We start from the raw sequence: 112,871 nt of genomic DNA on the forward strand, positions 1-112,871 counted from the left end.
CGCTGTCGAGCAGCGTGCATTCTGTCAATGCTGACATTCAAAATTCTCCATCTTCTACATTCAGGTCAAAAGCTTCTAGGTAAATAGCTGCAACCCGCAGCAGTTTCGGATCGTGATTGAAATGGCCTATGGCGGTGTTACACCGCCTACAGAGTATTCCTCTCACGCGCCCGGTCTCCGAACAGTGGTCCGTGTGCCACCCATACTTCGAATTGGGGCTATCCGTGCCACAAAGCCTACAAACGTCTCCTTGCTGCTTCAGTATGGCGCGGAGTTCTTCTTCCGACTTGTTGTATTTCTTCCTCAGTTTCCTTTGCCTGTCGTACCGCCGCACCTTTTCGCGCTGCGCGGGGCCCATGTTGGCGTAGGCGTACCGATCTTTATTCTTTCGCCGCCACTCTCGTTTTTGCTTCCGCAGTCGATCTTTGTTCTTCTCCCTCCACGCTTTCTCCCACTGCTTACGTTTCTTGCGACGTTCATTCTCCAAAATCTGAGAGCCCTTCCGTTTTGACAGCGGGCCGCTTGTCCGAAACGGCGACGAGGTTCGTGCCCGAGCTCACCTTCTCGACGAGCTTGGCCTCGATGTCCTTGAACGCCTTCTTGCCGACGACCTTCTCGAGCTGCGCGGGCGAGCGCATTTCCGGCTCCTTTAGTATGTCTTCGTCGGACAGATCGAAATCGATCTCGAGTGCGCCTTTGATCTCTTCCTCGTCGCCCTTCCATTTGCGCGTGGCGCGCTTGGCGACGAGCTTGTAGCCGGTTGGACACCGCCCAGCGACAGCCTCGGCGTGGGCGTACTCCTGCACACTCTTGACCCATGTGAGGATGAAATCAGCCTCCTCGAGAACCTTGGCCAGGGCTTCAGGTGTCATCGCTTCCGTGCTCCACTCATCGTCGTCTTTGAAATCGGCCAGTGCCGCGGTGCGCGCCTTCTCGCGCGCGGCCCCGCACGTCGGCAATGCGGGGCAGAAGCCGCACCAATCGCCAGCCACAAGCGGCGCGGCTTCTGCCTCCGTGGCCTTGGCGGCTTGCGCCAAGTCCAGCTCAAACTCGAGCAGATCGAGGATGTCGTAGTCCTTGCTCCGCGCCGACCCGTCGGGATGCGGCGCGCGGGGCTGAATCACATGCAACGTGACGCCCTTCAGCGGCCGGTTGTGGTAGCGCCGCGCGGCGCCGGACCCGTAGGTGAGGAGCTGCGGGTTGTCCTCGACCTCGACAACCACGCCCTTGCCGAACTTCAGATCGAAAACGTGCAGCCACTCGGCCTTCGGCAGATAGATCACCGTGTCGCCGGTCCCGAAGCATTCCGGGTGGATGTGCGTCATGTCGAGGCGCTGCTCGACATCGATTTCGCGGTCCTCTTCCAGGCGGGAAAACTCGCGCACGTAGTCGACGTATTCCTGCACGTTCTCGGCCATGTCGTCGGTGACTTCGAACTTCGTGAGACTGTCACCGAGCGGGGCGCCCTTCGTCAGAAACATCGTGCCGGCGTTCTCGGCCTCAATGTCGACCACCTGGCCGATGTAGTGATCCGCGTCGAAGCCCGTCTTCAAGCAAATCGCCGCGAGCTCGTGCGCTGCGGTGCCCTCATTCGCGTAGACACTCGACTTCTCGTCGATGCCCTCGGACGCCTTGATGCTGCCGGGGCAGTGGATCCAGCGATGGGACGCGCTCGGCGCCAGCTTGGCGTGCGCGCGGGCGCTGTGCGGCTCGTCCTTCTTGCCTTTGCGGCGATCGAGGAACGCGGGGAGGGTGAGATCGGGTTGGGTCATCTGCAGTACCACCCGCGCAGGCGCGGCAACGCATCGAGTACCGTCCGAATGTCCCGCTGCGACAGCCTCGTTTCCGCTTGGATCAGGATGATGATGGCCTTCTTATTGAGGCCGCTTTTCTGCAGCGCGTCGAAGCCTTCACCAATCCGCGTGATGGCTTCCGCCAATATCTCTTTCGTCTCGGGCGGGTCGCTCTTTTTCACTTTTACGGTCATTTCGTAGCCTTTCGAACGGTCTTCTTGCGCGGCTTCGCCGTATTGGTGCGAATGCCGCGCAAGATCGTCGGGATGTCGGTGAAGTTCCGGCACGCAAGCAGCGCGTTGAGTTTTTGCAGCTCGTCACGGATATCCATGAGCAGCGCAAGGTTGGCGGCATCCCAGGAATTTTTGTCCGGAAGATCCCAATTTACGTTTTTCTTCCTGGCCATTAGCCCGCAAACTCCTCTTCCCGACATTTCGGGCATTGATGCTTCCACTCCCGACCCATCCGAAAGACCCGCCAGCCCAGCTTCTTGATGAGGTCGATCACGTCGAAGAACGTCTCCGCGTTGCCGTTGGGGACGCATTCCTCCGCGTCGCAGAAATCGCAGCGCACAGTCCAAACAAGCTGGGAGCCGCCCTGAATCGTCATGCCGCCCTCCGCTTCTTCAAATTGGCACGGTAGCGGCGTTGCACTTCGTTCGCTTTTTCCCGATCGCGATACCGGGGCCAGCGGCGGCGCGGATTGCACTCGATGCACGTCTCCGGCGGGAACTCCGGGTTCTTGACTTCCTCGTCGATCTCTTCGCCGCAGTGCTTGCAGGTGGGCTTCGTCATATCGGAAATCTCTAATCTCTACATCTGAAAGAAAAGTTCGGCGGGGAGGCGCGCTACGGACCCTTCCGGTCTCCCCGCCTAGTCGGGCTCTCGCCCGATTACGAAATCTCGGCGAGCTTCTTCTTCGCCAGCTTCACCATGGCGGGCCACTTGTCTTCGGGCAGCTCCCCGAGCTTCGGAACCTTGAACTCGTCGAGCAGGGCCTTGAACTCGGTGCGGCGTGTCGCTTCGTCGCCGCTCTTGACGGCCGCCGCGTCGATGTACTTCTTCATCTCCTCGCGCACGTCGTCGATCGTCAAAGGCTCGCCGCTCTCTTCCCCCTTGTCGTCATCGGCGCCTTCAGCCTCGGCCTCTTCCGTCTCCGGCTCGGCCTTTGCCTCGATCGTCTGCGGTTTTGGCTTGCGGCCGCTCGGCTTCTTCGGAGGCTTGACCTCCTCGGCCTCTTCGGGCTCGCTATCGTCGGCGCCGCCCTTCTTCGCCTTGGCCTTGTCGTAGTTCTTGAGGAAGCGATCGCCTTCTCTGTAAATCTCCGCGAGGCCCGCTAACTTGCCGGCCATCTGCTCGGGTGTCTCTGCAATGACTTCGACCTTGAACATAGTTCGATTCGCTCCTTCGAAAATGTGCTCTTGCATTAGCACGATGGTTAAGTTGTCGTCAATCACAAATTCTCAGATTTCTACATTCAGCCCACAATGCGGAGGATATCGGCCGTCTTCCGCCGCACCGCTTCTTGGATGTCTTCGTCAATTGAGCCGGCGAGGGTGGCGAACGTAGCAATCCGTGGCTGCGGATCCTGCACGCTCACAATGCGGTTCGCGGCCTGGGCATTCTCGGCGGGCACCCACGAGCTCTCGACGAACAGCACGTCGCGTGCCGCGGAGAGGTCGATGCCGGTGCCGGCGGCCTGAAGCTGGCCGATGAACACCCGTGGGCCGCCGGGGGTATGGAAAGCATCAACGGACGCTTGCCGCCCCCTCGACGTGCCACTCCCACGGATCAAAGCGTGATCGCTCGGGAATGCTTCGCAGAGCCCCGCGATCACGTCGACGTGCTGTGCCATCAAGACAATCTTGCGGCCGCCACCGTCCAGCCAATCCTTCACCCAGCGCACAACCGGCTCGACCTTGGCGAGACCCGTGTAGCGCCGCAGCGTAGCGACGTGCGCCGCCACCTTGCGCAGCCCGTCGACGCCATCTTCGGCGAGCGCCTTGCGCACCACTTCGATCTCGGGGCTGCATGCGGCGAATTTCGGCAACGCCCCCTCGAGGTAGAGCGGTTCGACCTGCAGCGGCGGAACCTCCGGCTTCACTTCGGCCATGGTTCGCCGCAGCATGAATCCGTCGAGCTTTACCGCTAAGGCGTCGTGGTTCTTGGCGCCGATGATGCGCGGCGTCTGCGGCGCATGCGGGTTGTACTCGGTCTTGCAGAACTTGTTGACGAACTGCCACAGGTTCCACGGCTTGCCAGTCCTGGGAGACAGGATCCGCTCTGGCGCTAGGGCCCGCAGCATGGGCCACAACTCGGAAGGGTTGTTCGGCATCGGCGTGCCGGTCAGAAGCCACACACGGTCTGCCTGCGCGACGAGCCCGTCCGCGCCGTCGCACTTCTTGCCGAAGATGGCCTGCGTGCGCTTCGCCTTCGATGATTTGAGATAGTGCGCCTCGTCGAGAATCAAAATGTCGATACCGGTCCAGCGGTGCGCCTTGCCCCGCGCCGCCATGTCGTAGGACCAGACTTGCAAATCGTAATCCCCTCCCGGCCACCATTTGCGGAACTCGCGGCGCCACGTCTCGCAGACGCTCGCGGGGCAGACGACCGTGAGGAGGGTTGCGCCGATCTTCCGCGCTGCGGAGATCGACTGCGCGCATTTACCGAGCCGCATGTCATCGGCGAGCAAGGCCGCTTCGCTGCCGGCGAGAAAGTCGCGGCCAGCCTCTTGATATGGGCGGAGGGAGAGGGTCATAGGTCTATGTTGCGGGTCTCTTTGGCGAACAGATTGGGGATGGCCGTTGCGGTGTGAACCGTGCAGATGTCTTTGCACCACTCCCGCATCTCTTCCAGCAACGCCCGCTCTATTAGGGGGCGGACTACTGCTATGACAGCTTTTGCCAAACCTTGAACTGCCCGCTCACGCGCCATTCGGTGCCACCCAAACTTATCCAAGTAGCTTCGGATGCCACGTTTCCCCGCCTCCACAAGCTCTGCGTCTTTGGGGTTAGGCATTAGACGGAATCCTTAGGAAACCAATCGGGCCAAGGCAACTCACCACGTAAACGTTCGTAGTACGCTTCTTTGGCGTCAGATATAATTCGATCCCCTCCCCAACGCTGCTTGATAAGTAGAAGCATAAAAGCCATCTCCTCGACGGCCTCGGTCATGTCTCCCGTATTTTCAAGCAGTCCGACACCCTGGTACTTACCGTCTTCGTCAACAACGTGGTCGAACGATCCTGCCATCACTCAGTCCCTCCGGTCTGTAGGGCGGCGCGGGCTCTGTCCCGAGCGTTCAAGAAGTCTTGAAAGCCTTCTTCGTTGGTGAAGTCGGAAGTGTTCGAGAGCACGGACAGCGCTTCCCGCAGCTTCTCATTTTCTGCCTTTAGCTGGGAGACTTCGGTAATGAACGCGTCCCTTTGGCGCGCGGCGTTTTCACAGCCGTTGCGCCAGCGGTCACGTTCTTCCTTGAGGGACTTGATGAGGTTATATGCGTCGTAGCTAACTCGATCCGAGCGGCACCCCAATGCAATCATGACGCGCTCTATCTCGTCCTCCCCCTTGGCTTCGGGGGGTTGGGTGCTCCACGGTGGTTTCATGGCCATCAACTCCGTCAAGTTTTCGGGGTCTCCCGGCGAGAAGTCGGCCATGCAGCCAATGACTTCCTCCCCCTTGGTTTCGTTGGGCTGGGTGATGCGTTGGTTCATAAATGCGTTCCATTCTTTCTGAGTATCCCGGTCAGGGGTGAGGGCGCGAATGAAGCCTCCGATGTTGATCGCAGCGTCTTCATAGCCGCGAGCCCACGAAACCGCGTCGGCTATGTCATCTGGTGCGCTGGCGGTGGTTATGCTCTCGCCTTGAAATGCGTTGGCGTCCGCCTTCTCCCGACAAGCCTCAAAGCCTCGCTGGAAGGCGTCAGCGAGTGCGGCGTCGATCACTTCGTTGCTCAGGTTGGAAGGCTCCAGGCCCTTGAGGGCTGCGTCGCAGAGGCGGTTAATTGTATCGTGACGTGGGGTGCGGCCTAACGGCAGCAAGCGACGTGCGTCCTCAATCTCTTCCCGTGTAAGCGGTGTCATGTCATGGCCCTCCCGCAAAAATGGATAACGCCCCGGCAATCGCAGGCCGGTTGAAAATCGACATATGGCGACGACGACGACGTGTAGGCCGAGAAAGCCTTCCAACATTCCCGCTCAAACGCTGATGCCAGTGCCGCTCGTTGTTCGTCAGAAATATCGAGGTCTGGACCAACGACGATAGTTTCGATGGTCCTGAACGCAGGCCCGCCGTCTTTAGGTGTGTTGGTCATGGGCACATCCTTCTCGGTCGATACTGCTGCGTGTCCGTTGGCGGAGCGTCATCCGTGGGCCGCGTCGTCGAATGTCCGCACGTACATCGATAGCGGAGCGCGAACGGAGCTTCATAGTGAGGACCAAGCATCTTGTCTCCACACTTGGGGCAGGTTGGGTTGGTTGTCCTCATTCGCCTTCCTCCACTTCCTTGATCTCGCATATTTCGACGGGGCGAACGTAGGAATGGTTCGTCCCACGATATTTGATTGCGCATCCAGCGTGCTGGATGAGCCAGCGCCCGTTTGGACGAAGCCCCAGCTTCTCTAATGTCTTGCGCGTCACCTGTTCAAAATGACCTTCGCCCGCTGGTACAGTTTCCCCACATCGGTAGCAGCGACCGGGAAACCGATTACGAGACATCCCCACCCCCTGTGTTCTGGATGCGCTGCAAAGCGTTGTCGGGGGTGCGGGGGTCCAGTAGGCACACCGCCTCGGACACAACGCCTGCCCAAACATGGTGGCCGTAGTTGGCGAGCCACTCGGCGCACAGGTGCATGTCCCTCAGCGCCCGGACCAACAGGTCCCATTCAGGCTCCCCCGGCGACCACGGCGATAGATCGTTCGCTATGGCCATCGCTTCTGTGATGTCGAGAGGCCCGCTTCCTGCTTCGACCTTCTCAATCAGGTCTCTGGTGAAGTCGGGGGATGTCTTCCCGGTCATTAGCGGAGCCTCCTACGGCCGCGAGGCCACGAGATCGAACAACGCGATCGCGTCTGCCTCATTGTCGTCTTTCACGGGAATCTCGCGCCTGTGGCACTCGGCGATCATCATCTCTTTCGAGGCGTTGCCTTTGCCGGTCCAGTGCTTCTTGATCTCCTGAACAGAGACGCCTTCGTAGGGGATGCTGTGCTCCTCGCACCACTCCATGAGGATGCCGCGGAGGCCTCCGTAGAAGTGCGCCGCGTCGGTGCCGAGATGCCTGCGGACCTCTTCGAAGGCCACCTGGCCGATCGGGTACGCCGCGTGGATCTTGTTGAGCTGACTGCGGAAGTTGATGAACCGCATCCCGGCGCCGGAACTGCGCGCCTCGCGCAAGTCCCACACATCGCTGATTTGGTGATCGGAGCCTTGATCGCAGGCCCCCACGCAGAAGCCGGTCTTCGTGCCCAAGTCCAACGCCAACAAAGTCCTGTGCATAGCTACCGCCCCTCCCCAGGGCCCATCTCGTAAATGTTCACATCATGTTCTATCTTCTTGGCGACGCACGACGCAAGGAATAGTTTCCTAAATCTTACCTATCCCTCCGAAAATACCGGCTAGTAGAAATACGCGGGAAACATCGCTCTCAAAATTCAACAATCTTTTCAAACGTCTACGGCGGGGGCCCTGCCTTCCAGCGCAGCATCCACCCACGTCCCGTCGATGCGCCTCTGCGCAATCTCACCACCGCAAGCCGCGTAGCCGGCAATGTCCTTCCATGAGTCCATGTGGGTCGGCTCGTTCTCGAGGCGCGCCAGTTTGAGGTCCGCGCAGAGTATGGCCACGTCGAGCTCATCAACCTCCATGTCGGGGCCGTAGCGGTTCTTGAAATGGACGGTCCACCGCCTGGCAATGCGGGCGAAGTTGTCTTCAGGCGTGCCGTAGTTCAGGCCCCGCTTGCCGACAATCTCCATGACCTCCCGAAGCAGCGTAACCTTGTAGGGCTCAGACTGCGCGGCCGTCTCACCGGCAACCAGTGCCCGGAACTGTTCGTTGGACAGGCCTTCTGGCTCCGGCTTCCGCATCATCGCGTCGATCTCGGCGCGCTCCCCTTCAGACAATCCCAGGGCCAACCGCCCCAGCTTCGACCTCTCAGGCGTTAGCGTCATGCCAGAACCCCTTCCTCGCTCAACCGCGCCAACGCGGCTTCGATCTTCTGCCTCAAAGCGGCCCGAACCCGCCGCCCACCGCGCATCTTCGGCACCAATGTCGGATCGCCAGCGACCAGATACCCGAACCGGGTGGCGCTTAGTCCGTACGCGACAAGGGCGTCCTCGATATCGCTCAAGAGTGGGTCGAGCCCTCCACGTTTCGTCATCATGCGGACATCTTTAACCTTGCGCGATGACAATTGCAAGAGGTATTGTCGATTTTGCTGAACGACGATGTCCGCAGAAGCCGACCGCAAATCTCAACAATTTCCTGATACCTAAATCACCCCTAAATCTCTAGATACTTCCACGCGACGGCGCTGATAGCTTGGGAGAAAACATTGAAAAACAAGCACGATTGGGCCAGGGCGCTCGCGCGCCAGGGGTTGAGGGTGTTCCCGCTGCAGCCGAACGGCAAGCGCCCGGCGATCGAGGGCTGGCAACGCGAAGCCACATCGGACGCTGAGAAAATCAACAGTTGGTGGCGCGGCGAGTTCGCTGATTCCAACATCGGAATCGCGACCGGAAGCGGCCTTCTCGTGATCGACGCGGATTGCAAAGGCGGCCGCCCAGGGCTCCCCTCGCTCGACATGCTGGACATGGAGGGCCTGCCCGAAAGCTTCCGCGTCAGAACACCCTCGGGCGGACTCCACGTCTACCTGACATACGATCCCGCCAACGAAATCCGCGGCGGCGCCGATTGCCTGGAAGGCTACCCCGGCATCGACATCCGCGCCGAGGGCGGCCTGGTCGTAGGCCCCGGCAGCACGATCGACGGGGCGGCATATGATATCCTTTGAGCCGGCGGCCGCGCCGCAATTCATCCTCGACATCGTGAAGCGGCGCCGCCACGCCCAAGCGAAGGACCGCAACCCGCAGGCCGACCTCGATACCGACCAGGCCATCAAGCGGGCAGTAGACTATCTGAAGGGCCCCGCGCCGAAAGCGATTGCCTTCGAGGGCGGGAACGACACGACGTACAAGGTCGCCGCGCGCATACGTGATTTCGGGATCTCGGAGGGGGCGGCCTTCGACTTAATCAGCGAGCATTGGAACGAGGCCGGCAAGGCCGAGCCGCCGTGGGATGCGCAAGAACTCAAGGACATTATCGATCACGCCTACAGCTACGCCACCGCGGCGTGGGGCGGCATGTCAGGCACCACCGAATTCGATGACGTATCGGGGATTTTGGAAACGGCCAAAAAATCGAAGAGGGGCCTGTATCGGGTGCGGTACCCGGAAGCCGCGGCTTCAGCCTTCGAACAGATCGGGACGCCCCTCGTCGAGGATGTTCTCAACGCCGGGGCCATGGGCGTGATGTACGGCGCCAGTGGGTCGGGCAAGACGTTCCTGTCCCTCGACCTGAGCTTCCACGTCGCCGCGGGGCTCCCGTGGCACGGCCGGCCCACGACCCAGGGCCCGGTGCTCTACGTCGCGGCGGAGGGCGGCCGCGGCATCTTCAAACGCATCGCTGCGCTGAAGCAGCACTTCGGAGTGGATGCCGCGCCCTTGGACGTGTGCCTTGCCCGATCAACCTGCTGTCCAGCAAAGCGGACATGAAAGACCTGCTCGCGCTGATCGATGAGGCGGGGGCCGACCACTGCGCGCCGGTCTCCCTGATTGTGATCGACACGCTTAGCCGCGCGCTGGCCGGCGGGGAGGAAAACGCCTCGACCGACATGGGCGCCTTCGTGCAGAACATGGACCGGCTGCGCGATCATACAGGCGCAACCGTCCTGATCGTTCATCACTCCGGCAAGGACACGGCGCGCGGCGCGCGGGGCCACTCCCTGCTGCGCGCCGCAACCGACACGGAGATTGAGATCGGCGACGGAACGCTCCGCGTGACCAAGCAGCGCGATTTGGACCCCATCCCCGAAATGCGCTTCAAGTTGGACAGCCTCACCCTCGGGAAGACGGAAAGAGGGAAGCCGGTCACGTCCTGCGTCGTCCGCATGCTCAAGAAAAACGAGTTTGTGAGGCTGGAACTCTCGGAGCAAGAGTGCATGGCCTACGACGCTTTTTGTCGGTGTTTGGAGACCAGCCAAACCGGGATCGTGACCTCCGGAAGGTGGAAAGATGAGATGTCGGTTGCGAATTTGTCGGATCGTCAGCTCGAGCGTTTACAGACACAGGTGACAGAGGCAGGGTGGGTTAAAAAGATCAAGAAAGCTCAATACGTTAGCTGCGAACCGACATCAACCGACACGACCGACATAGGGGCTCGAACACAACCGACATAACCGACATATACCTTAGGTATGTCGGTTGTCGGCTGTTCCGCCTTTTGTCGCCCGCGGCTGGCCCAAATTTTAGAATGTAATTTGTCGGGGATTTTGGAAATGCGGAAAAAAGGGCGAGGGAGCCGTTTCGTGCTTCGGTATGATCCCGATCGGATCGCGGCGATCCTGGCCGGGGAGGCCGAGCGGCTGCACCACGTCCTGACCGTGGCGGCGCATAAAGGCGCGGCGGCGGCCAAGGCGAAACGGAAGGCGAGGCAACGTGCGTTTTGGAAACGCAAGACAGGGTGTCGGACGGGCCGGCTAATGGCGCTGCCAGGGTGGCAAGTCTTGGTGGCGCGGATGGAAGCGGGGCGATGGTACAGCCGGCCGGACTTGCGGCAGCTCATTCCGGAATTTGCGGACGGCAGCGTGCGGGCGTGGGTGCATCAATATTTGTGGCCAATGGGCTTGATCGAGCGCGCGGAGAATGCGGCGTTCGATCGGACGCGCGCGCCGGGCAGGCAAAGCGAATCGCAATGGCTTTACAGATTGGCGCCGGAAGGGGAGGCGCAGGCTAAGGCCTGGCGCGAGGCGTTGGGGCCTGAATGCTAGGCTGGGCGCAGCGAATAGCCGTGCTCGGCCATGCAACCCGCCATGGCAGCGTCTAGGTGGGCTGTCGTGGCTTGTGGGTTTAGGGCCTGTAGAGAATTAACGCGGCCTTCGCAAATCGTGATGATGCGGCGGCCTTGCGCTTCAGAGGCGCCTGCTTTGTGCCATGTGTAATTCGGGCCCGGTGTGGCGCAAGCGGCGACGGACAAGGCGAACAAGGCGGCAAAGGCGAGGCGCATGGGGCAGCCTTCCACAATTCAGCGTTGGCGTGGTTAACGAATACATGCAAAAGGGCAGCGCGCCTATCTCTTTTTTGGGGCTAGGCGGAACTCTTCCGCCCAGGTACGGGCGAGTGCGACCGGCACCAGCGCATCAATAAGGGCGAAGCGGGCGTCTTGGTGGATGATTTCAAAGATGCCGTTTTGTCTGCAACCGAGTGTTGGGATTTGACGAGGCGGCAAGTAAAGCACAGTCGACATGGTGGCTCCCCCGCGAATAGACTGATTGCGTCCGGGGTTTAGCAAACCGGCACTAGACGGCTCTCCGTGTCTTTGGGCAGGGCCTTGGACATGCACACGGAGACCCCGGACTAAAACAGTCGTTGCGGAGTGCCGAGCCATTTCGGAGGCGGTCGGCTAACCGCTAGTGCGAAGGGTTGCTAAACCCTATCGCAACGGTAGGGCGCGCTCTAAGCGCGGTCAAATCTTGATTCTTGGTACTTGACAGGCTAACCGGCGGAAAAACTAGGCTTTCCGCCGGTCGAAAGGGCCGATCTGCACAGTTAATTCCAGACGGGCTACGTCCGAAAGAATGCCAGGCCCCAAAGGGCAGCGACAAGCAATGCCAGCAGGATCTTGGCGAGTAGGCGGAGCAGAGGGATCATGGGGCGAGTCTTTCACCACGCATGAACGCGATTCGGCGCAATGCTTGCTTGGGGGTCTTGAACGTCGCCCACGTTTCGCCGTTGTGGCTAACCCGAATCGGTGTTTCGCCATAGTGCATTGTGAAGGCGCCCCGATCGAATTGCGGGTGACGGTAAAGCCAACCGTGGCGCCCACGGATAGCCACAATGCAGCTATCCAAAATTGCGGGCCCGCCGTGCGATCGGCTGGATGCGATAATCAGGGGGATTTTGCACGGGCCCGTGCTTCGGTTGATTGTGCCGGCCACGCCGTATTCCTCCAGCCAAGCTTTTCCGGTCTCCGTGTCGCCGTAGAAAAGGCGGACGCGCTCGCCGTTAACGCGGGCTCGTTCCAGCGCACGTTTCACGTCATCAGGTGTCTTTTCGTTGAAATAGGTTCCGCCTTCGTGGCGTCGGAACGTGGCCGAGCCCTGTGTATAGGTCTCTTGTGCCTGTTGCATCTGTGAATCTCCTAAGTCTCTAATTTCTACAATCTAGGCCGAAACGTGGCCCTTGACGTTCAGGATATGATCGGCTGGGACGAAGATTCCATCGTGGCCGAAAGCGAGGGCGACGTAGCCCAAGGCGGGCGTGGCGCCAGTGCATGCGGCGAGCTCGCAACGGTAGAAGGGGTTATTGCTGAGAGGATCCGCGAAGGCGTCGCCCTCGAGGTCCACGAGGTCGCCAGGCTGGATCATGTGCGCGGGGATTTTCATCGGTTGAGTCTCCTGTCTCAGTAGCGGTTGAAAAACCACAGGGTCCCGTCTTCGGCGCGGCTTGTGATGTAATCAAAACGCAAGGCGCCGTCCCATGTGTGCTGCCAATCGATCGATATCCACGACGGGAAATTGTTCGGAACCGCGCCTGTCTCCTCTGCCAGATTGGCGGCAAAATCGGCCTCACTGTCGGCCGTGCCGGAAAAGGCGTCTTGCGCGTCTTCGATTGATGCGGCGTTGCCTGTTGCGTCTTGGTAGCGCGCGAGCATTTCGCGGTCTTCGTCGTTTAGATCGAGCCAGTCCCAAAGGTCATCGGCTAGGTGGCTTTCGCCGTAATACTCTTCAGGAAACCCGGAGTAGTCTTGGAACATCAATTCCGGATCGGACTCGTCTTTGTGCAGCTCGCGGCAAGCTTCTATGAAAGACTCCTTGTCCGTGTAGTCTTCTAAGTCGAGCCATTTGCCGGCGATGCTGCCGGCGTTGTATTTGGCGTAGGTGCCGACATAGACCATTGGTGCATCTGACATCTGTGAATCTCCTAAGTCTCTGATTTCTACTGGTTAGACGAGTTCAAGAATTGGTTGGGCCGTTGCTCCGGAGTAAATCGTGATGTTTCCGTGGTCGTTTACGAAGAGCCAATCGTGGTCTGCGATGCGGACCTCGTTTGGGTCCGACACGCGCGGCAATTCCGCTATCGAGTCCGTGTCTGGCCAAAACCCGAAGTCGGCGCCGTCGCCTTCGCGGGCCCCGAAGTAGCAATAGGGAGGCGCGAGCTCGGTTAGCGCATCGATCAAGCTATTGAGGATTTCTTGCGCGTCTTCCGATTCAGGGTCCGCGTCGATTGCCTCTTGGCACAAGTCCTCATAGGTTTGGCGATTGCCCGGATGGTCGACGCTATCGGCTAGAAAAGAAAGCTCGCCTACGAACGCCTCCAGCAAGTCTTCTGTGAGAAGCGTGCCTGTGCTGATCGACCCGACATATGCAGTGTGTTTCATCTGTGAATCTCCTGTGCGGTGTTGACAATGTAGAAATTAACCACTTTCTACACATACCCCAAATCACATTTTCGTGATAATTGTTGCAGGCAATGAGACTTCCGAAGGCGATAAGAATTTCTGATCGGGAAGCCGAATTCGTTAAGGCAATCCTATCAGGAGCCAAACCGAACGAAGCGGCGACGCTTGCCGGGTACGGGAATCCGGCCGATGCGGCATCACGTTTGCTGCGGGCGCCCGCGGTACTGAACGCTCTGAATGTTGAGCTCGGACGCCTAGTTAGCGGGCGCCTTGTGCCGGCCGCCTTGCTGGCGCTTGAGGGTATCTTAGACGGCGGGCCAGCAATCTACGGCGAACGAGTCTTCGCGGATGTTGCGTTGAAAGTCGCCGCGATGGGCGGTTTTGTGCCGCCACGCCAGGCAGTTAGCCAAGACACGGCCGACAAGGATCCGGAGCAAATGACAGACGCAGAGCTGCGTGAAGCATGCGACGTGCTTGAGGCTGAATTGGTGGGGCGTGCGAAGGATATCACGCCAAATAACAAGACAACGGACGCAGATTTGGCGGATTTGCTCTAGTTCTTCTGCCTTTGGTAGGCAGCGCAAGGGGAAGCCAGGCCGATCGGGCGCCGGCGGGCAGTCGGTCCACCCCCTGGGAGGGGGCCGCCGGCTTGATCGCAAACCGCGTAACCTGAATCGACAGATTTTCGGTTTTAGAAAAGCTTTTACCTCTTGCAAACAGTGCTTGATTGTCGGTAGGCACCGTTCTACACTTTCACCAAAGTAACCGGTTGCAGATCCCGATGGCCCTTACCCTACCCGAAACCGCCCAGCTCCTAGACGAACTGGCGAAAAGCCCCAAAGTACCTGAAGAGGTCCGTCAAGCCCTGGCCCCGAAGAACGGCCCCTCCGCCGCGGAGACTCTCAGAGCAGCCGTCCAATCCCGCGGTCTCTTCCGCGATGCGGCGCTCCGGCTCCTCGACATGGCCCAAGGCCGCTGGTCCCCATCCGGCATCTGCAAAATTTGTCTCGTCGACGAAGAGGGCAACCGCAAATGCTCAACTTTTTGCGCGGGCCTGCGCATGGAGTACGCCGACACCATCCTGAAGGAGAACCCGCTGTGACTTTTATGGCAATCGTCAATGAGGCGAAGCAGAAATTCAACGAATTCCAACCGCAGACAGTGAACGAGGCCGCGATCGATTCCCACATCGGCCAGTTGCTCGACAATCTGCGTATCGCCGCTGAAAATCTCGAGGAAGAGGTCGCGAAACGCGGCCCTTAAGCCTCTTGCAAACAGTGCTTGACACTGAGAACAGAGCCGTTCTACATTAACGACGCTACTGTTTGGGTCTCCCTAGTTGAAGCAGTAAGGACCGGGGGAGACTTCCTGTTCGGTATTGCGTAAACCCCAACCCTCTCCCGGTCCCCCCTCCCCAAAAATCAGCCCATGATAGACGCAATCGTCCTCTCGCTGCTGGCCCTCGCGCTCGCCGCCATCCTCGATCGGAACCTGCCCCTGCGGTGAACGTGTAGAATTGTCATTGATCTACAGCGTCCGACAAGCTATTTTCTGAGCCGACGCTCGTAAGGCCGCTTCGCGAACGGCGCCCCCCCCTATCTCGCGAATAGCGCTATGCCGCAGCCGCCGCAGTACGACCGCCAGTATAATTTTTCGAATTATCAGGCGCTAAATCCTTCCGAGCCGATTCCAGCGAATCAGGTTGATATCGAGTTCAACGAGATCAAGCAGACGCTCGATGCGATTCTGCAGAACCTTTCGTTGATTCAACGGGACGACGGCGAGCTCGCGAACGATACCGTCGGCAACGACCAAATCTCCGCCGCCGTGTCTCTTGGTTTCGACGCGCCTGTCGAATGGACGCCGAATACCGTGTTCGCGCTCACGTCGACGGTGTTCCATGATGGGGTTTTCTATCGCGCAGCGAGTGCGCACACATCCGGCGAGACATTTGACGAGAACAATTGGTTCGTCGTCGCCGACTTTACGATCATCAACACGGATCCCGGCATTCGCTGGACGTTTTCTGACAGCACAAACACCGGCGCCGATCCCGGCGATGGGTATTTGGCGTTCAACAACGCCGACCCGAGCATCGCGACTGCGATGGCGATCAGCAAGACCGGCACGGCACGGTCGGAGGACGTCGCGCCGGATGTCAGCGGGTGGCTCGAGGAGTGGGGCCGGTCCGAGAACGCCAATAAAGGCTATTTGCTCGTCAAAAAAGCGGGAAACAGCAGCAAATTCATCTCCCATGTTGTCGTGTCGATCTCCGATCAGACGGACTACTACCTCGTCACGTTGCGGTCGGACGGCGGCGCGGTGGACGGCTCGTTCGCCAATGACGAGGCGGTCAATGTCGAGTTTGTTCCGGCCGGCGAGCGCGGCACGTCGGCGGGCATTGCGTGGGACTTGGACGCGGCGAGCACGGACACGTCTACAACGCCGGGGGTCGGCGAGTGGCGCGCCAACAACGCAACGATCGAGAGCGCGACAGAGCTTGCCTTCGACGACCAGTCGGCGGAAATCGGCAACCCGGACTTTAGCGGCATATTGGACCGGTGGGCGGCGTCGCCCGCCAACCCAAAAGGCTACCTCTTCATCTCGAAAGCCGGCCGTGGCGATAAGCGGATTGAGTTCGATGTCACGGAAGTAACGGCCGATTCCGGGTTCTATCGGGTGACGGTGGCGAACGGCGCGCGGGTTGGCACTTTCGCCGACGGGGATAGTTGCTCGATCCAATTTGTGCGCAGCGCGGATACTGACATCACCAACGCGATGGCGCGCGATTTCGCGAACGCGACCGGCGTTGTGACCCCCGACCTGCTTGACGCTGCGGTTGCCGGCGGGCTCATCGACATCGGGTTCTCGTTTCCGTGGGACTTCTCGGCGCTGCCGAATGCGAATTGGCTGTACCGGGATGGGTCTACGATCGGCAAGGTCGGGTCCGGGGCCGATCACGAGGACGACGACTACCGGACGCTTTTCGACCTTTGCAAGGCGGAAGCCGGGTTGGGGAACGCCGGCACGGAAGATTTCGACGCAGGCGACACGGTGGCGTTGCCGGACAGCCGCGGCGTCGCGCTGTACGGCCGCGACAACATGGGGCAAGGCGCGGCGAACCGGCTTCAGAAGTCGACCACGATCAACACGACGAGCTCGTTGACGACTGCGACGGTGGCGTCGGCGACCGACCTTTGCGTCGGCATGTTCGTTCTGTCGGCCAATGTGCCGGCGGGGACGCTGATTTCGGCGATCAGCGGTACGACGTTGACGCTTTCCCAGGCCGCTACGGCTACCGCGAGCGGCACGGCCGCGCGGTTCTCGATCATCAACGACCCGCAGGTGGCCGGGTCGGTTGGCGGTGCGCAGACGATTGCGCTGATCTTGGCGATGTTGGCCGCGCACTCGCACGGCGACGGCTCGTTGAGCTGGAACGGATCGGTTTCCGGGTCTGTGTCGCCGAATCCCCACGACCACAGGGTGTCGCGGGGCGACAGGCGCGACGACAAAAACGCCGCGTCGTCGGACGGCTCGACCTTCTGGACCTGGGACCAAAGCAATTTCGATACGGACAGCAGGGCCATTAGCTGGTCTGGCTCTGTATCGGGGTCGATCAGCGGCAACACCGCATCGTCCGGGGGCGGGCAACCGCACCCGAATGTCGGGCCGGGTGCCGTCACGAACTGGATCATCTTGGCCAAGAAGACGGTCAACGACATTATCCCTATCGGCCTCGGCAACCGCTACTACCGGTTTTCGACGGCGATCTCGGAGGCGGCGCCGGGCGACGGGTACGCCCGTGTCGATAATGCGGACCTGGCCTCCGCGACTGAGATATACATCGACGATGACGACTTCGAAGGCAATGACCTCGAGGCGCTTTTGTTGCGCATCGGCGCGTCCGATTCCGTCGATAAGGGCGAGTTTCAGATCACCAACCTGACGCAGCGCGGCAAGTTCGCGGTGTTTCGGATCGATGCGGCTGCGTCCGATCAAACCGGATATGTGAAGCTCGCTGTCACCTACATTACCGGATCCGGTACGGATAGCTTTGCCCAAGACGACCGGCTCGCGTTGGTCGAACGCGCGACAGGTGACAAAGGCAACCGCGGGCTGGACCCCGGCGTTCGTTGGGATTTCGATATCTCAACGACGATGGCCGACCCCGGCACAGGCGACGTCCGGTTCAACAACGCGGCGCTCGCCAGTGTTTCGGAAATAGCGGTGTCGGCGACGTCGGCCGAGGCCGGTGGCCCCGACGTTTCCGATCTTGTGGCGTCGTGGGATGACAGCACCAACTCGGCCGACCGCGGCCGGTTGGTCTTCAAGAAGATTTCGGCGCCGGGTACGTTTGCTGCGTTCAAGATTGTCTCGGCCGTCACGGACAACACCGGGTGGCTCCGGTTTGATGTTTCGTATGTCACGAGTTCGGGATCGTTTTCGGACGCTGACGGTCTTGTGGCCGAGTTCTCGCCGTCAGGCAATGTGGGTGCGGCCGGCGGTTCCGGCGGTGGCGCGGCGTCGACGGTGCGCGCCGCGACGACGGGCAACATCACGATCTCTACGGCGCTCAACAACGGCGATACGCTCGACGGCGTGACGCTCGTTACCGGCGACTACGTTTTGGTGAAGGACCAGTCTGCATCGGAAGAGAACGGCGTCTACGAGGTTGGAACGACGCCGGCGCGCGCGACCGAGTTCGCGTCGTATGACCAGCACCCAGGCGTGATTGTCACGGTGCAAGAAGGCAACGCCAATGCTGATCGGCGGTGGCTCTGCACGTCGAACACCGGCGGGACGCTCGATACGACGGCAATCGCGTTCCGTGAGGTCAACCCACGCATCGGCAGCGTATGGTCCGGCTTCCGCCTCACACTTCCGGACGAATGCCTTGCCTGCGATGGGCTGACGATCGGAAACGGGTCGTCCGGGGGTACGTCTCGAGCCAACGACGACACATGGCCCTTGTTTGAATACCTGTGGGACATCGGCAACACGAACGGCACCCTGTCGATCTATACCAGCGCCGGCGCGGGGTCGACGTTCGGTGCCGATGCCGCAACTGATTTTGCGGCTAACAAGAGGTTGGCGTTGCCGGATGTTCACACGAGCAACAAGCATCTTCGCCCGGCGGACGGAACCAACATTGGTGTCGGTGAGGTTCAGACGGATGGCGCGCCGGATATTGACGGTACTTTCGGCAACAACATCCCAATGTCCGGGTCTTACAGCGGCGCGTTTTCCAGCGGTGGTTCGGCGTCGAACGCGGCAACTGCCGGTTCCACATACCCACGCGAGGGCAGTGTCACTTTTGCGGCGTCTGGCGATGACCCGACATATTCGGCGGATGAAGTTCGCGTGAACGCCATCGGCGTTCTCGTCGGAATCTATTATCGGTGAGGGCCATGGCGAAGATTTACAGATTTAACCCGGAGAACGGCGCATATGTTTCCGAGCAGGATGCTGTTCGCGAGGATGGCGCGACCATCACGGTTGAGGCAGGCCATCCGTCTTTGACCAGTGTGCCCGCGCCTGAACCTCGTAAGGGCTATGAGCGGATTTTTCATCGAGACCGTGATCCGCAGAAATGGACCTACGAAGAAAACCACGATGGCGAGACGGTCTACGATAAGCAAACGGGTGCCCGCGTCGTGCTCAAGATCGGCAAGAACCGATACCTGAAATACGGCCCAATTCCAGACAGCTTCACAGCGGAGAAGCCGTCCGGCCCATACGACACATTCGATGCCGAGACGGGCAAGTGGGTCGAGGACGCCGCGCTCAAGCGGGCTGCGACCGTCCCTGTATCCATCACGCCACGTCAGATGCTTCTTGGTCTCATGGGCAACGGCATGATTACTGAGCAGGAAGCACTGGACGCTGCAAAAACCGGCGCCGTGCCCGCCTCGGTCCAGCAGATTTTCGACGCGCTGCCAACCTCGGCTGAGCGCGTTGCTGCGGAGATTACCTGGGCCAAGATGAGCGTAGTCGAGCGCGACCATCCCCTTGTGCTCGCGCTTCTGTTGGCAGCAGAAAAAACCGAGGCGGAAGGCGATGCGTTCTTCGTCGCCTGTTCGAAACTTTGAGGGCGCGGTATGACTAGCTTTGATGAAATCTCGTTGATGCTCGGTGAGGTCCGGGGCGAGCTCAAAGGCTTGGGCGAAAAATTCGATGGGCACGAGAAACGGACGTGTCGGAACCTCAACACGATGCAGCGTAGGCTGTCGAGCCTCGACAAACATCTAGGCCGTGTCGTTGCGGTCGAGGCCAAGCTTGAGGAGATCGCACCAATCGTGAACAGCGTCCAGCAGGCGCGGTGGAAGGCCGCTGGTTTCGTCGCGGGCGTGTCGTTAGTGGCGGGGGGCGTCGGCGGCGCCGCCACGCTTTTCCTGAATTGGTTTGCGTAGGAGAGGAACGATGGCGAATCCGAGACCGGACGAAAAGCAGCTTCGGACAGTTTTCGACGCCATCTCCCAAGCGGTGAGGGAAGGGTGCCGGATCGGGGGCATGCCCTCTGCGTTTGTGCGTGCTGCGGAGATTCGTAGCATGGACCCAAGCACGCTTCGGCGTTGGTACAAATGGGGTCTCGAGGAGGGGTTCACGGTCGATGTGCCGGCGCCGCCGGCGGCTGAGGCCGTCGTTGCCGGTGAGGACACCGCGGCGTCTCCGGAAACGGTGCGTTTGTTGTTGGCTAAGCGGCCGCATTCCCTGGCCGAGCTGTCGAAGGCGGCGGAATCGTCCATCGGCGAGGTTCTGAACTGTGTTGATGAACTCCTCGATCAGGGTGTCAACATCCATCGCCGCGGCGACGTTTACGAGATCCCCAAGGATGTGCAGCCGGCCTTCGCGAAGCACGGGAAGCTTCAGTACGTGTCGCGCCCTGACAACACGTTTCTGTTTGGCGCCAGCGGCGACCAGCACATAGGGTCGAAATACGCCCGGTACGACGCCCTCGACGACCTCTACGACCGATTCGAAGCGGCCGGGGTCGATCGTGTGTTCAACACCGGTAATTGGATCGACGGCGATGCGCGTTTCAACAAGTTCGACGTGGAAGCGCACGGGCTAGAGGCGCAATGCGCGCTGCTCGCCGATCGGTTCCCAAAACGAGACGGCATCGAGACCTATGCGATTTGGGGCGACGACCATGAGGGGTGGTACGCGCAGCGCGAGGGGGTCGATGTCGGCCGGTACGCCGAAGGGGTGATGACGCAGGCCGGCCGCGAGGACTGGCACGACATCGGCTTCATGGAGAGCCACATCGAGCTCGTCAACGCGAACACGGGCGCGACTGCTATCCTGGCCGTGGTGCATCCTGGCGGAGGCAGCGCGTACGCGCTGAGCTACAGCATCCAGAAGATCGTGGAGAGCTACGAGGGTGGGGAGAAGCCCAATGTCGCGCTCTATGGGCACTATCACAAGCTTTGGGCCGGGCTGATCCGGAACGTGTGGGTCGCGCAGACCGGATGCACGCAGGATCAAACGGTCTTCATGCGGAAGAAGCGGCTTGAGGCGCACGTTGGCGGTCTCATCTGCGGGCTGGAACAGGATCCGGAGACGGGGGCTATTCTCAGCTTCTCGCCACAGATCATCCGCTACTTCAACGAAGCGTGGTACGCGCGGGAAGGCCGCGCGAACGATCGGTGGTCGTACACCAAGCCGGCACGGATGTTGCCGCGGTCCCCGTCAGCCATCCGTTGAGTCCGATGCTGAAATCTGAGAAGATGAAAACGTGACAGACCTGACGCAGGACGAAATCTATGCCAAGAAGCAGCGGCTTCTGTGGCTGACGAAACGCCGGCTGCTCGTCCGCGAGGCGAAGGACAGCCTGCGCGTCTTCATGCGCCTCATGCTGCCCGACGAAGAGTTCCCCGACGACCCGTATAAGAGCGAGTATCAGGACACGGCGCACGGGGCGCTGTTGTGCGAGATCGTTCAGGACATTGAGGCGGGGCGTAGAAAACGGGTGGCCGTCTCGATCCCGCCCCAGCACGGTAAGACGTGGCATTTGTCGACCTTCGGCCCGGCGTGGATCCTTGGGCGCAACCCGCGCGCCAAGATCATCGTCGGCACCTACAATGAGACCCGCGCGGACGAGCTCGGCGAGGCATTCCGCGATCTTCTATTGTCGGATGCCTATCGTCAGGTGTTCCCGAACGTCGAGGTTTCGAAGTCGTCGAAAAGCAAGTCGGCGATCACTCTGCTCGTCAACGGCCGCGCCGCCGGCAAGATTCACTTCGTTTCGATGCAAGGCACGGTTACGGGCCGTACGGCGCATTACTTTTTCGTCGACGACCCGATCAAGGACGACGAAGAGGTTCAGAGCGACACCTACCGCGAGAAGCTGTGGAAGCGGTTCTTCTCCGTGGCATACTCCCGCGGCTCCAAGAAGACCCGGATGGTGGTTGTCCACACCCGTTGGCATGCGGACGATCTTATCGGCCGGTTGTGTGACCCCAACCACGTTGAGCGGGGCAAACTCTTAAAACACAACGAGAAAGAGTGGCTGTACCTTAATTTGAGCGGCGTGATCTACGATCCGCCCCTGGCCGAGGCGCTTGGGCTTGTTTTGAAAGCGCAGACCGATCCGGAGATTGTGGAAGCCTTCGGGGATCGGCCATGTTGCGCGCTGTGGGAAGACGAAAAGCCGCTCGATTTCTACGTTGCCTGGAAGATGGCCGAGCCGCGTACGTTCACGGCGTTGGTCATGGGCCAGCCGTCGGTTGAGGATGGCGAATATTTCAAGGCGGAAAATCTTGTCGAGTATGACGCTCACGAATTGCCGGCGAACCTTACGATTTACGGCGCGTCCGACCATGCTGTGACCGAGGAGCAGCGGAACGATCCAAACTGCATCGGCTGCGTGGGGGTCGACGAGAACGACGTTATTTGGGTGCTGCCTGACCTCGTGTGGGAGCGGCAGGAGACGGACGATACGGTCGAAGACCTGATCCTTCAATTCAAGAGGCACAACCCGCAGCTTTGGTGGATGGAAGACGAACTGATCTCCAAGTCGTTCGGCCCGTTCCTTCACAAGCGCATGGTCGAGGAGCGCGTTTTTGTGACGATCGATCCGGTGCGGCCGTCCAAGAAAAAGAAGATGCGGGCGCGGGCGATCCAAGGCCGCGTGGCGATGAACATGGTGCGTTTCCCGCGCCATGCCCCGTGGTGGCAGCAAGCCAAGTCGGAAATGCTGCAATTCCCCTACGGGGTCCATGACGATTTTGTCGACTGGCTGTCGCACATCGGCATGGGCTTAATGAAGGAGCGGCGCGCGATGCCGGCGCAGCCGAAGCCCTCCTTGTGTGTCGTCGGCAGTCCGCAATGGATCATGCAACAGTCAAACTTGCGCGCGCGGGCGGAGAAGCGTGCCGCGTCGAATAGAGGTTGGTGATGGAAGACGAACGCCTAGAGCAAAACGAGTCGACCGAAGCGGAGGAGCCGAAGGTCGATGACGCGCGCAAGAAGTTCATCGAAGAGTGGAGCGAGCGGATCAAGGAATCCCGCGATCACTGGAAGACGCTCGGCGTCTACGACGAGATGAAGACGAACCAAGAGTTTGCGAAGCGCGGCGCCGACTCGGATTGGATCAAGGGCGGAAACTACACGGTCCCGATCCTGAACCGGCACATCAACCAGGCCGTCAGTCAGCTCTACGCCAAGAACCCCACGGCGCTCGTGAAGCGGCGCGAGAAGATGCTCTACAAGCTGTGGGATGGCCGCGCCGACACGTTGCAGGCGGCGCTGGCCGGCGTCGGTATCGGCGATGGGGAATCGATCGCCATCGTCCAAGAGGTTTTGGCTGTGCGGCAGTACGAGCTGCAGATGGACCGCATGTCCAAAACGATGCAGATCTTGTGGGACTATTACGTCGGCGAGCAGGCGTGCAATTTCAAGCAACAGCTCAAGGCCGCCGTTCGCCGGGCGAAGGTCTGCAAGGTCGGCTACGTCAAACTCGGCTACCAACGGATCCTCGAGAAGCGTCCGGAAATCACGGCGCAGATCGAGGATGTCACGACGAAGATAGCGGCCGTCGAGCGCATTTTGCAGGACATTGCCGAAGGCAAGATTGACGATCAGAGCGCCGAGTTGGAGCGGCTGCGTGTCAACTTGGCGGAATTGCAGGAGCAGGAGACGCTTCTCGTGCGCGAGGGCCTGATCTTCGACTTCCCGCGTGCGAACGAAATTACGATCGACAAGAACTGCGTCCATCTCAAGAGCTTGGCCGGAGCGGGCTGGGTTTCGCACGACTTCCACATGACGCCGCGCAAGATCAAAGAGACGTGGGGCGTCGACATCAAGGACGCCTATACGAAATACAAGCCGGACGGATCGCAATATGACGACAATTGCAAAAATCCGACGGCGTATGTTCACGAAGTCCACGACAAAGAAGACCGTCACTGTTTCGTTATTGTCGACGGGTATCACGACTATGTGAAAGAGCCGTATTCTCAGTTGAAGATTGAGCGGTTCTTCCCGATCTTCCCAATTGTATTCAACGAAACTGAAGACGAGAAGAACATCTACCCGCCGTCCGATATTGAATTGGCGAAAGACATTCAAAACGAGTACAACCGCAGCCGTGAAAGCTTGAGGGAGCACCGCCGCGCGGCGCGCCCGTGGTGGGTCGAGGGGCAGGGCCTCGAGCGCGAGGAAAAGGAAAAAATCGCCAACCACGAGGCGCACGAGGTCGTCACCGTCAAAACGCTCGGCACCGGGCAGAAGATCACGGATTTGATTCAGGCCGGCCCGACCGCTTCGATCGATCCGAACCTCTACGAAGTCAACATGCACTACGAGGATCTGCAGCGGGTCTTGGGTACGTCCGCGGCGCGGTTCGGCGGCACGTCGGGCGACACGGCGACGGAAGTGTCCGTGGCCGAGGAAAGCTATGCCGACACGAACTCCGACAACGTGGACGACCTCGACGAGGTTCTGACGGAGCTGGCCAAGGCGGCCGGCCAGGTCATGCTTACCGAAGTCGCAAAAGAGACGGTGATCGAGATTGTGGGCGAGGGCGCTGTATGGCCCGATATGCCGCAAACCCGTGAGCAGGTGGCCAAAGACCTCTCGCTCGACATCAAGGCGGGGTCTTCCGGTCGGCCGAATGCCGCGGCGGAACTGGCGAAACTCGAGCGCGGTGCCCCGATTTTGATTCAGCTTCAGGGCATCAACCCTGAAGTGCTGGGCCGCCGCTACGCCGAACTGATCGACATGGACCCGGATGAGCTCGTCGCGGGCGGCATGCCGTCGATTCAGGCGATGAACGCGCTCATGGCCAAGGCGGGCGCACAGCCGGCGACAGGCGACCCGGCGACGGACCCGGCGTCGCAGGGCGGCGAGGGCGCCGACAACGCGCCGGGGCCGCAGCAGAATGAGGGCGAGCCCGGTGGCCAGCCTGCCTATCCCGCGCCAGCGCCACCGGTTGCTTGACACGAGTGTAGAAATCTGAGAATTATGCAATACGACAGAAAGTGTCGAAGGAGTTTTGACGTAAAACATGCCTCCCGAATCGTCACCGGAGCCCGAAGTCGAAGCTAACGCAGAGACCCAGGACAATCAGGACGTAAACACCCCGGCAGAATCGTCCGATGCCGAGCCAGGCGTAGAAAAGTCCACCTTATTGCAGACCGTCGAGGCCGCGCTGCAGGGTGAGAAGGCAGAATCGCCGACTGCCGACGTTGGGAACGAGAAGGCAGAACCGGAGACCACCGACAAGTCGGGAGAACAGACTGACGAAGCCGAGGATGACGAGGAGTTGTCCGACGAGGAGCGAAAGCTTCTGTCTGAAAAGGCCAATCGCCGGTTTGTGAGCCTCACGCACCAACGCGACGAAGCAAAGCGCGAAACGGAATCTTTGAAGCCACGCGCTGAGCAATGGGATCGTTTGACGGGGTTTCTCCACGAAAACGATATCACGTCGCAAGAGGTCAACAACGCCCTCGAAATCACACGGCTTATCAACAGCCAGGATTACGGGAAAGCGTTGGAAGTCCTCGGACCGATCTACGAGGAAGTGGCGGCGCGAGCCGGCCAAGTGCTTCCCGAGGATCTGCAAGAGGATGTGAGACTCGGAAAGATCACTCTCGACAGAGCCAAAGAGTTGAGTGTGGCGCGGGCCAATGCGGCGGCAACGCAGCAGCGGACAGAGCGGCAAACTCAGCGAGACACCGAGAAAGACGAGCAAGAGCGGAATGCTAAGGTCGTCAACACTGCGGTCGAGGCAGTCGATAAGTGGGCGAAGGGCAAAGCTGGATCCGACCCGGATTGGCATCTGAAGCAGGACGCCGTTTCGGAGCAGGTCGAGTTGGCCATCAACCGGATGAAGCGCGAGGGCAAGTCCTTCGACGCGAACGATCCGGGCAAGTCGGCGGTAGAGCTCGCCGAGAACGCGCTCAAAGTGGTCGAGGAACGGATGAAAAAGTTCCGCCCGAAGCCGGAGGAGCGTCGAGCACCGAACGGGCAGTTTGCTTCGCCCCACGCGAAGCCCACGCCGAAGTCGCATATGGAAGCGGTCGAGCAAGCTTTGAGTGGGTAAAGGCGATGAGTAGGTACAATGCCTTTTACCGTTCAAGAACTCGAGAACATCGCGAACGCGAGCCTCGATTATCACTGGAATACCCCTGAAGTCCGGTCGCAGACCCTTCAGGACAAGCCCCTTCTCAAGGCCCTCAAAGGCATGGAGAAGACTTTCCCCGGCGGCAAGGAAGAAATCACCGTCGGCGTCAAGGGCGAGTACACCACGACCATCCAGGGCTTCGAGCACGACGAGACTGTCACGTACGCCAACCCGGCGAACATGAAGCGTGCTCGCTACCCGTGGAAGCTGATCCATGCCGGTATCTCCGTCACCATGCACGAGCTTGCCAAGGACGGCATTTCGATCACGGACACGGCGACCGGCAAGGGTGAGAAGAACCACACCGATCGCGAGAAGACCGCCATCGCGAACCTCATGGCTGACAAGAATGAGGACATGATGGAGGGCTGGGATCGCGGCATGAACACGATGTTTTGGGGTGACGGTTCGGCCGACGCCCAGCTCGTGCCCGGCATCACGTCCTTCGTGCTCGACGATCCGACCTCGGCGATTGTCGTGGGCGGCATCGATCAGTCCGCGAACGCTTGGTGGCGCAACCGTGCCCGGCTTGCCATGACGGCTTCGACGGCTGCGGATCAGAACGTCGTTCAGAAGATGCAGTACGACTGGCGCCAGCTTCGCCGGTACGGCGGTCGTCCGAACCTCGTCCTGGCCGGCTCCGACTTCCTCGATTGGGTGGAGCAGGAGCTCCGGGCCAAGGGCAACTACACGCTCGAGGGCTGGAATTCCAAGTCCAAGACGGACGCCTCCATCGCGGATATCAGCTTCAAGGGTGTGAACTTCCAGTACGACCCGACGCTCGACGATATGAGCAAGGCGAAATACTGCTACGCCCTCGACACCCGGCACATCTACCCGATGGCCATCGAGGGTGAGTCCGAGAAGACCCACAACCCGGCGCGGCCGCACGACAAGTACGTGTTCTACCGTGCCAAGACCTCGATGCTCGGCCTGATCTGCCGTCAGCGCAATGCGCAGCAGGTCTGGTCGATCGCGTAACCCTGGATAAGGAAAGGAGCCAAAGCTATGTCGTCTTTTGACGTTGTTGAAGTTGCTCTCGGTTCCGCGGTTGCGCAGTCGGGAACGATCGTCATCGACTATCCGGAGAATCGGTATTCCGGTTCTTACGTCGGCTACGGTCACAAAATCTATGCGGAAGGATTGCAGCGGCACTTCACGCAGGATGGCGGTGAGATCTCGGTCGCGTTCACGACCTCGATCACCATCACCTACAATGGCGCCACTTCGATCCCCGCCAATACGGCGGTCATGGTCGAGCTCAATCGGGCCGGCGACGATCGCGCGGACATCCTTGCCGGCTTGCCCGGCGGTGTCACGCCGATGCTGCCGTACCTGATCGACCTCGGCACGCCGGACATGCTCGACGCGGGTGGCATCTGCGAGGCGCAGTCGGACACCGGGGCCCATGATCTCACGATCAATGGCGATCTGGCCTCCGGCGGCGTGGTCGTCCTTGACGTTCCCCGGAACGTCATCGCCGACAGTGGCGGCGCCGATACGGCGGTGCTCACGGTCTACGGCGAGGATGTTTACGGCCAGCCCATGGCAGAGAGCATTACGCTCAACGGCTCGACCGCTGTTCCGGGCAAGAAGGCATTCAAGAAGATCACTCGCGTTGCGGCGAGCGCCACTATCTCGAATGGTGCGTTCCTCGGCACGGGCGACGTGATCGGGTTGCCTGTCTTCCTGCCTTACAACACGGCGGGCCTTGTGATCGGTGATTTCGAGAACGGGACGTTCGATGCTTCGCTCGACGGCACGTTGACGGCGGGTGTGCAGACCACACCGACGGCGACGACCGGCGATGTGCGCGGCACGTACGATCCTGGGGCGACTTTGGATGGCGCGACGGCCATCCAGCTCGCCGTGTTCTTGGCGGATCCGACCTACAAGGGCGTGAATCAGTACGCAGGGTAAACGGTAGGGGGCGCAAGCCCCCTACTTCACTTTGAGCTTTGAAGGACAAAAGCCATGGCTTTCGATGTCTACACCCAAACGCTGACTGCGGCTGTCGTGGACGACGGGACGATCACGTTCTCCTACGCCTCCGGCCGAGTGTTCGGCGATTATGCGGCGGGCGGCGCGCTTCTGGCGGTGCCGACGTTGCAGAACGTCTTCACCGAGGACGACGACGAGATTGATGTCTCCTATGGGGCGTCCAGCATCGTCGTAACGTACAAAGGGTCGACCACTATCCCCAAAGGAACCACCGTCAAGTTCCAGGCCACGCGGGACGCTGCGGACTCCGTTGTCGATTCTCTTCTAACGACCACCGGTGTTGGCGCGGTCACGACGGAGGCGACCACGGATGTCGAGGAGCATGGCGACGGGATGTTCCACATCACCAAGCTAACCTTGACCGACTTCGCGATGGGCAGCTCCGGTGATGGCGCGAACCTGGCCCTCGGGGCGAGCCTCTACACGTTCCCCGCGGGCGCGATCATGGTCGAAGACTCTTCGATCGTTGGCACGATCAATGCGGACATCTCGGTCCAGACCGACACCCCTGAAGTCGGCCTCGGTACGGTTGTCGGCGCGGGCGTGCAGGCAACGCTCGGCGCGGTCAATGCGGCTTGCGAGAACATCGGCGGCCCCTTCGCGGCGGCGAGCGTCAATGACGGCGCCGTGGCCGGGGCGGGCGCGGCGTCGAACACCACGGGCCTCTACATCGCGGAGTCCGGCGGGCTTTCCCACGTCGTCTACCTGAACGCTGCGGATGGCTGGGCGGATGTTACCGCTGCCGGCCCCGTGACGTTCACCGGTGTCGTCACGCTCAAGTGGCGCAAGATCAACTAACGGAAAGGACATCCCTTGGACCTCTACCAGTGCAAAGTCCGCCTAGGCGGCTCCCGCTACAACGAAATCACCAAGGTCAAGGTCACGGTGCCGGAGATTTTTCTCCTCCGCTACGTGCACGGCCTAGTGGACGCCGATACCGGCGAAGTCGACGACAGTGTTGTGACCGATATCAAGCGTATCGGTCGTACGGATCGTTCGGAGTCCGACGAGCGCGCCCGGTTGCAGGGTGTTTATGGTGTGGCGCTGAAGCGCCAGGGCAAATCGATCGACCTCATGTTCGGCGTCGGCCAGCCGCTCCCTACGACGGCGGAAGGTGTCGGCGCCGGCCCGAGCGCCAAGCTCGAGCCCGGCGAGAAGCCGAAGCGGAAATACACCCGCAAGGCGAAGGACGAGGATTCTGAGACCTCCGAAGCGGAAGAGGCCGACGAGATTCAAGACCTCGTTGGGTAATCCGCCATGGCCCGCGGAACGCAGTTTCTCGACCTGATTGTTCAGGTCCGCAACGAGACGGGCCGGTCAAACGCTGTCGCTGTCGGCGTTGAGGATGTCGAAGGGCTCAAGTCGCACATCAATCGCGTCTACGAGCTCTTGTGGAACGAGTACACCTGGCCGCATCTGCGGCAGGAATTCTCCAAGACCCTCAACGCCGGGCAGCAGTATTACGATCTTCCCAGCGGCCTCGATGTCGAGAACATCGATAAGGTCGCGCTGATCTATAACGGTCTCACCTACAACATCGACCGCGGCATCACGTTCGCCGACTATGACATTTGGGATCCGGCGGCGAACGAGCGCAGCGATCCGGTGCTTAAGTGGGACGTAAAATACGTCGCTTCCGCGGGCGTCGAGCAGATCGAAGCGTGGCCGCTGCCGGCGGCGACGCAGACGCTCAAGTTCTTCGGGCAGTTGGCGTTCGCGCCGATGGTCGACGACGACGACATCTGCCTGCTGGATGACACCCTCGTCGTACTGTTCACGACCGCGCGCATTCTGAAACGGCAGAAGGACCCGGATGCCGATGACGCGCTGAGCGCCGCGAATGCGCGGCTGGCGAAGCTGCGTAAGCGGATGAGCACCGGGGAGGCTCCCTGCCGCCTTGGCGTCGGAGTCGACGACTACCGGGCAACGCCTACCAGGGCCATCGTTCGCATTTCGGGGACGTAATGGCCTACCTCCATGTGAGCGATTTCAAGTACGGGATGGACCGAAGGCGCCCCCAAGCGTCTGGAATCCCCGGCACACTTTGGCTCGGCAAAAACTGTGTAATTTCTCGGGGCGGCGACATCGTTGGCGCGAAGAAGTGGGTGCCGGCGTACACCCTCCCTGCGGGCACGTTCGGCCTGTATATGCTTGACGGGCAGCCGTATGTGTTTGGCTCCGCCAGCACTCCTGGCGGGCTCCCCGTCGGCGTGCAGTACCAGCAGCTTGCGGCGCCGAGCACGCCCGACATGATTAGGGTCGTCGATGTCAAAGCCTTCGACGGCAAGCTCTACGTCGTGGCTGAATACGACGACGGCAATCTCTACCATTTCTACGACGGCAGCCGTGTGACCGGGTGGGACACGCTCGGGGACGCCAACAGCTCCTATGAAGCCGTGGCCGAGGCCCTTGCTGCGCGGATCGAAGCCAGCGGCGTTGTGCGCGCCCGCGTTGCTGGCGCGGCCATTCAGATCACGGCTAAGACGGCCGGGACGGAGTTCACCTGCACGGCGGCCGCTACCGATGTCGACGCCGATTCAAGCGTCCCCACGGCGACCCGTAGCGCGGTCACTGCGAATGTGTCGGAAGTGGAAGAAGTGCTGTCAACGGGGTCCGTGCAGATCACGGGGGGCACTTTCGACCCCGGCAACAACAAGATCAACCAAGTCACCGTCAACGGGGTGCCGCTGCTCGAGGATCCTGTTCTGTGGACCACATCCAACAACGCCACGGCTAATGCTCTTGCGATCGAGATCAACAACAATTCGCTGACCAGCGGGTACTCGGCGACGGCGGCCGATGACACAGTGACGATCAGCGCGGCCCCTGGCACCGGCACCACCCCGAACGGCTACGCGGTAGCCAGTGTGCCCGCCGGCGATGTCACGACGATCGATGCCAACATGGCGGATGGCGTTGCCTACGTCGCCCCCGTGGCCCAGGTGGACAAGGTTGTCATCGCTGGCAGCTCCTTCGACGCTACTGATCTTTGGCAAGTCGTTGTCAACGGCACGACATATCAGACTACCGGCCGAGCCGCGGGCACGGGTACGTCAGTTTTCGTGTTCAAGAAGCGGGTGTGGTCGACCGCAAGAAGCCTCTTGCGCTACTGCCAGGTCAACGATCCTGCAGACTGGACGACGACAGCGACCCCGGCGTCGGATGCTGGGTTCATCAATATCTCGTCAGATTCGGAAGGTGCGCAGAGTCTTGTGTGCCTCGCCAAATATTACAACTCGGCGGCCATTTTCTCGCGGCAGACGATTACGTTCTACCAGCTCTTCGTCGACGCGACGAACAATGCGCTCGACAATTCGCTCGAGAGCACCGGAACCGTGTCCGCACGCAGCGCCATCCCGTACGGCAACAACGATGTCTACTATCTGAGTGACAGCGGCATTCGGTCGATCCGTGCCCGCGAAGGCACCGATACTCCGGCTGTCAGCGATGTCGGCTCCGCGCTCGATCCCTTCGTTCAGGAGGTTATGCGGGCTGTCGATGGAGACACTTTGGGCCGCGCGGTCGCCATCATCGAGCCTATTGACGGCCGGTACATGCTGGCTGTTGGCGACAAGATCATCACCTTGTCCTATTTCCCGTCGTCGAAGATCACTGCGTGGACGTACATCGAGCCCGGTTTCAGTGTGACCGATTTCGCCAAGTCGGGCCGTGAACTCTATTCCCGCGCGGGGGATACGATCTACATCTACGGTGGCTTCGACGGGGAGACATACCCCGATGAGGACGAGCAGGAAACGGTGTTCGAAACTCCGTTCATGGCCGCGAACGATCCTGCGGGCAAGAAACAGCTCACCGGGTTTGACGCCGCGCTGGAAGGCGATTGGGTTGGCAAGATCCTTGTCGATCCGAACGACACGCAAAAAGTGCTCAACATCCCCGCAGGGGTCTTGAATAGGACGACCTACCATTTGCCGGAGATCAAGATTCCCGGTCTCACTTCGCACATGGCTTTCCGAGGAACCTGCGCGTCGGCGGGCATGCGCGTCTTTTCCAGTTTGGCCATCCATTACGACAAGGAGGGCGCGGCTTGAGGATCGAACCTACCGAAGTTTGGCATCTGCTAAGAATACTTGACGATCTATCTGAGCAGAACCGGGCTGAGCATGAAGTCCTCGGGCTGTCGCAGTTTAGTGTCCTGCGCAACGCCCAAGAGTTCATGAAGAAAGGGCACGCCTATACCGGGGTTTACAACGGCCGACCGGTGTTTGCATTCGGCGTCATCCCCGATCAAGGCTTTCACAGCACATGGTTTCTGGCCACGGCTGAGTATTTCAACAGGCTGCGAGTGCAGGGCGTCGTCCATGCGCGGAGGTTTCTTAAAGAAATAGTTAACAAGCACGGCCCCCTTGTCACTGGTTCTGCTTCCCCTCATCCGGGGGTAGACCGGTGGTTCCAGATTCTAGGCTTTCAGAAGTACGATGAAATTGACGGGGTAAAGTGGTTCGTCTATTATCCGCCAAGAGCAGACGTAAGGCCGGAAGTCGCTGCGCCGGGCAATCATGCCAAGGCAGCAGAAGATGTGTTTCGGCGACGATAGCGCAAAGGACCGTGCAAGGGCCGAGCGCAGAAAAGCAGCCCAAACAGCCCAGCAGACGAAGAACGAGGAGCGGAAGCGGCAACGCGACATCCGCCGCGGCGAGCGCAATGTTGATTCGGCTTTCCGGCCGTTCAACAACAGCTATTTCAAGAAGTTCCGGAACGACTACACCGGGTACTACTTCCCGCAGCTAGAGGACCAGTTCAAAGAGGGCAAGGCGTCGTTGTTCGGCGCGCTGGCCGAGCGGGGCCTCGACGAATCCACCGTCGGGATCGATGCCCAGGCGGACCTCCTCGAGAACTATCAAGGCGAACGGGCCCGCGTGGCCAATGAGGCTGCCGACCGGTCGAACGAGCTGCGCGGCCGGGTCGAGGACGCCAAGACGAACCTCTACGCGCTCAACAAGAGCTCGGCAGATCCGCGGGGCATCAATGCTCGAGCCCTCGGCTCTGCCCGCGCCCTTGTGGCGCCGCAGGCATTCACTCCGCTTGGGCAGGTGTTCGCGGCGGGCCTCGAGCCGTGGCTGAACTACGGCAAGAACCTGCAGGGCCGGCCGGGCGCGGGCTATTCCTCGCCCTATAGCGCAACGCCGACCGGCAGCGGATCGGGAAGGGTGATTGGGTAATGTGCACCGGTATTGAACTTGCAGCCCTCGCTTCCCTCGCGACGACTGTTGTGGGGTCCGGGGTCAGCGCCTACGGCGCCCACCGCGCTGGCCAGGAGCGGGACGCCAACGCTGCGCGGGAAGCCGCTGCGCGCAATGCCGAGCTTGAGGACGTGCTTCGCCGCAATCGTAAGATCGCGGATGAAAGCCGTGACCTCTACACCAAGCGCGAAGAGGCCATCGCTCCGAAGAACACGAAGCGCGCCCAGGAAGAAGCCACCCAGGACCGTACCAATATCCTCACCGACGCCATCTCCGGCCCCGAAGAGGTTCCGATCAGCGGGTCCGCGCCGGAGGTCGTGAAGACGGACCTTGCTAAGCGGCTCGGCGAAGCCGTAAGCGGCGCCAAGGAAGAGGCCAAGGCGTTGGGCAAGGTCGGCAGCTACGGCGACTTTTGGTTCAATCAGGGGCTCGCCGACACCGAGCTCGGGCGGGGCATCGAGACGCGCAGCAATTTCCAGCAGGGCAACCTAAATCTTCTGCCATACAGCTCCGACCTCGCGGCGTTCCAAACCTACAAGCCGTCGACCGGCATTGGCGAGGCGATGATGGCCGCTGGCCCCGCCCTCGGTCAGGCCGGCGAGGCGTACTATGGCGCCGTGACCCGGCCGAAGACGCAGAAGAAATACCAATCGCCGTTCATGGGGACGTAAATGCCGCAGATCATCAATGCTTTTCGTGGCACATCCCCGATCGCTGAAACGATCCGGTCTCTCAGTGGTACGCTTCTTGGCTCGCCGGGCGATCAGACATCGGATGCACTGAAGCGCGAGCAGCTTTACGCCGCGCAGCGGGAAAACGTGGAGACCGATAATTACGGTCGCCAGATCGCCGAGGGCGGCGCCGACACCGCTTGGCGTAGCCCCGTGGCCCAAGCCATGCTGTTCGCCAGCGGGCGCAACGCGGGCTCGACGCAGGGCGCCTTCAACGCCAATCAGAGCCGCATGGCGGCGCAGCACGCAGCCTCCTTGGCGGAGAGCCGCCGGGCGTCCGAAGCGGCGCTGACCGAGAACGCGCGGCAGTTCAATCAGACGCCTCTGGAAGCTCTGCAGAACGGCGCTCCGGTATTCGTGCCGCGCGCGGGTGCTTTCGAGGAAGGTGTCTCTCCGGTCCTGTCGGACGCGGAGCGGAAGGGCACCTTGGCCGGTCAGAATTTTGGCAGCTTCAACAAGTTGCCGATCGAGGAGCAGACCTATCTTGGTGCGGACCCGTCGGCGGCGAAGCCGGGGGCGACGTGGAACTACATCGCCGACGGCAAATCGTATCTTACGAACGATCAGGCGGCCGCCAGGGGCGTCGACCTCAATGGCAACCCGCTGCCGGCGGGCGGCTACAAAGGCACGGTCGAGGGCGCTGCCGGCGACGTGGGTGTCACTGGCAAGGCCAAGATCGACAACGATCTGCTGACCTCGCGCACCAATACCGACATCGCGGTCAACGCGATCGACGGGCTTTCCGCGAAGCTGCAGACCCCTGACGCGGGCGCGGCGATCGGCGTGCTTGGGCAGGGCGCGCGGCTGTTCAACGATGTCCGGGCACAGATCGAAGCCGCAGGTGCAATGTTCAACGAGCCGAGCGCGGATGTGGTCATCGGCAACCCCGAGAGCCAAGCCGCGCTTGACCAGGGCATGAACGCCTTGCTCGGCGACCCGGAGACGCAAAGCCGGCTCCGCCAACTCGGTATCGATTCTTCGATCCTGCGGTCCAACATTCAGGACTTGGCGTACATCATCGCGAAGGCGCAAGGCGGCCCCGCCGACAAGCTTTCCGAGAACGATGTCGCCCGCGCCGTCGCTACGATCGGCGGCTCACTGCAGGATCCGTCGGCCATGGTCGAAGTGCTGGCCGATCTGAAGATCAAGCTGCAGACGCAGCAGGCCATCCGCGAACGCAATCTCATGGAGACGTTTCCCGGCGCCAACTTCACGCCGCGGGAGATGCCCGCGGCCCCGTCGCCGCAGGCGGCCCCGCAGGTCGTCAATCCTGGCCAAGGGTCCGGGGACGGCCCCGTTGATTGGCAGACCTACTTCGGAGGGTCGTGATGCCCGTTGTGACGATGCCCGACGGTGTGCCTGTCGCCTTTCCCGACGACATGCCGCCGGAGCAAATTCGGTCGCTGATCGAACAGAAATTCCCCGACGCGGCCGCACAGGCGAGCGCCCAGCGCCCGCAGCTTGATCTTGAGGTCGAGCAGCCGGGCGTTGCGGGGGAGGAGCCGGGCGTCGGCAATGTCTGGCAGGGCCGCATGGGCAACAACCCGCTCACGGCGGGCATCGGCGCGGTGTTCGATCTGTTTGGCCCGGCGGCGTCCTCGCGCGGCGCCATTGAGGGCGTCAGCGATCTTGCATCGGTGGCCAATCCCGTCGGCGGGGGGTCGCTTGCCCGAATGCTGCCGAAGGCCATGGATCAGATATTCGGCCCGGCCGACGAGATGTCGCCCCGCGAGAACCTGGGGCGCAACGTCGTTCGGTTGGGCACGAACGCGATCATCCCGGCCGCCGGCATGGCGGGCAACGTGGAGCGCGCTGCCCGTCCGGCGGCCACGTTTGCCGGTCGCATGGGGCAGAAGCTCATGGAACCGTATGCTGTCAACCCCGGCCGCGCCGTGGCTGGCGATGTTGCGGGCGGCGTCGGCGCCGGCACCGGTATCTCGGCCTACGAGGAGTACGCGCCGGAGAGTGTTCAGGAGAGCGGGTGGGATCCTGTAGCGAAAACGGTGGCCGCCCTTCTCGGCGGTGTCGGCGGCATCACGGCGATGCAGGGCGCGCGGGGCGCGGTCAATACGGCGCGGACGGGCGTGAAGTCTCGCCTCGGCCTAGACAATGAAACGACGCTTCCTGTGAACGAGGCGACCGGTCAGTTCTTCAAAGCCGATGAAGTGAACGAGGCCGCTAAGTTCGTTCAGGAGGGCGCGAGCGATCCGGAAGCTGCCGTCCGTACGATGCGCGAAACCATTTCGCAGCTCGGCGACGGGCCGCTGCCGACGACAGGCCCGCTCACAAACGATGTCGGCATGCTTCAGATGGAGGGCGGTCTGCGCCGGAGGGGGCCGAAGCCCTTCATCGAGCGCGACCGCGCCGTAGACACCGCGGCGTCGGCGCGCACGTCGGCGCTGGCGCCTGAAGGGTCCACGGGCCGCGATGCGACCGACTACCTTGAGAACGTGCAGCGCGAGCGCGTCGGCCAAGCGCAGATGGAGGAGCGCAACGCGCAAGAGGCGCAAGATTTGCTGCGGCGGACCCGCCGGCAGGAAGCCGCGCCGTTGCAGTCCATGGCCGGCGAGGGTGGCCGCGCAGCGGCTCGCATCGACGAAACTGTTGTCGACCAGACATTGGTGCCGACGCAGGAGCGCATGTCGGCGAACTACCGGAACGTCGATCCGGATCGCAGCGCCGTCGTGGACGTGTCCGAGTTGGTCGACCAAGCTGACGCCGTGCGCGCGAGCCTCGGCGACCTGAACGACCCCGCCAAGGTGCTGCCGCGCGGCTTATTGAACCGTATCGAGAACACGGTGCCCCCGGAGGATTTCCGTGTCAGCCCGGACGGCACCGCCGCGCGGCCAGTCGCGGAGACCAGCATCGGCGATATCGTCGAGGTCATGCCGGAGATGTCGGCGACGATCTCCCGCGCGCAGAAGGCGCAGAACTACCGGCTGGCCGACAATCTCCGCTCGCTTCGCGACAGCATGAAAGGGGTTGTGGCCGATGCCGCCGAGCAGGGCGATGAGGCCGCGCAGCGGTTCATGCAGGCCGACGAGGACTTCGCCGCGACCATGGGGCCGACATTCAAGCGTGGCCCCGGCGACGAAGCGCAGAAGTTCCGGAAGGACTTCAACCTCGACCGCCACAATCGCTCTACGACGCCGCCCTCGGCTACCGCCGACAGGTTCCTCCGCCCCGGCCAGCCGGAGAAGGCGCAGGCGCTCAACCGCATCTTCGACCAGGCCCCGAATCCGGAGGCCGGCCGTCAGGCAGTGCGCGACTACCTTCTCTCCGATCTGGCCAACAGCGGCGCGATCGACCCGCAGTCGGGCGCGTTGTTGCCGCAAGTCATCCGCCAGTGGCGGCAGCGTTGGGGCGCGTCCCTCGACGAGTTCCCCGAGATCGGCCGGGAAGTTGACGACCTGATCGGCCGCGCGCAGCGAGGCGCCGACATGGAGGGTGCTGCCGAAGATTTGGTCCGTACGGCGCAGCGGGGCGTGGAAGAGGCTCAAACCAACACGGGCGCCCTTCGTTTCGCGCTCGGCAACGACCCGGAGCACATGATCGGTCAGGCGTTGTCGTCTGGCGATTCCGAGCGTGCGATCGGCTCGTTGGTCAATCTGACCGAAGGCAACCCGTCCGCTCGCGCCGGCCTGAAGTCGGCCCTGGTCGACTATCTCGTGAAGACGAAGACAACCTCTGCCGTGGGCAAGACGACCGACAATACGCGGCCGGTCTCGTTCGCCAAGCTCGACGATCTGTTCAAGAAGCACGAGCGCGCCCTGGCCCAGGTGCTCGAGCCGGAGGAGATGAACCAGCTCCGCCAGGTTCACAAGATGCTGTCGATCTCCAAGCGAGACGTGCAGGCCACGACGGGCTCGCAGACGGCCGAGAGGCTGTCGTCCGGGCCGATCTCGGAGCAATCTCTGTTCCCGCTTGAAGCCGCGTTGCGGCTCAAGTTTGGCATGCTCAAAGGCGGCGGCATCATGTCGATCATCAAGAAGGCGCTCCGTCAGATGAAGGGCAGCGAGACCGATAACGTCGACCAATTGATGCGCCAGATGGCGTTCGACCCCGAGCTCGCACGGCATCTTCTGACACGTCAGGTCGACGTGGGCGGCAAGGCGTGGAATGCCAAATTGAACCGCCTGATCGCCTACGGTGCGGGTGCCCGCGCGATCGAGGAAGACGGTGGTGAAGCCCCTCCGCCCGAAGAGAGCCAAAATTAGGCTTGCTTGGAATGTAGAAATCTGAGAAATTTGTCGGGGATTCCAAAAACACGAAATTCGGAGCACCGATGAGCCGACTAGCAAAGAGCGCAGCAGTTATGGCCGCGGCCGTCGCCCTTGTGGGCGCCTGGGAAGGTCTTCGGACAAAAGCTTACCGTGATGCCGTCGGTGTCCCGACGGTATGTTTCGGTGAAACCCGCGGCGTCAAGATGGGCGACCGATATACGGTTGACGAATGCAAAGCCATGCTCGGGGACGGCCTGGCCGATTTCGAGCAGGGCATTCGGAAGTGCCTGAAGGCCCCCGATCGCATCCCCGACAAGACCTACGTTGCGTTCCTGTCTCTCGCCTACAACATCGGCCAATGGGGTTTTTGCAAGAGCTCGGTCGCACGCTACGTGAACGCCTACGCTGACAGTCACCGGATGAGCGATCTCCGCCGGGCATGTGACCGGCTACTCGCTTTCAACAAGGCCGGCGGCCGAAAGCTGCAAGGGCTCGTGAACCGTCGCAGGGACGAGCACCGGCTTTGCATGGAAGGCACCCGAGAAAAAACCGTCACGGGGGTCGAATGATGTTCGGTTCTTGGGGCGGTGTTTTGGATCTCTGGCACGCGGTGTCGGCCTTCGTATCGGCGGGCTTCGTTGGCGGGCTTGCAGCGGCCGTCGGGTTCGGGGCCGGCGCCTTCTACTTTTCGCGAAACCTGATCGGCTTTGTGGCTGCCGCGGCTATCGGCGTTCTGATCGTCGGTGGCGTCGGCTGGTCGTCCGCCATGGATTTGCGGGCTGCAACAAAAATCGCGCAGCTCGAGGCTGAGAAAGCCGCAATCCAACGCGACTTCGACATCGCGAAGCTCGCGGCCGAAGCCCAGGAAAAGATCGTCGCAGAGCAACAGGAAATTTTGATCGACAACGAGGCCGTATTCGACCGCCTCAACGACGCCATCGCGAAGCATGCCGGCGGCAACGACGAGTGCGTGATCTACCCGGACGAATTGGAGGCCATCAATGAGATTCGCTAAAGCACTTGCCGTATTTGCTCTCGCGGTTGCCCTCGGCGGCTGCATGGTAAAGGGCCCCAGCGCCCAGCCATTGGCCGTAAATCTGCCGAAGGCCCCCAGCTACTACCGGGCGTGCTTCGAAAAACTGACCGACATCCCGATCGAGAAGCTGTCGCGCGAACGTGTCGTGCTGCTCGTGGCCGATCTCCGCAAATCCGAAATGGCCAAGAGCCGGTGCGGCAAGGACTTGCTTGCTTGGTACAGCACCGTCCGCGCGGCCTACATGAAAGCGAAATAGTCCAATGGAAACCGTCGCTCTTTCCGTTCTCTTTGCCGTGCTCAACCGCCTCCGTGGGTGGGTCGGCATCCTTGTGTGGCTTGCCGCGGGGGCGTTCGGGCTCATCGTGTGGGCCCTGACCGGCGAGTGGATCGCTGCGGCTGCAGCAACCGGCGCCTTCGTAATCGGCGAGAGTTGGGGCTGGACGAAATGGATCCGGTGCACCCCCGGCCACTTCACGCAGAAGCAATACGACGTTCTGTTCTTGGACGATGACACGGGCAAGATAAATGGCACCTATTGGCTTGCCGAGCTGATAGCCCCGGAGCGGAAGGACTATTGGGCGCACTGTTTCCTCGGGGCCTACCTGCGCGGCTTGTGGTGGTGGCTGCCGGTCTTCGGCGTGCTGGCGTGGTTCGGCCTTGTCAATTTCGTCGACGGCGCGGTGTCCGCAGCGGCTCTCTCGTTCGCTTTCCCCGTCGTCTATTGGCTGGCCTACCGCCTGCCGGAAATCTTTGGCCTTCGATACCTCATGCGCGCCGAGATCATCTACGGCGCGATCTACGGCGCCGTGCTCGGGCTCACGCTGTTTGGGGTTTGAATCATGACGAGACGCTTCACAGAACGATAGAGGGGAGACCACAATGCCCGTACCAATGCCATCTGCCGTCGTACTGATTGTCTGCAAGACTGTTCTGCTCCCCGCCGACCAACACGATGCGAACTCCAAATGGACGGGCTACGAAAACCGCACATGGGCCATCGAGAACTCGATGATGCAGTGCCGGCGGCTTGAAGTCCCGCTCTACGACCAGTCCGAAGCCATGGGCGCGGCGGCCCAGCCCTTCAACCAGCAGCGCTGCCAGCGTGCTTCGCTCATGCTTGGCGTCGAATGGGATCAAGCCCATAAGAGTTCCAGCTACCGCTTCTGGCGGGTGGCCTGCCCGGTGCCGATCGTCGACACGCGCACAGGCGAAGTGATCGCCTGGAAGATGCCGGAATGCGGGCACCGCGACACGGTGATTTGCGAAGTCGATTCGGCGATTTAGCCCAAACTTCCGAGGATCGTCTCAGTAAAATTCTACACGCAAAGCGCATGCGCCCTCTTGACTATGACCAAAATACTAATTATGTCGGGTATTGACGAATGATACGAAATTCACAGATAAAGACAGGGACCAAAACCGGTGATTCGGAGAAACTACGTCAACCCCGCACCAAAGGGCCTGCCCGACGGCGCCCCGCGGGATGCAGTCAAGATAGACTTCGCCAACCGGCTCCAACGGGCCCTCGTGAACAAGGGCTGGAACCAAAGCGAGCTCGCCCGCCGGGCTTCCGAGAAACTGCCCCGCGGCAAGACCATCGGCCGCGACATGGTATCTCACTATGTTCGTGGCGTCGCCTTGCCCCGGCCGGCGCAACTGGAAGCCTTGGCCAAGGCCCTTGGCGTCGAGCCTTCCACACTGCTGCCCACGTCGCCGTCGGCCGCCGACAAGCTGCCGGCTGCCGATATGAAGGCGTTGGAGAACGGCAACGTGTGGCTCCGGATCAATCAAGGCGTCCCTATGACGAAGGGACTACTCATCCTCTCAATCCTCAACGGGCAATACGAAGCGGCTGCCGAATTGCTCAAAAGCGCGATGGCCGAACACGATGAGGATAAGTGAGTTCGCAGATGCCTGTGGGGTATCCATACGAACGATCGAGCGCGCGGTGGCCGCTGGCCGATTCCTCCCCAAAACACGCACAGCCGGCGGCCACATGCGCTTCGGTGTCGAGCAGGTCGAGGAGTTCAAACGATGTCGCGTAAGGCGCGGAAAACGCCCTGGATGGACACCAGAGACGGCCGCTGGGTCGTCAAATGGTGGGACCGCGACACCCAGCAAACCCGGTGCCTCTCACTTCGCACGTCAGACGAAACTGAAGCGCGAGAACGATATGCGGCTTTCCTCGTCGAAGGCGAAGCGATCTTTAAGCCTCGAGGAAATGATGGAATAACGGTCTCTCGGACGCTCGACGACTATTACACCGAGCACGTCTGCGAGACCGACGACGCCGGCAAGCCCAATTGCGCCGACACCGAGCGCCAGGCCATCGCCATCCGGCACCTGAAGAACTACTTCAAAGACGTGCTTCTCTCCGATGTCGATATCCCTATGTGCCGGCGCTATGCGGCAGCGCGGCGGGAAGGCTCGATCGGCGGCGATCGTTTCGGCCACCGCAGGAGAGGCGGGAACGGGACCATTCGCAGGGAACTGAATGTCCTCGTAGCGGCCGCGAACCATGCCTTGCGCTGGAAGCGGACGACTCAAGACAAAATGCCGTCGATCGAGCTCCCCGAAGCCAAGACCCTCGGGCAGGATGAGGAGGCGCCTTTCTACACGAAGGCCGAGCTTCGACGCCTGATCGACGCGGCCGAGGACGAGCTGAAGTGGTTCATCGAGTTGGCCTACTGGACCGGCGCGCGGCGGCGGTCCATCTCAGAGTTGGACCGGTCGCAAGTGAGCTGGGAGCGGAAGCGGATCCTGCTGCAGAAGCCGGACAAGAAGGCCACTAAGAAGCGCCAGCCCATCGTGCCGATCCTGCCCGAAATGGAGCGTCCGTTGCGGGCCCTGTGGGATGCGTCGGAAGGCCGGACCCGCCTGTTCAGCAACATCGACTTCTACGTCCGGTTCAAGGCCCTCTGCATGGCCCAAGGGCTGGCCGATCGGGCGCACCCGCACCTGATACGCCACAGCCGGGCCACCCACCTGCTGCAGGACGGCGTGTCGCTCTATGCCGTGTCCCGGCTGCTGGGCGACACCATGGAGACGATCGAGCGGGTCTATGGCCATCACAGCCACGAGAATCTAGCGGAGCAAATTGGGGGATCGAATGCCAGAGCAGACGACCACGTTGCCGCGTAGCAAAGCCGCCGAAGGGTACGGCCGCTGCCAGGACTGCGACGAGGATTGCTGGGGCCTCGACCACACCTATTGCTGGCTCTACGACCCCGCCAAGGGGCTTTGCCCGTGGCTCTTTCCAGGGCTGACATTTCCGCCTAGAAATGACTCGCATAACAGTGCAGTTACACGTTGATTTTGTCGGGAATTGTCGTTTTTGCACCCGGCGTCGGCCCTAGAAAAACAAGGACTTGGCCAAAATTCTACATTCGCTACACGGCCCTCCGAAGGCAGAGGTCACAAGTTCGAATCTTGTCGGGTGCGCCACTAACAGGGTCCTCCGCGGGCCAAGGCGCCCGCAAGCAGCGCTGTTCCCAGGCGCTACAAGGGGGACGCGTTCGAACGCCTCCGAAGGCTGCCGAGGTCGTCGCGATCAGGAGGGCCGTTGTGAGATCGTTTCTCTTGGCGATCGGTTTGGTACTGTTACCGGCCTCTTCAATCTGTGCCACCCAGGATCAGAACGCCGAGGCCAAGGCCGCCCTGTTGGCCGCCAGCTGTTCGGGATGCCATGCCAAGACCGAAAGCGAAGACGGGTTTCCATCGATCTACGGGCGTCCGGCAGCCGAGATCCGCGACTTGCTTCTCTCTTTTCGATCGGGCCAGCGCGAAAGCACGGTGATGAACCGGCTCGCTAAAGGCTACGACGACAAGGAAATCGAGCTTCTATCGGGCTACATCGCCGCACAGGGGACCGCGCATTGATGCTGAAGGACGGCCTCACTTCCGTGCATGGGCGCGCGTCCGCATGAGTTCGGGCCCGAGCACGCCGACCCGCCGGCGGTTCCTGGCGACGGCTGCGACCGCGGCGATTGCCGCCGGCCTGCCGGCGCGGTTGAAGGCGGCGGGGACGTCTGCACGGGTCGTGGTGATCGGTGGCGGTTATGGCGGTGCGACCGTCGCCCGTTTCTTGCGCGCCGCCGATCCGCGCCTCGAGGTCACGCTGATCGAGCCGAGGCGCGATTACTATTCCTGCGCCTTCAGCAACGCCGTGATCGGCGGCCTGAAGCCGTACTCGATCCTGCGCTTCGGCTATGACGGCGTCGAAGCCGCGGGCGTGCGCCTCGTGTTCGAGAAGGCGATGCGTGTCGATCCCGCCGCGAAGACCGTGCGTACGGATGGGGGAATTGTCTTCGCCTACGATCGCCTGATCATGGCGCCGGGCATCGAATTCATCTGGAACGCGATCGCGGGTTACGACGAAGCGGCGGCGGAAATCATGCCCCATGCCTGGAAGGCGGGGCCGCAGACCTTACTGCTGCGCAAACAGATCGAGGAGATGCCCGACGACGGTGTTGTGGCGATCGCGCCGCCCACCAATCCGTTCCGGTGTCCCCCCGGTCCTTACGAGCGCGCGAGCCTGATCGCGCACTATTTGAAAGCGCACAAGCCGCGCGCGAAGGTGATCATCCTGGACTCCAAGGAGTCCTTCTCGAAGGATCTTCTGTTTCGGCGCGCCTGGAAGGACCTCTACGGCGACAGGATCGAATGGCATGGGATCTTCGATTACGGCCCCGTCATCGCGGTCAAGCCGAAGGAGATGGTGCTGGTGACGGAGGCGCGGGAGTTCCGCGTGGACGTCGCCAATATCATCCCGCCCCAACAGGCACCCGCAATCGCGCGCGACGCCGGTCTTGCGGACGCGACAGGCTGGTGTCCGATCAATCCGGTGACTTTCGAGTCGCGTCTGCAGCCTGGGATCCACGTTCTCGGCGATGCTTCGATCGCCGGCGCCATGCCGAAATCCGCGTTCTCCGCGAACGCACAAGGCAAGGTGTGCGCGATGCAGGTCGCCCGTCTTCTAAGCGGCGAAGCGCCGATTCCGACCAAGCTGGATAATGTCTGCTACAGCCTCGTAGCGCCCGACTACGGCATCTCCGTCGCCGGCGTTTACAGGCAGGGCGAGGATGCCATCGAGGCTGTCGAGGACGCCGGCGGCGTCAGCCCCATCCACGCATCGGAAAAATTCCGGCGGAGCGAGGCCGGTTACGCCGGGGACTGGTTCGAGACCATCACGCGACAGGTCTTCGGCTGACGCGTATGCCTCGAAGACGGATCACCAGCTGAAACGGGCGGGCTGGAGCCGCTTGAACGCCGCCGCGCTTGACGCCGAGGACGGCAACGGCGTACGCGGGGTGTCGTCGGGTTGGGTAGGGGGGTCGATCGCGATGTGGCAGGGGGTGCTTCAATCTGCGCTCGGACTTTTTGTGCTGTTGGGCTTCGCCTGGGCGATTAGCGAGGACAGGCGCGCTGTATCCGCGCGAGTGGTGGCGAGCGCGATGGCGCTGCAGGTGGTTCTCGCCCTCCTACTCTTGCGTGTGCCGCCGGTCACGGTCGCGCTATCCTGGCTCAACAAGGCCGTCGAGGCAGTGCGCCAGGCGACGCTCGCCGGGACGTCCTTTGTGTTCGGCTATCTGGGCGGCGGGCCAACGCCTTTCGAGGCCACCGCGCCGCAAAACGTCTTCATCCTCGCGACGCAAGGCCTGCCGCTCATCCTGATCGTGAGCGCGTTGAGTGCGTTGCTGTTCTACTGGCGCATCCTGCCGAAGATCGTCCAAGGCTTCGCCTGGCTGCTCGAGCGCACGATCGGTCTCGGCGGCGCCGTGGGCGTTGCGTCGTCCGCCAATGTCTTTGTCGGCATGATCGAGGCGCCGCTGTTGATCCGCCCGTACCTGCGCGACTTGAGCCACGCCGGACTTTTCTTGGTGATGACCGTTGGTATGGCGACGATCGCCGGAAACATGTTCGTGCTCTATGCGGCGATTCTGTCGCCTGTACTGGCCGACGCGGCTGGAACGCTGATGACTGCGTCGGTGATTAGCGCGCCGGCCTCAGTCGCTATTGCCGCGCTGATGGTGCCGGGCGACTACACGGGCGATGCAGTCGAGCAGCACGGTCCGGATGAAGATGCCACCAGCGCGGCCGAGGCGCTCGTCAACGGCACGCTAAACGGCCTCCGGGTCGTGGTCGCCGTGGCGGCACTATTGATCGTGGCCGTTGCCCTCGTGCATCTCGTGAACATGGGGTTGGGCCTGTTACCTGAGATCGGCGGGTTCAAACTGAGCCTTCAGCGCATGCTCGGCTGGCTGCTGGCGCCGGTCGCCTGGCTCATCGGCATTCCCTGGACCGAGGCCGGGCTCGCGGGCGAACTGATGGGCACCAAGATCGTGCTCAACGAGCTGGTCGCTTATCTCTCCATGGCGGAACTGCCCGAGGGCGCGTTGTCGCCGCGCAGCGACGTGATCCTGACCTATGCCCTGTGCGGCTTCGCCAATCTCGGCAGCCTCGGCATCATGCTGGGCGGCCTCGCCACCATGGTGCCGGAGCGGCGCGCGGAGATCGTGGCTCTCGGCCCCAAAGCGCTGATCGCCGGCACGATCGCCTGTTTCATGACAGGCGCCATGGCGGGACTATTCGCCTGAGCCCCCGGCGTCGGGCCTCTTGTCCGTGAAGGCGTTCACCAGCGGGCCGAGGTCGCGCGCCGTATCCCAGTCGCCGCCGTTCATTGTTTGCCCCAGCCGCACGACTACCAGGTCCTTGGAGGGGATCATGGCCACGACCTGCCCGTTATGGCCAAGCATGTAGAACGAGTCGGCGGGCATCGGCGGCTCGCCGAGATTTGCCGACTTCTCCAGTTTCAGCCAGACCTGCGCGCCGTATCGGTCGTTGGGGGATTGAACGGTCGGCCGCGTCGTATAGGCGACCCAGCCTTCGGGGAGGATCTGCTCGCCGTCCCACCGGCCGTCCTGAAGGTACAGAAGTCCGAGCCGCGCCCAATCGCGCGCGGAGGCGTAAAGAAACGCGCCGCCCATAAACGTGCCGGCAGCGTCGGGCGCGAGCTGCGCCGTGCGCATGCCGAGCGGGCCGAAAAGGCGCTCCCGCGGGTAGCGCAAATAGTCGCGCTCGTCGTCGAACGTCTCGCGCAGTACGCCGGACAGTATCGCCGCCGTGCCCGTCGAGTACGACCAATGAGTCCCAGGAGCGTAGGCGAGCGGCTTCGAAGCGGCGAACGCCGCCGTATTCCCTTGCACGAACATCATCTGTGACACGTCGCTGAGCTTGTCGTCCGGGTCCTCGTGAAAGGCCAGTCCCGAAATCATCCGCAATAGCGTGTTGAGCGTGATCTCGCCGCGCATGTCGTCGCGCCCGAGCCACTCGGGCATTAGACGTGTATCGTCGAGCCCAAGTTTCCCGTCCTTGACCCGAAGACCGATGAGCGCGTTCGTGCCCGTCTTGCTCATGGACCATCCGACGAGCGGCATATGCGCATCGAAACCAGGGGCATAGCGTTCGGCGACGATACGGCCCTTGTGCACGACCACGAGCGCACGCGTGGCGCGTGGCCGTTCCGGGTCGGGGTCGGCGAAGATCGCATCCACGGCCTGGGAAGCCGCCGGACCATCCACGCCGTCGGGCCATGCGAAGTCCGCGCGCCAAGCGCCGGCCGCAACGCGCGACCCTTGCGGCCACTCTGCGTCCGGCGCCGCCGGCGGGTCCGCGTCAAACGGATCGCGCGCGCGCGCGGCATAGGCGGCCGCCGATTGATCCCGAACCAGCGTGCAGCCGAGCCCTTCCTGAAAGACTGCCGTCTGGCCGGCAAAGCCGACGCCGAGCGGAGAAGCACGCACAGTCTTCGCCGTGTCGTCCACATGGGCGGTGAACGGCGCCAATGGCCCAAGGCCCGGACCCGACAGATCCTCGGCCATGACCGCGTCGAAGGTTCGGCCCGAGACGAACAGGCCTGCGCAAAGCTGCTGGGCCATATAACCGGAGCCGAGCAGGGCAATGCGGTAGAGCGGCGGTACGGCGAGGTACGCGACGGCCGCGATCGCAATGGCCAGCGCCACCAGCCAGACCTTGCCTGAGCGCTTCAAGGTTTTGGACACGGGGCTATGTTCCGCCCGCTAAAGCTCTTGCGCCGCCTTGAGCACCTCGTCCACGTGGCCCGGCACCTTCACCTTGCGCCAGATACCGCGAATGACGCCCTTGCCGTCGATGAGAAAGGTCGAGCGGTCGATACCCATATATTTGCGGCCGTACATGCTTTTCTCGACCCAGGCGCCATAGTCTTCACAGACCGCGCCATCTTCGTCGGATGCCAGAGGGAAGGTGAGGTCGTACTTGTCCTTGAACTTGTCGTGCTTCTTCACAGGGTCCTTCGAGACGCCGATGACCTTGGCTTTGGCCTTCGAGAAATCGGGAAGCGCGTCGCGGAATCCGCAGGCTTCCTTGGTGCAGCCTGGCGTGTCGTCCTTAGGATAGAAGTAGAGGATGACGGTTTCGCCCTTGAGGTCTTTCAAGGAGATGTTACCGCCGCCGTCCGTCGGCAGGTTGAAATTGGGCGCCTTATCCCCGACCTCTAAGCTCATTGTCCGCTCCTTCTGGGTTTGACCTTCACGACTATCCGCACAAGAGGCCTTGACCATGACGAACGCCAATGAAGCTTGGCCAGACCTACCATACTCGGCATGGCGTGACACGTCCGCCACATTGCACTTGTGGTCTCAGATTGTCGGCAAGATCCGTCTCGTTCAATCGCCCTGGCTCAACCATTCTTGGCACTGCACACTCTATGTCACTCCGCGCGGCCTGACGACATCGACCATTCCTCACGGAGAGCGCACGTTCGATCTGACGTTCGACTTCGTCCGCCATCTTCTCGTCGTGTCGTCGGACGACGGCGTTACCAAAGAGATCGGTCTCTATCCGCGAACCGTGGCCGACTTCTATGCGGCGGTCATGGCGGCTTTGTCGGAGCTCGGTCTTTCTGTCCGCATCCATGAGATGCCGAACGAAATACCCGATGCCGTCCCCTTCAGCGATGACCTGACCCATGCGGCCTATGACCCGGTCTATGCGGAGCGGCACTGGCGCGCGCTCGTTCAAATCGACCGCGTTTTCAAACTGTTCCGATCGTCGTTCCTCGGCAAGTCCAGCCCCGTGCATTTCTTTTGGGGCAGTTTCGATATGGCGGTCACGCGCTTCTCGGGACGGACCGCGCCGCTTCATCCCGGCGGGGTCCCGAATCTCCCCGACGCCGTCGCGCAGGAAGCCTACAGCCACGAAGTGGCCAGCGCCGGGTTCTGGCCCGGCAGCCCCGGCGTCGAGTACCCGGCCTTTTATGCCTATGCCTATCCGGAGCCCGAGGGCTACGCCGAGGCGCCGGTCGGGCCTGACGAAGCGTTCTATCACCAGGAGCTGAAAGAGTTTGTGTTGCCCTACGACGCGGTCAGGGCGGCACCCGATCCCGATCGAGCGTTGCTGGACTTTCTGATCAGCACTTACGAGGCGGCGGCCGACGGCGCCAGCTGGGACCGCGCTGCCCTGGAGTGCCCTCTGGGCGTGCCGGGCAAGCCGCGCGCCGTGTGAGAGGCCGTTTAGGCCAAGCGCTTCGTCACCCGCACGTGCGGGATCGTCTGTTCAAAAAATGCGTCTCCCTCCTGCGCGTAGCCTTGCTTGAGGTAGAACCCTTCGGCGCCGACCCGGGCGTGCGCGACCATGAGCCGGAATCCGGCGGAGGCGCCCCAGTGTTCCGCATGGGTGACTAGCTGCGAGCCGACGCGCGCGTCGCGTTTCTGTTCGGCGACGGCCATTTGTTTCAGATGGAGCGTGGTCTCGTCCAGGGGCCGCAATGACACCGTGCCTACCACCACACCGCAATCCACGGCGCAGAAGTGCTGGCGCATAGTGTCGTCGGCCAGTTCCTCGGCGCTCACCGTGAGGCCAAGAGGGCGCCGCAGGATGTGCTCCCGCAGACGCAGCGCATCGCGATACAGGCCGGAGCCGAGCGGCGCCTCGAAGATCAGGACGGTCGTGCTGCGGTCCATGACGGTCACTCCCATTCGGGCGACGACTCCGCCGGGGTTTCCTCCACTGGAGGTTCCGCGAGACGCTCCACCATATTCCAAAGCGCGCGGATCTGCGGCGCGTCCTTGCCAAGATAGTCGAGACCCGTATAGCCCCACCAGTCCCAGCACCCTTGCGGGTTCACGACGCTGGAGGCGATCTGCGGGAACAGAATAATCAGCCGGTTCGTGTCGGCCAACTCTGCATAACCCGTGTCCTCAATGAAGGTGCCCCCGACCCGGGCGCGCGATTGCTGACAGCCGTGCAAGGCCACATGCACCCGGCAGCCCGGAGTCTCGCGGCAAGAGGCTGGGATGTAGACGACGCCTTCGTCGGCCAGCCCTTCGCCGGCTTCCGTGAACTCTTCCTGGTCGAATACGACGAAGTCGCCCTTTGCCTTTCTGGCAGCCGGCGTCAGCGGACCGTAGATCCAGCCGAGGATGGCGCGAGCCTGATCGTAGTCGCAGTCGCTCACGAAGGGCGTTTCCGACAGGCCGCAGGCCGCGCCGCCTTCTTCGGTGATAAAGGCGTGGCCGCCGTCGCCCTCCACATAGGAGATGTTGCCCTCCGGTACGCCGGCGAGTTCGTAGAAATTCTTGGCTGCTGCGACCACGGGACGGCTCACCGTGGAATCCTTGTCGCCGGAATAGAGATAGATGTTGTGCTTGGCGAGCGCCGAGAGCGGGTCGATGTCGCCGTCCTCGGCCAGGTCGCGGGCGCGCGCCAGAAGCTTCTCCGGCTCCGGCTCCCCGAGAGTTGTTTTCATGCAGCTTTGCGCCGCCTGGATCGCGTTCTGCGCCACCCCCGTGGCCCAGTAAGGGAACAGCCGGGCGGACGCCGATTCGGCGCAGGCGAAAGGACCGCCGGCGACAATTCCGGCGCCGACGATGTTTTCCGAATGGGCGATCTCCAATTGTCCGGCCATGAAAGCGCCGGACGACAGGCCGGAAATGGAGGTCTGAGACAGGGCGGCGCCGAGCTTCGGAAGAGCGTCGGCGGAGGCCGGGCCGGGCACGAAGAGCGCCCAGCACAGCACCGAACCAAGAGCGGCGGATTGCGTCACAGTCCAGCTTCGCACCAAGAAGGTCATCGTCGCACAGGCTCCTTGAGAAGGGTGCGCCAGCTCCGGCGGTTGCGTCTGACTGTCACAATCGAAGTTAGAGCGCGACCGCGATGTTCATACCACGCGTCACGGGGTCCCAATGTGACCTTTGCCACCAAAAAACCACTTGCAAGCGAGACTCGCGCGGTGCATGACACTGCCCCTTATTCGACTGGATCTATCTGCTGGTTGGGGAGGACGCCATGTCCAGTGACGCCCTCTTCCAATTGGGGATGGACTTGGATCATGGTTCAAGCACCGCCCAAACGGAAGAAACGCAAACCTTGTGTCTCGAGGCCGAGATGGCTGATGAGCGCAAGGATTTTTTCTGTGAGCGAGATGGTGTGCGCTACGCGGGCACGCATCTCATAATTGATCTTCTCGGGGCGGAACGGCTCGACGATCTGGAGCACATCGAAGCGACGCTGAGGCAGTGCGTGGAGGCGGCGAACGCCACGCTCCTGCACATCCATCTGCATCACTTCGAGCCGAATGGCGGTGTGTCGGGCGTCGCGGTGCTTGCCGAGTCGCATATCTCGATCCACAGCTGGCCCGAATACGGCTATGCGGCGCTCGACGTGTTCATGTGCGGTGCCGCAGATCCGAACGCGACGATCGAGGTCATGCAACGCGCGTTTTCTCCGGACAACGTGGTCGTGAAAACCGAACTTCGCGGTAGGGAACTTGAGCGATGGACCGTTGGGTCGAAGAGACTCTCCATGGCGGCTTCCGCGTCCGCCTGAAGGCGGGCAAGGTTCTGTTCGACACCCAGACCGAGCATCAGCAGCTGATCATCTTCGAGAACGATGACTTCGGCCGCGTGATGATGCTGGATGGCGTTGTCCAGGTCTCCACCAAGGACGAGTTCGTCTACCATGAGATGATGGCGCATGTGCCGCTCTTCGCCCATGGCAAGGCGAAGAACGTCCTCATCATCGGCGGCGGTGACGGCGGGGTCCTGCGCGAGGTGCTGCGGCATCCCGAGGTGAAGCGCGCCACGCTGTGCGAGATCGACCGCAGTGTGATCGACCTATGCCGCGAGCACTTTCCGGAAATCTCGGACGGCGCCTTCGACAACAAGCGCACGCGCGTCGTCATTGCCGACGGAACCAAGTTCGTGGCCGAGACGGACGAGCGGTTCGACGCGATTCTCGTCGACTCGACGGATCCGATCGGCCCGGGGGCGGTACTCTTCACCAAAGAGTTCTATGCCGACTGCAAGCGCGCACTCGCCCCTGGCGGCGTGCTTGTGACCCAAAACGGTCTTCCATTCCTGCAGCCGTCGGAGCTCAGGCAGTCCGTCGGTTTTTTCCGCGATCTGTTCGAGGACGCATTCGCCTACATGGCGACCACGCCCAGCTATTTCGGCGATGCCATGTCCTATGGCTGGGCGAGCGACAACGACGACCTGCGGCAGTTTACGGTCGGCGAGATCGAATGGCGCTACGCTGCGGCGGGCGCGTTCCCGACGAAGTACTGGAACCCGCGCGTCCATGTCGCCGCGTTCGCGTTGCCGAACTACGTTCTAGACCTGGTCGAAGCTTAGCCCGCTCGAAGCCTGGCGCCGCCGGTCAGAGTTTTCCGAAGGTCGGGAGCTCGCCCACCAAGGGGTGGCAGTAGTCGTAGAAGATGGCGCTGATGTTGTTGCCGTCGTCCGAGAAATCCTCCGGCATATGCCGCGCGTGGCGCGCCACCGCGGACAGGTCCGCGCGGCCGAACTCGCTGCGGTAGTCGCCGGGTACGTTCGAGGTCCGGATGATGGTGATGGAGGCGCCGGCGTGGCCGTCCGCTGCGAGTTTCGCCGCGTGCCGCCCGACCCCGCGGGCCTCCAGGGCGTCGATGGATGACGTCGCCGGCCAGCAGCGCTGCAGATATCCGAACGTGTCGGCGCGGACGCGGGGGGCCTTGCCGCCGGTCGGAGTCAGCGCCTTCTTCACCGCATCGGCGAGCCCGTCACCGAGGGCGCCCGAGCCCGAAAGTTGCACATTGCCGTGGGCGTCCACTTCGCCCGAGCGCATGAGCTGCGGTCCGATCTCGTTGCCATCCGCATCCCGGATGCCTTCGCTCACGGCGATCTGGCAGCGGCCCAGCGCCGAGTAGACCCGATCGACGTCTTGGAGGAAGTGATCCATCACGAACGGAACTTCGGGCACATAGATCAGATGCGGCGCCGGCCGCTTGGCCGCGTCCTTGTCGGTCTCGCGGCAGCCGCGCGCGAGCGACGCGGCGGCGGTCAGGAAGCCCGCTTGTCGGCCCATCACGACGTTGATCTTGATGCCACCGAGGCTGGCGTTGTCCAGCGCATCGCCCATGTGGGCGAGCGTCACGAAGCGCGCGGCGGAGGCGAAGCCCGGCGTGTGATCGTTTTCTTTTAGGTCGTTGTCGATGGTCTTGGGCACATGGAAGCAGCGCATCTCGTAGCCTGCTTCAGCCGCCTTCTCGTTGACGATGCGGCAGGTGTCGGCGGAATCGTTGCCGCCGATATAGAAGAAATATCGGATGTTGTTCTGGCGGCAGCCGTGCAGAATTTGCGCGCAGTATTCTTCGTCGGGCTTGTCGCGGGTGGAGCCGAGGGCCGCGGACGGCGTCTGGGCGATCACATCGAGTGTCTTGGCCGGCATCGCGGTGAGATCGACGAGGTCCCCGCCATCTTTGGCGATCCCACGCACGCCATGGCGCATGCCGAGGATCTGCTTCACCGTCCCGGAGGCGACGAGACCCTTCTGCAAGCCCTCAACGACGCCCACAAGCGACTGGTTGATGACGGCGGTCGGGCCGCCTGATTGGCCAATGGCCGCATTCCCCGTTGGAAGATCAGACACGCGCTACCCCTTCTTGCCTCTCATTGTCGGGGCACCATGCCCCGGAGCCTTGACCCGTTGCAAGACCTTGGGCGCCGCCGCCAGGGAAGCTGCGTCCAGGCTGGCCTAGGCCGCCCGCAGAAGATGAAGGCTGAAAAGCGCCGCTTCGTCGGTCCAGACACGGGCAGGCTCCCAGCCGCCGCGCCTGGCGAGGTCCTGAAAGCCTTGGATCGAGTATTTGTGGGAGTTTTCCGTGTGGATGCGCTCGCCCTTGGCGAAGTCGAAGCGCTCTCCCAGGACGTGAACGGTCTGGTTCGCAAGGCTCTCGAGATAGATCTCGATACGTCCTTCGCGGGGATTGTAGAGCGCCCGATGGGCAAACCGATCCGTATCGAAATCGCCGTCGAGCTCCCGGTTGATTCGCGCCAGGAGGTTGAGGCTGAACGAAGCGGTCACGCCCTGCGCGTCGTCATAGGCCGGAATCAGAACGTCGAGGCTCTTCTGGAGATCGACCCCGATCAGGAAGGTGCTTCCCGGCCCAAGGAGCCGCGTGGCGTTTTCAAGGAAGTCGGTGGCCTCCTCGTGGGTGAGGTTGCCGATGGTGGAGCCGGAGAAGAAGCCAAGCGGCTCATCAGCCTCGATCCCTTTGAGATCGCGCGGCTTGGTGAAATCGCCGACGACGGGGCGGACGGTCAAATCCTCGAACTCGGCTTCCAGCCCCTCCGCGGCTTCTGCGAGAAAGCTCCCCGACACGTCGATCGGCACATATGTGTCGAGGCCGTCCAGGGCCTCGATCAGGAGGCGCGTCTTGCGGCTCGACCCGGAGCCGAACTCGACCAATGTCTCGACCGGACCGACGCATCCGGCGATCTCGGCGCCATAGGACCGAAGCAGCGCAATCTCCGTGCGGGTCGGATAATATTCGTCGAGCTTCGTAATCTCCTCGAACAAAGCCGAGCCGGCCTCGTCATAGAGAAAGCGCGAGGGAATGTGGCGCGGCCTGTCCGCAAGGCCGTCCAGGACGGCTTTTGCGAACTCGGCGGCGTGAACGGCAAGCGTCGGCTCCGCGGCCTTTCTCACGGCTTCGGCGACGTCGCTATCCGCGTGCGGCAGCGAAGCGCGGGACATGGAAAGGGTGCGCGCCATTAGGCGTCCGCCGCGAGCCGAAGGCCCGTAAACTGCCAGCGCTGCTGGGGATAGAAGAAGTTCCGGTAGGTCCTCCGGATATGGCCTTCGGGGGTCGCGCAGGACCCGCCTTTGAGGACGAACTGGTTGCACATGAATTTGCCGTTGTATTCGCCCACGGCGCCGGGGGCCGGTTTGTAGCCCGGATAGGGCAGGTAGGCGCTGGCCGTCCATTCCCACACATCGCCGAACATCTGGGTCAGACCCGCGTCGTCCGGTGCGGCTTGCGGGCGCAAGAAACCGCTGCCCAGCGTTCGTCCCTGTTCGGCGAGGCCGGCGGAGGCATGCTCCCATTCGAATTCGGACGGAAGCCGGAAGCCGGCCCAGCGGGCGAAGGCATCCGCCTCGTAATAGCTGACATGGGTCACGGGCGCGGCCGGGTTGACCGGGCGAAAGCCCCGGAGCTCCATCTGGCCATAGCCGTCTTCGGCCCGCTCGTAATAGAGCGGCGCGCGCCAACCCTCGGCGTTGATGAGGTTCCATCCGTCCGCCAGCCACAATGCCGAAGTCTCGTAGCCGCCGTCCTCGATGAAGGCGATCCATTCGGCATTGGTGACGCAGCGATTGGCGAGCTTGAAGGGACGGATTAGCTGTTCGTGGCGCGGCCCCTCATTGTCGTAGGAGAAGCCGTTCCCGTCGTGACCGACCTCGAACACCCCGCCGTCGAAATCGACGAATGTCAGCGGATCGGGCGTGCCGGCGGGTTCGCCCGGCGCCGCGTCGCGATAGGCCGGCTTCAGCGGCTGGGACGCAAACAGGCTCAAAATGTCCGTGAGCAGCAGTTCCTGATGCTGCTGTTCGTGATTGATGCCGAGTTCCACGAGCGCGGCGGCCTCGTCCGGAAGCTCGCGGCTAAACAAGGTCTCGAGGGCCTCGTCCACATAGGCGCGGTATGCGCGGACCGCGTCGCCCGACGGCCGCGTCAGCAGGCCGCGAAAGGGCCGCGGATGGCGCGCGCCGACGCTCTCGTAATAGGAGTTGAAGCAATATTCGAAGCGGTCGTCGAAGCGGGTATAGCCGGGAAGAAACTGCGACAGGACAAAGGCCTCGAAGAACCAGGTCGTGTGCGCCAGATGCCATTTCGTCGGACTGGCATCGTCCATGGCTTGAACGACTTGATCTTCGTCGCTCAAAGGCTCAGCGAGCTCATGCGACAGGGCGCGCGTCGCCATCAGTCTCTGACTGAGGCGGCCATATCGCGTTGGTGTATCTTGGGGAGAGTCTGCGAGGATAGTCTGCGTGAGGCTCATGGTTCCTCCCGTTTACCGTTTGGACCCTAAGGGGCAACCCTACGTCGGACAGCTTGTTCCATATCTCGAAACAAGCCACCATGCACAATTCCGTGACGATGATCGGGCAATTTTTGAAGGAAATGCCAGTGCCCAACGTGGAACAGGACCCGTTGATCGTGGTCGATGGCCGCCAGTCGGAGGCCGCGGCCGAGCTTCAGCGCGGCGTTTGCCGCACGTTGCGCGCCTACGGACATTCGGTCATCACGGAATTGCCGCTGGCCAATGGGCGACGTGCGGACGTTGTGGGCCTTTCGGCGGCCGGCGACATCATGATCGTCGAGATCAAGTCCTGTCTCACCGACTATCGCACCGACGGAAAGTGGCACGAATATCTCGACTATTGCGACAGACTCTACTTCGCGGTGTCGGCGGATTTTCCGAGTGACGTGATCCCGGAACACGCGGGGCTTATTCTCGCCGACCGCTATGGGGCGGAGCTTGTCCGCGAGCCCAAAGAGGACCGGCTCAATGCCGCGCGCCGCAAAGCGATGATGTTGTGTTTTGCACGCGCCGCCGCGCTCCGGCTCCAGCACCAACTGGATCCGGGCTGCGGATTGAGAAGCTAACGCGCCGCGTCGCTATTTGGGCGCGCGCTTCGCCAAAATTCGCTGAAGCGTACGGCGATGCATATTGAGCCGGCGCGCCGTCTCCGAGACATTGCGATTGCAAAGCTCATAGACGCGCTGAATGTGCTCCCAGCGGACACGATCCGCCGACATCGGGTTTTCCGGCGGCAAGGCCTTGTCGTCCGGTGCGGCGACGAGCGCATTGTAGACGTCGTCTGCATCGGCGGGTTTGGCGAGATAGTCGACAGCGCCGATCTTCACCGCCGAAACGGCGGTCGCGATATTGCCGTAGCCGGTCAGGATCACCGCCCGCGAATCGGGACGGATTTCCTTCAAAGCCGCGACGACATCGATACCGCTGCCGTCATCGAGACGCATATCCACCACGGCAAAGGCCGGCGGGCGCTGCCGAAGCATCGCCAAGCCTTCATCCACCGAGCCTGCGGCCTCGACGGCAAAGCCGCGCGTTTCCATGGCGCGTGCCAAACGCTGCAGGAACGCCCGATCGTCGTCGACAATCAGAAGCGTGTTGTCCTGCAGGGGGCCGCTGAAATCCTCTGACATCGGTAGTACCGGCTGCATATCCATAAGTCTGCTCCCTTTGCGGTCGTACAACCCCGCCAAAGGGCGTGTCCTCCCGGACGCGAGTACAATTTGCCTTATATAGCTTGGCTGACAGGTAAGGTCTTTAACCAGTCCTGACAAGTCTTGGCAGTTTCCGCCACGGCCTATTCTAACGAAAAATCGGGAAAACTGGGCCGTTCACCGCTGTGTTTTGTCCTTATGGTGAAGACTACCGCAGCCAATGGGCGAATAGGGCCGCGGATTCCTAAATCGCCAAGTCCGTGTGATGGCAACAATGGGGCTCTTCAAACGCCTTTCTCGGCCAAATGACCGTTACGACGGCCCCCGTTTCGGGCTCGGGCCGATTGGCGAGCTCGAGGCGCGCACAAGACCGCTCGAGCAGCGTTTTGGCGATGAAGAAGCCTAATCCCATGCCGGCGTGTCCCGGCTCGTCGTGGTCGATAGTCGCGGCGGGCCGTGTGGTCACGAACGGCTCGCCGAGCTGCTCGAGAACGTCGGGCGGAAATCCGTCTCCATCGTCGGTGACGACGATTCGGACTTCGTCGCGCGACCAGCTTGCATCGACGTTGACCTCTTCCTTGGCGAAGTCGAGGGCGTTCTCGATGAGATTGCCGAGGCCGTACAGAACGCCGGGATTGCGATCGGCCACCGGCTCGCGCGCCGCGTCGCTGTTTGGGTACACGCCCAGTTGCGGAGCGGCGGTCACCTTGATCGGGACGGCAAGCGGCCGATACGGTTCGACGACCTCGTCGATGAGATGGCTGACGGGCAGCCGCGACAGAATCGTGTCGAGTTCCTCGGCGCGCGCGCTCAGTTCTTTGAGGATGTCGCGGCAGCGCTCGGCCTGATGACGCACGAGAAGCAAATCGTCGTAAATTGGGTCGCCTTCCTTGGCCGCATGTAGCAGCTCCTTGGTCGCGACGGCGATCGTGGCAAGCGGGGTGCCGAGTCCGTGGGCGGCGGCGGCGGCCATGCCGTCGAGCGCGGATAATCTTTGCTCGCGCGCGAGCACCATCTCCGTCGCGGCCAGCGCCTCGGCCATGCGCCTGTTTTCTTGCGCCGTGCGCCAGGTATAGAAGCCGATGAAGACGATCCCGAGCACGACCGCCGCCCAGACTCCCAGCACGTAGATCTGCGGGATCGCGATCGTTTGGGAATGGCACCAGGCAATCGGGTGATGAAAGATTTCCGGCCCCGTATTGGTGTGGTGGCACCACGGCAGCGGATAGTGCACGTATGCGAGGAGGCTCGCCGCGGCGATGGCGAGGAGGCCGAGCGCAATGGTCGTCCGCAGCGGCAGAGCGGATGCGGAGACCGCGACCGGCGCGACCAAGAGAAATGCAAACGGGTTCTCCAGACCGCCGGTGAGGTAGAGCAGCGCGGCGAGCTGGATAATGTCGAAGCCCAGCATCAGAAATGCCGAACGGGCGGTCAGGCGCTGGCTCTCCGGAAAACGGATGCGCAAAGCCACGTTGAGCCAGGCCGACAGAGCGATTACGGCGAAGCACCAGCCGATCGGGACCGTCATGCCCAGGCCCCAATGCACGGCAACGATGGTCAGGCTCTGACCGACCACGGCCAGCCACCGAAGCCGGACGATCGTATGGAGGCGCAAACGGGAATCTCCCGCGCGCAACCATTCCGGCGGCGCGGGGTCGATTGTCGCCTGCTGCGTTTCGGTGAGGCTCATGAGGCAACCCTAGCATGGGCCGGAAGCTATAATTCCGACAAAGATGTTCCGTATCGCATGGCGCCCCGGCACGGCAAGGCGGCCGAAAAGCGCGGGGCGCAGCAAAGGTGGATGCGACGTGGCGAGAGACATCACACAGGACGAAGGCGGGGCGGCGGCAGCCGACCTGGCGCCTGTCGTCGTGCGCGGTCTGACGAAGCGCTTCGGATCGGTGACCGCCGTCGATCATCTCAGCTTCACCCTGGAAGCCGGAACGACCGTCGCCCTGCTCGGCGGCAATGGCGCGGGCAAGACCACGACCATCGCCATGCTGCTCGGTTTAATTCGGCCAAGCGCGGGCACGGTGCACGTTTTCGGCGCCGATATTACGAGCAACCGCTATGCGGTCGCGCAACGCATGAATTTCCAAAGTCCTTATGTGGACCTGCCGCAGCGGCTCACAGTTCGTCAGAATCTCATGGTCTATGCCGGTCTGTACGGGATCGCCAACGCGTGCGACCGCATCGCGAGCGTCGCCGCGCAATTGCAGATCGACGCGCTTCTGGAGCGGCCGACGGGCAAACTCTCGGCGGGTCAGAAGACCCGCGTGGGGCTTGCGAAGGCGTTGCTGAACGCGCCCGAACTTCTTCTCCTGGACGAGCCCACCGCGTCTCTCGACCCGGATACGGCGGATTGGGTGCGTCAAACGATCAAGGGCTACGCGTCGTCTCGTGGGGCGACGCTTCTCATCGCCTCGCACAACATGTCCGAGGTCGAACGCCTCGCCGATCGCGTCATTCTGCTGCACGCCGGCCGCATCGTCGAAGACGAAACGCCGGCAGCCCTCATCGCCGCCTACGGCCGGGAAACACTCGAGGACGTGTTCTTGGATGTCGTGCGCGGGCGCAGCGCGACCGATGCGTCTGAGCGCGGGCAAAGAGAGGCATCATGAGGGGCTCCCAACTCGACGAGACGGTCAGCCCGGTTCTTCTCGCGCCAACTGGCGCGCGGTCTTCGGCGCGCCGCATCGCGGCGCTGCTGCGCCGCTACATCTATCTCTTGCGCAGTTCGAGCGTGCGGCTCGTCGAGCTGATCTATTGGCCCTTCCTGCAAATGCTGACCTGGGGTTTCCTGCAGAAATTCCTGGCGAGCACGAACAATCCCTACGCCAAGGGCGCGGGCGTCCTGATCGGCGCGGTGCTGCTGTGGGACATTCTGTTCCGGTCCAATCTCGGCTTCTTCACGACGTTCATCGAGGAGATGTGGTCGCGCAATCTGGGCAATCTCCTGATCAGCCCGTTGCGGCCCCATGAACTCGTCATGGCCTTGTGTATTTGGAGCATCATGCGGCTTTCGGTCGGCATGATCCCTGTCGCATTGGCTGCCTTCTTCATCTTCCAATTCAACCTGCTCGACCTTGGCCTGTGGCTTGCGGTGTTCTTCGCCATGCTTGTGTTGACGAGCTGGTCCTTGGGACTCATCGCGGCAGGGGTGATGCTGCGCTACGGACTTGGCGCGGAAGAACTCGCCTGGTCGCTCGCCTTCTTGCTGTTGCCCCTCACTTGTGTCTATTACCCCCTATCCGCACTTCCCGGCTGGCTCCAATACGTGGCGCTTGCGCTTCCGCCGACCCATGTCTTCGAAGGCATGCGCGCGATTCTACTGGAACATCGTTTCGATGCCGGCGATCTGTGGTGGGCGTTCGTCTTGAACGTGATTTATCTGGCCGTGGGATACGGCGTGTTCCGTTGGCTGTTGAGCCGCGCCCGCGACAACGGATCATTGCTGCAGCTTGGTGAGTGAGACGATGAAACGTCGGTTGCTTCTCGTGATTGTCGGCAGTTTTCTGCTTGGGACCCTTATCGGCGTCGGCGCGCTGATGCTCAATCAGGGCTCATCGAACAAGAACCGCGTGATCACGAGCGGGCAGGCACTGATCGGTGGTCCGTTCGAGCTTGTCGGCAAGGATGGTAAGACCGTCACGGACAAGGATTTCCGCGGGCGTTACATGCTCGTGTTTTTCGGCTTCACCCACTGCCCGGATATTTGTCCCGCCGAGTTGCAAGTCATGTCGGCGGCGCTGGACGAACTTGGCGACAAGGCGGACAAAGTCGTCCCCATCTTCATCACGGTCGATCCCGAGCGCGACACGCCGGAATTGGTGACCGCGTATGTGGAGAATTTCGGACCGAATTTTGTCGGGTTGACGGGGTCGCCGGAGGCGATCGCAAATGCGGCGAAAGCGTACCGCGTGACCTATCAGAAGTTCCAGGAAGAGGGCGCGGGCGACAATTACAGCGTCGACCATTCGGCGCTGCTTTACCTCATGGGGCCCGACGGCACCTTCGTGACGCATTTTCCTTACGGAACATCCCCAGAAAAAATGGCCGAGACATTGCGCCGCTATCTCTGATCGCGCCACAGTCGCCCTGCGGCCATCTGTCATTGCAAGCCAGCACAATATGACCACCCCATTGTGCGATGCAGCATTATGATGAAGCGAGTCGGAGGCTTTAATGCTGTATCATCTCTATGAGCTAAACCAGGCCGCGCTGCATCCGGCCCGGGCGGCGGCAGAAGCCTACCGGATGATGTGGCGAAATCCGCTGAATCCGGCGTCCCACACCGTTGTCGGGCGTGGTGCTGCGGCTGCGCTCGAGCTCTTCGAACGCTCGACTCGCCGGTACCGCAAGCCCGAGTGGGATATCGATACCGTCACGGCGCACGGCATGACGGCGGCGGTGAAGCCGGTCACGGTCCTGGCCAAGCCCTTCTGCAATTTGGTGCATTTCCAGCGTGAACTGCCGAACGCCGTCCAGAAGAAGGATCCGAAAGTCCTCCTGGTGGCGCCGATGGCGGGCCACTTTGCGACGCTTCTGCGCGGCACCGTGCGGGATCTCCTGCCCGATCACGACGTCTATGTGACCGAATGGATCGATGCCCGCTTCGTACCGCGCTCGGCAGGGCCGTTCGATCTCGACACGTATATCGACTACATCATCGAATTTCTTCAGGGCTTTGGCGGCAACGTGCATGTCATGGCCGTCTGTCAGCCGACCGTGCCGGTGTTCGCCGCCGTCTCGCTCATGGAAGCCCGGCGCGACCCCAACGTGCCGCGGTCCATGGTGCTCATGGCCGGCCCCATCGATGCGCGCAAGAGCCCGACCGCCGTCAACAAATACGCGACCGGTAAGCCCTTGAGCTGGTTCCGGCAGAATGTGATCACCCAGGTGCCGTGGCCCTATCCGGGCCATATGCGGCTGGTCTATCCGGGCTTCCTTCAGCTCTCGGGCTTCATGGGCATGAACCTGGAGCGTCACGTAACCGCGCACCGCGATCTGTTTCACAACCTGATCCAAGGCGATGGCGATTCGGCCGCCAAACACCGCGAGTTCTATGATGAGTTCCTCGCAGTGATGGATCTTTCCGCCGAATATTATCTCCAGACCATCGAGACCGTGTTCATGGAGCACAAGCTGCCCAAGGGCGAGATGCACCATCACGGGGAACTCGTCGATCCTTCGAAGATCAAGCGCGTGCCCCTGATGACCGTCGAAGGGTACAAGGACGACATTACCGGTATCGGCCAGACGGAAGCCGCGCTTGAGTTGTGCACGGGCCTGCCTGATTCGATGAAGGCGCATCATCTCCAGGAAGGCGTTGGGCATTACGGCGTCTTCAACGGCTCGCGCTTCCGCAATGAGATCCTGCCGAAGGTCCGCAAGTTCATGCGGGCGCATCAAGGGCAGGGAAGCTTGCTCAAGCGGGTTCTGCAGCGCGTCGCTTGAGGCTCGCGCGCGTGCTTCCACTATTCTCCGTGCTAGGCTAACGCTGAAAGATTCGGGGCCTGATTCGCCCCGCCGTCTTGGATTGCCGCATGCTGAAGCGCCTCAAACTTGGACGTACCGGGACCACGGAGATCCCGATCAACGGTCTCGACGTGCCGTTGGTCCTACGCCGCACCGCGCGCGCGCGGCGATTCAGCCTCCAGGTCAGTGAAGCGCGCCGGAGCGCGGTCCTGACCGTGCCGGCCTATTCGAGCCTTGCCGATGCGCAGCAGTTTCTGTCGCGCCATATGGACTGGCTGAGGGAACGGCTCGATGGACTCTGCGATCCTGTGCCGTTTGCGGATGGCGCTGTCATTCCCTTGCGCGGCCTGGCCCACCGGCTGAATTTCGTCGGCCCCGTCCGGCGGCGCGGGGTGGTGTGGATCGAGGACAGCGACGAGGCGCGGATCGCGCCCGTATGGCCCGTCGGTCTGACCGAGGCGGACGTCGTTTTGCCGCTCCTGAACGTGGCGGGCGAGGGACAGCACGCCCCGCGGCGCTTGCTCGATTGGTTGAAGCGCCAGGCGCATGACGACCTCAAACTGCGCGTCGACATTCACGCGAAGCGGCTCGGTCTCAACCCGAAACGGATCAGCGTGCGGGACCAAAACACGCGGTGGGGGTCGTGTTCCTCGACCGGAACGCTGTCATTCTCCTGGCGCCTCATCCTCGCGCCACCCTTCGTGTTGGACTATCTCGCCGCGCACGAGGTCGCCCATCTCGAGGAGATGAACCACGGGCCTCAGTTCTGGGCGCTCGTCGCGCGCACGATGCCGCGCCAGGCGGAAGCGCGGGCGTGGCTTCACGAACACGGCTCACACCTGCACGCGTTCGGCGCGGCCGGTCCGCCGCCGCCTGAGCAAGAGGATTGACGAGAGGGACGCGTGCTCGCGGGCGCTCACCCGCCGCCGAAGAATCCCATGACACGTTGAAACAGGGGACGCGCCCTTTGGGTGGCGCTGTTGGGGCCGTTGCCGAGGAAGGGAAAGCGCGATGCGACAGCGCCGCTGCCCTGCCACGGCATGCCCGGGCCGCGCGGGCTCGGAAGCGCCGTGGGGCGCTTGTCCTTGTGGGCCGCAAGCATAATGTCGTGCCACAGCTCTGCGGGCAGCGAACCGCCCGTCACCTTCTGCATCGGGGAATTGTCGTCGTTGCCGATCCAAACGCCAGTAACGTAGTGCGCGGTGTAGCCGACGAACCAGGCATCGCGTGAGTTCTGGGTGGTGCCGGTCTTGCCGCCCGCCGGATGGTGCGGAATAGCCGCGCGCCGGCCCGTGCCGTCGCGGACCACGGCGCTCATCATCTCGTTCATGGCCGCGACATGGGCCGGCGCAACGACGCGCCCCGCGGCCGAGCGATGGCGCGTATAGAGCGTTTCGCCGGCCTCGGTGCGGATATGGGTGATGACATGCGGGAGCACGCGCGCGCCGCCGTTTGCGAATGGGGCATAGGCGCCCGTCAACTCGACCAGCGTCACCTCGGATGTGCCCAGCGCGAGCGAGGGCTGCGCGTTGAGCTTGGAACTGACGCCGAGACGTTGCGCGGTCTGCGCGACGCGGCCAGGGCCGACATCGGCCGTCAGTTTCACGGCAACCGTGTTGATGGAATGGGCGAGCGCGTAGCGAAGCGAGACCCGGCCCTTATAGGAGTTCGTATAGTTCGAGGGCGTCCAGCCGCGGATATTGACCGGCCCGTCGATCGCTACCGAGCCCGGACCGTATCCCGCTTCCAACGCCGCGAGATAGACAAACGGCTTGAACGCGGAGCCCGGCTGCCGGCGCGCGTTGAGCGCGCGGTCGTAGGGGCTGTTCCTGTAGGAGCGGCCTCCGACGAGCGCCCGCACGGCGCCGGTGTTCGGATCGAGCACGACCACGGCGCCCTCGCCAGCACGAAGTTTGCGGCCCTTCCCGTCCAGCAGCTTGCGCAGATTTTCTTGCGCCTGCCGCTGCAGCTTCGCATCGATCGTCGTTTGCACGACGAGGGCATCGTCGTGATGGCCCACATATTCGGGCAGGAGCTCGGCGACCCAATCGACGGCGTACGGATAGCCGGTAGCGTCGCCCTTGGCCTGCAGACGCAGCGGCTGTTGCCCCGCCTTTTGCGCTTCCGCCGCCGTGATGAAGCCGGCCTCGACCATGTTGTCGAGCACGACCTGGGCGCGGGCGCTCGCCGCCTTGATGCTGCGGGTCGGCGCGTAACGCGACGGGGCCTTGAGCAGCCCGGCGATCACCGCGGATTGCGCGAGTGTCACGTCGCGGGCCGACCGGCCGAAATAGTGACGCGCGGCCGCTTCCACGCCATAGGTTCCGCCGCCGAGATAAACGCGGTTGAGATACAGCTCGAGGATTTCGTCCTTAGTGAAGCGCTGCTCGAGCCAAGCCGTATAGACAAGCTCTTCGAGCTTCCGCATCACGGTGCGCTCGGGCTTCAGGAACAGGTTCTTCGCAAGCTGCTGCGTAATGGTCGAGCCGCCTTGCACCACGCTGCCGGCACGGAAGTTCCGATAGCTCGCCCGGATCAAGCCGCCGACATCCACGCCCCAATGGTCGTAGAAGCGCCGGTCTTCGGTCGCGAGAACCGCCTTGATGAGATGATCGGGCAGCACATCGACGCGGATGTGGCCGCGGCGCAAGCCCCGTTCGGCGAGCACCGAACCGTCGGCGGCGAGCACGGTCACGTTCGGCGGCCGGTCGTCCAGCGTGGCGAGCAGCGGGTCGGGCACGCGCGAAATGAAGAACAGGACCGCGCCGGCGAGGAAGAGCATACCGAACAGCGAGGCGACGAGGCCCAGCTTGGCCGTGCCCATCAGGAAGGGATGACGTTGGGAGAAGCGCTTGTAGCGGCTCCAAAGACCGCCGCGCTTGCCGCGCGTCCGGCGCGACGATGCCCTCCGGCGCGCGCTCGAGGTGCCGCGCGGCGTCTTGCCCGGCATCTTGGGTGCGGACGAACGGTACCGCGCGCGTCCCTGGCCTGTGCCTTGAGGTTTGGGCCTGCGCTTCGCGCCGCTCATACGCAATTACACTCCGTGCAAACGATGGAAAGGGGCCTCGCCGCCGCTGCAGCTAGACGTTGGGGGTCTTCCACTGGAAGCACCCTAGGGTAGCCATGTTGCTATCCCGTTAAGGAATGTGGCCTGAAAGCGCGGCTAGACGTCCAGATTGGACACTTGCAGCGCGTTTTCCTGGATGAATTCGCGCCGTGGCTCCACAACGTCGCCCATGAGCCGGGAGAAGATGTCGTCGGCGTCTTCGCCTTCCTTGATCTTCACCTGCAGAATCGTTCGGGTCTCCACGTCGAGGGTGGTCTCCCAGAGCTGTTCGGGGTTCATCTCCCCGAGGCCTTTGTAGCGCTGCAGCGACAGCCCCTTCTGACCGGTCTCCATGACCGCGCCGAGAAGATCGGACGGCCCGTGCACCGCAAGGGTCGTGTCCTTACGCTTCAGCACGGCGGGTTTCGCGTAGACCTCCTGAAGGTGCTCGGCGTAATGGTCGAGCTTGAGCGCGTCCGCCGATGCGATGAACGGCCCGTCGATCAGATGTGACTCCATCACGCCCCGGAGCTCGCGCCAGAAACGCAAACCGCCTTCCGGGAGCGCTTCGCCTTCCCAGCCCTGTTCGGTCTCGTCCGACAGCGCGTCCAGCCGCCGCGCGATGTAGTTCGCGGCTTCCTGAGCCTGTGTCACATCCTTCAGCATTTTCGGATTGAGAACGCCGGCGATCGCTGCCTGCTCGATGATGAATCGCGGATAGCGGCTATGCAGGCCACTTAGGATCGATGTGATCTTTCGGGCCTTCTCGACGATGTCGCGCAGGTCCGCGCCGCCGCGCGCCGCGTCGTCGCCCGTCATGAGCACGGCGTCCTGAAGGCCCTCGTCGATCAGATAGTCCTGAAGGCTCGCCTCGTCCTTGAGATAGCGCTCCTGTTGCCCGCGCTTCACCTTGTAGAGCGGCGGCTGCGCGATGAAGAGATGGCCGGCTTCGATGATATCGGGCATCTGCCGGTAGAAGAACGTCAGCAGCAGCGTGCGGATATGGGAGCCGTCCACGTCGGCGTCCGTCATGATGATGATCTTGTGGTAGCGCAGCTTGGAGAGATCGAACTCATCGCCGATGCCCGTTCCGAGCGCGGTGATGAGCGTGCCGATCTCGGCGCTCGACAGCATCTTGTCGATGCGCGCGCGCTCCACGTTCAGGATCTTGCCGCGCAAGGGAAGCACCGCCTGGAAGCCGCGCTCGCGCGCCTGCTTGGCGCTGCCGCCGGCCGAGTCGCCCTCGACGAGGAAAATTTCCGACTTCGCCGGATCGCGTTCCTGGCAGTCGGCCAGCTTGCCCGGCAGGGACGCCACGTCGAGCGCGCCTTTGCGCCGCGTGAGTTCCCGCGCCTTGCGGGCCGCTTCGCGCGCGGCCGCTGCCTCCACGATCTTCTGCACGATGTTGCGCGCTTCGTTCGGGTTCTCCTCGAACCACTGCGACAGGCGCTCGGACATGACGCTTTCCACGACGGGCCGCACTTCCGATGAGACGAGCTTGTCTTTCGTCTGGCTCGAGAATTTTGGATCAGGAACTTTCACCGACAGCACGCAGGTGAGTCCCTCGCGTGCATCGTCGCCCGTCAGCGACACCTTCTCCTTTTTGGCGATGCCGGATTCGGCGGCGTAGGTGTTGACGGTGCGAGTCAACGCGGCGCGGAAGCCGGCCAGGTGCGCGCCGCCGTCGCGCTGCGGAATGTTGTTCGTAAAACACATCACGTTCTCGTGGTAGCTGTCGTTCCACCACAGCGCCGCTTCCACGGTAATGCCGTCTTGCGACTTCTCCACCACGACCGGTTCGGTGATCAGCGGGTGCTTCGTCCGGTCCAGGAACTTCACGAACGCGCGCAGGCCACCTTCGTAGTGCATCTCCTCGGACTTCGGCTCGACGCCGCGCAAATCGGTGAGGTTGATGCGCACGCCCGAATTCAGGAACGCCAGCTCGCGCAGGCGGTGTTCGAGCGTCGCATAGTCGAAATCGACCATGGTGAAGGTCTCGGTCGACGGCACGAACGTAATCTGCGTGCCCGTCTTGCCGCCGGAGTCGCCCACCACTTCGAGCGGCCCTTCGGGCACGCCGTTGGCGAAACGCATTGCGTGTTCCTTGCCGGCCCGCCAGACGGTGAGGTCGAGCCGGCTGGAGAGCGCGTTGACCACGGAGACGCCGACACCATGCAGACCGCCCGAGACCTTGTACGAGTTCTGGTCGAACTTTCCGCCCGCATGAAGCTGGGTCATGATGACCTCGGCGGCCGAGACGCCTTCGCCTTTGTGGATCTCGATCGGAATGCCGCGGCCATTGTCGTTGACCGTCACGGACCCGTCCGCGTTCAGCACCACATTGATCAGGTCGCAATAGCCGGCGAGCGACTCGTCGATCGCGTTGTCCACGACCTCATAGACCATGTGATGGAGGCCCGACCCGTCGTCGGTGTCGCCGATATACATGCCCGGCCGTTTGCGCACGGCATCGAGGCCCTTCAGAACTTTGATGGACTCGGCGCCGTAATCGGCCGCGGCTTCAGCCTTGCGTTTGGCAGCAGGTGTCATGGTCTACGAATGTACTTTTGGAAGCGGTTTCGAGGGTCGTTCCAGGGCCAGGCAAAGGTCCCAGGTGAGGGTGCCGGCGAACGTGTGAATCATGCCGATATTATACCCCGATTCACGTCCAGAATCTGAGCACTTTGTCCCAGAGGCGAAAAAAGTTCCTTGTCCGTTCCGGTCATCCAGGCCTGGACTTTTAGCCTTAAAATCTCGGCAAAAAGGGCCTCTCGCCGGACGCCGTCCAGATGGGCCGCGACCTCGTCCAGGAGCACGAGCGGGGCGATCCCTTCCAGGGTCTTGATCAGCTCGGCTTTGGCCAGGACCAGCCCAAGCAACAGGGCCTTTTGCTCGCCCGAGGAGCAGATGGCGGCGGGGGCGTTTTTGGGCCCGTGGACCACCAGGAGATCGCTTCTATGGGGGCCTTCGAGGGTACGGGATGCCGCCCGGTCGCGCTCCCGACCTTCCTCCAGCAGGATCCGGAACGCATCTTCGGCCTCGGTAGCCGAGCGTTCCGCAAGGTCTGCTTCCACCGTCCCGTGCAGCGCCAACACAGCATGGGGAAAGGGCGTCTGGTCTTCACTCTCGCGCCGCTCGTCGATGAGAGCGGAAAGCCGCTCCACCGCATCGAGCCGCGCCGCGGCGATGGCGACGCCGGACTCGGCCATTTGCTCTTCGAGCCCCTCAAACAGGCTCTTGCCGTGCTCGCGCATCTGGAACAGCCGATTGCGCTGGCGCATGGCCCGCTCGTAGCGGCTGAGCGAGGTGCGAAGGCCGGGCGCAATCGCGACCACGAGACGGTCGAGGAAACGCCGCCGCTCGGACCCGGGGCCGGTGAAGAGCCCATCCATGGCGGGAATGAGGAAGACCTGTTTCACGTAGTCGCCGAGCGCGCCGGCGCTTGCGTCTTTCCCGGCGATGCGAACGGTGCGGCCCGTGCCGTCGTCGCCCGCGCGCGGCGTGTAGCCCGTCCCAATATCGAGTTCGCCATGGCGCGTCCGCACGCTCGCGGCGATCGCGAAGCCGCCCTGGCCGTCTTTCCGCGCAAGCTCCGCATAAGGGCGTCCGCGCAACCCGTGGCCGGGACCCAGAAGGGAGACCGCTTCGAGGAGATTGGTCTTGCCCGACCCGTTCTCGCCGGCAAGAACAACGGGGCGCGCGTCGAGGTCGAGCCGGGCGGACGCGTAGTTGCGAAAGTCCGAAAGCTTCAGTGTACGGACGGAAAGTGTCGCTGTGCCGGGCTCGGTCTCGTTGATCTTTATCGTGTGCTCTTTTGGGCTCGCGGTCATACCCGCATCGGCATTAGCACGTAGAGGGTCGAGGTATCCTTCACGTCACGCACCATCGTCGGCGAGCCGGGATCGGCGAACAGGAACTCGGCGGTCTCGCTTTCCAACTGTTGCGCGATGTCGAGCAGGTAGCGGGCGTTGAAGCCGATCTCGAGCGGATCGGCGTCGTAGCTGACGGGTAACTCCTCCGTGGCGCTGCCGGACTCTGGATTGTTGACCGTGAGCGTCAGCGTGTCGCCGGCGAGCGCGAGCTTCACCGCACGGCCCTTGTCGTTGGAGAGCGTCGACACCCGGTCCACCGCCTGTTCGAAGGTCACGTTGTCCAGTTCCAGGCGCTTGTCGTTGCCTTGCGGAATCACGCGCTCATAGTCCGGGAAGGTGCCGTCGATCAGCTTCGAGGTCAGAACGATCTGACCGGCGGACACGCGGATCTTCGAGGGCGAGAGTTCGATGCGGATGTCTTCGTCGCCTGCTTCCGTCAGATGCAGCAGATCCGCCACGGTCTTGCGTGGCACGATCACACCCGGCATGCCCTTGGCGCCGGCCGGGAGCGCGATCTCCACCTGCGCCAGCCGGTGGCCGTCCGTGGCGACCGCCCGCAGCGTCTCTTTGCCGTCGGTCTCGGCGGCATGCAGATAGATGCCGTTGAGATAGTAGCGGGTCTCCTCGGTCGAAATCGCAAAGCGCGTCTTCTCGATGAGGCGTTTGAGGTTCGCGGCCGGTACGGTGAAGGAATGGTCGAGGTCTTCGACCGACAAGGTCGGGAAGTCGTCGGCCGGCAGCGTCTGCAGCGAAAACTGCGCCGGGCCGGACGTGATGGTGAGCCGTTCCTGTTCCGCATCGCGGTCGATCGCGATGTCCCCGTCCGGGAGCTTGCGCACGATGTCGTTGAACATGTGCGCGGGCACCGTCACGGCGCCGTCGGCGGCGATGGTGCAATCGACCGTCTCGACCACTTCCATGTCGAGATCCGTGGCTGTCAGCTTCAAGGCATTTTCGCCGGCGGTCAGCAGCACGTTGGAGAGGATCGGTATCGTGTTCCGGCGCTCGACCACGCTCGCCATGTGGGCGAGGGCTCGTGCGAGTTTCGGCTTCTCGATCGTAAGGCGCATGGTTGGAGAGTATCCCGAAATCTAGCGTCTTTTCCGCTGAACGATCCCCGGTCCAAGACTGGCATTCCGGCTGAGCCAGGGCTCCCTTTGGAGCCGCCGCGCTCCCGACGGAGCCTTGGCGAGGCGGGCGAAAAACCGCGTCAAAAAAGCTCAGTGAACTTGCAGTGATGCGGCGGAATTTGCAAGTGCGGCAAGCGCTCAAAGGGGCTGTGACGGGGACCAACGGCGTAGTCCGATAGGGCCTCCAATGGCCGACGGGCCCGGAGCGTGCCGCTCCGAGCCCCGCCAACCTCAAGCGCTAGTCGCGCAGGAGCCGCTTCAACAGCTCGATCTCCTCCCGGAGCTGCGTGTCGTCGCTCATCAGTTGCTCGACCTTGCGTATCGCATGTAGCACCGTCGTGTGGTCGCGGTTGCCGAAACGGCGCCCGATCTCGGGCAGCGACCGGGAGGTCAGCAGCTTGGCCAGGTACATCCCGATCTGCCGGGGCCGCACGATGGAGCGGTTCCGGCGCCCGGAAAGAAGGTCGCTGCGGTTGACTCCGTAGTGCTTGGACACGGTCCGTAGGATGTCGTCGATGCGCACCCGGCGAGGCTCGGCGCCGCGCATGAGATCGCGCACGATCTGTTCCGCAACGGCAATGGTGACCGGCTCGTCGGTGAGCTGGTAGCTCGCCCGCAGGCGGTGAACGGCGCCTTCGAGCTCACGCCCGCTTTCCGTCAGCCGCTCCGCAAGGAAGGCGAGGACCGTGTCCGACACTTCGAGGCCGTTCGTTTCCGCGCAGGCCTCCAGCGCCCGCTTCTCGAGGATCTTGTGGCGCAGGTCGTAGTCCATGGTCTTGATCTCGGCCACGAGACCGCCGCCGAGACGGGAGCGCATCCGCATGTCGAGCTTGTCAAGATGGGTAGGCGCCCGGTCCGCAGCCACGACCACTTGCCGTCCGCCATCGATCAGCGAGTTCAGCGTGTGGCAGAACTCCTGCTGGATGGTCGGGCCCTGCAGGAACTCCATGTCGTCGATCAGGAGAATATCGATATTGCGGAGCTTTTCCTTGAAGGCGAGGGCGTCGCGCGCGCGCAAGGCCTGCACGAAGCCGGACATGAAGCGCTCGGCGGTGAGATAGAGAACCTCGGCCTCCGGCTTCTGCCGCTTCACCTCCCAGGCGATGGCATGCAGCAGATGCGTCTTGCCGAGCCCAACATTGCCGTGAAGAAACAGCGGGTTGAACGGAGACTGCGGGCTCGACGACGAAAGCGCCACTTGATGGGCCGCCGCGTGAGCGAGCTTGTTGGTGTTGCCGACGACAAAGCTGCCGAAGCTCAGGCGCGGATCCAGCGGCGATCCTTCGAAGCCGTCATAGCCCGTGCGCAGGGGCATCGGCAGGGCCGAGCGCTCCGCCACGACCTGCGGCGAGACGGCGCGCGGGATGGCGACGTCCTTCGGCGGCTCGACCGTGAAATGCGGCTGCCGCACGGAGAATTCCAGACGCTCCGCGTTGGGCCATTCTCCCTGAACCTGCCTCAGCACAGTGTCGTAGTAGTGGGTCCTCAGCCAGTTGCGCAGGAAGCGCGTCGCGACTGTCAGATGGATAACGCCGTCGGCGATATCGTCGACTTCAACGCCGCGAAACCAGCTTGCGTAAACGTCCTCTCCCAGTTCGCCGCGCAGCCGGGATTTGACTCGCGTCCAAGCCTCGCCTGGGCCGCATTGCTCCTCTTGATGGGCTCCATGGTCGTGAGCCCGTGCCTGTGCCTCTGCCACGATATTGTTCTTTCCCTAATCATTATTTTTGTCGCGCCAACACGCACCGTACGCAGCTACTGAAGCGGCCAACATTCTTGGACGCAGACCATCCCGACAGTTCCAATGACGAGCTCCCTAGCCTTGTAACCAGGGGAGCCCAGTCGCTTTCCAACCAGACAGGGAGCCCCGATGCCGGTCGTCGTCGAGCGGTCCTTCGAACCCCTCAGAGACGTTGTGACAAGCGCGATACCCCGCCGACGCCATCGCCTTGGCCGCGGCCAAGCTCCGGCTACCAGAACGGCAAATGAAGAAAAGATCGTCGTCTACTTGGACACCGAGTGCCTGCAACTCGTGTGCAAGGCGATCGGCAAAGCGCGGGTCGACGGACTGATCGGGAAAGGTCTGCCACTCAACAAGGACAGCCCGTTTGCCGAGGGCCCCCAGATCCGGGATGCCCACATAAGTCCACTCCGCGCGCGTACGCACATCGACTAACTGCGATCGAGGATTCCCCTGGAGAGCGCTCCAGGTCGACGCCACATCAACCTCATCGACCGTGTAATTGTCCATGCGCGCGCCCAATTTCGAGCCTCCTCCCCAAATTCATGAGCACGGTACAAGTACAGAATTCGTGCCACCCACTATCCGTGGTGATCTTGTGCGATTTACGCACGTAATATTCACAACTTACGCATAAGCATTCCACAAGATGTTCATGAAGCCCCACGCTTAAGACAAAGAAATCCTGTCTCGGCAACGGCCAAGATCAAGGTACTCAATTGTAAGGAGGGGACTTCCCCGTTCGGATAACTAGACTATACACACGCACTTCCCCCCGATCAAGCAAACGAGAATCCGGCTGAAGCCAGTATTCGTCAGTAGACTCACTGATGATCGGCGCCCCTCAAGCCCCTGTGCAAAAAGCGTGAATCGGCTAGGTCATCAAGACCAGCCTGGCGCACCAAAGCCTTTTTGCAGCCTCGGGGGCCGAAAATTTTTTTTCTAGGGACATTCGGTGGAAAAGTGAGGCGCGGAGGCCACAGCCGGCAGGCGTCGATTGCATGACAGCGGCGTCAAGCAATTGATATCTCAGTGTCAAGTAATTGAGACAAAGGCGATGTGCTTGCGGCGCCAGGCTGGCGCGGCCCGCCATCAGCGCTAGAGCGCTGGGCACGCGCGCCGTTCAAAGCGTGTGTCGCAAGTGGTGCCTGGCCCTGGGCCCAGGCGGAAGCCGGCCGCTTCGACGCCCGCGGCGTACACCCTCGACGGCATGCGGCGCGCCCTCCATACGCGGACGCAAAAAGACCGATCGACGCCGCGCGAAAGCGGAGCCGGCCGGTCGCTCATGTCATCAAGTGAAGTGGCGACGAGGCGAGCCTGCTACGCACCCAGTCTGTCGAGCACCAAAGGTGCTACGCACCGGAAGTGCTAGGCATTCATGGCGCCGACGCGCTTGGCGAGGCGCGAAACCTTCCGCGACGCCGCGCGGCGGTGGAGGATGCCAAGCTGGGCCGTGCGGGCGACCACCGGCTCGGCACTGCGCAGGGCTGCCTGAGCGGCATCCTTGTCGCCGGAGGCGATCGCCTCCTCGACCTTGCGCAGATAGCTGCGCATGTTGCTTCGCCGGGTCTTATTGACGCCGGTACGACGGGTAATCTGGCGAACGGCTTTCTTCGCCGACTTGGTATTGGCCATGTTCAGGATCCTTGAGGGCTTCCGGTCCGCCTGGGGCGGCTCTCAGAAAGCGCCGTAAATACGAATTTGGCATGCTCTATACAGAGCGGCCTCCGAGGCGTCAACCTGGCCTGAATTAGCGGTTCTTGAATTGAGGCTTCCGCTTCTCGATGAAGGCGGCCATCCCCTCTTTCTGATCTTCGGTGGCGAACAGCGAGTAGAACTGGTTGCGCTCGAAGCGAACGCCCTCCGAGAGGGTGGTGACGAAGCCGCGGTTGATCGACTCCTTGATCATCATGACCACGTGGACCGGGAAGTCGGCGATCTTCGAGGCCGTCTTCATGGCCTCGTCATGCAACGACTCCACGGGCACGATGCGGCTTACGAGATTTGAGCGCTCGGCCTCGTCGGCGAACATCTGCCGGCCGGTCAGGCACAGTTCCATGGCTTTGGCCTTGCCCACGGCGCGGGTCAAGCGCTGGGTGCCGCCGGCGCCCGGCATGATCCCGAGATTGATCTCCGGCTGACCGAACACCGCGTTCTCGGCCGCCAAAATGATGTCGCAAGACATCGCCAATTCGCAGCCGCCGCCGAGCGCGTAGCCGGCGACTGCCGCGATGATCGGCTTGCGGGTCGCAGCGATCGTGTCATAGGGCGCGAGGAACGCGGTGCTGTACGCCTCGACGGAGGTCTTGCTCTGCATCTCCTTGATATCGGCGCCCGCCGCGAAGGCCTTCTCGCCGCCGGTGATGACAATGCAGCCGATCTCCGGATCCTTGTCGAAGATGTTCAGCACTTCGCACAGCTCGCCGACGAGCTGGGAGTTGAGCGCGTTGAGGGCCTTCGGCCGGTTGAGGGTGATCAGCCCGACTTTGCCCTCGCGGGTCACGATCAGTGTTGCATATTCCTTGGTGGCTGGTGCTCCGCCGACCGCGGTCTGATCCATATACATGTGTGTCAGTTCCCTTATCTTTGGCAGATTGGACAGTAGAAGGTTGAGCGCCCGCCCTGCGCGATCCGGCGGATCGTGCCGTCGCAGGCGTCTCGCATGCAGCGCGCGTCCTCCCGTCCATAGGTTTGGAAGCGGTGCTGGAAACGGCCCAGCCGCCCGTCCGTATGGCGGTAGTCGCGCAAGGAGGAACCGCCCGCGCGAATGGCGTCGTGCAGGACGGAGGTGATGGCCGCGACCAGCGCGCCCGTCTTGGCAGTCGGGCGGCCCGTCTTCGTGGCGAGCGTGCCTGCGGCCCGCTCGGGCGACAGACCCGCGCGATGGAGCGCCTCGCAAACATAGATGTTTCCGAGCCCGGCGATGAGGCGCTGGTCCAGAAGCGCCGATTTGATCGGCGTGGTCTTGCCCTTCAGCCGCCCCGCAAGCCATTCGGGCGTCAGCTCCTCTCCCAGCGGTTCGATTCCGAGGCCCTTGAAGAGCGCGTGTGACTCGAGCTCCCCGGCTGCCGCAAGATCCATGATGCCGAATCGGCGCACGTCGGAATAGCGGACGGTCGAGCCATCGCCCAAGTGGAAGACGATATGCTCGTGCTTGGGAAAGCCGAAGGCGGCCGACGGGCTCGGGTCGTGCACGAAGTCGCCAGGCGCTGTCTTGCCGGCGCCCGCCTTCTCAATCGCGAAGCGGCCGGTCATGCCGAGATGCATGATCAGTACCTGGCCGTCGTCCAAACGCGCCAGGAGATATTTCGCGCGCCGGTCCAGCCCCTCGATGGCGCGGCCCGTCAGACGCTCGGCGAATCGCGCGGGCAGGGGAAAGCGTAAGTCCGGCCGGCGCTGCTCCACGCGCGCGAACGCGTTTCCCACCAGCACGGGCTCCAATCCCCGGCGCACGGTCTCGACTTCAGGCAGCTCAGGCATGGGCCTCGAAAGTCCTACGGTCGGAAAATGAGGATTTCCAAGGCTGTTCCGGTACGCTGCAGTGCAAGGTCATCATCATTGCACCGCAACAATAGCGTGAACTCAGGGCTTAGGCTATTGTCCGCTGCCATGCCAGACGACGTGAAAAATCAAGGCGATTCCGGGACCGAGACGAGCTTCGGCTTCGCCCGTGTGTCGGAGAGCGCCCGCCAAGGCCTCGTCAACGAGGTCTTCTCCAAGGTCGCGAGCCGCTACGACCTGATGAACGATCTAATGTCGGGCGGGCTGCACCGCCTGTGGAAGGCGGATCTCGTGACCGCGCTCGCCCCGCCGAAGTCCGATGTGCCCTTCGCGCTGATCGACGTAGCGGGTGGGACGGGTGACGTCGCCTCGCGCTTTCTCGATGCCGCAGGCACGGGCAGCACGGCCACGATCTGCGACATCTCGAAGGAGATGATGGAGGAGGGCAAGCGGCGCTCGAAGGGCCGCGAACGGCTCACCTTCGTGCAGGGGAATGCCGAAAGCCTGCCCTTCGAGGACCGGCGTTTCGATGCCTATACGATTGCCTTCGGCATCCGCAACGTCACCCATATCGACACGGCGCTCGCGGAAGCCTATCGCGTCCTGAAGCCGGGCAGCCGGTTTCTGTGCCTCGAGTTTTCGAGTGTCGAGATGCCGCTACTGGACCGGGTTTACGACGCCTACTCTTTCAACGCGATTCCAGCGCTCGGCCGTCTTGTAGCCGGGGACGCGGAGTCCTATCGCTATCTCGTGGAAAGCATAAGACGCTTTCCCACTCAGGAACGCTTCGCCGAGATGATAAGAGATGCCGGGTTCGAGCGCGTGCGCTACCGGAACCTGACCGGCGGCATAGCCGCCATCCACTTGGGCTGGCGGCTTTAGAGCATCGTGCGAAAACGTGGATGCCGGTTTTTCGCGAGAAACGATGCGGTATCGAAAAAGGGTAGAGCTCAATGCCTGCTGGTTGCATCGGCACGCACTGAGCCTGAAGTGAGGCGATAGACGTGAACGCCATTGCGAATATGGCGCGGCTGACGAAGGCAGGCGCGACCCTCGCCTGGAGCGGCGCGCGGGTTCTGCCCGACGATGCGCGCGTGTCCGGTCCGCTGGCCGTATTCGGCCGGGTCACGGCGCCCTTGCGCAAGAAGGGCAGCACCGAGAACGAAGCGCGGCTGTCGTCGGCGCTGACCTCCCTCGGGCCGTCATACATCAAGCTCGGTCAGTTTCTCGCCACGCGGGACGACATTGTCGGCCGGGAGCTGGCGCGCGATCTCTCGACCCTGCAAGACCGCCTTCCGTCGTTCTCTCAAGACGAAGCGGTCAAGCTGGTCGAAGCGGAGCTTGATGCGCCTATCACCAAGCTCTTCGCCGAATTCGGACCGCCGGTGGCAGCGGCCTCCATCGCCCAGGTGCACAAGGCAAAGGTCAAAGGACCCGACGGCACTTTCAAGGACATGGCCGTGAAGGTGCTGCGCCCCGGCATCGAGCAGCGCTTCAAGAAGGATCTCGATTCCTATTTCTTCGCCGCGCGGATGATCGAGCGTTTTCATGCGCCCTCCCGGCGGCTGCGCCCCATCGCCGTCGTCGACACGCTGGCGAAGTCGGTCGCGATCGAGATGGATTTGCGTATGGAGGCGGCGGCCATTTCGGAGATGGCCGACAATATCGTCGGCGACGAGGGCTTTCTCGTTCCCACTGTGGACTGGAAGCGCAGCGCCCGCCGCGTCCTGACGCTCGAGTGGATCGAGGGCACGCCCATGGGCGACTTGGCGGCGCTGAAGGCGAAGGGGCACGACCTCCAGGCGCTGGGCGCGACGCTGATGCAGACCTTCCTGCGCCACGCGCTGCGCGACGGCTTCTTCCACGCGGACATGCACCAGGGCAATCTCTTCGTCGATGCGGAGGGCCGCATCGTTGCGGTCGATTTCGGCATCATGGGCCGTCTCGGCATGAAAGAGCGCCGCTTCCTCGCCGAGATTCTCTATGGCTTCATCACGCGCGATTACCGCCGTGTCGCCGAAGTGCATTTCGATGCGGGCTACGTGCCGCGCAAACATTCAGTGGCGCAATTCGCCCAGGCCCTGCGCGCGATCGGCGAGCCCATTATGGACCGTCCCGCCAACGAAATCTCGATGGCCCAGCTGCTCGGACAGTTGCTGCAGTACACGGAAGTGTTCGACATGCAGACGCGGCCCGAGCTGATCCTGCTGCAGAAGACCATGGTCGTGGTTGAAGGGGTGGGCCGGACGCTCGATCCGGAGCTGAACATGTGGGTCGTGTCCGAGCCGATCGTGAAGGAGTGGCTCGAGAGCCAGCTCGGCGCGGGCGCGCGGATCGAGCAGGCCGCCGAAGGCGCCGCGTCCGTCGGCCGCTTTGTCGGCGATCTGCCGAAGCTCCTGCGTCAGGCCGAGCGGACGGCGGATTCGTTCGCGGAAATGGCCGAGGACGGGCTGCGCCTGGACGACGTGAGCGTGGCGCGGCTGGCGCAGGCGCAGAGAGCCCAAGACCGCTGGACGCGGCTGGGCATCTGGGTGGGCGCGCTCGCGCTCCTCGCCATCGCGGTCGCGCAGATTTTCTGAGGCCCAACCAACGGGCTTGGCTGTGATAGACTATCGCTTGAGAACGCAAGGACTGAACCGATGCTGAGCGGCAAGCGCATCCTTCTGATCGTCGGCGGCGGCATCGCCGCCTACAAGTCCCTGGAACTCGTGCGCCGTCTGCGCGAGCGGGGGGCGTCCGTCCGCGTCGTCCTGACAGAAGGCGGCGCGCAATTCGTGACGCCGCTTTCCTTCGCCGTTCTGTCGGGCGAGGAAGCCTTCACCGATCTTTTCGACCTCAAGGACGAGGCGGACATCGGGCATATCCAGCTCAGCCGCGAGGCCGATCTCGTGGTGGTAGCGCCGGCGACCGCGGACCTCCTCGCCAAGATGGCGAACGGGCTGGCCAACGATCTTGCTTCCACCGTGCTGATGGCGACGGACAAGACGGTGCTCGTGGCGCCCGCCATGAACGTGCGCATGTGGGAGCATCCCGCGACGTTGCGCAACGTCGCAACCTTGCGTGCCGACGGCGTGCGATTCGTCGGCCCTGAGGAGGGCGACATGGCGTGCGGCGAATTCGGTCCCGGCCGCATGGCCGAGCCCGAGGATATTGCCGATGCGATCGAGCGCGTGTTGCCAAGTGCACAAGGTACATCGCTGGTGGGCCGCCATGTCTTGATCACCTCCGGGCCGACCTATGAGCCGATCGATCCCGTGCGCTACATCGCCAATCGCTCGTCGGGCAAGCAAGGCCATGCCTTGGCGCGGGCCGCGAAAGACATGGGCGCGCGCGTCACGTTGATCTCGGGGCCGACGCACCTGCCGGACATTCCGGGCGTGACGACGGCCAAGGTCGAGACCGCCGCGGACATGCTCGATGCGGCGCTTGGGGCGCTCCCCGCCGATGTCGCGATCTGCGCCGCTGCCGTCGCCGATTGGCGCGCGGCCACCCAAGCCATGGAGAAGCTGAAAAAGGAGGAGGGCCAGACCGCGCTCAGTCTCGCGCTGGCCCGCAACCCGGACATTCTGGCGACCCTCGCGGCCCCGGGTGCGCGGCGGCCGACGCTGGTCATCGGGTTCGCGGCGGAGACCGAAACCATCATCACCCATGCGCAGGAAAAACTGAGCCGGAAAGGAGCGGACTGGATCGTTGCCAACGATGTGTCCCCGGATACGGGCATCATGGGAGGCGACCGGACCGAGGTCCATCTCGTCTCGGCTTCGGGCGTGGAAGATTGGCCGGCCATGAGCAAGGACGAGATGGCGGTGAAGCTTCTCGGCCGCGCCGCCGAGGCGCTGCAGACGATGCAGCTCGCGGCGGAATAGGGGGCCGGATGAAGCCTCGCTTGCGCGTCCTGCGGCTTCCGCATGGAGAAGGCCTCAAGCTGCCGGCCTATCAGACCGACCACGCGGCTGGCTTCGATCTTGTCGCGGCGATCGGTGAGAACGAACCCGTTGTCTTGAGCGCCGGTGCGCGGGGGGCCGTGCCCACGGGTCTCGTGTTCGAATTGCCGGAAGGCTATGAGGCGCAGGTGCGGCCGCGTTCGGGGCTCGCGTTGAAGCACGGCGTGACGGTGCTCAACAGCCCCGGCACGATCGATGCGGACTACCGCGGCGAGGTGCAGGTCGTGCTTATCAATCATAGCGATGAGGCGTTCCGCATCGCCCGCGGCGATCGCATCGCGCAAGTCGTCATTGCGCCCGTAACGGCCGTCGAGATTGCCGAAGTTTCGGACGTGAGCGACACGGCGCGCGGCGCAGGCGGCTTCGGCTCGACCGGCTGAGCGCAACCGGGACGGCACGGTTGGGGCGCCACTGGCGCCATTCCAGGCAAGGAGATGCTTCGATCAACACCATGCTGACAGACGAGGAAATTGCCCGGTATCGCCGGCATCTGGTCTTGAAAGAGATCGGCGGCGAGGGGCAGCGGCGCTTGAAGCAGGCGAGCGTGCTGGTCGTAGGCGCGGGCGGTCTCGGATCGCCGCTGATCCTTTATCTGGCGGCGGCCGGTGTCGGCCAGATCGGCATCATCGACGACGACCGCGTCAGCCTCGACAATCTCCAGCGCCAGGTTCTGCACGGCACGGAGTCCGTCGGCATGCAGAAGACGCGCAGCGCCGCGACGACCGTCTGGAGCCTCAACCCCCATGTGGATGTGAAGCTCTTCACCACGCGCCTGGTGGCGGAGAACGCAATCAGCATTGTAGGCGGCTTCGACATTGTCGCGGACGGTTCCGACAATTTCACCACGCGCTATCTCGTCAACGATGCCTGCTATTTTGCGAAGCGGCCCCTGGTCGCCGCCGCTCTCGGGCCGTTCGACGGTCAATTGACCACGTTCCGCGCTTTCGAGACCGATGCGGACGGGAAACCCAAGCCAAACTATCGCTGCTTGTTCCCGGCCCCGCCGCCGGAGGGAACAGTGCCTGCCTGTTCGGAGGCCGGCATCTTGGGAGCCGTGGCGGGCGTCCTCGGCACTCTTCAGGCCGTGGAGGTCGTCAAGGAACTTCTCGGAATCGGCGAGGGGCTGGTGGGCCGACTCATGCTCTATGACGCGCTCCAAGCCCGTTTCTCGCAGATCGGCTATGCCTGGGATCCCGAGAACCCTTTGAACGGCAGGAATCCTAGCCTCAAGGACCTGTCGCACCATATCGGCTGAGTCCCGTTCGCGGCCGCTGTCCCCGTGGCGCCGACCGCGGGTCTCTGGGCCGCGCCCGTCGGGACAGGATTTCTCAACCTTTTGACGGCACGATTCGCCCGTGAAACTCTAAATTGATCGTGTGAATATCGATCGTGGGATCGCCTGGCGATCATGCCGGGCGGCCTCGAATGGGGCTGCGCGATGTCGGACGAGCCAAGGCAACGAACGATCACCGCCCAATGCGCCATTGCCGGCGGCGGGCCGGCGGGCGTGATGATGGGGTTCCTGCTGGCACGCGCCGGCGTGAAGGTCGTCGTCCTCGAGAAGCACGCCGACTTCTTTCGCGACTTCCGCGGCGACACGATTCACCCCTCCACTCTGGAAGTGATGGACGAGCTCGGCTTGCTCGACGCCTTTCTTGAATTGCCGCACCAGACCGTCGAGGAACTCAGCGTCGAGATTGGCGACCGCACATTGAAGATTGCCGATTTCTCGCATTTGCCGACAGCGGCGAAATTCATAGCGATGATGCCGCAATGGGACTTTCTCGATTTTCTCGCAGGCCAAGCGAAGCGGTATCCGAATTTCGATCTGCGCTTGGGCGCTGACGTCGACGAGCTGCTGACCGACAACGGCAAGGTCGTCGGCCTCAAAGCGGCGACCCATGAAGGCGATCTCGAGGTGCGAGCCGATCTCGTCGTGGGCGCGGACGGCCGTCACTCCACGGTACGGTCGCTCGCCCGTATGGAGGTCGAGGATATCGGCGCGCCTATGGACGTGCTTTGGATGCGTGTTTCGCGCAAGCCGGAGGACGGCGATGTGACTTTCGGCCGGATCGAGCCAGGCCGGTTCTTTATCATGATCAATCGCGGCGACTATTGGCAGTGCGCCTTCGTCATTCCCAAGGGCGGGTTCAACCAGTTGCGGCGCAATGGCCTCGAAGCCTTCCGTCAGATCATCATGGCGTTGAAGCCGTCGCTCGGCGCGCGCGTTCGCGAGCTCGAGACCTGGGACGATGTGAAGCTGTTGTCGGTTCGCGTCGATCGGCTGAAGACGTGGTACCGGCCGGGGCTTCTATGTATCGGCGATGCGGCCCATGCCATGTCTCCGATCGGGGGCGTGGGCGTCAATCTCGCCGTCCAGGACGCCGTCGCGGCCGCCAATTTACTGGCGTTGCCCCTGCTCGAGAGGAATGTCTCCGAGACCGATCTCGCGCGGGTGCAGAAGCGCCGCACATTGCCCATGAAGCTCACGCAACGGCTGCAGGTCTTCCTGCAGGACCGGGTGGTCACGAGCGTCCTGACGGCGACGGAGATAACGGAGATCCCGTTCCCAGTGAAGACACTGAACGACTTTCCCCTGCTGAGGCGCATCCCGGGACGCATTATCGGTCTCGGGTTTCGGCCCGAGCACGTCGCCCTGCCGGAAGTGGCGCGGCCGACCCGCGCCTGATCCAGCTTAGAACATGGCCGGATGGACGCGGTCCGGCGGCGCATGGCCGTCGAGGAAGGTCTTGATGTTGACGATGACCTTCTCGCCCATGTCGACGCGGCCTTCGAGCGTGGCAGAGCCCATATGCGGGAGCACGACGACTTTCTCGTTCCGCAGAAGCTTGGGGTTCACCGCAGGTTCGTGTTCGAACACGTCGAGCCCGGCGCCGGCCAGCTCGTTGTTGTCGATCATGCGGGCGAGGGCGTTCTCGTCGATCACCTCGCCGCGGGCCGTGTTGACGACATAGGCCGACGGCTTGAGCAGCGCGAGGCGGCGCGCCGACAGCAAGTGATAGGTCGCCGGCGTGTGCGGGCAGTTGATGGAGATGATGTCCATCCGCGCCAGCATCTGATCGAGGCTGTCCCAGTAGGTGGCCTCGAGCGACTTCTCGACATCGGACGCGACCCGGCGCCGGTTGTGATAGTGGATCTGAAGGCCGAACGCCTTGGCGCGCCGCGCGACGGCCTGGCCGATCCGGCCCATGCCCACGATGCCGAGGCGCTTTCCGTAGATGCGGTGACCCAGCATCCAGGTGGGCGACCAGCCTTGCCAATCGTCGCTGCCGGATTTCAGCAGCGCCGCGCCCTCGGTCAAGCGCCGCGGAACGGCGAGGATCAGGGCCATTGTCATGTCGGCCGTGTCTTCGGTGAGGACGCCCGGCGTGTTGGTGACGATGATGGCGCGGTTGCGCGCCGTGTCGAGATCGACATTGTCGACGCCGGTGCCGAACTGGGCAATGAGCTTGAGATCGGGCCCAGCCTGGCTCAGCACGGCGCGGTCGATGCGATCTGTGACGGTCGGCACGAGCACGTGGGCTTCCTTCACGGCGGCGATCAACTCGTCCCGCGTAAAAGGCCTGTCCTCGAGGTTGAGCCGCGCGTCGAACAGCTCCCGTAGCCGCGTTTCCACGACATCCGGTAGCTTACGCGTGACGATAACGAGCGGTCGTTCTGTAGCCATAGTTGTGTCCCGTCAGGAGGCAGGGCGGTCCCGAGCCCTAGTTTTCGTAGAATTCTGCGCCCTGTCTAACAGAAGCGACTCCGAGAGATAAAGCGTCAACTTGGCCCAACTGTGCCGCACGGGCCTCCGAGACGCTCTCTCGGGCCCGCGGAGCCACGATCCGTTCACTTTTCTCCTCCATTCAGAAGGTAAGATTCGGTGTCTGAGGGGTGAACCGATGGGAAATCGCAGGACTATAGGGCAGGGGACGGCGCTGGCACTGGCCGGGGGCGCTCTTCTCGCGGGCCTGGTTCTGCATGGGGCTCCGGCGCCGGTCGCGGCGGCGGAGGTTGTCGTCCCTGTCGCCGCGAACGGCCAAAGCTCCGGCCTGCGCGTGCCGCGCTTCGTCAGCCTCAAATCGGACAAGGTCAATGTCCGGCGCGGACCCAGCACCGATCAGTCGATCGTCTGGGTGTTCTCACGGGCCGGCCTGCCGGTGGAGGTGATTGCCGAGTTCGAGAACTGGCGGCGAGTCCGGGACAGCGAAGGCGCCGATGGCTGGGTCTTCCACAGCCTCCTCAGTGGACGGCGTACCGTCCTCGTCAGCCCCTGGAGCAAGGGCAAGCAGGGCCCGGTCTCGATCCCGCTTCACAGTAGCCGGTCCGCCGGGTCAGGCGTCGTCGCGCAGCTTCAACCGGGAGTCTTGGGCGACCTCGTCGAATGCGACGGCTCTTGGTGTGAGCTGTCGATCGGCAATTACTCCGGCTACGTGCAACAGGAGAAGCTCTGGGGCGTGTACCGGAACGAGAAGATCGAGTAGCGAGACGCCTGCTGGCGCCGGTAGGGCCGCAAACCTCTGGAAGGGCGGCTTAGCTGTCCTTGTCGACGAGACGGACCAGCACGTCCACGCGGCTGATCACCTTGCCGTCGGGCGCCTCGGGCAAGCCTTCGATGCGGATCGCGCTCGTGTCGATATCAAGCAAATCCGCGCTGTCCTCGCAGAAGAAGTGGAAGTGGTTCGACGTGTTGGTGTCGAAATATGTCTTCGCGCCTTCCACGGCCACGGCACGCAAGAGGCCAGCCTCGGTGAACTGGTGAAGCGTGTTGTAGACCGTCGCCAGCGAGACAGGGACCTGCGAAGCAACGGCTTCCTCGTGCAGGCGCTCGGCCGTCACGTGCCGGTCGCCTTCGGCAAAGAGCAGCCGGGCCAGGGCGAGCCGCTGACGCGTGGGCCGAAGTCCGGCACCGCGCAGCAGCCGTGCTGCATCGCCGGCCGGGGCCATCCTGGGATCGTCTGCGGTCGTCATCTCTGTCATCGTCTCATTCGAATAAGTCATTGAAGCTGGGAATATAGTGGGAAGCCACGGCAACCGCAATGCTATGTCCCGGCGGGCATTTTGGTACCTTGACCTGCGTCATCCAACGGCCCGAAAAAACTCCCGAGCCCCGGAGGTGCCGGGCGGGGTTTTGGTGGACCCGGGCATGTGTTAGGAAACCTGCCCACCGAATGGAACACATTCCCAACGAAGGACAAATGAGCGTGCAAGAACCACTGGCGGAACGGCAGTCCAGCTTCGACTATGAGGATCTGCTTGCCTGCGGCCGGGGCGAGCTGTTCGGCCCTGGCAACGCGCAATTGCCTCTGCCGCCCATGCTGATGTTCGACCGGATTCCGCTTCTGGACCCGACCGGCGGCGAATTTGGCCGCGGTCAAATCGTGGCGGAATTGGACGTGAAGCCCGATCTTTGGTTCTTCGCCTGTCACTTCCAGGGGGATCCCGTCATGCCGGGTTGCCTTGGACTGGACGCGCTCTGGCAGATGCTCGGGTTCTTCCTCGGCTGTACGGGCGCCCCCGGCAAAGGGCGGGCCCTCGGGGTCGGCGAGGTGAAGTTCTCCGGCATGGTGGTGCCGACAGTGAAAAAGCTGGAATATGTCGTCGATGTTCAGCGGGTGATCCGCCGCAAGTTCGCCTTAGGAACCGGCAATGGTCTGCTGAAGGCGGACGGCGAGACGATTTACACGGCTCAGGACCTTCGGGTCGGGCTGTTCCAGGCGGAAGAAGGCGCACCCGCTGGTGCATAGACGCTATGTCGCGGCTGCGGCCGGAAGGACGTTGTGACAATGAAACGCGTGGTCGTAACCGGCATGGGCATCGTTTCCTCGATCGGTAACAACGCCCAGGAAGTCTTGGCCTCTCTCCGGGAGGCCAAGTCCGGCATCGTCAAGGCCGACAAATACGCCGAACTCGGATTTCGCTGCCAGGTTCACGGCGCCCCCTCGCTCGATTGGGAGGAGGCGATCGACCGCAAGGTTCGCCGCTTCATGGGCGCGGGGGCAGGCTGGAACTACGTGGCCATGGAGCAAGCCATTCAGGATGCGGGACTGGAGGAGAGCGATATCTCCAACGAGCGCACCGGGCTGATCATGGGCTCGGGCGGTCCCTCGACCCGGGCCATCGTGCAGGCGGCCGACACGACGCGCGAGCGCGGACCGAAGAAGGTCGGACCCTTCGAAGTCCCCAAATCCATGAGTTCGACGAATTCGGCGACGCTCTCCACGCCCTATCACATCAAGGGCGTGAGCTACTCCATTTCCTCGGCTTGCTCCACGAGCGCCCATTGCATCGGCAATGCGGCCGAACTGATTCAGCTTGGCAAGCAGGACATCATCTTTGCGGGCGGCGGCGAAGAGCTCGATTGGACGCTCTCGGTTCTGTTCGACGCGATGAACGCGATGTCGTCCGACTTCAACGATCAGCCGGAGAAGGCGAGCCGCGCCTACGACGCGGCACGCGACGGGTTCGTGATCGCCGGCGGCGCTGGCGTGCTTGTGCTCGAGGAGCTGGAGCATGCCAAGGCGCGCGGCGCGAAGATCTACGCCGAGATCGTCGGCTACGGTGCGACGTCGGACGGTCACGACATGGTGCTGCCGTCGGGCGAGGGCGCGGTGCGCTGTATGCGGATGGCCATGCAGTGCCTCGGCGACGACAAGATCGACTACATCAACCCCCATGCCACATCGACGCCTCAGGGCGACGTCTTGGAGATTCAGGCCATCCGCGACGTGTTCGGCGAGGATTGCCCGCCGATCAGCGCCACCAAGTCGCTGACGGGCCATTCGCTTGGTGCGGCGGGCGTGCACGAGGCGATCTATTCGTTGCTGATGATGAAGAATGGCTTCATCTGCGAATCCGCGAACATCGAAAATCTTGACCCGGACGTCGCGGACGTCCCAATTGTCCGTGAACGCCAGGACGGCGTTGCTCTAAACACGGTAATGTCCAACAGTTTTGGTTTTGGAGGCACGAACGCCTCCCTCGTTTTCCGCCGGTTGGACCGCTGAGGCCGGTGGAACGGGTCTTTAGGCAACTTTCAGCAGAGTAAGTACGATGGCACCGACCAAAGATATTGCAGAACCCGGACCGCTGATGGCGGGCAAGCGCGGCTTGGTGATGGGCGTCGCTAACGATCGATCGATCGCTTGGGGCATCGCCCGCGTCTTGCACGGACAGGGCGCCGAGTTGGCGTTCAGCTATCAGGGCGGTGCGTTCGGCCGCCGCGCCGTGCCGCTGGCCCAATCGATCGGTGCGGAGATCATCGAAGAGGTTGATGTCGAGGATCTCGACAGCGTCGACCGTATGCTCGATGTGATCCGGGAAAAATGGGGCAAGCTGGACTTCGTGGTCCACGCGCTGGCGTTCTCAGACCGGAACGAGCTCAAAGGCCGCTACTGCGATACCACGCGGAAGAACTTCGAGCACACGATGGTCATCTCCTGTTTCTCCTTCACGGAAATCTGCAAGCGCGCCTCTGACATGATGAACGAAGGCGGCTCGCTCCTGACGCTGACCTATGGCGGCTCGACCCGCGTGGTGCCTTGCTACAACGTCATGGGCGTGGCCAAGGCGGCCTTGGAAGCGTCGGTACGCTATCTTGCCTCCGATCTTGGGCCACAAGGAATCCGCGTGAACGCGCTGTCTGCCGGCCCCATGCGGACGCTGGCGGGTGCGGGTATTTCCGATGCGCGGACGCTGCTGCACTACCAGCAGCAGCATGCGCCGATGCGCCGTTCGCCGACGCTGGACGAGGTCGGCGGTTCCGCGTTGTACCTTCTGTCCGATCTGTCCGGCGCCGTCACGGGCGAGGTGCATTTCGTCGATTGCGGGTACGCAACGACCTTCATGCCCGATCTCGAGTCGCTGAAGGAGATCGAGCGGGCCGAGGAGATCGGCAACGCGATGGCCAAAGCCGCGCCGCGCGAAGCCGCGCAATAGTGAACCGACGGTCCTGCCGCTGCGTATGCCTTGCTAAGGAGCATCAATGTTCGAAATCATCGTGATGGTGTGTCTCGCCGCGACCGGGGAGCAATGCAAAGAATACAAATTCACCGAGCCCCAATTCGAGGACGCCGTTTCGTGCATCCGCGAGAGCCACGCAACTGCGTATGAGTGGCAAGGCGATAATCCAAAGTTCACTGTTATCGGCACGCGCTGTGCCAAGGATGCCAAGGTCCCCGAGGTGCCGCAAAGCTAGGCGCTTGTCGCAGCGACGAAGACGCAAAATAAAAGGGGCGCCGGAAGCGCCCCTTTTTCGATTCTGAATGTCCGCGAGGGCCTAGCCGGCCTCCGCGACTTCCTTTTCCTTGCCGGTCTCCTGGTCGACCACCTTCATCGACAGGCGGACCTTGCCGCGCTCGTCGAAGCCAAGCAGCTTGACCCAGACCTCGTCGCCTTCCTTGACCACGTCCCCAACGGTCTTGGGACGGCCTTCGGCGAGTTGAGAGATGTGCACGAGGCCGTCGCGCGGGCCAAAGAAGTTCACGAAAGCGCCGAACTCCATGCACTTGACGACCTTGCCGCGATAAATCTCGCCGACCTCGGGTTCCGCCGCGATCGACTTGATCCGGGCGATGGCCTGGCGGATCGATTCGGCGTTGGCGGAAGCGATCTTGACCGTGCCGTCGTCCGAGATATCGATCTTGGCGCCCGACTCCGCGACGATCTCGCGGATGACGGAACCGCCGGAGCCGATGACCTCACGGATTTTGTCGGTCGGGATCTGGATCGTCTCGATGCGCGGGGCGTATTCGCCGAGCTCGGGACGCGCCTCGTTCAGCGCCTTGTCCATCTCACCGAGGATGTGCATGCGCCCATCTTTGGCCTGATCCAGCGCGATCTTCATGATCTCTTCGGTGATGCCGGTGATCTTGATGTCCATCTGGAGCGACGTGACGCCTTCGGACGTACCAGCCACCTTGAAGTCCATGTCGCCGAGATGATCCTCATCGCCCAGGATGTCCGACAGGACGGCGAACTTCTCGCCTTCCTTGATGAGTCCCATAGCGATACCGGCGACGGGCCGTTTGAGCGGCACGCCGGCGTCCATCAGCGCGAGCGACGAGCCACAGACCGTCGCCATTGAAGACGACCCGTTCGACTCGGTGATCTCCGAAACGACGCGCAGCGTGTAGGGGAACTGCTCGTGATCCGGCAGGATCGGGTGAACAGCCCGCCAGGCAAGCTTGCCGTGGCCGATCTCGCGACGCCCCGGAGAGCCCATGCGGCCGGTCTCGCCGACGGAGTAAGGCGGGAAGTTGTAGTGCAACAGGAACTTCTCTTTGTAAGTCCCCTGCAGGGCATCGACGAACTGCTCGTCGTCGCCCGTGCCCAGCGTCGTCACGACGAGGGCCTGCGTCTCGCCGCGGGTGAACAGCGCGCTGCCGTGGGTACGGGGCAGAACGCCGACTTCGCAGACGATCGGCCGGACGGTCACGAGATCGCGGCCGTCGATACGCTTCTTGGTGTCGAGAATGCTGCCGCGCACGACGTCCTGCTCGGCTTTCTTGAAGGCGCCGGCGACTTTGGCGGCGATCGAGCCGTCATCGTCCTCGGGGACGAGCGCGGAAACGACCTTCTCCTTGACCTGGGCGATGCTGTCGCGCCGCTCCGGCTTGGAGACGATGGCGTAGGCGTCGCGGAGACCGGCATCGGCCAGTTCGCTGACCTTGGCCACCATCTCCGAATCGTCTTCGGCCTTCAGCTCCCACGGCTCCTTGGCGGCAACCTCGGCCAGCTTGACGATGGCGTCGATCACGGGTTGGAAGTGCTCGTGTCCGTACATCACCGCGCCGAGCATGATGTCTTCGGGAAGCTCGTTGGCTTCGGACTCCACCATCAGAACGGCGTCTTTGGTGCCTGCGACCACGAGGTCGAGCGAGGTTTCAGGCATCTCGTCGACCAGCGGGTTCAGGATGTACTTGCCCTCGACATAGCCGACGCGCGCGGCGCCGATGGGTCCGAGGAACGGAACGCCCGACAGGGTCAGCGCCGCAGAGGCCGCGACCATGGCCACGATATCGGGATCGTTCTCCATGTCGTGCGAGAGCACGGTGGTGATGACCTGGGTGTCGTTCTTGAAGCCCTTGGCGAAGAGCGGGCGGATCGGACGGTCGATCAGGCGCGAGGTGAGGGTTTCCTTCTCGGTCGGACGCCCTTCGCGCTTAAAATAACCGCCGGGAATCTTACCGGCGGCGAAGGTCTTTTCTTGGTAATTCACGGTCAAAGGAAAGAAGTCGATCCCGGGCCGTGCTTCTTTCGCGGCGACAACGGTCGCAAGAACGCAAGTCTCGCCATAAGTCGCGAGGACGGCGGCATCGGCCTGGCGCGCGACGCGCCCGGTCTCGAGTTTGAGCGGGCGCCGGGCCCATTCAATTTCTACAGTGTGTTTATCGAACATGTGTGTGTCCCATTCGGTAGGGAAAGATTAGGCCGTCCCGCCGCCCGGTGGCGATGAGACGAGCCCGTGCATATATGTGGAAGCTCCCACACACGCCGCGCGAAGCGGCGCGGATGCTACCGGCGAATACCGAGCCGGCCGATGAGCTTCTTGTACCGTTCTTCGTCTGACGCTTTCACGTAGTCGAGCAGGCGGCGGCGCTGGCTGACCATTTTCAACAGCCCGCGACGCGAATGGTTGTCCTTACCGTGCGTCTTGAAGTGCTCGGTGAGGTTGCTGATGCGCTCTGTGAGAATGGCGACCTGGACTTCCGGGGATCCGGTATCGTCAGCCTTTGTCGCGTATTCCTTGATAAGCTCTTGCTTGCGTTCAGCACTAATCGACATCGGTTTCTCCTTAACTTTTGAGGTGTTTGACAAGGCCGGGCCGGGATGTCGTCCAGCGCGGTCGGATCCGATTGCGGGGCACGCCTGCGGATTTCGCGAGGGTCCCACGCAACCGCTGCACTATAGGGATTATCGTCCCCGAGACCAGCGCTATTTGGAGGTCTAATCGGGCAGCACGAAGACCCGCGAAGGATGGAATTCCCCTTGGGCGACCTCGCCGATGGCCACGGGCGCGCCCCGGGAGACGGCATAGGCGGCGCCGGCCATGATCGGCGCGTCCCGCCCGCGCAGCAAGACGGCGCGCCCCTGGCGAATATTGGCGGCATCCGCAGGCGTGACGGGCAAGGCGGGCAAGGCGGCGAGGGCCGTCTCGACCGGTTGCAGTAAGGCATGAAGCGCCTCCGGGCCGTTTTCGGCAGCCTGCTCCACCTGTTCGAGGGTAACCGTCCGATCGGCGGTGAAGCCGCCGACCCGGGTGCGCCGCAGGGCGGAGATGTGCCCCAAACAGCCAAGGGAACGGCCCAGATCCCGCGCCAGCGCCCGCACATAGGTACCCTTGCCGCAATCGGCCTCCAGGACGCAATGATCGGGGTCCGGCTGTTCCACCAAGGCGAGACGGTCGATCGTGACCGTGCGGGGCGCCAGCTCGAAGTCCTCTTGGTCGCGCGCCAGGTCGTAGGCGCGTGCCCCATCGACTTTCAGCGCGGAGTATCGCGGCGGAACTTGTTCTATCTCGCCGATGAAGTGCTGAAGGGCGGCCTCGATGTCGGTACGGGACGGGCGGGTCTCGCTGGTTTCGGTCACCGTGCCCTCGGTGTCGTCCGTGTCGGTCTCGGCCCCGAATCGAACCGTGAAGCGATAGGTCTTGGCGCCTTCGACCGCAAACGGAACGGTCTTCGTGGCTTCACCGAAGGCAATCGGCAGCACGCCCGTCGCCAAAGGATCGAGCGTGCCGGCATGGCCGGCCTTTTGCGCATCGAACAGCCAGCGCGTCCGCCCCACCGCCTTGGTGGAGGTCAGCCCCTCGGGCTTATCCAGAATAAGCCAGCCACTGACCGCTTGGCCCTTCCGCCGCCGTCCCATCGAAAAGCCCTCTACGCGCTCTTGCTACTCGTCGTGATCGCGTGCGGTGTTGCGCGTGTCGCGGGCCACTTCGGGCGAAGCCAGGATCTGGTCGATCCGCGAGGAGGCTTCGAACGAGGTGTCCTCCCGGAAACGGAGCTCCGGCATGTATCGTAGGTCGACGCGCTTCGCGACCTCGCCGCGCAGGAAACGCTGGTGCTTTGCCAGATGTTTGACGACATCGCCCGCTTCGCCGCCGCCGAGCGGCATGACGTAGCAGGTCGCGAGCTTGAGATCGGGCGACATGCGCACTTCCGGAACCGTCAGGGAATGGCGCGCGATCACGTCGTCCAGCACCTCGCCGCGCGCGAAAATCTCCGCGAGCGCATGGCGGACGAGTTCACCCACCTTCAACTGGCGCTGGCTTGGCGCGCGGGCGCCTTTGTCTCGCGATGCCATCGGTCGGTCTCGTTGAATCCGTGTTTCGGTTGCGCCCGGGCAGGGGCGGCCCAAAGCGCCTTGGCTAGAGCGTGCGCTGGACGTGTTCCACCTGGAAGCACTCGATCACGTCGCCCTCGCGCATGTCCTGATAGCCTTCGAACGCCATCCCGCATTCCTGGCCGGCCACGACCTCCTTGACCTCGTCCTTGAAGCGCTTGAGCGTGGAAAGCTCGCCTTCGTGAATGACGACGTTGTCGCGGATCAGGCGGACATGCGCGCCGCGCTCGACCTTGCCCTCGGTCACGCGGCAGCCCGCCACCTTGCCGACCTTGGAAATGTTGAACACTTCCAGGATGTCGGCATTGCCGAGGAAGGTCTCGCGCCGCGTCGGCGATAGAAGGCCCGACATGGCCTGGCGCATGTCGTCGACCAGGTCGTAGATCACCGCGTAGTACCGCACTTCCACACCGTCGCGCTCCGCGGCCGCACGGGCCTGCGCATTGGCGCGCACGTTGAAGCCCAGCACCACGGCGCCGGACGTCGACGCCAAGGAGATATCGGACTCGGTGATGCCACCGACGCCGACATGGACGAGACGGGCCCGGACCTCGTCGTCGCCGAGCTGGCCAAGGGCCGCGCTGATGGCTTCGACCGAGCCCTGGACATCGCCTTTGATGACCAGCGGGAACTCCTTGACCCCGTCTTCCTTGAGCTGATTCATCAGCTGCTCAAGGCTGCCACGCTGACCGGCGACGGCAAGCGTCTTGCGCCGCTCGCGCTCGCGATACTCGGTGATCTCGCGGGCACGCGCCTCGTTCTCGACGACGGCGAACTGATCGCCGGCTTCCGGCGCCGTATCGAAGCCCAGCACCTCGACCGGAACGGACGGGCCTGCTTCCTTCGTGTGGTCGCCAAGATCGTTGATGAGGGCGCGCACACGGCCCCAGGCGGAACCCGCGACGATGATGTCGCCGAGCTTGAGCGTGCCGCGCTGAACCAGAGCGGTGCCGACGGGACCGCGCCCGCGCTCGAGCTTGGCTTCCACGATCACGCCATCGGCCGGCCGGTCTGGGTTGGCCTTGAGTTCCAGAACTTCCGCCTGCAGCACGACCGCTTCCAGGAGCGCGTCAAGGTTGGTTCTCTTGAGCGCCGATACCTCGATCTCAAGCGTGTCGCCGCCCATGCTCTCAACCACGATCTCATGGCTCAGCAGTTCCGTACGGACCCGCTGCGGGTCGGCGCCCGGCTTGTCGATCTTGTTGATGGCAATGATGATCGGCACGTCGGCCGCCTTCGCGTGGTTGATCGCCTCGATGGTTTGAGGCTTCACGCCGTCGTCGGCGGCCACGACCAGAATAACGATGTCCGTGACCTTGGCGCCGCGCGCACGCATGGCGGTGAAGGCCGCGTGACCCGGCGTGTCGATGAAGGTGATCTTCTGACCCGACGGAATGGTAACCTGATAGGCGCCGATGTGCTGGGTGATGCCGCCGGCTTCCTGACTGACCACATTGGCGGCGCGAACGGCGTCCAGAAGCGAGGTCTTGCCGTGGTCCACGTGGCCCATGATGGTCACTACGGGCGCGCGCGGGACGAGATCTTCTTCCTTGTCTTTTTCGCCGATGAAGCCTTCTTCCACGTCTGCTTCCGAGACGCGGCGCACGGTATGGCCGAATTCTTCAGCGATGAGCTGCGCCGTATCGGAATCGATCACGTCGGTGATCTTGTGCATTGCGCCGTCCTTCATCAGGTATTTGATGATTTCGACGCCGCGCTCGGCCATGCGGTTGGCGAGTTCCTGAATCGTGATGACATCGGGGATCGTCACTTCACGGGCGATCTTCTGGCCCGTCTGAGGACCGGTTCCCTGCTTCTTCTGACGTTCGCGATGGCGCTTCAGAGAGGCCAGGCTCCGCTGCCGCTGCTCTTCGTCGAGCGCGTTGGTGATCGTGAGGCGTCCGCGAACGCGGCGCTCTTCGCCACGGCGTGGCGTGGCGGGGGCTTTCTTGTGCCGCGCGTCGGCCTGGCGCTTCGGGCCCTCCTGGTCCGGCTCCATCGGCCGGCGCGCAGGCTCGGCGGCCTTTGCGGCGGACTTCGGCTTTGCCGCCTCCGCTTCGGCCTCGGCGGCAAGGCGCGCTTGTTCCTCGCGTTGCCGCGCCTCTTCCTCCGCGGCTTCCTTGGCGCGCTGCTTAGCAAGCGCAGCCTCTTTCGCGGCGTCTTCCTTGGCGCGCTCGCGCTCTTCGGCCTCGCGGACCCGGGCGTCGGCAAGCGCCTTGGCGCGCGCGCCCTTCTCCTCTTCGGAGAGCTGTTTCAGAACGACGCCGGAGCGGCGCTGCTTGCTGGCTGCCGGCTTCGGCGCCGCCTCTTTCGCAGGAGCCTCTTTGGCCGCGGACTTGGCCTGCGGCTTCTCCTTGGCCTCGTCCGCCGCGCCGCCCGCTCCGATGGACCGGCGCTTCTTCTTCTCGACCAGGACGGATTTGGAGCGCCCATGGCTGAAGCTCTGGCGCACATGGCCCGACTCTACGGTCCGGCGCAAATTAAGCGTCATCTTGCGCCCGCCGGTCTTGCCTTCAGTCTCGTTGGTTTCGCTCATTCTTGTTCCGTATCCAATCCGTGTCTGTCTGCGAATGCAGAAATTCCCTCGCGGTAGCGCTCGACACGCGAGGCCGCCGCAAGAAACTTTTGAGCCGCACCGCCCTGGATGAGGGCAGCATGTATCACATTTGTCCGGCCCGATGCCAAACCCAATTCATCTGCGGTAAAGACGCAGATCGTCGGAAGGCCTTGGCCGCCGGTGACCGCACGGGCCTTGCCGTCCAGTTTCCGGACCCCGTCCGCCGCCGCATCGGCGGCGTGGACCAAGGCGATGACCCGGCCGGATCGCAGGGCCTCTTCAACCTTGGTATGGCCGAAAACCAGATCGCCGGCCTTGTTGGCCAAGGCCAGCGCTCCAAGGGCAGACTCCGCCAGGAGGCCGTCGACTTGCTCGGCCAAGCCGTCCGGCGCGCGAGCATCGGTCTTGAGCGCGCGGCCGAAGGCACGACGCTTCGCAGCCTCCGCTATCGTATCATACGTGGCGGTGAGCCAAACCCCCCGGCCGGGGAGCCGCTCTTTGAGGTCCGGGACGACGGTGCCGTCCGGCCCTAGCACAAAGCGGATGAGGTCAGTCTTGGCCCGGTGGGCACGCGTCAGCGCACAGCGCCGCTGGGTATCCCCAGAGGCCTGCCGCGGCGGGGACCGCCGCGTCTTGCCGTGCACTGCCGTTTCCAACTGCAACCGCCTTGTGTTTTAGCCGGCTCATGACGCTGTTGCGTCTTCGCCGGACGTTTCGTCGTTGTCCGTGGCGCCCTCGGCGTCCTCGGAACCCTCTTCCTCGGTCTCCTCGGGCTCGTCAGGGATCAAGTCCGCCTCGTCGATCCAGCCCGCCTTCACGCGCGCAGCCAGGATCAAGTCCTCGCACTGAGCCCGCGTCATCCCGAATCCGTCGAGGAATCCGGCGTGGCGCGTCGTCTCCTTGTCCTGCCGCTCGGTCCAGCCGGCGAGATCGTCGGTGGCGCAGTCGGCCAGATCCTCGAGCGACTTTACGTCGTTCTCGCCAAGGGCAACCAGCATCGCGGTGTTCAAGCCCTCGAGCTGCAGCAGATCGTCCGCAACGCCGAGTTCCTTGCGCTTGGCATCGAGTTCGGCCTCGAGCTTCTCGAGATGCTCGCGCGCGCGCGCCTGAATCTCGCTCGCGGTTTCCGCGTCGAAGCCTTCGATGGAGGAAATCTCGTCCGTGTCCACAAAGGCCACTTCCTCCACGGAGGAGAAGCCTTCCGAGGCGAGCAACTGGGCGATGACCTCGTCCACGTCGAGCGCTTCCATGAAGCGCGCCGACCGTTCGGCAAATTCCGCCTGGCGGCGCTCCGATTCGGATGCCTCGGTCATGATGTCGATATCCCAACCGGTAAGCTGGGAAGCGAGGCGCACGTTCTGGCCTTTGCGGCCGATGGCGAGCGACAATTGCTGGTCCGGGACCACCACTTCGATGCGCTCGGCGTCTTCGTCGAGCACGACCTTGACGACTTCCGCCGGCGCAAGCGCGTTCACGATGAACGTCGCGGCATCCGGCGACCATTGAATGATATCGATCTTCTCGCCCTGCAGCTCGTTCACGACGGCCTGCACGCGCGAGCCGCGCATGCCGACGCACGCGCCAACGGGATCGATCGAGCTGTCGCGCGACACGACCGCGATCTTGGCGCGGCTGCCCGGGTCGCGGGCCACGGACTGGATGGTGACGATGCCCTCATAGACCTCGGGCACTTCCTGCGCGAAGAGCTTGGCCATGAATTCCGGATGGGTCCGCGACAGGAAGATCTGCGGGCCGCGCTGTTCGCGTCGCACGTCGTAAACATAGGCGCGGATGCGGTCGCCGTAGCGGAAATTCTCGCGGGGCAGGGTCTCGTCGCGGCGCACGACCGCTTCGGCCCGTCCAAGGTCCACGATCACGTTGCCGTATTCGACGCGCTTGACGATACCGTTGACGATCTCGCCCACGCGGTCCTTGTACTCGTCGTATTGGCGCTCGCGTTCGGCCTCGCGCACCTTCTGCACGATGACCTGCTTGGCGTTTTGCGCGGCCACACGGCCGAAATCCAGCGGCGGCAAGGGCTCGGCGATAAAGTCGCCGACCTGGGCCGCGGGATTCTTGCGCCGCGCTTCGGCCAGCGAGATCTGCGTCGCCTCGAATGTGACGTCGTCGACCACTTCCAGCAGACGGGCCAACGAAATTTCGCCGGTCTTCGGGTCGACTTCCGCCTTGATTTCGTTCTCGCTGCCGTAGCGAGACTTGGCCGCCTTCTGGATCGCGTCTTCCATGGCGGTGATGACGACTTCCCGGTCGATCGACTTCTCGCGTGCGACCGCATCGGCGATTTGCAGGAGCTCCAACCTATTGGCGCTCACGCCTGCCTGAGACATTCTTTAGCCTCCAACAAAGTTTCGTTCATGTCCGGCACGCCCCAAGGGACTGCCGCAAAATTCAATGGGCGGCGTCGCCACCCGAAAGATCTGCGCGAAGCGTGTCCACATCGATGGTCAGCTTCGCTTCGCTGATGAGCGAGAAGGGCAGGCCGATGATCGTCGGCTCCGAACTGCCTTCCAGCTCGATCTTCAAATGCACTTCCTCGCCGACGACATCCTCGATCCGGCCTTTGAACCGCTTGCGGCCGTCGACGGCCTCTTTCAACTCGACCTTCGCGTCATGCCCCACCCAGGTGGCGAAATCGCTCGAGCGGACCAGAGGCCGGTCGATACCCGGAGAAGAAATCTCCAGGTGATATGTCCCGGGCATCGGATCGTAGGCATCGAGCACGGGAGACAGGCGCCGGCTGATCGTCGCGCAATCGTCCACACTCATCTGTCCGTCCGGCCGTTCGGCCATGATCTGAACCGTGCCGCCGTCACGTCCCGAAATCTTGACCCGCACGAGACGGAAACCAAGTTCGTCCAGGACAGGTTCGGCGAGGTCCGCGACCGCCCGCTCCGGCCCGGTCTCCCGGACAAAGCGGCGATCCTCGTCTGCAGCAACGCTCGACATCGATGTCCGCACTCGAGGGTTTCGACGGATCAGGATCTGCGATAGCGAAAAACGGCCATGCGCGCCGCCTGCGGCCGAAGCCCATAACAAAAAGGAGCGGGCCGAGGCCCACCCCTGATCAAATCAATCATGAGTTTCTGCCGCTAATATACGGCCTTTTGCGCACGATTCAAGCGTGCCGCGCAGCGGAAATCCGATATTTTTCAGTCGCTTCCGATTATTCGGACAGGAGCTGGCGCTGGATGCGAGCAAAATCGGCCACGCGCTCAAGACTCAAGGCGCACAGGCAGGCGGCGTAGTTTCCGCCGATCGACGTGCCGCCGAACGCCAGTTCGTCCTCGAAGGTGCAGTTCTCATCGCGATAGGCGATCCACTTCTTTTGGGCCGCCGTGAGCCCCTCGAGCTGGATGACGGGTTTCTGTCCCATGACATCGGCGTGCCGGCGGATGGCCGACTTGAGGGTGCCATAGGCCTCATTGAGAGCAGCGTCCGCGGCATCGGCTCTCCGGGAGAGGCAGGCTTTGTATTCTGGATTGGAGGTCGTTTGGGATTCGCAGTCCGTGTAGCACGTGGATTCGATGTCGGCGGCGCGGGCGGGCAACGCCGCAACAAGGGCGAGCGGCGCGAGCGCTAGCGCGACGAGAAAGACGTTCCGCATGGCGTGCTCCAAGGGGTTGTTCCAAGGTCAGCGACGACGAAAGCAAAGATAGGACGGCTTCCGGCCATCGCTCAATGCCTTGCGCTCGTAGCGCGTTTCCGGCCAGTCCGCGGGCCGCTCCCGCCAGTCGCTGGCGCGGCGCGCTGTCCAGGCAAAATTCCCGTCGCGTCCGATCGTGAACAGCACCTCGCGCGCATAGTTCATGTCGTCGCTGGCGAACCGCAGTTCTCCCCCGGCACTGATGATCCGAGCCAGGGACCGCACGAGCGCCGGCGTCACCAGCCGCCGCTTGGCCTGCCGCTTCTTCGGCCAGGGGTCGGGGAAGAGAATGAACGCGCGGGAAACCGAGGCTTCAGGCAGCCATGCGATGAGGTCACGCGCATCGCCGTCATGGATACGGATCGTCTCAATGCCGGAATCGTCGATGCCGCCGAGCAGGCTGGCGACGCCGTTGAGGAAGGGCTCGCAGCCGATCATGCCGATATCCGGGTTCGCGCGCGCCTGCCAGAGCAGATGCTCGCCGCCGCCGAAACCGATCTCGAGCCAGACGCCGCGCAACGGGCTGTCGAACAACGCCCGCACATCGCCGGGGGCCGGGCGCGAGAGGTCAGGACGGAGCCGTGGCAGAAGATCGGCGACGAGCCCGGCCTTGCGGGCGGTCAGCCGCTTGCCCTTGCGCCGTCCGTAGGAGCGGAGCGGGCGGTCATCGCTGCCGTCTCGTGTCTCCGTGTTCATCCGGTGCTGGGTGCCAACCATGGGGTCTTCTGTCTACCCCCAAAAAGCCGATGGCCGGGACGATGCCCGGCCATCAAGCAAGTTCGTTGCGTGTCCCGCAGCCTAGCTGAGGGCACCCCGAATCGGGTCGGCCAGATCGACGCGCTCCCAGGAGAAGCCGCCGTCGTTTTCCGGCGTCCGGCCGAAATGGCCGTAGGCGGCGGTCCGCTCGTAGATCGGCCGACTGAGGCCCAAATGTTCGCGAATGCCGCGCGGGCTGAGATCCATGACCTCGCGGAGCGCGTTCTCGAGCTTGTCCTCGGCGACCTTCCCCGTTCCATGCAGATCCGCATAGAGGGACAGAGGCTGCGATACGCCGATGGCATAGGACACCTGCAGGGTGCATTTGTCGGCAAGTCCCGCCGCCACGACGTTCTTGGCAAGGTAGCGGGAGGCGTAAGCCGCCGAGCGGTCGACCTTGGTCGGATCCTTGCCGGAGAAGGCACCGCCGCCGTGAGGAGCCGCGCCGCCGTAGGTGTCCACGATGATCTTGCGGCCGGTCAGTCCGGCATCGCCGTCGGGGCCGCCGATGACAAAGCGCCCGGTCGGATTCACATAGAATTTCGTTTTGGCGTCGACCCATCCCTTCGGAAGCACCTCGTCGACGACGCCGCGGACGATCGCTTCGACCTGGTCCGACGTGGCTTTCTCATCGTGCTGGGTGGAGACCACGACGGAATCGGCGCGAACGGGCATGCCGTTTTCATAGACCAGCGTCACCTGGCTCTTGGCGTCGGGGCCGAGTTCCGGCGTGCGGCCCGCGTGACGGGCCTTGGCCATCTCGTGAAGGATGCGATGGGAATAAAATATCGGCGCGGGCATCAGCGCGTCCGTCTCGCGGCAGGCGTAGCCGAACATGATGCCTTGGTCGCCGGCGCCTTCGTCCTTCTCCTTATCGGCATCGGCGTCCACGCCCATGGCGATATCGGCGGACTGCTCGTGTAGGAGGTTTTCGAATTTGGCGAGGTCCCAATGGAAACCTTCCTGCTCGTAGCCGATCTCCCGGACCGCGCGCCGCGCCGCCGCTTCGATCGCCTCGCCGGTCACGCTCTCCGGGCCCCGGACCTCGCCTGCAAGAACAATGTGATTGGTAGTGACGAGCGTCTCGCAAGCCACCCGCGAGTAAGGATCGGCAGCAAGATACAAATCGACCACGGCATCGGAGATGCGATCGCAAACCTTGTCCGGATGTCCTTCGGACACGGATTCACTCGTAAAAAGGTAGTTTCCTCGGGCCACTGGGCTTCCCTTCGTGTGAGATCGTCGGCACCAGCCGACGTGCGGGGCCGGTTCTGACAACGAGGCGACCTGAGGTCAAGCCCCTTGCGTTGAGAGAGTACTGCGGACCTTACTTCTGATCCTTCGGCTCGCTGAGAGCCCGGACGAGGTCGACCACACTCTTGCGAACCTTCGGATCGGCAATCTTGGTGAAGGCGCGATTGAGCTCAAGTCCTTCGCGCGTATTCAAAAACTCGAGGATGAAGGCCTCGGATTCCGGTTCCGCCATGCCCGGCGTCGCAGTGTTCTCCTCGATGCTGGGGGCTTCCTCGAAGAAGAATCCCACGGGCACGTCGAGTATTTTAGAAATATGATAAAGGCGGCTGGCGCCGATACGGTTGGCGCCCTTCTCGTACTTCTGCACCTGCTGAAAGGTCAGCCCCATGCTGTCGCCGAGGCGCTCCTGGCTCATGCCCAGAAGCATGCGCCTTAGCCGGACACGGCTGCCAACATGAGCGTCGATGGGATTGGGTTTTTTCCCTGCCATTGATTCGTTCTCGTTTGGGGCTGATTGCGAAAGAGGCCGCCAGGCTGTTTCGCGGAAGTTTCTAGGTCAGGCCAAGTTCATAGGTTGGCCCAGGTCAGCCCGTCAAGCGTGGCGGCCGGACGCGAATGCGGCAAACAAGCCACCCCAATAAGGCGATTCCGAGAGCAAGAAGCTCCGTCCACAACCCCCATGTTACATAGAGCGTGAGCGGGCCCAAAGCGGGCACTGTGACGTCGCGGATGCCGCTCGTATCAAGATTGATATTCGCAAGCACGCGGCCGAGAGGGTCCACCACTGCGGACACGCCCGTATTGGCGACCCGAACCAGTGGCAGGCCGAGTTCCACCGCGCGCAAACGAGCCTGATAGAAGTGCTGATAGGGCCCCGCGCTCGATCCGAACCATGCATCGTTGGTGACGTTCAGCATCCAACCGGGTCGTTCCGTGCCGCGAGGCGGCGACGCTTGGGTGCGAACCTCGTTCGGAAAAATGATTTCGTAACAGATCAACGGCAGCGCCGGCGGCGCGCCCGGAACCGTCATTAGGCGGGAACCCGTTCCCACGCTGAAGCCGCCGCGCACGCCGGTCATCTGCATGACGCCGAGGCTCTCGAGAAAGTCTTGGTATGGTAAATATTCGCCGAACGGGACCAGGTGAACTTTGTCGTAAATGGCGACGACCTGCCCCTCGCCGTCTACGGCCATCAGGCTGTTGTAGGCACGTCGCGAAACGAGGATGCCCATGTCGTTGCGCCGTTCCGTCCACCGCGCGCTGCCGACCAGCAATACGGTGTTCGCGGGCAGGATGTCGCCGATCGCGGCGAGCGCATCCGGGGACTTATCGAGCGCAAAGGGGAGAGCCGTTTCGGGCCAAATCACGATGTCGACATCCTCGAGCCCCGGCCGCTCGGTCATTTCGAGATAGGTCTCGAAAATCCGCGTGGCGTTCTCGGGCCGCCACTTCTCGGCCTGGTCGATATTGGCCTGCACGAGGCGGACGCGCAGGTCCGTGGGCGTGTCGGCCGTGCCTGCCAGGCGTATGGCGCCCCAGGCATAGGACACTGCGAGCAGGACGAGGAGGGCGCTGGCCACAACGGCAGACCGGCGGCTTTGTGAGCCGCCACCGCACCAGATGGAAGCGGGCGACGCGAAAACGAGAACCGCGAACACCGTCGCGGCGTAGACGCCAAACAGCGCGGCGAGCTGCATCAAGGAGGGGGTCGCGAGGAGGCCGTAGCCGATCAGGTTCCAGGGGAAACCCGTCAGCACGTAGCCGCGCGCCAGTTCCGAAAGTCCGAGCCCCAGGCCCAAGGCGAAGACCCGCGCTGGGCCTTCGCGCCACAGCGCCATGGCGAACGCGCAGCCCGCCGCGAAGAACAGGGCCATGCCGGCCGGGAACGCCGTCATGACGAACGGGATCAGCCAGCCGTGGCGCCAAGGCTCGACGAGGAAAGCTTCGGCGATCCAATAGAGCCCCGTGAGGAAAAATCCGAAACCGAACCAGAAGCCCGTCAGGCCTGCGCCGAGGATGCGCGCGGGCAGCGTTTCGCCGCCGCGGTAGCTGCCGTCGAGCAGCCAAACGAGGCCGCCCAGGCTCACGAACAGTATGGGCCACAGATGAAACGGCGCGAAGGCGAGAACCGAAACCGCGCCGAGGAAGATTCCCACAGCGGCGCGTTTCAGTCCGGTCAGCCCCGCCGTCCAGGCCGCGATGCGCGCGGGCCCTGCCACGGCGCCGCTCAAGACGCGCTGGGCGTTGCGCCGCTTTTGTCGGCAGCGATGACGTGCCCCTTGGGCAGATGAATCCGCACGCGCTTGATGCGGCGCGGGTCGGCGTCCAGAACCTCGAACTCGACGCCGCACGGATGGCTCACCACCTCGCCGCGCGCGGGGATTCGGCCAGCGAGCGCAAACACCACGCCGCCCAGCGTATCGATATCCTCTTCCTGTTCGTCGGTGACGAGGTCGACACCCAGATACTCGTCTAATTCTTCGATGGGCAGCCGTGCGTCGGCGACAAGCCCGAGCACCGGATCGTTCTCCAGCATGGGTTCGTCTTCGACGTCATGCTCGTCGGCGATGTCGCCCACGACCTCTTCCACCAGATCCTCGATCGAGACGAGGCCGTCCGTGCCGCCATATTCGTCGACGACCAACGCCAGATGCAGTTGCGCCGTTTGCATCTTGAGGAGGAGATCGAGCACCGACATCGATGGCGGTACGTAGATCAATTCGCGTGCGATCTCGATCGAGCCGACGGTCCGCGTGAGGTCGACCTTGCCGAGATCGATGCGGCCGTCGTCGTTGCCGTTTGCTTCCTCGGTGATCCACGACATCAGGTCGCGGATATGAATCATGCCACGCGGGTCGTCCAGGGTTTCGCGATAGACGGGAACGCGGCTGTGTTCGGATTTGCGGAACACGCGCAAGAGGTCCTCGATGCTGACGCTGTCGTCTACGGAGACGATGTCGGCGCGTGGGACCATTACGTCTTCCACGGTCAGCGTGCCGAAACGCAGTATCCGCAGCATCATGCTGCGTTCCTGCGGCTTGAGCGCATCGCTCGTGCTTTTGACGAGAGCGCTTTCGATCAAAGTGCGCAGGTCGCGTTCGTCGTTGAGCCCGAAGGTCTGCAGCAGCCGTTCGAACCAGGAGGATTCGTCCTCGGCCGCGCGGGCCGATTCTATGTCACGATCGCGCTCGGGCGCGGGGGTACTCATTATGCGATCTCCGCTAGGCCCGCATTGCCGTCCCGGATGGGAGCATCGTCCGCGTAAGGGTCGGCAATGCCCAAGGATGCCAGGGCCTGTCGTTCCAAGTCTTCCATCTGCTCGGCTTCTGTGTCGTCAAGATGGTCGAAGCCCAGTAAGTGCAGGGCGCCGTGCACCACCAGATGCGACACGTGGTCGGACAGGGGAATGGCCTTCTCGGCGGCTTCCGCGGCGGTGGTCTCGAGCGCAATGACGATATCGCCGAGGAGCACGGGAGCACCGTCTTGGGTGTCGTCGTCGAACGCGCCGGCAGCGTCGGGCATGTCCCCCGATGGAAACGAAAGCACGTTCGTCGGTTCGTCCTTGCCGCGCCAGGTTCGGTTGAGGTCGCGGATCTCGGCATCGTCCGTGAGCACCACGGTCACTTCGCAATGCGCGGCCTTCGACGGCGGCGCGCAGGCGAGCGCGGCGTGGGTCGCAAGCTCCACCATGGCGTCGCTGATGCCGCGTTCTGTCCATGCGCCGTCGTGGCGCACGACGTCGACGTCCAGCGCGCATGTGGCGGGAGCTGGCCTGGTACTCGGTCTAGGGCCGTCGTCGCTCATTATTCTTCCCCTGCGCCGGGAGAATCAGCCGTCCCTTGCGGAAGGTGGCGCTCCACGGGGGGCTTTGCGTCCGGGCGGTCGGACTTGCTGGCGGCATCGTAAGCCGCCACGATGCGTCCGACGAGTTCTCGCCGGACCACGTCCGCATTGGCGAACGCGATATGCCCGATCTCGTCGATGCCGCGCAGGATCTCGATGGCCTCAAACAGGCCGGAGTCCTGGCCCTTGGGTAAATCGACCTGGGTCGGATCGCCGGTCACGATCATCTTGCTGCCTTCACCGAGGCGCGTGAGAAACATCTTCAGTTGGACTGCCGTGCAGTTTTGCGCCTCGTCGAGAATGACCATGGCATTGGAAAGCGTGCGCCCGCGCATGAACGCGAGGGGGGCGATTTCGATCATGCCGGTCTCGAGCCCGCGTTCCACCCGCTCGGAGCCCAGCGTGTCGTAAAGGGCATCATAAAGCGGGCGCAAATATGGATCGACCTTCTCGCGCATGTCGCCGGGCAGGAAGCCCAAGCGCTCGCCGGCCTCCACGGCGGGGCGCGACAGGATCAGCCGGTCGCAAAGACCGCTCTCCAAGGCCGCCGCGGCGAAGGCCACGGCGAGATAGGTCTTGCCCGTGCCGGCCGGCCCTGTGGCGAAAACGAGGTCGTTGTTCTGCAGGCACTCGAGGTAAGCGCTTTGCGCCGGAGTCCGTGCCGTGATGACGCGCTTGCGCGTCTTGATCTGCTGCGCCTTGGGGCGAAGGCCGGTTTCAGCAACGTCCGCTACCGTGGCATGGCGGATCGCGCCGGCTACGTCGCCGACGCCGATGGTCTCGCCTTTGGCTATCCGGTCATAGAGGTGTTCGAGAATGACCTTTGCGGCGGCGGATGCCTCAACCGAGCCGCGCAAGGCGATCGCGGTGCCGTTGACCACGGCTTCGATGCCGAGGCGCTCCTCGAGAACGGCGAGGTTCGCATCGAAATGTCCAAGGAGGTCGCGCACGAGGGCCATATCGTCGAAATAGACGACCAGGGGCTCTTGGTCCCCAATTGCATGCGCCGTTTCAAGGCGCTTTGCCGTTACTACTCGCCCGCGCGTCAAAAGTGCTTTCCGAAAACTGCCTTGCAGCTCAAACGGCTGTTCGAATCGGCTCGCGCCATTCAAATCCCGCGTTCATGACACCGGTAAGACTGTTCGGCCCCGCGGCCAAGATGTCAACCTCGGCGATGTGACCTATCAACCGTTCCGGACCGTCCACATACACGGCCTGAAGGTAAGGAGAACGCCCGGCGATCTGTCCGGGTTTCCTACCGTTGCCCTCGAAGAGCACCGGAATCCGGCGGCCGACGGTCGCACGGTCGAAGGTGCGGCGGCTCTCTTCGATCTGCGCCTGGAGAATGGCCAGCCGTTCCTTCTTAACCATCTCCGGAACTTGTCCCTCGAGAGAGGCGCCGGGCGTCCCTGGACGGGCGCTGTATTTGAAGGAAAAGGCCTGGGCGAATCCCACGCGCTTGGCCACGTCGAGCGTGTCCTGAAAGTCTTCGTCGGTCTCGCCGGGGAAGCCGACGATGATGTCCGTCGAAAGGGCGAGATCCGGCCGCGCGGCCCGGATGCGGTCGACCAGGCGCTCATACTCCTCGGCCGTGTGCTTGCGGTTCATGGCCGCAAGGATACGGTCCGACCCTGCCTGATAGGGCAGGTGGAGATAGGGCATCAGCTTCTCTTCATCCCCGAACAGGGCGATGAGGTCCTCGTCCATGTCGCGCGGATGGCTGGTGGTGAAGCGCATGCGGGCGATGTCCGGAATCTCGGCGAGCCGCCGCAGCAGCCGCGCCAGGGACCAGGCCGAACCGTCCTCGCCGTCGCCGTGATAAGCGTTGACGTTCTGGCCGAGCAGCGTCACCTCGCGCACCCCGGCGGCGGCAAGCCGTTCCACCTCGGCCACGATGTCCGTCACGGGCCGCGAGTATTCGGCCCCGCGCGTATAGGGCACGACGCAGAACGTACAGAACTTGTCGCAGCCTTCTTGGACCGTCACGAACGCGGAGACCTGGCGCTTACCGCCCGCGCGTGAGGGAAGAGCGGTGAATTTGTCGTCAGCGGGGAATTCGGTCTCCACCGAGCGTTCCCCCGTCTCGGCCTTGGCCACGAGATCGGCGAGCCTGTGCAGGCTTTGCGGTCCGACCACGATATCCACCACGGGTGCGCGGGCGATGATCTCCTCGCCTTCGGCCTGCGCCACGCAGCCGGCCACAGCCACCATGGTGCCGCGTCCTTGGCTTTTGCGCGCTTCCTTGTTCAGCCGCACGCGGCCCAGCTCCGAGTAGACCTTCTCGGCGGCCTTCTCGCGGATGTGGCACGTGTTGAGGATGACGAGATCCGCATCGTCCATCGCCTCCGTCACGTCGTAACCGGCAGGTGCGAGCGCTTCGGCCATGCGTTCGGAATCGTACGCATTCATCTGGCAGCCGAAGGTCTTGATGTGGAGCTTTTTGCGGCTCTGGGTCATGCGCTGTTGTGAGCAAGGCCCTGACATTCGTCAAGAGGCAGGCGCGCCAGAGAGGCAGGTGTTCCCATCGCGAGCGATCGACCTATTGCTGTAGGCGCACGAGCACGCTGTCGGCGTCGCCGACCGCATCGGTCACCGTCAGCCGCACGAAGCCGGGCCCTTGCGGTGAGAAGAACACGGTGCCGGCGCCACGCGCCGATTGTAGCGGCAGCCCGTCGACAAGGATGTTCAGCGGAGCCGTGCCGCCTGTGACCTTGATGGCGACGGGATCGATGGTGTCGCCGTCGGCTTCCAGCGCCAGGGACGCGCCGTCGGGCGGAAAGAGGATCCGCACGTCCGGCGCGCGCGTCGTGCCGGCAAGAGTGTTCGCGCCGAAGCGGCGGAGCGGTGGCGGCAACTGCGCGGTGCGCGCGGTCAAAACCCCTTGCGGTGCGGGGCTCAGAGGGCGCGGCTGCTCGGTGAGCCGCGCGAAGACGTCGAACAGGATCGGCGCCGCTGCTGTGCGTCCCAGGAGACCCGGTACGGGGGCGCCGTCGGGACGCCCCGTCCAGACGCCCACCGTGTAGCGGCCGTCGAAGCCGACGGCCCACGCGTCGCGATAGCCGTAGCTCGTGCCAGTCTTGAAGGCGATCCGGCCGCCAAGCGCGTTCGGCGGGGGCGGGGCGTCGCGCAAGATGTCGCCGACATACCAAGCCGCTACAGGCTCCATCAGGCGCCGCTCGGGCCAGCGCGGTTCGGCCGCTCGTTCGTAGAGCGGCGCGACTGTTCCTTGACGCGCGAGGCCGGCATAGAGCGCGGTGAGATCGACAAGCCGAATGCCGATGCCGCCGAGGCCGAGCGCAAGCCCGGCCGTTTCGTGCTCGGGAAGCTTCAGCCGCGCCCCCGCCTCGTCGAGCCGTGCCAGCAGGCGGCTGGGGCCGACCGCATCCAGCAGCGACACCGCGGGCACGTTGAGGGATTGTTGCAGTGCCCGGCGCACCGTGACCGTTCCCTGGAAGGTCTGGTCGAAATTCTCCGGTGCGTAGTCGCCGAACCGAATGGGCCTGTCCTCGATCAGCGACTCCGGATGGATCAGGCCGTCCTCGAAGCCGAGCCCATAGATAAAGGGCTTGAGCGTAGAGCCCGGCGAGCGCACCGCGCGGGTGAGGTCCACCTGACCGGCGCGGTCTGAATCGAAATAGTCGGGGGTCCCGACACGGGCGAGGACGCGGCCTGTGTCGTTCTCCACGACCACGATGGCAACGGACATGGCATCGCCGAGAGCGACGGCGCGGTCGCGGGCCAGCCGCTCCAGGCGCCGTTGCAGCCGCGCCCGGATCGTCAGACGTATGATCGATTGATCGGAGGACGCGGCCTTGGCGTCGTCAGCGGCGTGGGGTGCGCCGAGCGGCATAGGCCGGCGCGCGTTCGGCACCGGCTCCGCTTTCGCCGCTCCCAACTCCTCGGGGCTGAAGATGCCGCTGTCCGAGATGCGGTCGAGAACGCGGTTCCGGGCCGCGCGCGCGTGGTCCGGGTGGCGGTCGGGGCGGCGATACTCGGGCGATTGCGGCAAGGCGACCAGCAGCGCCGTTTCGCCGAGCGTCAGGCGCCGCGGCTCCTTGCCGAAATAGGCGAAGGAGGCCGCTCGGATTCCTTCGAGGTTGCCGCCATAGGGCGCCAGCGTGAGATAGAGCGCGAGGATCTCGTTCTTGCTGTAAGCCTGCTCGAGTTGCAGCGCCCGCACCATTTGGCGGTACTTCGCATAGAGCGAACGCTTGCGCCGTGGCTCCAAAAGACGTGCAACCTGCATCGTGATCGTCGACCCGCCCGAGACGATCTCCCCGCGCGTTGCGAACTGATACAGCGCGCGCGTCATGGAAAGCGGATCGACGCCGTGATGCTCGTAGAAGCGCTTGTCCTCGTAAGCGAGCAGCGCGTCCAGGAAGCGCGGGTCCACGTCCGTGCGCGAAGCGGGAAGTCGCCAGCGGCCATCGGGCGCGAGATAGGCGCGCAACAGGTCGCCGTCGCTGCCGAGCACCGTCTTGGAATAGGTGAGGTTCTTTCCGAGCGGCGGCGGCCCGAAACTATCGGCAAGGCCGACAAGCGCGCCCGCGACGATGGCGCCGCACCACAACGCGCCTACCGCCGCGTAAGTGAGGCGGCGGCGCCAGTTTCCTCTCCGTGGAGTCCCCATCAGCGCGCCGTCACCTTCACCGTGCCCGTCGCCGTGCGGCCGAAGCGGTCGGGCTGATACATGTCTTCGACGCTTGCCTGCGGGAGCACGTAGGTGCCCGGCGAGACCGCCCGGACGATATAGGCGACCCGGTAGACGACCGGGCTCTTTGCGGTGCGGTCGAACGCCGCCACGAAGCGGTCGTCGCGGAAGGCCGTATGTACGGGGCGCGCCGCGTGGGTGATCCAGGGCAGCCCGCCCGTGTCCGCCGACGAGACCAATTTCGGATTGTCGATCTCGAAGCCCGCCGGCACGTGATCGGTCAGGGCCACCCGCGCGAATTGCGGTTTGGCTTCCGTCACGGAAAGCAGAACCACGTAGCGCTCGTTCTGCTTGGCCTCGGCGATATCGACGGCTTGGCCGTCCAGCGTATGGAAGGTCCGTTCGAGCAGGAAGCCGCTGTCGGTCGCAGGCTCGGGCGATGTCGGCGCGCCGGACACGGAGAAGACCACGTCGACAGGCGCGCTGCCGCGATTGGTCACCGAGACCGGACTGATGCCTAAGTCCTCTTCGCTGTAGTCCCGATAAAGCGGGCCGCTTTGTGGCACGGGCTCGCCCGTGCCCGATGCCACGTCCAGCTCGACGCCCTGGTTGCCGAGCGCGCGTGCGGCAAGGATGAGCCAGGCATCCTCTTGCGTGGACGTGCGGGTCACGGCCTTGCGGGCGACGCCGATCTCTTTCGTTGCGCTGACGAGGATCGGCTCGGCCGCTTTGCCTTCCGCGGCGAGGGTGACCACCGTGGCCGCATCCCTGAGCCGCGAGCCGAAGTCGACGCGGCCGTTCGTGGTCACGACCTCATCGGGGAGCGCACTGGCGGCGACACGGAACGCCTTTTCGGCGCGGACGCGGTCGCCGAGCATGGCGAGGGCCGCGCCGATTTCGGCCTGTGCCGCCGGCGAGCCAAGCTGGCCCATCTTCACGTCGGCCACGTAGCGCAGATCGCCGACCGGCGCCGCCCCGTTCCGCGCCAGCACATAGAGCGCGTAGGACAGGGCAAGGCCGCCGTCATTGGAGACGTCCGGCGCGGTGCTCACGTAGTTGCGCAAGCGGTTGATCGCGAGCTTGAAGCGCTCGTCCGGAATGGTGTGGCCTTGAGCCCGCGCACGCGTCAGGAAGTCGGCCACATAGGCATCGAGCCAGGCGTCGCCGCCGCCGGGCGACCAAAGGCCGAACCCGCCTTCATAGCCCTGACGGGCCAGCACGGTTTCGATGGCCGTATCGATGCGCTTGGCCGTATCCGGGTCGGGCGTCTGCTCCGTCTCCAACTCACTCAAGTAGAGAAGTGGGAGCGCGCGGCTCACGATCTGTTCGGTGCACCCAAGCGGATAGCGATCGAGCGCCGCCAGCCGGCCGGTGACGTCGAGCGCTGCGGTCGGCGTCACGGAGAGCGCGAGGCTACCCGTCCCCGGCACGAGATCGGCGAACACGTCGTTGGAGAGCGCGATGCTCTTGCCCGGTGCGAGCGGCGTCACCGTGCGGCGCGCAAAGATCTGCGTGGCCGGTTGCACCTCGATCGTGTAGCGCCGAGCGACCTCGAAGCTCTCCGGGCCGCTCACCGTGATGTCCACGCTGCCTTCGCCGACGCCGAGCGCCGCAATCTCGAACGACGCCGCCTCGCGGCTCTTGGCCTCGATGCCGAGGACGCTTTCCGTCTTGGGCAGCGCGATGGGACCGGTTGCGGCCAGCGCGATCTTATAGTCCCCGCTCGCGCCTTCGACATTGTCGAGATCGAGGCGCAGCGTGGAGCGGTCGCCCATGAGCAGGAATCGCGGAAGCGTGGTGGTCACGACCACGGGGTCGCGCACGATCACGTCGCCCGAGCCATGCCCGACCTGAGTCTTGTTCCAGGCCACGGCCATGACCCGCGCCGTTCCCGTGAAGGCGGGAATGTCGAATTCGATCTCGGCGGTGCCGTCGTCGCCGACGGTGACGATGCCCGAATAGAGCGCGAGCGGCGGGCCCGACGGGGGACTGCCCTGGAGCGTGCCGGCGCCGCCATCGCCGCCGGTTCGGATCTGCCCGCGCGTCCCTTGCATGCCGTCGATCAACTGCCCGTAGAGGTCGCGGATCTCGGAAGAGAGCTTGCGCTGTCCGAGGTAGTATTCGTCCGGGTTCGGCGGTTCGTAGCCGGTCAGGTTGAGAATGCCCACATCGACCGCCGAGACGACGATGTGCGCCTGCTCGCCCGGGACGAGGTTGGTGAGCCTCACCGGCACGAGCAGCTTCGAGTTGGGCCGGATGAGACCGGGCAGGTCCATCGCGACGCCGATCGTGTTCTGCGCCTTGTCGATGCTGAACCACTGCGTGCCGATGGCCCGGCCCGGCATGCGCTTGGCAGCCGCATCGAGCGGACGGCGCAGCGTCGCCAGCACATAGGCGCCGGTTCCCCAGTCCGAACCGACGGTCAGCGGGATGGTGGTGAGACCAGGTTCGACATCGGTCGTGCTCTGAGTGAGCAGCCGGTCGCCGATCACCGACAGCGTGACGGTGCCGGCGCTGCGCGCAGTTACGGCCACGTTCATCGTGTCGCCTTCCGAATAGCCCGACCTGTCGAGCGCGATCTCGAGCCGATCGGGGGTGTCGGCGCTGGCCTCGGCGTACCAGCCGGAGTCGAAGCCATAGGTCGTCACGGGACCGAGCGGGTCGGGGCTTTCGACCTCGAGCCGGTAGCGCCCCCAGGAAACGGGCATCTCGATGGAAGCAGGTGCATCGGCGCTCGTGTCGATCACGCCATTCGCGACGCGGCGCGTGACCTTGATGGGCTCATAGTCCCAACTGCCGTACTGGCGGTACCATTGGTACTTCTGCTCGATGCGCAGGAGTTGCCATTTCAGGCCCTTGCTCTCCAGTTGCGTGCCGTCGGGCGCGACCATCACCACATCGAATTTCGCCGTGTCGTTGTCGCTGAGGGATGTGCCTTTGAACAACGGCTTCGCCCCGATCATGTCCGCCTTCGGCTTGATCGGCAGCGTCAGATCCTGTTCGACCGCACGGCCGCCGGGTTCGGCCAGGCGCACCACAACCTTGGCTTCGAGCGGGCGCGACGAGGCTGGCAACGCTCCGAGCGCCACGTCGAATGTGGCGTGGCCCTTGGCGTCCGTTTCAGGCAAGTCCGCGAGCGGCAGCGTCTCGACAGTGAAACTGTCGCCGCTGTCGGTGTCCTTCGTGCCGAACACATAGCCTTCGTAACCGGGCCGCGCGCTGGTCTCCGTGACCTTCAATTCGCCATCGACCGGGAGCCCCGATGCGGGCGCCCCATAGAGGAAGCGGCCGTCGAGGGCGATCTTTACCGGGGAGCCTTGCGACAGGCTCTTCGCGTCGGTCGAGATGTCGAACTCGAGCCGCTCAGGCACATAGTCCTCGACCAGGAAGCTCGTCTCGCCGATCGGCGCCGCCTTTGGATCCGAATAGATCTTGACCCGGTAGGTGCCGGTCTGAGCCGCGGCGATGATCGGCAGATCGGCGGACAGACCGCCGACCCCTGCGTCCCGCGCGACAATGCGGCGATACTCGATGCCGTCCGGACGGTCGACGACGAGGGTCGCGTTAAGGTTGGGCACGGCGACGCCGGCCGCGTTCCGGAGAAGCGCGGTGATGTGCACGGTCTCGCCGGTGCGGTAGACCCCACGCTCGGTGAACACGAACGAGTCGAGCCCCTTCGGCGCATCGCGTCCCGCCACGCCCCGGTCGGTCAGGTCGAAGCCCGGTGTCTTCAGGTTGAGGAAGGCGTAGTCGCCCTCCGTGGCGCCTGTAACCAGCAGCGCAGGCGCAAGGCCGCCCTTGCCGCGAGCGAGGCCCGGCGCGAACGTCACAGCGCCGTTCGCATCGGTCGTCGCGGTTCCAAGAACCTCGTTGTTGCGCGCGATCAGCCGCAATTCGATTCCGGAGATCGGCTCCGTCGTGGCCAGCGAGTTGGCGAAGGCATGAATGCCATCCGACCCCGAATAGGCCGTCAGCCCGTAATCGGACACGACGAACCATTGCGTCGCGCGCTCGCCGTAGTCGTCGCCCGGTACGTCCGAAGGCCGCGCGGCGAGGATGTAGATGCCCGGCTCTAGGTGCGGCACGGCCTCGCTGATGGGGAAGGCCGTGGTGACGTCCTTGTTCAGATCCTTCTTGACCTTGAGCGTGCCGCTCCAGATTTCCTCGCCACTCTCGTCGGCGATGTTTTCGAGACTGTAGCCATACAGATTGCGCTGGAAGTCGTAGCCGAGCACGATGCCCAGCAGATTGCGG

At 63.2% G+C, this 112,871-nt stretch carries 114 protein-coding genes, 1 tRNA gene and 1 pseudogene (2 of these 116 running past the window's edge); 57 read left to right on the plus strand and 59 right to left on the minus strand.

Translation table 11 applies throughout. The features are described 5' to 3' along the window. The 15 genes from GL4_RS02930 to GL4_RS17380 form a co-directional block, all read right to left on the minus strand. Positions 1–37: the start of an ssDNA-binding protein gene (locus GL4_RS02930; protein WP_045364369.1), read on the minus strand. 554 nt of this gene lie to the left of the window's left edge; only the first 37 of its 591 coding nucleotides appear in the window; the start codon lies at positions 35–37; its stop codon lies off the left edge, out of view. Then, positions 38–358 carry an endonuclease VII domain-containing protein gene (locus GL4_RS18180; RefSeq protein WP_082025427.1) on the minus strand — a complete coding sequence of 107 codons (321 nt, stop codon included), beginning with the start codon at positions 356–358 and terminating at the stop codon, positions 38–40. A gap of 118 nt (positions 359–476) precedes the next feature. Beyond that, on the minus strand, positions 477–1,772 hold the full coding sequence (locus GL4_RS16510; RefSeq protein ID WP_052464072.1) for a DUF2800 domain-containing protein: 1,296 nt from the start codon (positions 1,770–1,772) through the stop codon (positions 477–479). After that, positions 1,769–1,987: a hypothetical protein gene (locus tag GL4_RS02945; RefSeq protein WP_045364372.1), complete on the minus strand. Its 219-nt coding sequence runs from the start codon at positions 1,985–1,987 to the stop codon at positions 1,769–1,771. The genes GL4_RS16510 and GL4_RS02945 overlap by 4 nt, the downstream gene beginning before the upstream one ends. Further along, the gene (locus GL4_RS02950) at positions 1,984–2,199 is read right to left on the minus strand and encodes a hypothetical protein (protein ID WP_045364375.1); all 216 of its coding nucleotides are present in this window, start codon (positions 2,197–2,199) and stop codon (positions 1,984–1,986) included. Before GL4_RS02950 ends, GL4_RS02945 begins: the two co-directional genes overlap by 4 nt. Continuing rightward, positions 2,199–2,402: a hypothetical protein gene (locus tag GL4_RS02955; protein WP_045364378.1), complete on the minus strand. Its 204-nt coding sequence runs from the start codon at positions 2,400–2,402 to the stop codon at positions 2,199–2,201. Before GL4_RS02955 ends, GL4_RS02950 begins: the two co-directional genes overlap by 1 nt. Further along, entirely contained in the window at positions 2,399–2,587 is a 189-nt protein-coding gene (locus tag GL4_RS02960) for a hypothetical protein (protein WP_045364381.1), read from the minus strand. The genes GL4_RS02955 and GL4_RS02960 overlap by 4 nt, the downstream gene beginning before the upstream one ends. A 98-nt stretch (positions 2,588–2,685) precedes the next feature. After that, positions 2,686–3,183: a hypothetical protein gene (locus GL4_RS02965; RefSeq protein ID WP_045364384.1), complete on the minus strand. Its 498-nt coding sequence runs from the start codon at positions 3,181–3,183 to the stop codon at positions 2,686–2,688. A gap of 86 nt (positions 3,184–3,269) precedes the next feature. Then, complete coding sequence (locus tag GL4_RS02970) at positions 3,270–4,550, minus strand: DEAD/DEAH box helicase (RefSeq protein ID WP_045364387.1); 1,281 nt, start codon at positions 4,548–4,550, stop codon at positions 3,270–3,272. A 259-nt stretch (positions 4,551–4,809) separates the two neighbouring features. Then, on the minus strand, positions 4,810–5,043 hold the full coding sequence (locus GL4_RS02980; protein WP_045364393.1) for a hypothetical protein: 234 nt from the start codon (positions 5,041–5,043) through the stop codon (positions 4,810–4,812). Continuing rightward, a complete protein-coding gene (locus GL4_RS02985; protein ID WP_045364401.1) occupies positions 5,043–5,981 on the minus strand; it encodes a hypothetical protein in 939 nt (312 codons plus the stop codon). Before GL4_RS02985 ends, GL4_RS02980 begins: the two co-directional genes overlap by 1 nt. Positions 5,982–6,495: 514 nt before the next feature. Then, a complete protein-coding gene (locus tag GL4_RS02990) occupies positions 6,496–6,807 on the minus strand; it encodes a hypothetical protein (RefSeq protein ID WP_045364404.1) in 312 nt (103 codons plus the stop codon). A gap of 12 nt (positions 6,808–6,819) precedes the next feature. Beyond that, positions 6,820–7,284: a crossover junction endodeoxyribonuclease RuvC gene (locus GL4_RS02995; protein WP_045364407.1), complete on the minus strand. Its 465-nt coding sequence runs from the start codon at positions 7,282–7,284 to the stop codon at positions 6,820–6,822. 167 nt (positions 7,285–7,451) lie between these two features. After that, on the minus strand, positions 7,452–7,955 hold the full coding sequence (locus GL4_RS16515; RefSeq protein ID WP_052464073.1) for a DUF6378 domain-containing protein: 504 nt from the start codon (positions 7,953–7,955) through the stop codon (positions 7,452–7,454). Beyond that, positions 7,952–8,167, minus strand: coding sequence for a hypothetical protein (locus GL4_RS17380; RefSeq protein WP_197539058.1), 216 nt, complete (start codon positions 8,165–8,167; stop codon positions 7,952–7,954). Before GL4_RS17380 ends, GL4_RS16515 begins: the two co-directional genes overlap by 4 nt. A 171-nt stretch (positions 8,168–8,338) precedes the next feature. On the opposite strand from GL4_RS17380, the gene GL4_RS03010 reads away from it, so the two are divergent. Genes GL4_RS03010 through GL4_RS03020 form a run of 4 tightly spaced genes read left to right on the plus strand, consistent with a single transcriptional unit; the run spans position 8,339 to position 10,831 of the window. Beyond that, positions 8,339–8,797: a bifunctional DNA primase/polymerase gene (locus tag GL4_RS03010; protein ID WP_172653278.1), complete on the plus strand. Its 459-nt coding sequence runs from the start codon at positions 8,339–8,341 to the stop codon at positions 8,795–8,797. Then, positions 8,784–9,557 carry an AAA family ATPase gene (locus tag GL4_RS18065; protein ID WP_052464075.1) on the plus strand — a complete coding sequence of 258 codons (774 nt, stop codon included), beginning with the start codon at positions 8,784–8,786 and terminating at the stop codon, positions 9,555–9,557. The genes GL4_RS03010 and GL4_RS18065 overlap by 14 nt, the downstream gene beginning before the upstream one ends. Continuing rightward, a complete protein-coding gene (locus tag GL4_RS16525; RefSeq protein WP_052464076.1) occupies positions 9,554–10,240 on the plus strand; it encodes an AAA family ATPase in 687 nt (228 codons plus the stop codon). The genes GL4_RS18065 and GL4_RS16525 overlap by 4 nt, the downstream gene beginning before the upstream one ends. Before the next feature lie 18 nt (positions 10,241–10,258). Then, on the plus strand, positions 10,259–10,831 hold the full coding sequence (locus GL4_RS03020; RefSeq protein ID WP_156137364.1) for a hypothetical protein: 573 nt from the start codon (positions 10,259–10,261) through the stop codon (positions 10,829–10,831). Between the two features lie 299 nt (positions 10,832–11,130). Here GL4_RS03020 and GL4_RS17865 read toward each other — a convergent pair whose 3' ends face one another. From GL4_RS17865 to GL4_RS03040, 5 genes are all read right to left on the minus strand, one after another. After that, positions 11,131–11,307, minus strand: a complete 177-nt coding sequence (locus GL4_RS17865) for a hypothetical protein (RefSeq protein WP_208430894.1) — start codon at positions 11,305–11,307, stop codon at positions 11,131–11,133. Positions 11,308–11,707: 400 nt separating this feature from the next. Beyond that, the gene (locus tag GL4_RS03030) at positions 11,708–12,190 is read right to left on the minus strand and encodes a hypothetical protein (protein WP_045364416.1); all 483 of its coding nucleotides are present in this window, start codon (positions 12,188–12,190) and stop codon (positions 11,708–11,710) included. Positions 12,191–12,223: 33 nt separating this feature from the next. Then, on the minus strand, positions 12,224–12,445 hold the full coding sequence (locus tag GL4_RS16530) for a hypothetical protein (RefSeq protein ID WP_052464077.1): 222 nt from the start codon (positions 12,443–12,445) through the stop codon (positions 12,224–12,226). Between the two features lie 17 nt (positions 12,446–12,462). Then, complete coding sequence (locus tag GL4_RS03035) at positions 12,463–12,972, minus strand: antirestriction protein ArdA (protein WP_045364419.1); 510 nt, start codon at positions 12,970–12,972, stop codon at positions 12,463–12,465. Between the two features lie 33 nt (positions 12,973–13,005). Beyond that, on the minus strand, positions 13,006–13,440 hold the full coding sequence (locus GL4_RS03040; RefSeq protein ID WP_045364421.1) for a hypothetical protein: 435 nt from the start codon (positions 13,438–13,440) through the stop codon (positions 13,006–13,008). A 92-nt stretch (positions 13,441–13,532) separates the two neighbouring features. Here GL4_RS03040 and GL4_RS03045 point away from each other — a divergent pair, with 92 nt between their 5' ends. From GL4_RS03045 to GL4_RS03195, 33 genes and pseudogenes are all read left to right on the plus strand, one after another. Beyond that, positions 13,533–14,018 carry a hypothetical protein gene (locus GL4_RS03045; protein WP_045364423.1) on the plus strand — a complete coding sequence of 162 codons (486 nt, stop codon included), beginning with the start codon at positions 13,533–13,535 and terminating at the stop codon, positions 14,016–14,018. Between the two features lie 224 nt (positions 14,019–14,242). Next, complete coding sequence (locus GL4_RS03050; RefSeq protein ID WP_045364426.1) at positions 14,243–14,563, plus strand: hypothetical protein; 321 nt, start codon at positions 14,243–14,245, stop codon at positions 14,561–14,563. Continuing rightward, entirely contained in the window at positions 14,560–14,724 is a 165-nt protein-coding gene (locus GL4_RS17385; RefSeq protein ID WP_156137365.1) for a hypothetical protein, read from the plus strand. Before GL4_RS03050 ends, GL4_RS17385 begins: the two co-directional genes overlap by 4 nt. Positions 14,725–15,075: 351 nt before the next feature. Beyond that, the gene (locus tag GL4_RS16535; protein WP_052464079.1) at positions 15,076–18,864 is read left to right on the plus strand and encodes a hypothetical protein; all 3,789 of its coding nucleotides are present in this window, start codon (positions 15,076–15,078) and stop codon (positions 18,862–18,864) included. A 5-nt stretch (positions 18,865–18,869) separates the two neighbouring features. Beyond that, on the plus strand, positions 18,870–19,550 hold the full coding sequence (locus tag GL4_RS03060) for a hypothetical protein (RefSeq protein ID WP_045364429.1): 681 nt from the start codon (positions 18,870–18,872) through the stop codon (positions 19,548–19,550). Between the two features lie 9 nt (positions 19,551–19,559). Further along, positions 19,560–19,871, plus strand: coding sequence for a hypothetical protein (locus tag GL4_RS03065; RefSeq protein WP_045364432.1), 312 nt, complete (start codon positions 19,560–19,562; stop codon positions 19,869–19,871). A 10-nt stretch (positions 19,872–19,881) separates the two neighbouring features. Beyond that, on the plus strand, positions 19,882–21,165 hold the full coding sequence (locus tag GL4_RS03070; RefSeq protein ID WP_045364435.1) for a hypothetical protein: 1,284 nt from the start codon (positions 19,882–19,884) through the stop codon (positions 21,163–21,165). Positions 21,166–21,196: 31 nt separating this feature from the next. Continuing rightward, complete coding sequence (gene terL / locus GL4_RS03075; protein ID WP_045364437.1) at positions 21,197–22,858, plus strand: phage terminase large subunit; 1,662 nt, start codon at positions 21,197–21,199, stop codon at positions 22,856–22,858. Next, entirely contained in the window at positions 22,858–24,900 is a 2,043-nt protein-coding gene (locus GL4_RS03080) for a hypothetical protein (RefSeq protein ID WP_045364440.1), read from the plus strand. The genes terL and GL4_RS03080 overlap by 1 nt, the downstream gene beginning before the upstream one ends. Before the next feature lie 67 nt (positions 24,901–24,967). Further along, positions 24,968–26,005, plus strand: coding sequence for a hypothetical protein (locus tag GL4_RS03085; protein ID WP_045364443.1), 1,038 nt, complete (start codon positions 24,968–24,970; stop codon positions 26,003–26,005). 18 nt (positions 26,006–26,023) lie between these two features. Continuing rightward, the gene (locus GL4_RS03090) at positions 26,024–27,067 is read left to right on the plus strand and encodes a phage major capsid protein (RefSeq protein ID WP_045364446.1); all 1,044 of its coding nucleotides are present in this window, start codon (positions 26,024–26,026) and stop codon (positions 27,065–27,067) included. Between the two features lie 27 nt (positions 27,068–27,094). Further along, entirely contained in the window at positions 27,095–28,006 is a 912-nt protein-coding gene (locus tag GL4_RS03095; protein ID WP_045364449.1) for a hypothetical protein, read from the plus strand. A 54-nt stretch (positions 28,007–28,060) separates the two neighbouring features. Beyond that, positions 28,061–28,885 carry a hypothetical protein gene (locus GL4_RS03100; protein WP_045364452.1) on the plus strand — a complete coding sequence of 275 codons (825 nt, stop codon included), beginning with the start codon at positions 28,061–28,063 and terminating at the stop codon, positions 28,883–28,885. Positions 28,886–28,900: 15 nt separating this feature from the next. Continuing rightward, positions 28,901–29,338, plus strand: a complete 438-nt coding sequence (locus GL4_RS03105; protein WP_045364455.1) for a hypothetical protein — start codon at positions 28,901–28,903, stop codon at positions 29,336–29,338. Between the two features lie 6 nt (positions 29,339–29,344). Beyond that, positions 29,345–30,052 (plus strand): phage adaptor protein, encoded by a 708-nt coding sequence (locus tag GL4_RS03110; RefSeq protein ID WP_045364457.1) that lies wholly within the window; start codon positions 29,345–29,347, stop codon positions 30,050–30,052. 140 nt (positions 30,053–30,192) lie between these two features. Then, positions 30,193–32,139: a hypothetical protein gene (locus tag GL4_RS03115; protein ID WP_156137366.1), complete on the plus strand. Its 1,947-nt coding sequence runs from the start codon at positions 30,193–30,195 to the stop codon at positions 32,137–32,139. Beyond that, on the plus strand, positions 32,136–32,645 hold the full coding sequence (locus GL4_RS03120; protein WP_045364462.1) for a hypothetical protein: 510 nt from the start codon (positions 32,136–32,138) through the stop codon (positions 32,643–32,645). Before GL4_RS03115 ends, GL4_RS03120 begins: the two co-directional genes overlap by 4 nt. Then, the gene (locus GL4_RS03125) at positions 32,608–33,270 is read left to right on the plus strand and encodes a hypothetical protein (protein ID WP_172653279.1); all 663 of its coding nucleotides are present in this window, start codon (positions 32,608–32,610) and stop codon (positions 33,268–33,270) included. Before GL4_RS03120 ends, GL4_RS03125 begins: the two co-directional genes overlap by 38 nt. Further along, positions 33,270–33,962, plus strand: coding sequence for a hypothetical protein (locus GL4_RS03130; protein ID WP_045364467.1), 693 nt, complete (start codon positions 33,270–33,272; stop codon positions 33,960–33,962). Before GL4_RS03125 ends, GL4_RS03130 begins: the two co-directional genes overlap by 1 nt. Beyond that, complete coding sequence (locus tag GL4_RS03135) at positions 33,963–35,351, plus strand: hypothetical protein (RefSeq protein WP_045364470.1); 1,389 nt, start codon at positions 33,963–33,965, stop codon at positions 35,349–35,351. Continuing rightward, positions 35,351–38,239, plus strand: coding sequence for a hypothetical protein (locus GL4_RS03140; protein ID WP_045364473.1), 2,889 nt, complete (start codon positions 35,351–35,353; stop codon positions 38,237–38,239). The genes GL4_RS03135 and GL4_RS03140 overlap by 1 nt, the downstream gene beginning before the upstream one ends. 68 nt (positions 38,240–38,307) lie before the next feature. Continuing rightward, on the plus strand, positions 38,308–38,814 hold the full coding sequence (locus GL4_RS03145) for a lysozyme (protein ID WP_045364475.1): 507 nt from the start codon (positions 38,308–38,310) through the stop codon (positions 38,812–38,814). After that, the gene (locus GL4_RS03150; protein ID WP_045364478.1) at positions 38,811–39,260 is read left to right on the plus strand and encodes a hypothetical protein; all 450 of its coding nucleotides are present in this window, start codon (positions 38,811–38,813) and stop codon (positions 39,258–39,260) included. Before GL4_RS03145 ends, GL4_RS03150 begins: the two co-directional genes overlap by 4 nt. Next, entirely contained in the window at positions 39,247–39,537 is a 291-nt protein-coding gene (locus GL4_RS03155; RefSeq protein ID WP_156137367.1) for a hypothetical protein, read from the plus strand. The genes GL4_RS03150 and GL4_RS03155 overlap by 14 nt, the downstream gene beginning before the upstream one ends. 4 nt (positions 39,538–39,541) lie before the next feature. After that, the gene (locus tag GL4_RS03160) at positions 39,542–40,117 is read left to right on the plus strand and encodes a hypothetical protein (RefSeq protein ID WP_045364484.1); all 576 of its coding nucleotides are present in this window, start codon (positions 39,542–39,544) and stop codon (positions 40,115–40,117) included. 55 nt (positions 40,118–40,172) lie between these two features. Then, positions 40,173–40,565 carry a hypothetical protein gene (locus tag GL4_RS03165; RefSeq protein ID WP_045364487.1) on the plus strand — a complete coding sequence of 131 codons (393 nt, stop codon included), beginning with the start codon at positions 40,173–40,175 and terminating at the stop codon, positions 40,563–40,565. Positions 40,566–40,703: 138 nt separating this feature from the next. Further along, positions 40,704–41,183 (plus strand): helix-turn-helix domain-containing protein, encoded by a 480-nt coding sequence (locus GL4_RS03170; RefSeq protein ID WP_045364490.1) that lies wholly within the window; start codon positions 40,704–40,706, stop codon positions 41,181–41,183. Beyond that, positions 41,170–41,262: pseudogene (locus tag GL4_RS18185) on the plus strand (hypothetical protein); the annotation flags it as partial. The gene GL4_RS03170 and the pseudogene GL4_RS18185, both read left to right, overlap by 14 nt. A gap of 53 nt (positions 41,263–41,315) precedes the next feature. Continuing rightward, positions 41,316–42,422: a tyrosine-type recombinase/integrase gene (locus tag GL4_RS03180; RefSeq protein WP_082025429.1), complete on the plus strand. Its 1,107-nt coding sequence runs from the start codon at positions 41,316–41,318 to the stop codon at positions 42,420–42,422. A 195-nt stretch (positions 42,423–42,617) separates the two neighbouring features. After that, positions 42,618–42,725 (plus strand) — tRNA-Arg (locus GL4_RS17395). 120 nt (positions 42,726–42,845) lie between these two features. Further along, on the plus strand, positions 42,846–43,160 hold the full coding sequence (locus GL4_RS03185; protein ID WP_156137369.1) for a c-type cytochrome: 315 nt from the start codon (positions 42,846–42,848) through the stop codon (positions 43,158–43,160). Positions 43,161–43,203: 43 nt separating this feature from the next. Then, positions 43,204–44,490, plus strand: coding sequence for an NAD(P)/FAD-dependent oxidoreductase (locus tag GL4_RS03190; RefSeq protein WP_052464082.1), 1,287 nt, complete (start codon positions 43,204–43,206; stop codon positions 44,488–44,490). A 133-nt stretch (positions 44,491–44,623) separates the two neighbouring features. Further along, positions 44,624–45,877, plus strand: coding sequence for a NupC/NupG family nucleoside CNT transporter (locus tag GL4_RS03195; protein ID WP_045369313.1), 1,254 nt, complete (start codon positions 44,624–44,626; stop codon positions 45,875–45,877). Here GL4_RS03195 and GL4_RS03200 read toward each other — a convergent pair. Both GL4_RS03200 and bcp read right to left on the minus strand, forming a co-directional pair. Beyond that, positions 45,866–47,341, minus strand: coding sequence for a serine hydrolase domain-containing protein (locus GL4_RS03200; RefSeq protein ID WP_052464083.1), 1,476 nt, complete (start codon positions 47,339–47,341; stop codon positions 45,866–45,868). The genes GL4_RS03195 and GL4_RS03200 overlap by 12 nt on opposite strands. Positions 47,342–47,359: 18 nt before the next feature. Next, entirely contained in the window at positions 47,360–47,824 is a 465-nt protein-coding gene (bcp, locus tag GL4_RS03205; RefSeq protein ID WP_045369315.1) for a thioredoxin-dependent thiol peroxidase, read from the minus strand. A gap of 55 nt (positions 47,825–47,879) precedes the next feature. Between bcp and GL4_RS03210 the strand changes: the two genes are divergently transcribed. Then, positions 47,880–48,824 carry a DUF5996 family protein gene (locus GL4_RS03210; RefSeq protein WP_045364502.1) on the plus strand — a complete coding sequence of 315 codons (945 nt, stop codon included), beginning with the start codon at positions 47,880–47,882 and terminating at the stop codon, positions 48,822–48,824. A gap of 8 nt (positions 48,825–48,832) precedes the next feature. Here GL4_RS03210 and GL4_RS03215 read toward each other — a convergent pair whose 3' ends face one another. Beyond that, entirely contained in the window at positions 48,833–49,282 is a 450-nt protein-coding gene (locus tag GL4_RS03215) for a GNAT family N-acetyltransferase (RefSeq protein ID WP_045364505.1), read from the minus strand. 5 nt (positions 49,283–49,287) lie between these two features. Beyond that, positions 49,288–50,391: an extracellular catalytic domain type 2 short-chain-length polyhydroxyalkanoate depolymerase gene (locus GL4_RS03220; protein WP_045364508.1), complete on the minus strand. Its 1,104-nt coding sequence runs from the start codon at positions 50,389–50,391 to the stop codon at positions 49,288–49,290. Between the two features lie 215 nt (positions 50,392–50,606). Between GL4_RS03220 and speD the strand changes: the two genes are divergently transcribed. Further along, on the plus strand, positions 50,607–51,146 hold the full coding sequence (gene speD / locus GL4_RS03225; protein WP_045364511.1) for an adenosylmethionine decarboxylase: 540 nt from the start codon (positions 50,607–50,609) through the stop codon (positions 51,144–51,146). Further along, entirely contained in the window at positions 51,095–51,949 is an 855-nt protein-coding gene (gene speE, locus GL4_RS03230) for a polyamine aminopropyltransferase (RefSeq protein WP_045364514.1), read from the plus strand. The genes speD and speE overlap by 52 nt, the downstream gene beginning before the upstream one ends. A gap of 25 nt (positions 51,950–51,974) precedes the next feature. Here speE and GL4_RS03235 read toward each other — a convergent pair whose 3' ends face one another. From GL4_RS03235 to egtB, 3 genes are all read right to left on the minus strand, one after another. Then, complete coding sequence (locus tag GL4_RS03235) at positions 51,975–53,225, minus strand: diphosphate--fructose-6-phosphate 1-phosphotransferase (RefSeq protein ID WP_082025431.1); 1,251 nt, start codon at positions 53,223–53,225, stop codon at positions 51,975–51,977. Positions 53,226–53,330: 105 nt separating this feature from the next. Further along, positions 53,331–54,350, minus strand: a complete 1,020-nt coding sequence (gene egtD, locus GL4_RS03240) for an L-histidine N(alpha)-methyltransferase (protein WP_244462666.1) — start codon at positions 54,348–54,350, stop codon at positions 53,331–53,333. After that, complete coding sequence (gene egtB, locus GL4_RS03245) at positions 54,350–55,639, minus strand: ergothioneine biosynthesis protein EgtB (RefSeq protein WP_045364517.1); 1,290 nt, start codon at positions 55,637–55,639, stop codon at positions 54,350–54,352. The genes egtD and egtB overlap by 1 nt, the downstream gene beginning before the upstream one ends. 98 nt (positions 55,640–55,737) lie before the next feature. Between egtB and GL4_RS03250 the strand changes: the two genes are divergently transcribed. Further along, entirely contained in the window at positions 55,738–56,247 is a 510-nt protein-coding gene (locus GL4_RS03250; protein ID WP_045369320.1) for an MmcB family DNA repair protein, read from the plus strand. Between the two features lie 12 nt (positions 56,248–56,259). On the opposite strand, the gene GL4_RS03255 is transcribed toward GL4_RS03250, so the two are convergent. Together GL4_RS03255 and GL4_RS03260 are read right to left on the minus strand one after the other, a co-directional pair. Beyond that, positions 56,260–56,835, minus strand: a complete 576-nt coding sequence (locus tag GL4_RS03255; protein ID WP_425283179.1) for an ActR/PrrA/RegA family redox response regulator transcription factor — start codon at positions 56,833–56,835, stop codon at positions 56,260–56,262. A 241-nt stretch (positions 56,836–57,076) separates the two neighbouring features. Further along, positions 57,077–58,522, minus strand: coding sequence for an ActS/PrrB/RegB family redox-sensitive histidine kinase (locus GL4_RS03260; RefSeq protein ID WP_082025432.1), 1,446 nt, complete (start codon positions 58,520–58,522; stop codon positions 57,077–57,079). A gap of 118 nt (positions 58,523–58,640) precedes the next feature. Between GL4_RS03260 and GL4_RS03265 the strand changes: the two genes are divergently transcribed. The 5 genes from GL4_RS03265 (at position 58,641) to GL4_RS03285 (ending at position 63,200) form a co-directional block, all read left to right on the plus strand. Next, positions 58,641–59,453 carry an ABC transporter ATP-binding protein gene (locus GL4_RS03265; RefSeq protein WP_244462667.1) on the plus strand — a complete coding sequence of 271 codons (813 nt, stop codon included), beginning with the start codon at positions 58,641–58,643 and terminating at the stop codon, positions 59,451–59,453. Then, positions 59,450–60,304 carry an ABC transporter permease gene (locus tag GL4_RS03270; protein WP_082025434.1) on the plus strand — a complete coding sequence of 285 codons (855 nt, stop codon included), beginning with the start codon at positions 59,450–59,452 and terminating at the stop codon, positions 60,302–60,304. The genes GL4_RS03265 and GL4_RS03270 overlap by 4 nt, the downstream gene beginning before the upstream one ends. Positions 60,305–60,308: 4 nt before the next feature. Beyond that, positions 60,309–60,914 (plus strand): SCO family protein, encoded by a 606-nt coding sequence (locus tag GL4_RS03275; protein ID WP_045364519.1) that lies wholly within the window; start codon positions 60,309–60,311, stop codon positions 60,912–60,914. Positions 60,915–61,017: 103 nt separating this feature from the next. Then, complete coding sequence (locus GL4_RS03280; protein ID WP_045364522.1) at positions 61,018–62,289, plus strand: polyhydroxyalkanoate depolymerase; 1,272 nt, start codon at positions 61,018–61,020, stop codon at positions 62,287–62,289. 89 nt (positions 62,290–62,378) lie between these two features. Then, positions 62,379–63,200, plus strand: coding sequence for a M48 family metallopeptidase (locus tag GL4_RS03285; protein WP_045364525.1), 822 nt, complete (start codon positions 62,379–62,381; stop codon positions 63,198–63,200). A 26-nt stretch (positions 63,201–63,226) separates the two neighbouring features. On the opposite strand, the gene GL4_RS03290 is transcribed toward GL4_RS03285, so the two are convergent. The 9 genes from GL4_RS03290 to mutM all read right to left on the minus strand — a co-directional run bounded on the left by GL4_RS03290 (position 63,227) and on the right by mutM (position 75,579). Further along, positions 63,227–65,338: a transglycosylase domain-containing protein gene (locus GL4_RS03290; RefSeq protein ID WP_052464084.1), complete on the minus strand. Its 2,112-nt coding sequence runs from the start codon at positions 65,336–65,338 to the stop codon at positions 63,227–63,229. A gap of 135 nt (positions 65,339–65,473) precedes the next feature. Further along, on the minus strand, positions 65,474–67,906 hold the full coding sequence (gene gyrB / locus GL4_RS03295; RefSeq protein ID WP_045364527.1) for a DNA topoisomerase (ATP-hydrolyzing) subunit B: 2,433 nt from the start codon (positions 67,904–67,906) through the stop codon (positions 65,474–65,476). A gap of 89 nt (positions 67,907–67,995) precedes the next feature. Next, entirely contained in the window at positions 67,996–69,186 is a 1,191-nt protein-coding gene (recF, locus tag GL4_RS03300) for a DNA replication/repair protein RecF (protein WP_082025435.1), read from the minus strand. Beyond that, complete coding sequence (gene dnaN, locus GL4_RS03305) at positions 69,183–70,298, minus strand: DNA polymerase III subunit beta (RefSeq protein ID WP_045364529.1); 1,116 nt, start codon at positions 70,296–70,298, stop codon at positions 69,183–69,185. Before dnaN ends, recF begins: the two co-directional genes overlap by 4 nt. Positions 70,299–70,596: 298 nt before the next feature. After that, positions 70,597–71,964, minus strand: a complete 1,368-nt coding sequence (gene dnaA / locus GL4_RS03310) for a chromosomal replication initiator protein DnaA (RefSeq protein WP_045369332.1) — start codon at positions 71,962–71,964, stop codon at positions 70,597–70,599. A gap of 210 nt (positions 71,965–72,174) precedes the next feature. Next, positions 72,175–72,609: a rhodanese-like domain-containing protein gene (locus GL4_RS03315; RefSeq protein ID WP_045364531.1), complete on the minus strand. Its 435-nt coding sequence runs from the start codon at positions 72,607–72,609 to the stop codon at positions 72,175–72,177. 858 nt (positions 72,610–73,467) lie between these two features. Then, positions 73,468–73,734, minus strand: coding sequence for a 30S ribosomal protein S20 (rpsT, locus tag GL4_RS03320; RefSeq protein WP_045364533.1), 267 nt, complete (start codon positions 73,732–73,734; stop codon positions 73,468–73,470). Positions 73,735–73,849: 115 nt separating this feature from the next. Further along, positions 73,850–74,665: an enoyl-CoA hydratase gene (locus GL4_RS03325; protein ID WP_280136140.1), complete on the minus strand. Its 816-nt coding sequence runs from the start codon at positions 74,663–74,665 to the stop codon at positions 73,850–73,852. Between the two features lie 14 nt (positions 74,666–74,679). After that, positions 74,680–75,579, minus strand: a complete 900-nt coding sequence (mutM, locus tag GL4_RS03330; protein ID WP_045364536.1) for a bifunctional DNA-formamidopyrimidine glycosylase/DNA-(apurinic or apyrimidinic site) lyase — start codon at positions 75,577–75,579, stop codon at positions 74,680–74,682. Positions 75,580–75,708: 129 nt separating this feature from the next. Here mutM and ubiE point away from each other — a divergent pair, with 129 nt between their 5' ends. From ubiE to GL4_RS03360, 6 genes are all read left to right on the plus strand, one after another. Beyond that, positions 75,709–76,482 carry a bifunctional demethylmenaquinone methyltransferase/2-methoxy-6-polyprenyl-1,4-benzoquinol methylase UbiE gene (gene ubiE, locus GL4_RS03335; RefSeq protein WP_045364539.1) on the plus strand — a complete coding sequence of 258 codons (774 nt, stop codon included), beginning with the start codon at positions 75,709–75,711 and terminating at the stop codon, positions 76,480–76,482. A gap of 140 nt (positions 76,483–76,622) precedes the next feature. After that, on the plus strand, positions 76,623–78,179 hold the full coding sequence (gene ubiB, locus GL4_RS03340) for a 2-polyprenylphenol 6-hydroxylase (RefSeq protein ID WP_045369335.1): 1,557 nt from the start codon (positions 76,623–76,625) through the stop codon (positions 78,177–78,179). 60 nt (positions 78,180–78,239) lie between these two features. Continuing rightward, the gene (gene coaBC / locus GL4_RS03345) at positions 78,240–79,466 is read left to right on the plus strand and encodes a bifunctional phosphopantothenoylcysteine decarboxylase/phosphopantothenate--cysteine ligase CoaBC (protein ID WP_045364542.1); all 1,227 of its coding nucleotides are present in this window, start codon (positions 78,240–78,242) and stop codon (positions 79,464–79,466) included. An 8-nt stretch (positions 79,467–79,474) separates the two neighbouring features. Then, entirely contained in the window at positions 79,475–79,924 is a 450-nt protein-coding gene (gene dut, locus GL4_RS03350) for a dUTP diphosphatase (RefSeq protein WP_045364545.1), read from the plus strand. Positions 79,925–79,995: 71 nt separating this feature from the next. Next, positions 79,996–80,799, plus strand: a complete 804-nt coding sequence (locus GL4_RS03355; protein WP_045364548.1) for a HesA/MoeB/ThiF family protein — start codon at positions 79,996–79,998, stop codon at positions 80,797–80,799. A gap of 183 nt (positions 80,800–80,982) precedes the next feature. Further along, positions 80,983–82,233: an FAD-dependent oxidoreductase gene (locus GL4_RS03360; RefSeq protein WP_045369337.1), complete on the plus strand. Its 1,251-nt coding sequence runs from the start codon at positions 80,983–80,985 to the stop codon at positions 82,231–82,233. A gap of 6 nt (positions 82,234–82,239) precedes the next feature. Here the strand turns inward: GL4_RS03360 and GL4_RS03365 are convergent, their stop codons facing one another. Continuing rightward, positions 82,240–83,232 carry a 2-hydroxyacid dehydrogenase gene (locus GL4_RS03365; protein WP_045364551.1) on the minus strand — a complete coding sequence of 331 codons (993 nt, stop codon included), beginning with the start codon at positions 83,230–83,232 and terminating at the stop codon, positions 82,240–82,242. Between the two features lie 217 nt (positions 83,233–83,449). Between GL4_RS03365 and GL4_RS03370 the strand changes: the two genes are divergently transcribed. Continuing rightward, entirely contained in the window at positions 83,450–84,031 is a 582-nt protein-coding gene (locus GL4_RS03370; RefSeq protein ID WP_082025437.1) for an SH3 domain-containing protein, read from the plus strand. 49 nt (positions 84,032–84,080) lie between these two features. On the opposite strand, the gene irrA is transcribed toward GL4_RS03370, so the two are convergent. Further along, positions 84,081–84,518, minus strand: coding sequence for an iron response transcriptional regulator IrrA (gene irrA, locus GL4_RS03375; RefSeq protein WP_280136145.1), 438 nt, complete (start codon positions 84,516–84,518; stop codon positions 84,081–84,083). A gap of 227 nt (positions 84,519–84,745) precedes the next feature. Between irrA and fabA the strand changes: the two genes are divergently transcribed. Genes fabA through GL4_RS03395 form a run of 4 tightly spaced genes read left to right on the plus strand, consistent with a single transcriptional unit; the run spans position 84,746 to position 87,744 of the window. Further along, positions 84,746–85,294 carry a 3-hydroxyacyl-[acyl-carrier-protein] dehydratase FabA gene (gene fabA / locus GL4_RS03380; protein ID WP_425283180.1) on the plus strand — a complete coding sequence of 183 codons (549 nt, stop codon included), beginning with the start codon at positions 84,746–84,748 and terminating at the stop codon, positions 85,292–85,294. A gap of 39 nt (positions 85,295–85,333) precedes the next feature. Then, complete coding sequence (fabB, locus tag GL4_RS03385) at positions 85,334–86,554, plus strand: beta-ketoacyl-ACP synthase I (protein WP_045364554.1); 1,221 nt, start codon at positions 85,334–85,336, stop codon at positions 86,552–86,554. 46 nt (positions 86,555–86,600) lie between these two features. Continuing rightward, positions 86,601–87,485, plus strand: a complete 885-nt coding sequence (gene fabI / locus GL4_RS03390; RefSeq protein ID WP_045364556.1) for an enoyl-ACP reductase FabI — start codon at positions 86,601–86,603, stop codon at positions 87,483–87,485. 46 nt (positions 87,486–87,531) lie between these two features. Beyond that, positions 87,532–87,744 carry a hypothetical protein gene (locus tag GL4_RS03395; protein ID WP_045364559.1) on the plus strand — a complete coding sequence of 71 codons (213 nt, stop codon included), beginning with the start codon at positions 87,532–87,534 and terminating at the stop codon, positions 87,742–87,744. 81 nt (positions 87,745–87,825) lie between these two features. Here GL4_RS03395 and pnp read toward each other — a convergent pair whose 3' ends face one another. From pnp to GL4_RS03490, 19 genes are all read right to left on the minus strand, one after another. Beyond that, positions 87,826–89,946, minus strand: a complete 2,121-nt coding sequence (gene pnp / locus GL4_RS03400) for a polyribonucleotide nucleotidyltransferase (protein ID WP_045364562.1) — start codon at positions 89,944–89,946, stop codon at positions 87,826–87,828. A 116-nt stretch (positions 89,947–90,062) separates the two neighbouring features. Next, on the minus strand, positions 90,063–90,332 hold the full coding sequence (gene rpsO, locus GL4_RS03405) for a 30S ribosomal protein S15 (RefSeq protein WP_045364565.1): 270 nt from the start codon (positions 90,330–90,332) through the stop codon (positions 90,063–90,065). A gap of 162 nt (positions 90,333–90,494) precedes the next feature. Then, a complete protein-coding gene (gene truB, locus GL4_RS03410; RefSeq protein ID WP_045364568.1) occupies positions 90,495–91,415 on the minus strand; it encodes a tRNA pseudouridine(55) synthase TruB in 921 nt (306 codons plus the stop codon). Between the two features lie 24 nt (positions 91,416–91,439). Continuing rightward, on the minus strand, positions 91,440–91,853 hold the full coding sequence (gene rbfA, locus GL4_RS03415; RefSeq protein ID WP_045364571.1) for a 30S ribosome-binding factor RbfA: 414 nt from the start codon (positions 91,851–91,853) through the stop codon (positions 91,440–91,442). Positions 91,854–91,917: 64 nt separating this feature from the next. Further along, positions 91,918–94,428: a translation initiation factor IF-2 gene (gene infB, locus GL4_RS03420; protein WP_045364574.1), complete on the minus strand. Its 2,511-nt coding sequence runs from the start codon at positions 94,426–94,428 to the stop codon at positions 91,918–91,920. After that, on the minus strand, positions 94,425–95,105 hold the full coding sequence (locus tag GL4_RS03425; protein WP_244462668.1) for an RNA-binding protein: 681 nt from the start codon (positions 95,103–95,105) through the stop codon (positions 94,425–94,427). Before GL4_RS03425 ends, infB begins: the two co-directional genes overlap by 4 nt. A 27-nt stretch (positions 95,106–95,132) precedes the next feature. After that, the gene (nusA, locus tag GL4_RS03430; RefSeq protein WP_045364580.1) at positions 95,133–96,797 is read right to left on the minus strand and encodes a transcription termination factor NusA; all 1,665 of its coding nucleotides are present in this window, start codon (positions 96,795–96,797) and stop codon (positions 95,133–95,135) included. A 61-nt stretch (positions 96,798–96,858) separates the two neighbouring features. Beyond that, positions 96,859–97,416, minus strand: a complete 558-nt coding sequence (rimP, locus tag GL4_RS03435) for a ribosome maturation factor RimP (protein ID WP_045364582.1) — start codon at positions 97,414–97,416, stop codon at positions 96,859–96,861. A gap of 217 nt (positions 97,417–97,633) precedes the next feature. Continuing rightward, complete coding sequence (locus GL4_RS03440; RefSeq protein ID WP_156137371.1) at positions 97,634–98,074, minus strand: lysozyme inhibitor LprI family protein; 441 nt, start codon at positions 98,072–98,074, stop codon at positions 97,634–97,636. Positions 98,075–98,101: 27 nt separating this feature from the next. Then, positions 98,102–98,830 (minus strand): tRNA (guanine(46)-N(7))-methyltransferase TrmB, encoded by a 729-nt coding sequence (gene trmB, locus GL4_RS03445; protein ID WP_244462669.1) that lies wholly within the window; start codon positions 98,828–98,830, stop codon positions 98,102–98,104. Between the two features lie 81 nt (positions 98,831–98,911). After that, on the minus strand, positions 98,912–100,087 hold the full coding sequence (gene metK / locus GL4_RS03450) for a methionine adenosyltransferase (RefSeq protein ID WP_045364590.1): 1,176 nt from the start codon (positions 100,085–100,087) through the stop codon (positions 98,912–98,914). A gap of 109 nt (positions 100,088–100,196) precedes the next feature. Further along, the gene (locus tag GL4_RS03455) at positions 100,197–100,613 is read right to left on the minus strand and encodes a helix-turn-helix domain-containing protein (RefSeq protein ID WP_045364593.1); all 417 of its coding nucleotides are present in this window, start codon (positions 100,611–100,613) and stop codon (positions 100,197–100,199) included. Between the two features lie 94 nt (positions 100,614–100,707). Further along, the gene (gene lnt, locus GL4_RS03460; RefSeq protein WP_052464085.1) at positions 100,708–102,354 is read right to left on the minus strand and encodes an apolipoprotein N-acyltransferase; all 1,647 of its coding nucleotides are present in this window, start codon (positions 102,352–102,354) and stop codon (positions 100,708–100,710) included. Then, positions 102,351–103,331 carry a hemolysin family protein gene (locus GL4_RS03465; RefSeq protein WP_045364596.1) on the minus strand — a complete coding sequence of 327 codons (981 nt, stop codon included), beginning with the start codon at positions 103,329–103,331 and terminating at the stop codon, positions 102,351–102,353. Before GL4_RS03465 ends, lnt begins: the two co-directional genes overlap by 4 nt. Then, positions 103,331–103,927 (minus strand): rRNA maturation RNase YbeY, encoded by a 597-nt coding sequence (gene ybeY, locus GL4_RS03470; RefSeq protein WP_052464086.1) that lies wholly within the window; start codon positions 103,925–103,927, stop codon positions 103,331–103,333. Before ybeY ends, GL4_RS03465 begins: the two co-directional genes overlap by 1 nt. Further along, on the minus strand, positions 103,927–105,015 hold the full coding sequence (locus GL4_RS03475; RefSeq protein ID WP_425283181.1) for a PhoH family protein: 1,089 nt from the start codon (positions 105,013–105,015) through the stop codon (positions 103,927–103,929). Before GL4_RS03475 ends, ybeY begins: the two co-directional genes overlap by 1 nt. A gap of 28 nt (positions 105,016–105,043) precedes the next feature. Continuing rightward, positions 105,044–106,423 carry a tRNA (N6-isopentenyl adenosine(37)-C2)-methylthiotransferase MiaB gene (miaB, locus tag GL4_RS03480; protein ID WP_052464087.1) on the minus strand — a complete coding sequence of 460 codons (1,380 nt, stop codon included), beginning with the start codon at positions 106,421–106,423 and terminating at the stop codon, positions 105,044–105,046. Positions 106,424–106,505: 82 nt separating this feature from the next. Beyond that, positions 106,506–108,596: a penicillin-binding protein 1C gene (pbpC, locus tag GL4_RS03485; RefSeq protein WP_082025439.1), complete on the minus strand. Its 2,091-nt coding sequence runs from the start codon at positions 108,594–108,596 to the stop codon at positions 106,506–106,508. Continuing rightward, positions 108,596–112,871, minus strand: the 3' portion of a protein-coding gene (locus tag GL4_RS03490; protein WP_045364604.1) for an alpha-2-macroglobulin. It continues 941 nt past the right edge of the window; the window shows 4,276 of its 5,217 coding nt (coding positions 942–5,217); its start codon lies beyond the right edge, outside the window; the stop codon is at positions 108,596–108,598. Before GL4_RS03490 ends, pbpC begins: the two co-directional genes overlap by 1 nt.

It is taken from the genome of Methyloceanibacter caenitepidi, from assembly GCF_000828475.1.
Lineage (GTDB): Bacteria > Pseudomonadota > Alphaproteobacteria > Rhizobiales > Methyloligellaceae > Methyloceanibacter > Methyloceanibacter caenitepidi.

Excerpts from the sequence above, each read along its gene's own strand:
- GL4_RS18180 (WP_082025427.1), bottom strand. The coding sequence starts at position 358 with ATGGGCCCCGCGCAGCGCGAAAAGGTGCGGCGGTACGACAGGCAAAGG.
- GL4_RS16510 (WP_052464072.1), bottom strand. The coding sequence starts at position 1,772 with ATGACCCAACCCGATCTCACCCTCCCCGCGTTCCTCGATCGCCGCAAA.
- GL4_RS02945 (WP_045364372.1), bottom strand. The coding sequence starts at position 1,987 with ATGACCGTAAAAGTGAAAAAGAGCGACCCGCCCGAGACGAAAGAGATA.
- GL4_RS02950 (WP_045364375.1), bottom strand. The coding sequence starts at position 2,199 with ATGGCCAGGAAGAAAAACGTAAATTGGGATCTTCCGGACAAAAATTCC.
- GL4_RS02955 (WP_045364378.1), bottom strand. The coding sequence starts at position 2,402 with ATGACGATTCAGGGCGGCTCCCAGCTTGTTTGGACTGTGCGCTGCGAT.
- GL4_RS02960 (WP_045364381.1), bottom strand. The coding sequence starts at position 2,587 with ATGACGAAGCCCACCTGCAAGCACTGCGGCGAAGAGATCGACGAGGAA.
- GL4_RS02965 (WP_045364384.1), bottom strand. The coding sequence starts at position 3,183 with ATGTTCAAGGTCGAAGTCATTGCAGAGACACCCGAGCAGATGGCCGGC.
- GL4_RS02970 (WP_045364387.1), bottom strand. The coding sequence starts at position 4,550 with ATGACCCTCTCCCTCCGCCCATATCAAGAGGCTGGCCGCGACTTTCTC.
- GL4_RS02980 (WP_045364393.1), bottom strand. The coding sequence starts at position 5,043 with ATGGCAGGATCGTTCGACCACGTTGTTGACGAAGACGGTAAGTACCAG.
- GL4_RS02985 (WP_045364401.1), bottom strand. The coding sequence starts at position 5,981 with ATGTTGGAAGGCTTTCTCGGCCTACACGTCGTCGTCGTCGCCATATGT.
- GL4_RS02990 (WP_045364404.1), bottom strand. The coding sequence starts at position 6,807 with ATGACCGGGAAGACATCCCCCGACTTCACCAGAGACCTGATTGAGAAG.
- GL4_RS02995 (WP_045364407.1), bottom strand. The coding sequence starts at position 7,284 with ATGCACAGGACTTTGTTGGCGTTGGACTTGGGCACGAAGACCGGCTTC.
- GL4_RS16515 (WP_052464073.1), bottom strand. The coding sequence starts at position 7,955 with ATGACGCTAACGCCTGAGAGGTCGAAGCTGGGGCGGTTGGCCCTGGGA.
- GL4_RS17380 (WP_197539058.1), bottom strand. The coding sequence starts at position 8,167 with ATGATGACGAAACGTGGAGGGCTCGACCCACTCTTGAGCGATATCGAG.
- GL4_RS18065 (WP_052464075.1), top strand. The coding sequence starts at position 8,784 with ATGATATCCTTTGAGCCGGCGGCCGCGCCGCAATTCATCCTCGACATC.
- GL4_RS16525 (WP_052464076.1), top strand. The coding sequence starts at position 9,554 with ATGAAAGACCTGCTCGCGCTGATCGATGAGGCGGGGGCCGACCACTGC.
- GL4_RS03020 (WP_156137364.1), top strand. The coding sequence starts at position 10,259 with ATGTCGGTTGTCGGCTGTTCCGCCTTTTGTCGCCCGCGGCTGGCCCAA.
- GL4_RS17865 (WP_208430894.1), bottom strand. The coding sequence starts at position 11,307 with ATGTCGACTGTGCTTTACTTGCCGCCTCGTCAAATCCCAACACTCGGT.
- GL4_RS03030 (WP_045364416.1), bottom strand. The coding sequence starts at position 12,190 with ATGCAACAGGCACAAGAGACCTATACACAGGGCTCGGCCACGTTCCGA.
- GL4_RS16530 (WP_052464077.1), bottom strand. The coding sequence starts at position 12,445 with ATGAAAATCCCCGCGCACATGATCCAGCCTGGCGACCTCGTGGACCTC.
- GL4_RS03035 (WP_045364419.1), bottom strand. The coding sequence starts at position 12,972 with ATGTCAGATGCACCAATGGTCTATGTCGGCACCTACGCCAAATACAAC.
- GL4_RS03040 (WP_045364421.1), bottom strand. The coding sequence starts at position 13,440 with ATGAAACACACTGCATATGTCGGGTCGATCAGCACAGGCACGCTTCTC.
- GL4_RS03045 (WP_045364423.1), top strand. The coding sequence starts at position 13,533 with ATGAGACTTCCGAAGGCGATAAGAATTTCTGATCGGGAAGCCGAATTC.
- GL4_RS03050 (WP_045364426.1), top strand. The coding sequence starts at position 14,243 with ATGGCCCTTACCCTACCCGAAACCGCCCAGCTCCTAGACGAACTGGCG.
- GL4_RS16535 (WP_052464079.1), top strand. The coding sequence starts at position 15,076 with ATGCCGCAGCCGCCGCAGTACGACCGCCAGTATAATTTTTCGAATTAT.
- GL4_RS03060 (WP_045364429.1), top strand. The coding sequence starts at position 18,870 with ATGGCGAAGATTTACAGATTTAACCCGGAGAACGGCGCATATGTTTCC.
- GL4_RS03065 (WP_045364432.1), top strand. The coding sequence starts at position 19,560 with ATGACTAGCTTTGATGAAATCTCGTTGATGCTCGGTGAGGTCCGGGGC.
- GL4_RS03070 (WP_045364435.1), top strand. The coding sequence starts at position 19,882 with ATGGCGAATCCGAGACCGGACGAAAAGCAGCTTCGGACAGTTTTCGAC.
- GL4_RS03080 (WP_045364440.1), top strand. The coding sequence starts at position 22,858 with ATGGAAGACGAACGCCTAGAGCAAAACGAGTCGACCGAAGCGGAGGAG.
- GL4_RS03085 (WP_045364443.1), top strand. The coding sequence starts at position 24,968 with ATGCCTCCCGAATCGTCACCGGAGCCCGAAGTCGAAGCTAACGCAGAG.
- GL4_RS03090 (WP_045364446.1), top strand. The coding sequence starts at position 26,024 with ATGCCTTTTACCGTTCAAGAACTCGAGAACATCGCGAACGCGAGCCTC.
- GL4_RS03095 (WP_045364449.1), top strand. The coding sequence starts at position 27,095 with ATGTCGTCTTTTGACGTTGTTGAAGTTGCTCTCGGTTCCGCGGTTGCG.
- GL4_RS03100 (WP_045364452.1), top strand. The coding sequence starts at position 28,061 with ATGGCTTTCGATGTCTACACCCAAACGCTGACTGCGGCTGTCGTGGAC.
- GL4_RS03110 (WP_045364457.1), top strand. The coding sequence starts at position 29,345 with ATGGCCCGCGGAACGCAGTTTCTCGACCTGATTGTTCAGGTCCGCAAC.
- GL4_RS03125 (WP_172653279.1), top strand. The coding sequence starts at position 32,608 with ATGCCAAGGCAGCAGAAGATGTGTTTCGGCGACGATAGCGCAAAGGAC.
- GL4_RS03130 (WP_045364467.1), top strand. The coding sequence starts at position 33,270 with ATGTGCACCGGTATTGAACTTGCAGCCCTCGCTTCCCTCGCGACGACT.
- GL4_RS03135 (WP_045364470.1), top strand. The coding sequence starts at position 33,963 with ATGCCGCAGATCATCAATGCTTTTCGTGGCACATCCCCGATCGCTGAA.
- GL4_RS03140 (WP_045364473.1), top strand. The coding sequence starts at position 35,351 with ATGCCCGTTGTGACGATGCCCGACGGTGTGCCTGTCGCCTTTCCCGAC.
- GL4_RS03145 (WP_045364475.1), top strand. The coding sequence starts at position 38,308 with ATGAGCCGACTAGCAAAGAGCGCAGCAGTTATGGCCGCGGCCGTCGCC.
- GL4_RS03150 (WP_045364478.1), top strand. The coding sequence starts at position 38,811 with ATGATGTTCGGTTCTTGGGGCGGTGTTTTGGATCTCTGGCACGCGGTG.
- GL4_RS03155 (WP_156137367.1), top strand. The coding sequence starts at position 39,247 with ATGAGATTCGCTAAAGCACTTGCCGTATTTGCTCTCGCGGTTGCCCTC.
- GL4_RS03160 (WP_045364484.1), top strand. The coding sequence starts at position 39,542 with ATGGAAACCGTCGCTCTTTCCGTTCTCTTTGCCGTGCTCAACCGCCTC.
- GL4_RS03165 (WP_045364487.1), top strand. The coding sequence starts at position 40,173 with ATGCCATCTGCCGTCGTACTGATTGTCTGCAAGACTGTTCTGCTCCCC.
- GL4_RS03180 (WP_082025429.1), top strand. The coding sequence starts at position 41,316 with ATGTCGCGTAAGGCGCGGAAAACGCCCTGGATGGACACCAGAGACGGC.
- GL4_RS03190 (WP_052464082.1), top strand. The coding sequence starts at position 43,204 with ATGAGTTCGGGCCCGAGCACGCCGACCCGCCGGCGGTTCCTGGCGACG.
- GL4_RS03195 (WP_045369313.1), top strand. The coding sequence starts at position 44,624 with ATGTGGCAGGGGGTGCTTCAATCTGCGCTCGGACTTTTTGTGCTGTTG.
- bcp (WP_045369315.1), bottom strand. The coding sequence starts at position 47,824 with ATGAGCTTAGAGGTCGGGGATAAGGCGCCCAATTTCAACCTGCCGACG.
- GL4_RS03210 (WP_045364502.1), top strand. The coding sequence starts at position 47,880 with ATGACGAACGCCAATGAAGCTTGGCCAGACCTACCATACTCGGCATGG.
- GL4_RS03215 (WP_045364505.1), bottom strand. The coding sequence starts at position 49,282 with ATGGACCGCAGCACGACCGTCCTGATCTTCGAGGCGCCGCTCGGCTCC.
- GL4_RS03220 (WP_045364508.1), bottom strand. The coding sequence starts at position 50,391 with ATGACCTTCTTGGTGCGAAGCTGGACTGTGACGCAATCCGCCGCTCTT.
- speD (WP_045364511.1), top strand. The coding sequence starts at position 50,607 with ATGTCCAGTGACGCCCTCTTCCAATTGGGGATGGACTTGGATCATGGT.
- speE (WP_045364514.1), top strand. The coding sequence starts at position 51,095 with ATGGACCGTTGGGTCGAAGAGACTCTCCATGGCGGCTTCCGCGTCCGC.
- egtD (WP_244462666.1), bottom strand. The coding sequence starts at position 54,350 with ATGGCGCGCACCCTTTCCATGTCCCGCGCTTCGCTGCCGCACGCGGAT.
- egtB (WP_045364517.1), bottom strand. The coding sequence starts at position 55,639 with ATGAGCCTCACGCAGACTATCCTCGCAGACTCTCCCCAAGATACACCA.
- GL4_RS03250 (WP_045369320.1), top strand. The coding sequence starts at position 55,738 with ATGATCGGGCAATTTTTGAAGGAAATGCCAGTGCCCAACGTGGAACAG.
- GL4_RS03255 (WP_425283179.1), bottom strand. The coding sequence starts at position 56,835 with ATGGATATGCAGCCGGTACTACCGATGTCAGAGGATTTCAGCGGCCCC.
- GL4_RS03260 (WP_082025432.1), bottom strand. The coding sequence starts at position 58,522 with ATGAGCCTCACCGAAACGCAGCAGGCGACAATCGACCCCGCGCCGCCG.
- GL4_RS03270 (WP_082025434.1), top strand. The coding sequence starts at position 59,450 with ATGAGGGGCTCCCAACTCGACGAGACGGTCAGCCCGGTTCTTCTCGCG.
- GL4_RS03275 (WP_045364519.1), top strand. The coding sequence starts at position 60,309 with ATGAAACGTCGGTTGCTTCTCGTGATTGTCGGCAGTTTTCTGCTTGGG.
- GL4_RS03280 (WP_045364522.1), top strand. The coding sequence starts at position 61,018 with ATGCTGTATCATCTCTATGAGCTAAACCAGGCCGCGCTGCATCCGGCC.
- GL4_RS03285 (WP_045364525.1), top strand. The coding sequence starts at position 62,379 with ATGCTGAAGCGCCTCAAACTTGGACGTACCGGGACCACGGAGATCCCG.
- GL4_RS03290 (WP_052464084.1), bottom strand. The coding sequence starts at position 65,338 with ATGAGCGGCGCGAAGCGCAGGCCCAAACCTCAAGGCACAGGCCAGGGA.
- gyrB (WP_045364527.1), bottom strand. The coding sequence starts at position 67,906 with ATGACACCTGCTGCCAAACGCAAGGCTGAAGCCGCGGCCGATTACGGC.
- recF (WP_082025435.1), bottom strand. The coding sequence starts at position 69,186 with ATGACCGCGAGCCCAAAAGAGCACACGATAAAGATCAACGAGACCGAG.
- dnaN (WP_045364529.1), bottom strand. The coding sequence starts at position 70,298 with ATGCGCCTTACGATCGAGAAGCCGAAACTCGCACGAGCCCTCGCCCAC.
- GL4_RS03315 (WP_045364531.1), bottom strand. The coding sequence starts at position 72,609 with ATGGACAATTACACGGTCGATGAGGTTGATGTGGCGTCGACCTGGAGC.
- rpsT (WP_045364533.1), bottom strand. The coding sequence starts at position 73,734 with ATGGCCAATACCAAGTCGGCGAAGAAAGCCGTTCGCCAGATTACCCGT.
- GL4_RS03325 (WP_280136140.1), bottom strand. The coding sequence starts at position 74,665 with ATGTATATGGATCAGACCGCGGTCGGCGGAGCACCAGCCACCAAGGAA.
- mutM (WP_045364536.1), bottom strand. The coding sequence starts at position 75,579 with ATGCCTGAGCTGCCTGAAGTCGAGACCGTGCGCCGGGGATTGGAGCCC.
- ubiE (WP_045364539.1), top strand. The coding sequence starts at position 75,709 with ATGCCAGACGACGTGAAAAATCAAGGCGATTCCGGGACCGAGACGAGC.
- ubiB (WP_045369335.1), top strand. The coding sequence starts at position 76,623 with ATGGCGCGGCTGACGAAGGCAGGCGCGACCCTCGCCTGGAGCGGCGCG.
- coaBC (WP_045364542.1), top strand. The coding sequence starts at position 78,240 with ATGCTGAGCGGCAAGCGCATCCTTCTGATCGTCGGCGGCGGCATCGCC.
- dut (WP_045364545.1), top strand. The coding sequence starts at position 79,475 with ATGAAGCCTCGCTTGCGCGTCCTGCGGCTTCCGCATGGAGAAGGCCTC.
- GL4_RS03355 (WP_045364548.1), top strand. The coding sequence starts at position 79,996 with ATGCTGACAGACGAGGAAATTGCCCGGTATCGCCGGCATCTGGTCTTG.
- GL4_RS03360 (WP_045369337.1), top strand. The coding sequence starts at position 80,983 with ATGTCGGACGAGCCAAGGCAACGAACGATCACCGCCCAATGCGCCATT.
- GL4_RS03365 (WP_045364551.1), bottom strand. The coding sequence starts at position 83,232 with ATGGCTACAGAACGACCGCTCGTTATCGTCACGCGTAAGCTACCGGAT.
- GL4_RS03370 (WP_082025437.1), top strand. The coding sequence starts at position 83,450 with ATGGGAAATCGCAGGACTATAGGGCAGGGGACGGCGCTGGCACTGGCC.
- irrA (WP_280136145.1), bottom strand. The coding sequence starts at position 84,518 with ATGACGACCGCAGACGATCCCAGGATGGCCCCGGCCGGCGATGCAGCA.
- fabA (WP_425283180.1), top strand. The coding sequence starts at position 84,746 with ATGAGCGTGCAAGAACCACTGGCGGAACGGCAGTCCAGCTTCGACTAT.
- fabB (WP_045364554.1), top strand. The coding sequence starts at position 85,334 with ATGAAACGCGTGGTCGTAACCGGCATGGGCATCGTTTCCTCGATCGGT.
- fabI (WP_045364556.1), top strand. The coding sequence starts at position 86,601 with ATGGCACCGACCAAAGATATTGCAGAACCCGGACCGCTGATGGCGGGC.
- GL4_RS03395 (WP_045364559.1), top strand. The coding sequence starts at position 87,532 with ATGTTCGAAATCATCGTGATGGTGTGTCTCGCCGCGACCGGGGAGCAA.
- pnp (WP_045364562.1), bottom strand. The coding sequence starts at position 89,946 with ATGTTCGATAAACACACTGTAGAAATTGAATGGGCCCGGCGCCCGCTC.
- rpsO (WP_045364565.1), bottom strand. The coding sequence starts at position 90,332 with ATGTCGATTAGTGCTGAACGCAAGCAAGAGCTTATCAAGGAATACGCG.
- truB (WP_045364568.1), bottom strand. The coding sequence starts at position 91,415 with ATGGGACGGCGGCGGAAGGGCCAAGCGGTCAGTGGCTGGCTTATTCTG.
- rbfA (WP_045364571.1), bottom strand. The coding sequence starts at position 91,853 with ATGGCATCGCGAGACAAAGGCGCCCGCGCGCCAAGCCAGCGCCAGTTG.
- infB (WP_045364574.1), bottom strand. The coding sequence starts at position 94,428 with ATGAGCGAAACCAACGAGACTGAAGGCAAGACCGGCGGGCGCAAGATG.
- nusA (WP_045364580.1), bottom strand. The coding sequence starts at position 96,797 with ATGTCTCAGGCAGGCGTGAGCGCCAATAGGTTGGAGCTCCTGCAAATC.
- rimP (WP_045364582.1), bottom strand. The coding sequence starts at position 97,416 with ATGTCGAGCGTTGCTGCAGACGAGGATCGCCGCTTTGTCCGGGAGACC.
- GL4_RS03440 (WP_156137371.1), bottom strand. The coding sequence starts at position 98,074 with ATGCGGAACGTCTTTCTCGTCGCGCTAGCGCTCGCGCCGCTCGCCCTT.
- trmB (WP_244462669.1), bottom strand. The coding sequence starts at position 98,830 with ATGGTTGGCACCCAGCACCGGATGAACACGGAGACACGAGACGGCAGC.
- GL4_RS03455 (WP_045364593.1), bottom strand. The coding sequence starts at position 100,613 with ATGGCAGGGAAAAAACCCAATCCCATCGACGCTCATGTTGGCAGCCGT.
- GL4_RS03465 (WP_045364596.1), bottom strand. The coding sequence starts at position 103,331 with ATGAGTACCCCCGCGCCCGAGCGCGATCGTGACATAGAATCGGCCCGC.
- ybeY (WP_052464086.1), bottom strand. The coding sequence starts at position 103,927 with ATGAGCGACGACGGCCCTAGACCGAGTACCAGGCCAGCTCCCGCCACA.
- miaB (WP_052464087.1), bottom strand. The coding sequence starts at position 106,423 with ATGACCCAGAGCCGCAAAAAGCTCCACATCAAGACCTTCGGCTGCCAG.
- pbpC (WP_082025439.1), bottom strand. The coding sequence starts at position 108,596 with ATGGGGACTCCACGGAGAGGAAACTGGCGCCGCCGCCTCACTTACGCG.